Source organism: Aeromonas sp. 600886 (assembly GCF_049174935.1).
GTDB lineage: Bacteria > Pseudomonadota > Gammaproteobacteria > Enterobacterales > Aeromonadaceae > Aeromonas > Aeromonas veronii_A.
This window is the reverse complement of record NZ_JAAKUB010000008.1, coordinates 57,672-168,093: the sequence shown is the minus strand read 5'-3', so window position 1 is coordinate 168,093 and position 110,422 is coordinate 57,672. Positions and strand designations below refer to the sequence as shown.

General features: G+C 53.7%; 95 protein-coding genes, 3 tRNA genes and 1 riboswitch (1 of these 99 running past the window's edge). Of the genes, 53 read left to right on the top strand and 45 right to left on the bottom strand.

From position 1 onward, the window contains the following. Positions 1-109: 109 nt before the first annotated feature. Positions 110-634: an acyloxyacyl hydrolase gene (locus G5179_RS08845; RefSeq protein ID WP_421254615.1), complete on the bottom strand. Its 525-nt coding sequence runs from the start codon at positions 632-634 to the stop codon at positions 110-112. A 1,170-nt stretch (positions 635-1,804) separates the two neighbouring features. On the opposite strand from G5179_RS08845, the gene G5179_RS08840 reads away from it, so the two are divergent. The 14 genes from G5179_RS08840 (at position 1,805) to G5179_RS08775 (ending at position 20,587) form a co-directional block, all read left to right on the top strand. Continuing rightward, positions 1,805-2,179, top strand: a complete 375-nt coding sequence (locus G5179_RS08840) for a hypothetical protein (RefSeq protein ID WP_201996467.1) — start codon at positions 1,805-1,807, stop codon at positions 2,177-2,179. Beyond that, the gene (locus G5179_RS08835) at positions 2,166-3,974 is read left to right on the top strand and encodes a polysaccharide biosynthesis/export family protein (protein WP_421258209.1); all 1,809 of its coding nucleotides are present in this window, start codon (positions 2,166-2,168) and stop codon (positions 3,972-3,974) included. The genes G5179_RS08840 and G5179_RS08835 overlap by 14 nt, the downstream gene beginning before the upstream one ends. A 65-nt stretch (positions 3,975-4,039) precedes the next feature. Beyond that, positions 4,040-4,840 (top strand): ABC transporter permease, encoded by an 801-nt coding sequence (locus G5179_RS08830; RefSeq protein WP_421254614.1) that lies wholly within the window; start codon positions 4,040-4,042, stop codon positions 4,838-4,840. A 10-nt stretch (positions 4,841-4,850) separates the two neighbouring features. Continuing rightward, positions 4,851-5,501, top strand: coding sequence for an ABC transporter ATP-binding protein (locus G5179_RS08825; protein ID WP_201989227.1), 651 nt, complete (start codon positions 4,851-4,853; stop codon positions 5,499-5,501). Positions 5,502-5,516: 15 nt separating this feature from the next. Next, positions 5,517-6,743 (top strand): sugar transporter, encoded by a 1,227-nt coding sequence (locus tag G5179_RS08820; protein ID WP_421254613.1) that lies wholly within the window; start codon positions 5,517-5,519, stop codon positions 6,741-6,743. Between the two features lie 228 nt (positions 6,744-6,971). Continuing rightward, a complete protein-coding gene (locus tag G5179_RS08815; RefSeq protein ID WP_421254612.1) occupies positions 6,972-7,964 on the top strand; it encodes a CgeB family protein in 993 nt (330 codons plus the stop codon). 48 nt (positions 7,965-8,012) lie between these two features. After that, on the top strand, positions 8,013-9,188 hold the full coding sequence (gene wecB / locus G5179_RS08810; RefSeq protein WP_227342487.1) for a non-hydrolyzing UDP-N-acetylglucosamine 2-epimerase: 1,176 nt from the start codon (positions 8,013-8,015) through the stop codon (positions 9,186-9,188). A gap of 68 nt (positions 9,189-9,256) precedes the next feature. Beyond that, positions 9,257-10,513 (top strand): UDP-N-acetyl-D-mannosamine dehydrogenase, encoded by a 1,257-nt coding sequence (gene wecC / locus G5179_RS08805; protein ID WP_421254611.1) that lies wholly within the window; start codon positions 9,257-9,259, stop codon positions 10,511-10,513. A gap of 22 nt (positions 10,514-10,535) precedes the next feature. Further along, positions 10,536-14,501, top strand: a complete 3,966-nt coding sequence (locus tag G5179_RS08800) for a glycosyltransferase family protein (protein ID WP_421254610.1) — start codon at positions 10,536-10,538, stop codon at positions 14,499-14,501. 15 nt (positions 14,502-14,516) lie between these two features. Further along, complete coding sequence (locus tag G5179_RS08795; protein ID WP_421254609.1) at positions 14,517-15,524, top strand: DUF6270 domain-containing protein; 1,008 nt, start codon at positions 14,517-14,519, stop codon at positions 15,522-15,524. Further along, the gene (locus tag G5179_RS08790) at positions 15,525-16,565 is read left to right on the top strand and encodes a galactosyltransferase-related protein (RefSeq protein WP_421254608.1); all 1,041 of its coding nucleotides are present in this window, start codon (positions 15,525-15,527) and stop codon (positions 16,563-16,565) included. A gap of 22 nt (positions 16,566-16,587) precedes the next feature. Next, positions 16,588-18,678: a capsular polysaccharide biosynthesis protein gene (locus tag G5179_RS08785; RefSeq protein ID WP_421254607.1), complete on the top strand. Its 2,091-nt coding sequence runs from the start codon at positions 16,588-16,590 to the stop codon at positions 18,676-18,678. Between the two features lie 7 nt (positions 18,679-18,685). Further along, a complete protein-coding gene (locus tag G5179_RS08780; RefSeq protein ID WP_216953368.1) occupies positions 18,686-20,020 on the top strand; it encodes a capsule biosynthesis protein in 1,335 nt (444 codons plus the stop codon). Between the two features lie 60 nt (positions 20,021-20,080). Next, the gene (locus G5179_RS08775; protein WP_227342501.1) at positions 20,081-20,587 is read left to right on the top strand and encodes a hypothetical protein; all 507 of its coding nucleotides are present in this window, start codon (positions 20,081-20,083) and stop codon (positions 20,585-20,587) included. Positions 20,588-20,904: 317 nt separating this feature from the next. On the opposite strand, the gene asnB is transcribed toward G5179_RS08775, so the two are convergent. The 4 genes from asnB to G5179_RS08755 all read right to left on the bottom strand — a co-directional run bounded on the left by asnB (position 20,905) and on the right by G5179_RS08755 (position 25,649). Beyond that, on the bottom strand, positions 20,905-22,569 hold the full coding sequence (asnB, locus tag G5179_RS08770) for an asparagine synthase B (RefSeq protein ID WP_108571266.1): 1,665 nt from the start codon (positions 22,567-22,569) through the stop codon (positions 20,905-20,907). A 192-nt stretch (positions 22,570-22,761) separates the two neighbouring features. After that, positions 22,762-23,130 carry a cupin domain-containing protein gene (locus G5179_RS08765; RefSeq protein WP_421258208.1) on the bottom strand — a complete coding sequence of 123 codons (369 nt, stop codon included), beginning with the start codon at positions 23,128-23,130 and terminating at the stop codon, positions 22,762-22,764. A gap of 143 nt (positions 23,131-23,273) precedes the next feature. Continuing rightward, entirely contained in the window at positions 23,274-24,848 is a 1,575-nt protein-coding gene (locus G5179_RS08760) for a cation:proton antiporter family protein (RefSeq protein ID WP_088869592.1), read from the bottom strand. A gap of 51 nt (positions 24,849-24,899) precedes the next feature. Beyond that, positions 24,900-25,649 carry an HAD-IIA family hydrolase gene (locus G5179_RS08755; protein WP_139405489.1) on the bottom strand — a complete coding sequence of 250 codons (750 nt, stop codon included), beginning with the start codon at positions 25,647-25,649 and terminating at the stop codon, positions 24,900-24,902. A gap of 197 nt (positions 25,650-25,846) precedes the next feature. Between G5179_RS08755 and G5179_RS08750 the strand changes: the two genes are divergently transcribed. Next, on the top strand, positions 25,847-26,911 hold the full coding sequence (locus G5179_RS08750) for an adenosine deaminase (protein WP_270904583.1): 1,065 nt from the start codon (positions 25,847-25,849) through the stop codon (positions 26,909-26,911). A gap of 112 nt (positions 26,912-27,023) precedes the next feature. On the opposite strand, the gene G5179_RS08745 is transcribed toward G5179_RS08750, so the two are convergent. The 4 genes from G5179_RS08745 to G5179_RS08730 all read right to left on the bottom strand — a co-directional run bounded on the left by G5179_RS08745 (position 27,024) and on the right by G5179_RS08730 (position 32,223). Then, on the bottom strand, positions 27,024-28,010 hold the full coding sequence (locus tag G5179_RS08745; RefSeq protein WP_421258207.1) for a zinc-binding dehydrogenase: 987 nt from the start codon (positions 28,008-28,010) through the stop codon (positions 27,024-27,026). A 146-nt stretch (positions 28,011-28,156) separates the two neighbouring features. Further along, on the bottom strand, positions 28,157-29,278 hold the full coding sequence (locus G5179_RS08740; protein WP_421258206.1) for an alkene reductase: 1,122 nt from the start codon (positions 29,276-29,278) through the stop codon (positions 28,157-28,159). A 182-nt stretch (positions 29,279-29,460) separates the two neighbouring features. Further along, complete coding sequence (locus G5179_RS08735; RefSeq protein WP_421258205.1) at positions 29,461-30,996, bottom strand: TerC family protein; 1,536 nt, start codon at positions 30,994-30,996, stop codon at positions 29,461-29,463. 300 nt (positions 30,997-31,296) lie between these two features. Further along, entirely contained in the window at positions 31,297-32,223 is a 927-nt protein-coding gene (locus tag G5179_RS08730) for a cation diffusion facilitator family transporter (RefSeq protein ID WP_005352774.1), read from the bottom strand. 167 nt (positions 32,224-32,390) lie between these two features. Between G5179_RS08730 and G5179_RS08725 the strand changes: the two genes are divergently transcribed. The 4 genes from G5179_RS08725 (at position 32,391) to G5179_RS08710 (ending at position 38,656) form a co-directional block, all read left to right on the top strand. Beyond that, positions 32,391-35,462: an FAD-binding and (Fe-S)-binding domain-containing protein gene (locus tag G5179_RS08725; RefSeq protein ID WP_421258204.1), complete on the top strand. Its 3,072-nt coding sequence runs from the start codon at positions 32,391-32,393 to the stop codon at positions 35,460-35,462. Continuing rightward, a complete protein-coding gene (locus tag G5179_RS08720; RefSeq protein WP_216978998.1) occupies positions 35,462-35,950 on the top strand; it encodes a hypothetical protein in 489 nt (162 codons plus the stop codon). Before G5179_RS08725 ends, G5179_RS08720 begins: the two co-directional genes overlap by 1 nt. Positions 35,951-36,118: 168 nt before the next feature. After that, a complete protein-coding gene (locus G5179_RS08715; protein WP_064336666.1) occupies positions 36,119-36,580 on the top strand; it encodes a hotdog fold thioesterase in 462 nt (153 codons plus the stop codon). Positions 36,581-36,760: 180 nt separating this feature from the next. Then, complete coding sequence (locus G5179_RS08710; protein WP_199258754.1) at positions 36,761-38,656, top strand: DEAD/DEAH box helicase; 1,896 nt, start codon at positions 36,761-36,763, stop codon at positions 38,654-38,656. An 876-nt stretch (positions 38,657-39,532) separates the two neighbouring features. Here G5179_RS08710 and G5179_RS08705 read toward each other — a convergent pair. Next, on the bottom strand, positions 39,533-40,423 hold the full coding sequence (locus G5179_RS08705; RefSeq protein ID WP_421258203.1) for an MBL fold metallo-hydrolase: 891 nt from the start codon (positions 40,421-40,423) through the stop codon (positions 39,533-39,535). Between the two features lie 122 nt (positions 40,424-40,545). Between G5179_RS08705 and G5179_RS08700 the strand changes: the two genes are divergently transcribed. Further along, positions 40,546-41,556, top strand: a complete 1,011-nt coding sequence (locus tag G5179_RS08700; protein WP_421258202.1) for a GlxA family transcriptional regulator — start codon at positions 40,546-40,548, stop codon at positions 41,554-41,556. On the opposite strand, the gene G5179_RS08695 is transcribed toward G5179_RS08700, so the two are convergent. From G5179_RS08695 to G5179_RS08615, 17 genes are all read right to left on the bottom strand, one after another. After that, a complete protein-coding gene (locus G5179_RS08695) occupies positions 41,553-41,819 on the bottom strand; it encodes an IS3 family transposase (protein WP_410489138.1) in 267 nt (88 codons plus the stop codon). The two genes, G5179_RS08700 and G5179_RS08695, sit on opposite strands and share 4 nt — an antisense overlap. Positions 41,820-41,992: 173 nt before the next feature. Continuing rightward, a complete protein-coding gene (locus G5179_RS08690) occupies positions 41,993-42,250 on the bottom strand; it encodes a hypothetical protein (protein ID WP_421258201.1) in 258 nt (85 codons plus the stop codon). Positions 42,251-43,149: 899 nt separating this feature from the next. Then, on the bottom strand, positions 43,150-43,590 hold the full coding sequence (locus G5179_RS08685) for a hypothetical protein (RefSeq protein ID WP_139039452.1): 441 nt from the start codon (positions 43,588-43,590) through the stop codon (positions 43,150-43,152). A gap of 618 nt (positions 43,591-44,208) precedes the next feature. Then, complete coding sequence (locus tag G5179_RS08680; protein WP_421258200.1) at positions 44,209-45,201, bottom strand: AAA family ATPase; 993 nt, start codon at positions 45,199-45,201, stop codon at positions 44,209-44,211. A 153-nt stretch (positions 45,202-45,354) separates the two neighbouring features. Continuing rightward, positions 45,355-47,064: a hypothetical protein gene (locus G5179_RS08675; protein ID WP_421258199.1), complete on the bottom strand. Its 1,710-nt coding sequence runs from the start codon at positions 47,062-47,064 to the stop codon at positions 45,355-45,357. Then, positions 47,055-47,753 (bottom strand): plasmid mobilization protein, encoded by a 699-nt coding sequence (locus G5179_RS08670; protein ID WP_421258198.1) that lies wholly within the window; start codon positions 47,751-47,753, stop codon positions 47,055-47,057. Before G5179_RS08670 ends, G5179_RS08675 begins: the two co-directional genes overlap by 10 nt. A 282-nt stretch (positions 47,754-48,035) precedes the next feature. Beyond that, entirely contained in the window at positions 48,036-49,172 is a 1,137-nt protein-coding gene (locus G5179_RS08665; protein ID WP_157160599.1) for a tyrosine-type recombinase/integrase, read from the bottom strand. Positions 49,173-49,455: 283 nt separating this feature from the next. Continuing rightward, positions 49,456-50,730: a tyrosine-type recombinase/integrase gene (locus G5179_RS08660; RefSeq protein WP_421258197.1), complete on the bottom strand. Its 1,275-nt coding sequence runs from the start codon at positions 50,728-50,730 to the stop codon at positions 49,456-49,458. Between the two features lie 83 nt (positions 50,731-50,813). Further along, positions 50,814-50,901, bottom strand: a tRNA-Ser gene (locus G5179_RS08655). A gap of 145 nt (positions 50,902-51,046) precedes the next feature. Continuing rightward, on the bottom strand, positions 51,047-51,664 hold the full coding sequence (locus tag G5179_RS08650) for a TPM domain-containing protein (RefSeq protein ID WP_227342551.1): 618 nt from the start codon (positions 51,662-51,664) through the stop codon (positions 51,047-51,049). A 20-nt stretch (positions 51,665-51,684) separates the two neighbouring features. Continuing rightward, positions 51,685-52,410: a TPM domain-containing protein gene (locus G5179_RS08645; protein ID WP_227342552.1), complete on the bottom strand. Its 726-nt coding sequence runs from the start codon at positions 52,408-52,410 to the stop codon at positions 51,685-51,687. After that, positions 52,407-52,997, bottom strand: coding sequence for a LemA family protein (locus G5179_RS08640; RefSeq protein ID WP_005346564.1), 591 nt, complete (start codon positions 52,995-52,997; stop codon positions 52,407-52,409). Before G5179_RS08640 ends, G5179_RS08645 begins: the two co-directional genes overlap by 4 nt. Before the next feature lie 85 nt (positions 52,998-53,082). Further along, complete coding sequence (gene mepA / locus G5179_RS08635; RefSeq protein ID WP_421258196.1) at positions 53,083-53,820, bottom strand: penicillin-insensitive murein endopeptidase; 738 nt, start codon at positions 53,818-53,820, stop codon at positions 53,083-53,085. Then, complete coding sequence (locus G5179_RS08630; protein WP_421258195.1) at positions 53,814-54,719, bottom strand: amino acid ABC transporter permease; 906 nt, start codon at positions 54,717-54,719, stop codon at positions 53,814-53,816. Before G5179_RS08630 ends, mepA begins: the two co-directional genes overlap by 7 nt. Then, positions 54,719-55,540, bottom strand: coding sequence for a transporter substrate-binding domain-containing protein (locus G5179_RS08625; protein ID WP_236324898.1), 822 nt, complete (start codon positions 55,538-55,540; stop codon positions 54,719-54,721). The genes G5179_RS08630 and G5179_RS08625 overlap by 1 nt, the downstream gene beginning before the upstream one ends. Positions 55,541-55,542: 2 nt before the next feature. Continuing rightward, positions 55,543-56,340, bottom strand: coding sequence for an amino acid ABC transporter permease (locus G5179_RS08620; RefSeq protein ID WP_421258194.1), 798 nt, complete (start codon positions 56,338-56,340; stop codon positions 55,543-55,545). Further along, entirely contained in the window at positions 56,333-57,103 is a 771-nt protein-coding gene (locus tag G5179_RS08615; protein WP_421258193.1) for an amino acid ABC transporter ATP-binding protein, read from the bottom strand. Before G5179_RS08615 ends, G5179_RS08620 begins: the two co-directional genes overlap by 8 nt. Before the next feature lie 106 nt (positions 57,104-57,209). Between G5179_RS08615 and G5179_RS08610 the strand changes: the two genes are divergently transcribed. Both G5179_RS08610 and G5179_RS08605 read left to right on the top strand, forming a co-directional pair. Next, positions 57,210-57,752 (top strand): hypothetical protein, encoded by a 543-nt coding sequence (locus tag G5179_RS08610; protein ID WP_421258192.1) that lies wholly within the window; start codon positions 57,210-57,212, stop codon positions 57,750-57,752. A gap of 216 nt (positions 57,753-57,968) precedes the next feature. Then, the gene (locus tag G5179_RS08605; protein ID WP_005337180.1) at positions 57,969-58,250 is read left to right on the top strand and encodes an RNA recognition motif domain-containing protein; all 282 of its coding nucleotides are present in this window, start codon (positions 57,969-57,971) and stop codon (positions 58,248-58,250) included. 71 nt (positions 58,251-58,321) lie between these two features. On the opposite strand, the gene G5179_RS08600 is transcribed toward G5179_RS08605, so the two are convergent. Beyond that, a complete protein-coding gene (locus tag G5179_RS08600; protein ID WP_421258191.1) occupies positions 58,322-59,221 on the bottom strand; it encodes an aldo/keto reductase in 900 nt (299 codons plus the stop codon). 149 nt (positions 59,222-59,370) lie between these two features. Here G5179_RS08600 and G5179_RS08595 point away from each other — a divergent pair, with 149 nt between their 5' ends. The 3 genes from G5179_RS08595 to ltaE all read left to right on the top strand — a co-directional run bounded on the left by G5179_RS08595 (position 59,371) and on the right by ltaE (position 61,699). Next, entirely contained in the window at positions 59,371-59,778 is a 408-nt protein-coding gene (locus G5179_RS08595; RefSeq protein WP_033137628.1) for a helix-turn-helix domain-containing protein, read from the top strand. Positions 59,779-59,865: 87 nt separating this feature from the next. Then, complete coding sequence (locus G5179_RS08590) at positions 59,866-60,567, top strand: short-chain dehydrogenase (protein ID WP_266135536.1); 702 nt, start codon at positions 59,866-59,868, stop codon at positions 60,565-60,567. 112 nt (positions 60,568-60,679) lie between these two features. After that, positions 60,680-61,699, top strand: coding sequence for a low-specificity L-threonine aldolase (ltaE, locus tag G5179_RS08585; RefSeq protein WP_421258190.1), 1,020 nt, complete (start codon positions 60,680-60,682; stop codon positions 61,697-61,699). 89 nt (positions 61,700-61,788) lie between these two features. Here ltaE and G5179_RS08580 read toward each other — a convergent pair whose 3' ends face one another. The 3 genes from G5179_RS08580 to G5179_RS08570 are packed head-to-tail and all read right to left on the bottom strand — an operon-like array spanning position 61,789 to position 64,244. After that, positions 61,789-62,220 (bottom strand): PAS domain-containing protein, encoded by a 432-nt coding sequence (locus G5179_RS08580; RefSeq protein ID WP_005337175.1) that lies wholly within the window; start codon positions 62,218-62,220, stop codon positions 61,789-61,791. 8 nt (positions 62,221-62,228) lie between these two features. Then, complete coding sequence (locus tag G5179_RS08575) at positions 62,229-63,251, bottom strand: response regulator (RefSeq protein WP_043823589.1); 1,023 nt, start codon at positions 63,249-63,251, stop codon at positions 62,229-62,231. 54 nt (positions 63,252-63,305) lie between these two features. Next, positions 63,306-64,244: a LysR family transcriptional regulator gene (locus G5179_RS08570; RefSeq protein WP_216978986.1), complete on the bottom strand. Its 939-nt coding sequence runs from the start codon at positions 64,242-64,244 to the stop codon at positions 63,306-63,308. 833 nt (positions 64,245-65,077) lie between these two features. On the opposite strand from G5179_RS08570, the gene G5179_RS08565 reads away from it, so the two are divergent. The 5 genes from G5179_RS08565 (at position 65,078) to G5179_RS08545 (ending at position 71,041) form a co-directional block, all read left to right on the top strand. Further along, positions 65,078-67,030 carry a putative bifunctional diguanylate cyclase/phosphodiesterase gene (locus tag G5179_RS08565; RefSeq protein WP_421221658.1) on the top strand — a complete coding sequence of 651 codons (1,953 nt, stop codon included), beginning with the start codon at positions 65,078-65,080 and terminating at the stop codon, positions 67,028-67,030. A gap of 143 nt (positions 67,031-67,173) precedes the next feature. Further along, positions 67,174-68,739 carry an AbgT family transporter gene (locus G5179_RS08560; protein WP_005351146.1) on the top strand — a complete coding sequence of 522 codons (1,566 nt, stop codon included), beginning with the start codon at positions 67,174-67,176 and terminating at the stop codon, positions 68,737-68,739. Positions 68,740-68,810: 71 nt separating this feature from the next. Further along, on the top strand, positions 68,811-69,536 hold the full coding sequence (gene nfsA, locus G5179_RS08555; protein ID WP_421206552.1) for an oxygen-insensitive NADPH nitroreductase: 726 nt from the start codon (positions 68,811-68,813) through the stop codon (positions 69,534-69,536). A 192-nt stretch (positions 69,537-69,728) separates the two neighbouring features. Beyond that, a complete protein-coding gene (locus tag G5179_RS08550) occupies positions 69,729-70,493 on the top strand; it encodes a DNA repair protein (protein ID WP_216953387.1) in 765 nt (254 codons plus the stop codon). After that, positions 70,487-71,041: a VOC family protein gene (locus G5179_RS08545; RefSeq protein WP_421221587.1), complete on the top strand. Its 555-nt coding sequence runs from the start codon at positions 70,487-70,489 to the stop codon at positions 71,039-71,041. Before G5179_RS08550 ends, G5179_RS08545 begins: the two co-directional genes overlap by 7 nt. A 145-nt stretch (positions 71,042-71,186) precedes the next feature. Here G5179_RS08545 and G5179_RS08540 read toward each other — a convergent pair whose 3' ends face one another. Further along, positions 71,187-72,410 carry an MFS transporter gene (locus G5179_RS08540; protein ID WP_421221586.1) on the bottom strand — a complete coding sequence of 408 codons (1,224 nt, stop codon included), beginning with the start codon at positions 72,408-72,410 and terminating at the stop codon, positions 71,187-71,189. Positions 72,411-72,505: 95 nt separating this feature from the next. Here G5179_RS08540 and G5179_RS08535 point away from each other — a divergent pair, with 95 nt between their 5' ends. Then, on the top strand, positions 72,506-73,381 hold the full coding sequence (locus G5179_RS08535) for a LysR family transcriptional regulator (RefSeq protein WP_005337156.1): 876 nt from the start codon (positions 72,506-72,508) through the stop codon (positions 73,379-73,381). Positions 73,382-73,444: 63 nt separating this feature from the next. Then, a complete protein-coding gene (locus tag G5179_RS08530) occupies positions 73,445-74,401 on the top strand; it encodes a LysR substrate-binding domain-containing protein (RefSeq protein ID WP_421258189.1) in 957 nt (318 codons plus the stop codon). A gap of 81 nt (positions 74,402-74,482) precedes the next feature. On the opposite strand, the gene ribA is transcribed toward G5179_RS08530, so the two are convergent. Further along, positions 74,483-75,076, bottom strand: a complete 594-nt coding sequence (gene ribA / locus G5179_RS08525; protein ID WP_103251772.1) for a GTP cyclohydrolase II — start codon at positions 75,074-75,076, stop codon at positions 74,483-74,485. 248 nt (positions 75,077-75,324) lie between these two features. On the opposite strand from ribA, the gene cmk reads away from it, so the two are divergent. The 6 genes from cmk (at position 75,325) to pyrF (ending at position 80,498) form a co-directional block, all read left to right on the top strand. Continuing rightward, a complete protein-coding gene (cmk, locus tag G5179_RS08520; protein WP_019444698.1) occupies positions 75,325-76,017 on the top strand; it encodes a (d)CMP kinase in 693 nt (230 codons plus the stop codon). Positions 76,018-76,111: 94 nt separating this feature from the next. After that, positions 76,112-77,782 carry a 30S ribosomal protein S1 gene (gene rpsA / locus G5179_RS08515; RefSeq protein WP_005337148.1) on the top strand — a complete coding sequence of 557 codons (1,671 nt, stop codon included), beginning with the start codon at positions 76,112-76,114 and terminating at the stop codon, positions 77,780-77,782. Positions 77,783-77,874: 92 nt separating this feature from the next. Beyond that, entirely contained in the window at positions 77,875-78,159 is a 285-nt protein-coding gene (ihfB, locus tag G5179_RS08510) for an integration host factor subunit beta (RefSeq protein ID WP_005299934.1), read from the top strand. Between the two features lie 158 nt (positions 78,160-78,317). Further along, positions 78,318-78,602 carry a LapA family protein gene (locus G5179_RS08505; RefSeq protein WP_111901344.1) on the top strand — a complete coding sequence of 95 codons (285 nt, stop codon included), beginning with the start codon at positions 78,318-78,320 and terminating at the stop codon, positions 78,600-78,602. A gap of 9 nt (positions 78,603-78,611) precedes the next feature. Beyond that, the gene (gene lapB / locus G5179_RS08500; protein WP_421258188.1) at positions 78,612-79,778 is read left to right on the top strand and encodes a lipopolysaccharide assembly protein LapB; all 1,167 of its coding nucleotides are present in this window, start codon (positions 78,612-78,614) and stop codon (positions 79,776-79,778) included. A gap of 18 nt (positions 79,779-79,796) precedes the next feature. Further along, positions 79,797-80,498: an orotidine-5'-phosphate decarboxylase gene (gene pyrF, locus G5179_RS08495; protein ID WP_111901346.1), complete on the top strand. Its 702-nt coding sequence runs from the start codon at positions 79,797-79,799 to the stop codon at positions 80,496-80,498. Here the strand turns inward: pyrF and rrtA are convergent. Continuing rightward, entirely contained in the window at positions 80,473-81,066 is a 594-nt protein-coding gene (rrtA, locus tag G5179_RS08490) for a rhombosortase (protein ID WP_111901347.1), read from the bottom strand. The genes pyrF and rrtA overlap by 26 nt on opposite strands. On the opposite strand from rrtA, the gene G5179_RS08485 reads away from it, so the two are divergent. From G5179_RS08485 to G5179_RS08465, 5 genes are all read left to right on the top strand, one after another. Continuing rightward, positions 81,065-81,688, top strand: a complete 624-nt coding sequence (locus G5179_RS08485) for a tRNA-uridine aminocarboxypropyltransferase (protein WP_368209301.1) — start codon at positions 81,065-81,067, stop codon at positions 81,686-81,688. The two genes, rrtA and G5179_RS08485, sit on opposite strands and share 2 nt — an antisense overlap. A gap of 20 nt (positions 81,689-81,708) precedes the next feature. Then, entirely contained in the window at positions 81,709-82,416 is a 708-nt protein-coding gene (gene queC / locus G5179_RS08480; RefSeq protein WP_005359893.1) for a 7-cyano-7-deazaguanine synthase QueC, read from the top strand. Between the two features lie 61 nt (positions 82,417-82,477). Beyond that, positions 82,478-83,149, top strand: coding sequence for a 7-carboxy-7-deazaguanine synthase QueE (gene queE / locus G5179_RS08475; protein ID WP_421206539.1), 672 nt, complete (start codon positions 82,478-82,480; stop codon positions 83,147-83,149). A 1-nt stretch (position 83,150) separates the two neighbouring features. Then, on the top strand, positions 83,151-83,381 hold the full coding sequence (locus G5179_RS08470) for a DUF3820 family protein (protein ID WP_005337126.1): 231 nt from the start codon (positions 83,151-83,153) through the stop codon (positions 83,379-83,381). Continuing rightward, on the top strand, positions 83,378-83,953 hold the full coding sequence (locus G5179_RS08465; RefSeq protein WP_106844486.1) for a cob(I)yrinic acid a,c-diamide adenosyltransferase: 576 nt from the start codon (positions 83,378-83,380) through the stop codon (positions 83,951-83,953). The genes G5179_RS08470 and G5179_RS08465 overlap by 4 nt, the downstream gene beginning before the upstream one ends. Positions 83,954-84,022: 69 nt before the next feature. Here G5179_RS08465 and G5179_RS08460 read toward each other — a convergent pair whose 3' ends face one another. After that, complete coding sequence (locus tag G5179_RS08460; RefSeq protein WP_075115902.1) at positions 84,023-84,427, bottom strand: H-NS family nucleoid-associated regulatory protein; 405 nt, start codon at positions 84,425-84,427, stop codon at positions 84,023-84,025. Positions 84,428-84,729: 302 nt separating this feature from the next. Continuing rightward, positions 84,730-84,901: riboswitch (Lysine riboswitch) on the top strand. Positions 84,902-84,989: 88 nt separating this feature from the next. Between G5179_RS08460 and G5179_RS08455 the strand changes: the two genes are divergently transcribed. The 3 genes from G5179_RS08455 (at position 84,990) to G5179_RS08445 (ending at position 88,577) form a co-directional block, all read left to right on the top strand. Further along, the gene (locus G5179_RS08455) at positions 84,990-86,570 is read left to right on the top strand and encodes a Na+/H+ antiporter NhaC family protein (protein WP_421258187.1); all 1,581 of its coding nucleotides are present in this window, start codon (positions 84,990-84,992) and stop codon (positions 86,568-86,570) included. 90 nt (positions 86,571-86,660) lie between these two features. Next, the gene (locus tag G5179_RS08450) at positions 86,661-87,242 is read left to right on the top strand and encodes a thymidine kinase (protein WP_421258186.1); all 582 of its coding nucleotides are present in this window, start codon (positions 86,661-86,663) and stop codon (positions 87,240-87,242) included. Positions 87,243-87,357: 115 nt separating this feature from the next. After that, positions 87,358-88,577 (top strand): IS3 family transposase gene (locus G5179_RS08445; protein ID WP_421258185.1). Its coding sequence is split into 2 segments (ribosomal slippage): positions 87,358-87,706 and positions 87,706-88,577, totalling 1,221 coding nucleotides; the frame shifts between segments, so codons are not numbered across the junction. Between the two features lie 55 nt (positions 88,578-88,632). On the opposite strand, the gene G5179_RS08440 is transcribed toward G5179_RS08445, so the two are convergent. After that, positions 88,633-89,970: a flavohemoglobin expression-modulating QEGLA motif protein gene (locus G5179_RS08440; RefSeq protein WP_005337120.1), complete on the bottom strand. Its 1,338-nt coding sequence runs from the start codon at positions 89,968-89,970 to the stop codon at positions 88,633-88,635. A gap of 158 nt (positions 89,971-90,128) precedes the next feature. Between G5179_RS08440 and G5179_RS08435 the strand changes: the two genes are divergently transcribed. Both G5179_RS08435 and G5179_RS08430 read left to right on the top strand, forming a co-directional pair. Then, on the top strand, positions 90,129-90,584 hold the full coding sequence (locus G5179_RS08435) for a YbjN domain-containing protein (protein WP_005337119.1): 456 nt from the start codon (positions 90,129-90,131) through the stop codon (positions 90,582-90,584). Between the two features lie 134 nt (positions 90,585-90,718). Further along, positions 90,719-90,806 (top strand) — tRNA-Ser (locus G5179_RS08430). A gap of 291 nt (positions 90,807-91,097) precedes the next feature. On the opposite strand, the gene G5179_RS08425 is transcribed toward G5179_RS08430, so the two are convergent. The 6 genes from G5179_RS08425 to G5179_RS08400 all read right to left on the bottom strand — a co-directional run bounded on the left by G5179_RS08425 (position 91,098) and on the right by G5179_RS08400 (position 97,221). Continuing rightward, positions 91,098-91,820, bottom strand: a complete 723-nt coding sequence (locus G5179_RS08425) for an AcvB/VirJ family lysyl-phosphatidylglycerol hydrolase (RefSeq protein ID WP_421258184.1) — start codon at positions 91,818-91,820, stop codon at positions 91,098-91,100. 11 nt (positions 91,821-91,831) lie between these two features. Next, positions 91,832-94,381: a bifunctional lysylphosphatidylglycerol flippase/synthetase MprF gene (gene mprF, locus G5179_RS08420; protein ID WP_421258183.1), complete on the bottom strand. Its 2,550-nt coding sequence runs from the start codon at positions 94,379-94,381 to the stop codon at positions 91,832-91,834. 151 nt (positions 94,382-94,532) lie between these two features. After that, the gene (locus G5179_RS08415; protein WP_005359970.1) at positions 94,533-94,715 is read right to left on the bottom strand and encodes a hypothetical protein; all 183 of its coding nucleotides are present in this window, start codon (positions 94,713-94,715) and stop codon (positions 94,533-94,535) included. A gap of 54 nt (positions 94,716-94,769) precedes the next feature. Further along, positions 94,770-96,095, bottom strand: a complete 1,326-nt coding sequence (gene rstB, locus G5179_RS08410; RefSeq protein WP_421258182.1) for a two-component system sensor histidine kinase RstB — start codon at positions 96,093-96,095, stop codon at positions 94,770-94,772. A gap of 21 nt (positions 96,096-96,116) precedes the next feature. Further along, a complete protein-coding gene (rstA, locus tag G5179_RS08405) occupies positions 96,117-96,827 on the bottom strand; it encodes a two-component system response regulator RstA (RefSeq protein WP_139411989.1) in 711 nt (236 codons plus the stop codon). 318 nt (positions 96,828-97,145) lie between these two features. Beyond that, positions 97,146-97,221, bottom strand: a tRNA-His gene (locus G5179_RS08400). 370 nt (positions 97,222-97,591) lie between these two features. On the opposite strand from G5179_RS08400, the gene G5179_RS08395 reads away from it, so the two are divergent. From G5179_RS08395 to gmtX, 3 genes are read left to right on the top strand one after another with little or no spacing between them, the layout of a single operon-like run. Further along, a complete protein-coding gene (locus G5179_RS08395) occupies positions 97,592-98,992 on the top strand; it encodes a tyrosine-type recombinase/integrase (protein ID WP_164091218.1) in 1,401 nt (466 codons plus the stop codon). Beyond that, positions 98,989-101,961, top strand: a complete 2,973-nt coding sequence (locus G5179_RS08390) for a VPA1269 family protein (protein WP_236319826.1) — start codon at positions 98,989-98,991, stop codon at positions 101,959-101,961. Before G5179_RS08395 ends, G5179_RS08390 begins: the two co-directional genes overlap by 4 nt. Continuing rightward, positions 101,958-102,632: a gamma-mobile-trio protein GmtX gene (gmtX, locus tag G5179_RS08385; RefSeq protein WP_236319824.1), complete on the top strand. Its 675-nt coding sequence runs from the start codon at positions 101,958-101,960 to the stop codon at positions 102,630-102,632. Before G5179_RS08390 ends, gmtX begins: the two co-directional genes overlap by 4 nt. Before the next feature lie 295 nt (positions 102,633-102,927). Here gmtX and G5179_RS08380 read toward each other — a convergent pair whose 3' ends face one another. After that, entirely contained in the window at positions 102,928-103,638 is a 711-nt protein-coding gene (locus G5179_RS08380) for a hypothetical protein (protein ID WP_421258181.1), read from the bottom strand. Positions 103,639-103,683: 45 nt separating this feature from the next. Further along, entirely contained in the window at positions 103,684-106,533 is a 2,850-nt protein-coding gene (locus tag G5179_RS08375) for a UvrD-helicase domain-containing protein (RefSeq protein WP_236319821.1), read from the bottom strand. A 437-nt stretch (positions 106,534-106,970) separates the two neighbouring features. Between G5179_RS08375 and G5179_RS08370 the strand changes: the two genes are divergently transcribed. Next, positions 106,971-108,338: a hypothetical protein gene (locus G5179_RS08370; RefSeq protein WP_150389426.1), complete on the top strand. Its 1,368-nt coding sequence runs from the start codon at positions 106,971-106,973 to the stop codon at positions 108,336-108,338. A 662-nt stretch (positions 108,339-109,000) separates the two neighbouring features. Continuing rightward, positions 109,001-109,861 (top strand): TIGR02285 family protein, encoded by an 861-nt coding sequence (locus tag G5179_RS08365; RefSeq protein WP_150389427.1) that lies wholly within the window; start codon positions 109,001-109,003, stop codon positions 109,859-109,861. Positions 109,862-110,007: 146 nt separating this feature from the next. On the opposite strand, the gene G5179_RS08360 is transcribed toward G5179_RS08365, so the two are convergent. Beyond that, on the bottom strand, positions 110,008-110,422 hold the end of the coding sequence (locus G5179_RS08360; RefSeq protein WP_150389428.1) for a 4Fe-4S binding protein. It continues 803 nt past the right edge of the window; only the last 415 of its 1,218 coding nucleotides appear in the window; its start codon lies off the right edge, out of view; the stop codon is at positions 110,008-110,010.

Below are 110,422 nucleotides of genomic sequence, written 5' to 3'. Positions count from 1 at the left end.
CCCCGATGCGGTACATAGGGGGTTCTGAGTAGAGAAATGCTAGTTGAAAATGTGTAAACCTATTTCAGGACTAGACAGTGTTCAGATGAGCACGACGAAGTCTGTCTGGCTAAAAACGGTACTCGATATGGAGGGTATGGCTGTCCAGCCCCGGGTTCTTGTCATACATATAGGCGTTGGACATGTGCTCATACTGATAGCCGATCAGCCAATTCTTGGTGATGGCGTAACCGAGGCCGATACCCAGAGCGAACTGCAAGGGACCGCCGTAATCCTTGTAGCCGTGGCCGCGGGTGCCAAATTGATACTGATCGAGCCAGACCATTTCGCCGGGGATCCAGGTCACCCAGTTACCCCATTGGCATTCGATACGGGCACCGCCTCCCAGTCTTGCTGTCTCTTCATCTTCTAACTTGAGGGTACCGCCACGCACTCCCAATCCAAATTGACAGGCCGAGTCTCCCCAGCGCCAGAACATGTGGTGAAACTTGGCATCGGCGATCTTGATGTCAAGCTTTTCATTGTTGAACGCCTTGCCCAGCTGCAGGGCAAGAATATTGTCATTGGCCACGGCCCCTGTGCTGGTGAGCAGTGAAACCAGCAGGCCAATCCTTGATAGAGTGTTAGCGTCCATGCCCCCTCCAATGTCGTTGAGACCCTGTGGTGCCGATTCAATCGGACACATATCAGGCATAGTCAACAGGCAATAACCCTGTCAATCACGGCCAGAAAAACTAAAAAAAACCATGTTGGCGAATAAATGGTCTATCACTTTTATGTTCTCAATAACGGGGGAAAAACGGAGTCTGGCTGAACGTTATTTGAACAGTTTGTTATGTGTGATGTTAATGGCGGTCACTTTTCAGGCAATGGCTGAGTGGATTGATGGGGATATCAGAGAGGTTGCCGAACTCGAATAAAGTATTGCCAACCATATTTTAATTGAAAGTTCAATGGATGTGACTCACAAAAATTAATTTCTTTTTGGAGGAGCGAGGGATAATTAAGAAATTTCTAAATTAATCTTGCTTGTCGTCAAAAATATTTACACCGTACGAATACATTTATTACCAATGCTGCTTTGAGTGTAAATCTTTTAAAAACAGAGTCTTGTGTCCCTCTTTGTCGTGTGAAGAATGCAGGTGAGTTTTTTGAGTGTTGACCCAATTGTGGCTAATTGATAGCATTCGAAAAAAATGAGAATAAACATGATATACGTCACATTGTGACGTTCTCATGCACGGGGTGGGTGCTTACATTGCAATCAATTTCTGTCTGCTTTTTGAGCTGGCAGGCATCGTTATTTTCCCTCCTGTTTTAGTTTTACATCCATTTTGTCTGTTTTTTGTCCGGGAAGATGTCATTGCCGTGCGGTAGCTATGGCAAAAAAACAGTGTTTCGCATCAACATCGCTACATCTTTACAGCAATTGAGCAGCATTGCTCATTTTAGAGCTCATGCCTACTTCTGATGAGACTATTGCTGTTCTGTCTGAGATCCATCATATATCGTGTCTTGCTCGATTCACTCAGAACATTCTGAAATGTGTGCTGTAAATGGTAATTTTTTGAGCAAAGCCCTCTTGTTCAGACTGCCTGGTATCGCTTCGCAGTCTCGGCAGATTGTCTGTTGATGAGGAACTCAAAACCCGCTTTTGCAGTTGCAGGGCTGGGGATGAACAGCCACATGTCAGTTCGTTTTTTGGTCATGAAAGATAATGAGTCGATCGGCAATAGCGTTGCCAGACCATAAGGCGACCTGGCTTTAACAGATCAACACTTGACTCCATGGGAAATATTGACACATGAATTTTGCAACCCGGTTATTGGCCATATCGTTAGCCATACAAGTTGGTGGCTGTGCATATGAGCCAAAGCAGGTAGAAGCGTCTCGTCCTCTCGTCAACCCGTCTGTTGCTACCGAATTGTATGCCATGCCTCCCGATCTGCAGCAGGCGCTGAATACATTGCCACAAGGCGCTGCATTCAGTAGAAACAATGTTACCTATACCCTGGGGCAACGCTATGTTTCGGCTCTGGGTCTTGAGTGCGTTGAGTTGTTGTTTAACAGCATGCAAGGCCATTCGCAAAGGCGCGCGGCATGCAAGACTGAAGAACAATGGTATCTGATACCTCAACTGGAACAGACCTCTGTCAGCAACCTTCTTGCTGAGCAATAAAATGAAGGCACATGTTTTGAACAAAATGAAAATTTATCAGCTCGGCACACTTCTGTTTCTCATCAGTACATCCTGCGCAACCATGGCCATTGCCGCCCCGGATTTAGCGCAAGCAAATGGATCATCATTTGGTTACACCCTTTCAGGAAAGGCTGCTGAAAACACCGGCACCCAGCTTGGTGGTCAAGCAGCACTGAGTGGGCAGGCCAACACAAGTTCAACGACCGGGAGTTTTACTCAACAGAATCGTCAAGGGATGTTGTTACCCGGTGAGGCAGATGTACGTAAATTACTGCCCCTGGCAGAGGCTGGATTACCTCCTCCCTATGGCGCCAATCTGTTTGCCGGTGGCTATGAGACCGAACGCAGCGATGGCTTGAATGACAATTATCTGATAGCGCCAGGGGACAAGCTTAATATCTGGATCTGGGGGGCCGTCAATTTTTCAAATGTAGTGACGGTAGATAATCAGGGCAATATTTTCATCCCTGATGTCGGCCCGATAAATGTCAAGAATGTACCTGCCAGCCAGGTCAATAATCTGGTGACCAGCAGAATTGGCGATGTTTTTACAAATAATGTCAATATCTACGTCAACCTGCTGACAACAACTCCCGTGAGTGTGTTTGTCACTGGCCCGGTAATACGGCCAGGCCAGTATGCGGGTCAATCTTCTGACAGTGTGCTCTATTTTCTAAAGCGGGCTGGGGGGATCGACTCGGAGCGCGGCAGCTATCGTCAAATAAAGGTATTACGCCAGAATCAGGTCATCCAAAAAATCGATCTGTATGAATTCATGCAGCAGGGCAAAATGCCCAAGCTCTCTTTTAAAGATCAGGATGTCATCCTGGTAGAGCCACAGGGCCCGATGATAAATGTCGCAGGCAAGGTTCGTAATCCCTTCCGTTTCGAATTGACTCAGCGCAATACGCTAGGCTCGGAGCTGGTCAACTATGCACTGCCGCTTGCCAAGGTGAGCCATGTCGGGGTGATAGGTGACCGTCCAAGTGGTCCATTCTCCATCTATTTACCTTACAAGGATTTTGCCAGCCTCCAGCTTAAGGATGGTGACAAAGTCTTGTTCAACGATGACATGCATGCTCAGGTTTATGATGTGCAGGTCGCTGGTAGCTATATGGGGCCTTCATATTTCACTGTGCGCAAGCAGACCAAGCTGCATGAGCTGCTCAACCATATTCCCATTGATCCACAGCTTGCCGATTACCAATCCATCTACCTGATGCGCAAGAGTGTTGCTGCGCGGCAAAAAGAGATGTTGGAAGAGTCGCTCAACCGGTTGGAGCGCAGTGTGTTTACTGCTCCTGCCAGCTCGGATGGTGAAGCGGCGATCCGTGCCAAAGAGGCAGAACTGGTGATGCGCTTTGTCGAAAAAGCCAGAAAAATCCAGCCACTTGGCAAGGTGGTGGTCGCAGACAAGGGGATTGTTGCGAACATTCAGCTGGAACAGGGTGACCAGATTGTCATACCGAACAGAACGGACCTGATCCAGGTCGGTGGGGAAGTATTGATGCCGCAAGCTGTGGTCTATAACGCCAATGCAACTCTCGATGACTATGTGGCCTGGGCGGGTGGATTTACCGAGCGTGCGAATGACCAGCGGATTGCCGTGGTTCATGCCAACGGGTTGGTGGAGTTTAAAGATAAGGGGAGTGTCCAGCCCGGTGATCAGATCCTGGTGTTGCCCAAGGTCGACAGCAAAACCATGCAATCGGTCAAGGATATTACCCAAATCATTTATCAGATCGCCGTGGCTGCTAACGTAGCAATTAACTAAGCCGCTTCTTGCTGTAAAAAAGCAGACTCGCGAATGGGCGAGTCTGCTATGGGTAAAGCGAACTAATGAATAAACCGATTCTTAATCAAACGCCGCGCACATCCTTGCAGGTGTTGCGAGATGTTGTCTTTGGCCTGCTTATTCGTGAGCTTAAAACCCGCTTTGGTAGTTACCGGTTGGGTTATGCCTGGGCTCTGCTGGATCCGCTGCTAATGATTGGTTTTTTCAGCCTGATTTTTGGTCTGCGGAACCACAGTGGCTTTGGTGGGGCACCGGCACCACTCTTTATCACCGCCGGGTATTTGCCCTTTCTCTTTTTTAGAAATGTGGTGAGTAAACTGCAAACGGCAGTTAGCTCCAATATGGGGCTGTTTTGCTACCGTCAGGTCACCCCATTCTCGACCTTCATCGCGCGCTTTATGCTCGAAACCATGGTGGGGATGATGGTGGGGGGGGTATTGATATTGGGGTTAATCTGGTTTGGTTTTGATGCCATCCCCGCCGACCCGCTGCAGGTGCTTCTTATCTATCTGCTTCTGATGGTATTCTCGTTTTCCCTCGGCATTGTTTTTTGTGTTATCTGCAACTTGATGCAAGAGGCCGACAAGTTTCTCGGTCTGCTGATGATGCCATTGATGTTTGTCTCTTGTGTCATGTATCCGCTGGCCACCATTCCGGCCCAATATCGGCACTGGTTTTTATGGAATCCGCTGGTGCATGCCCTCGAGCTGATTCGCAGTGGCTGGATTGCCGGCTATAGCAGCCCATATGTTAGTTGGGAGTATCTGGCTGCGGTCACCCTGATACTGCTCACCTTCGCCATGAGTTGCTATCGGTTAAGCCACCGCCGCTTGATTGCCAGTTAAAGTGATCCACATGATTGTTCTTGATTCAGTTACCAAGTATTACCCGACCAAATTTGGTCGTAACTATGTGCTGCGCGATGTATCGCTCACCCTGCCTCAGGACCGCAATATCGGCATTCTGGGGGTCAACGGGGCGGGCAAATCGACCCTGCTACGACTGCTCGGGGGCATGGATATGCCCAACCGTGGCAAGGTGAGCCGGCATTGCCGGGTCTCCTGGCCACTGGCATTGGGGGGCGGTTTTCAGGGCAGCATGACGGGGCGTGAAAATACCCGCTTTGTTTGCCGCATCCACGGGGTACGCGAGACAGCTGCCGTGGAAGAGTGGGTCAAGGAGTTCTCGGAAATCGGTCAGCATTTCGAGCTGCCAATCAAGGGATACTCCAGTGGTATGCGTTCCAAATTTTCCTTTGCGGTTAGCATGGCGTTTGATTTCGATATCTATCTGACTGACGAAATCACCTCGGTGGGGGATGCCCGCTTTAAACAGAAGTGTATCGATGTATTTAACCAGAAACGTGAAACTGCCAGCCTTATTATGGTGTCGCACGATATGAAAAACCTGCGTCAGCAGTGTGATATGGGTATTTTATTACGAAATAGCCGATTGGAGGTATTTGACAATATCGACGATGCGATCCGTATTTATCAAAATCTATAATAAGCACAATTAAACATGACACAACCTATCAGAACAGAAAAGCCATCACGCTTCGTGCGGAAGCTTCGCAAACTTGGCAAAGAGCCGAAGCGTTTCTTCATTGATTCCAACGGTTATAAAATTGCCCACAGGTCCTGGCAACAGAGTCTGAAACTGGGCAGCTTTTTGTGGGTTGTAGCCTGCTTTACCATGGCATCGATCTATTTTGGCGGGATTGCTTCAGACCGTTATGTCAGCCGAAGTGACATCATTATCAAGCAGGCAGATCAGATCAAAATGTTGCCCGATGCTCTGTCTATGCTGGGGCTGGGTGGTAGCAATCATCAGGACGTATTGCTGGTACAAGAGTACCTGCGCTCCTGGGATCTGCTGGCCAAGCTGGATCGCGAATTGGCGCTCAAAGCGCACTACCAAAGCCATGATGCCGACTTCTTCTCCCGTTTATCGGGGGAGGCGACCCGCGAAGAGTTTCTTGAATATTACCGTGATCACCTGACCTTGCGTCTTGATGAACTCTCCGGGGTATTAACTATCGAACTGCAGGCTTTTGATCCCGTATATGGCCAGCAGGTAGTGAGCATGATGCTGAAAGAGGCGGAAGGTTTTATCAACAAGCTGGGCCACCAGGTCGCCATGGATCAGCTTGCGTTTGTCGAGCAAGAGGTTAACCGTTCCCATCAACGCTTGCAGGCAGAGAAAGCCAAGGTACTGGCGTTTCAAAATAGCCATCAGCTAATCAGCCCGGAATCGACCAGCACTGCACGCCTTGGTGTGGTCAGTGAAATTGAAGCCGAGCTGGTGCGCCAGCAGGCAGAACTGAAGCAATTGCGCAGTTATATGAAAGAGAGCGCACCAGGGGTGGTATCGGTGCAAAGTCGTGTTGATGCATTAAGCAAGCAACTGAAACAGGAAAAGGCGAAATTGACCACCAATGATGCCGGTGCTGGCACTCAGTTGGCACCTGAGGCAATGAACGAAATCACTGCCCAATATATGGATCTGAAAACCCAGGCCACTCTGGCTGCTGATCTCTACAAGACGGGCCTTATCAGTCTGGAGCAAGCCCGCGTTGAGGCATATCGCAAGCTGAAACACCTGCTGGTCGTGACGCAGCCAACCTTGGCGGAAGAAGCCGAATACCCACGCCGCTTGTATAACCTGGTCACAATTGGTGTTCTGCTTTGCCTCTTCTATGGCCTGATTGTTATGGGGCTGGCGACCTTGCGTGAACACCAGGATTGATAAGGTGATGCAAGATAGGTCAGAACTGTATTCTTGGCAGATGAGAATATCATCTGCCAAAGAGATAACGTTGAGGAATGAGGTCTGCCTGTCAGAATATAGCCAAGCGACTATTGTATATAAATTTATTGGTTTTTTGATAAAAACCAGCATGCTATTCATATTCCACGCTATATAGATAATAGGTGGCTATGATTTTCACTTTATTATATGTGTGGATCAATTTCTTTGGGCAATAATAAACGACCATGTATTGCTTTAGTGGCCGACCAGTTTACTACATTCAGTTTGGCTCCAGACGCAGATTTAATTCAAATAACACCGATAGATTGGCAATGGAAGTTAAGATTTTACAAACCTGACTTTTTATTTGTCGAATCAGCCTGGCGTGGTTATAAGGATAGCTGGAAAGGGAAAATAGCCAGTTATGCCAATAGTTCGCCCAATAAACCAGAGCTGCGGAGGTTGCTGGAATTCTGCCAAAAGCGGAAAATCACAACAATTTTCTGGAACAAAGAGGATCCGTTTCACTTCGAACGCTTTGCTGATGCGGCCGCGTTGTTTGATGTGGTCTACACCACGGATTCCGGCTCACTGGAGCGCTATCATGCGCTCCCCCATCAGCGTTTTCAGCATGTCGGTGTGCTGATGTTTGCTGCCCAGCCACGCTGGTATCAACCTGCAGAGAAGGGAGTGCGCGGTCAGGAGGTCGCATTTCTGGGGGGCTATTATGGTAACGAGCTGGCTGAGCGAAGCAGGGTTCAGGAGGATATTCTTCTGGCATTGCGAGATAAGAATCTGATTATTTTTGACCGGTTTTGGCAGAAGGGAAATGGCTGCAGCTATCCTGAGCAACTACAACCTTACTGTAAACCTGCGATCACTCAAATGTCGGTTGCCAAGGCATATCAGCAATATCAAATATATTTAAACTTCAATACGATTAGTCAATCTTCAACCATGCTATCCCGTCGGGTGTTTGAATTGGCCGCTGCTGGCTGCCCTATTATCAGCACCCCTTCGATCGCCATGGATAACATTTTTGGCAAGAGCATTGTCGCAGTGCAGGATGGTGCTGCGGCGCGCGAATGGTGTGAACAATTACAAAAAAACGTTCGACTAAGAGACGAATTGGGTCAAAACGCGATGGAAATCGTGCTGGCCCAACACACCTGGCAACACAGGCTGACACAGCTCAACAGTGAACTCAGTCTTTATTAGTTAATTTCGGATAGATAAAACCAATTAGCTCACACGGGAGTGATTATTATGCCAATTAAGGCGCAGCGAGTATTGATCGTTTTTGGTACCAGACCGGAAGCCATCAAGATGGCCCCTATCGTCAAGGCTTTCCAGGCCAATCGCAAGGTTGACGTGCGGGTCTGTGTGACCGGGCAACACCGGGAGATGCTGGATCAGGTTCTCAACCTGTTCGAAATTGAACCGGAATATGATCTCAACATCATGAAGCCGGGCCAGGATCTGACCGATGTCACGACCGCCATCTTGCAGGGGCTCAAACCCGTTTTTGCCGAGTTCAAACCGGACCGCATTCTGGTGCATGGTGACACGGCTACGTCGTTTGCGGCGACACTGGCCGCCTACTACCACCGTATCGCGGTTGGCCATGTTGAAGCAGGGCTGCGCACCGGCAACATCTACTCTCCCTGGCCGGAAGAGGGGATGCGTCGTTTGACTGGCGGCATCGCCGATCAACACTACACCCCGACGATCAGCTCGCTGAAAAACCTCATCATGGAGAACATCGCTCCGGAGACCATCTTCGTCACCGGTAACTCGGTGATCGACGCCTTGATTGAGGTTTCCCAACGCATTGATAAAAACCTTGGCATGAAGGCTGAACTGGCCGCGCGCTTCCCTTTCCTCGACAAGAGCAAGAAGCTGATCCTGGTCACCGGCCATCGCCGCGAAAACCATGGCGATGGCTTTGAGCGGATCTGCAAGGCGCTCTCCGTACTGGCCCAGCGTGATGATGTGCAAATCGTCTATCCGGTGCACCTCAACCCCAATGTACAAGAGCCGGTCAACCGCAACCTCAAGGGTCTCGACAATGTACATCTGATCGAGCCGCAAGATTACCTGCCGTTCGTCTATCTGATGAAGCAGAGCTACCTGATCCTGACCGACTCGGGCGGTATTCAGGAAGAGGCGCCCACCTTGGGCAAACCGGTGCTGTGCATGCGAGATACCACAGAGCGTCCTGCTGCCGTCAAGGCGGGAACAGTTCGTCTGGTGGGGACCTGTGACGAGACTATCGTTGCAGAAACCGTTCGCCTGCTGGATGACGAGCTGGCCTACCAGGTGATGAGCCATGCCAACAACCCCTATGGGGATGGCAGAACCAGTCAACGCATCGTTGAGGCTGTCATTGGCCTGAGCGGCGCCCTCGGCCAGCAGATTGACAGCAGCCTGCAAGTGGCCTGATTTACAGATTACATAACTGTCCTTGGGGGCATATTTGCCCCCTGTTTTACTTTTGAGAGCACAAGATAATGAAATTCGAAACCATCTCCGTCGTTGGTCTGGGCTATATCGGTTTGCCAACAGCAGCAGTCATCGCTAGCAACGGCATTCGGGTTATCGGTGTCGATGTCAACCAGCATGCGGTAGACACCATCAATCAGGGCAAGATCCATATCGTGGAACCGGGCCTGGAAGATCTGGTCAAGCAAGCGGTGCAGGATGGCCACCTGAGCGCACACACCAGCCCGCAGAAGGCGGATGCCTTCCTGATTGCTGTGCCGACCCCGTTCAAGGGTGAAGATCACGAACCGGATCTGAAATATATCGAGAGTGCTTCCCGTGCCCTGGCGCCCATGCTGGAGAAAGGCAATCTGGTGGTACTGGAGTCCACTTCTCCGGTGGGGGCCACCGAACAGATGGCCAAATGGCTGGCCGAAGAGCGCAGCGATCTGACCTTCCCGCACACAGTGGCAGAAGGCCAGACCCCTGACATCTTTGTTGCCCACTGCCCGGAGCGCGTGTTGCCCGGTCAGGTGATCCGCGAGCTGGTGGAGAACGATCGCATCATCGGTGGCATGGACAAGGCCAGTACCGAAGCCGCCACTCAGGTCTACAAGATGTTTGTCAAGAAGGGTGAGTGCATTGCCACCGAAGCGCGCACCGCCGAGATGAGCAAGCTGACCGAGAACGCTTTCCGTGATGTCAATATCGCCTTTGCCAACGAACTGTCGCTGATCTGTGACCAGCAGGGCATCAATGTGTGGGAGCTGATCTCCCTTGCCAACCGTCACCCGCGAGTCAATATTCTGCAACCGGGTTGCGGCGTGGGTGGCCACTGCATCGCAGTTGATCCCTGGTTTATCGTCAACCAGAATCCTGACACTGCCAAAATCATCCACCAGGCTCGCCTGGTCAACGACTACAAGCCGCACTATGTGGTGGCGCAGGTAGAAAAAGCGGTTGCCGGTCTGAGCAATCCGAAAATTGCCTGTCTGGGTCTGGCCTTCAAACCGGATATCGACGATCTGCGTGAGAGCCCGGCGCTGGATATCACCAAGACCCTGGCAAATAACCCGGCTTATAAAATTCTGGCGGTTGAGCCCAATATCGAAGCACTGCCGCCGGTACTGGAAAACCGTAACAACGTCGTTCTTTCCACACTATCCAATGCCCTGCAACAGGCTGATGTCATCGTGATTTTGGTCAAGCACAAGCAATTCCTGGGCATGACCCTGCACGATGCAAGGTCCAGCGAGATACTCGACTACGTTAACGCCATTCAGTAATTAACTACGGGGCCATGTCAACATGGCCCCGTTCACATATATAAAAAATATGAAAAAACAAATAAATAATAGAATTAAAAAGAGAAAGACAGCTGCAACGTCAAAAGCTGATCTGATAAAGCAACTGGATATTGCGACCAATACGTCTGCAGAAAAGATAGATCTTCTTGAAGGTGAGGTTTCTCTATCTAAAACCCAATTGCATGAAGCCAGGGTTAAATATAGAAACATTACCCAGCAGGTCGCCAATTATAAGGGGAAAGTCTCACTCCTAGAAAAGGAGTATGATGAAGTTCGTGTACAGAGGGATGCTCTTGAGGCACAGCTTCACCAGCTTAATAATCAGGTTGAGCAACTCAATGAACACCTATTGAAAAAAGACAGCATCCTGTCTGTCAATACGGCGATAACACAATCTATTCAGTCTGATCAAGAACACATGAAAATGGACTTCTTGCGTTCAAGGCTTGCCCTTCATGAGATGAGGCAAGAGTTGGCGCGTGTTCATCATGAACTGGAAGAGCAGCGGATGAAAGCTGCCAAACTTAAAAATACCCTCTCTTATCAACTCGGCCACGCACTTATTTTCTCGACCAAGAGCTGGAAGGGCTTCTTCTCTTTACCACTCAAATTATTGGCACTGAAGAAGACAGCTAAAGAACGTCGTGGAATTACCTCATCCCCAAACATCTTGCCCAAGTTACTGCTTGACACGACAGGTGCTACCAGTCGTGCCGATCTGATTCATCTTGAACGTGCTATCGAGAAACTGGTTTTGGATACGGGCGATGGTATCTCCAACGCGTTAAGACGTCTAAAAGTCGCCAGTATTATGGATGAATTCACCTATCTATCCTACGAGCCTGAGTGCAACCTGCTTCAGCTTACCCCGCAGAATTGGTTGACCGAGCTTGAGTCATTCCGGCCAGAGTTGCTCATGATCGAGTCTGCCTGGCGCGGTAAAAATGACCTCTGGGGTAGTAAAGTCGGCCATATGAGCCAGGAAGTCGTCGATATTGTCGAATGGTGCCGCAATAACAGTGTACCCACAGTCTTCTGGAATAAAGAAGATCCGGTTCACTTTGAAACCTTTCTTAATACAGCAAAGCTCTTTGATTATGTCTTTACCACAGACATCGATTGTATTAGTCGATATAAGACAGCTCTTGGGCACGGTCGTGTTTATTTTCTGCCATTTGCTGCCCAACCAAAGGTTAATAACCCGATTGAGAAGTATCAGCGTAAGGATGCATTCTGCTTTGCCGGTGCCTACTATACGAAATATCCTGAGCGTACCCGTGACCTCGGGGATTTTTTGTTGAGTCTGCCCAATTTTAAACCAGTTGAAATATATGATCGTAATTTTGGAAAAAATATTCCTGATTATCAATTCCCAGAAGAGTATCAACCTTTTATTGTCGGTACGCTCCCTTATAGCGAGATCGACAAGGCCTACAAGGGTTATTACTACTCTATCAATTTGAACTCGATCAAACAGTCGCAATCGATGTTTGCGCGCCGAGTTTTCGAGTTGCTTGCTTCCAACACGATCACCGTCAGTAACTTCTCTCGTGGAGTTCGCGCCATGTTTGGCGATTTGGTCTTCACAGGGGATTCCGGGAGTGAGTTGGTCAGGCGGTTGCAGAATGTCGCCGGCAATCCGCTAAAGGTGAAGCAGCTACGACTGATGGCCCTACGCAAGATCATGCTGGAACATACCTACCAAGATCGTCTTGCCTATATCTACTCCAAAGTCAGCGACACTCAGCTTGAAAACATGCTGCCCGCTATCTGCGTCACGGGCTACGCCAGAAGCATCGAAGAGTGTGTTCTCCTGATGCAGCACTTCAATCGTCAGCAGTATGACAACAAGCGTATGGTTATTGTCACAAGCAATGGATTGGACACCTCTGGTCTCGCGCCTCAGGACGCGATCACCTTGCTCAGTGCTTCCGACGCAGAGCAGTTGCGACTACGCGAGGTGTGCGGTGGCGCTTGGCTGTCGGTCATGGTCGCTGAAGATTACTATGGCCCCCATTATCTGACTGACATCATCATTGCGACTCGCTATACCGACGCACAGGTCATCGGTAAAGGAGCCCTCTATAAGGTCAAGAGTGATGAACTGCAATTAAATTATGGTGAGCGAATTTATCAAGAGGTGGCTAGCCTGCCGGCGCGAAGCAGCCTGGCGTTTGGTTCAGTGATCCCCGAGAATAACCTTCGAGAATGGGTCACCAGTCTCTATACCTATCACTATGAAAATGTTCTCGCCTTCTCGGTGGATGAATTCAACTACTGCATGAATGGTGCTGAGGTTGCTGAACGCTTCGATGCGTTCAATGCCCCCACACTGGAAACTGGTTATGGCCTGTCCGAGCTCAACCAGATCGCAGAAAATTGTCAGCCATTTGAGCGTAGTGTTGATGAACTGCCCGCTCTGCACGCAACAACCCTGAATGAGTTGCTGGTACCGGCCAAAAATACGCAAGTTTCAGCCGTGATGGAAAATGGCCTGCTGACCCTGAGTTCCTCTCTTCCGGACGGAAAACACGAATACTGGTATGCCAAGCGCGAACACCACCTGTCGGAGCTCAATGTACAAGATGGCAAGCTTCGCCTGCACATGGAAACCACACCGGGGCTGAACCTGCAATTTGTCCTCTTCTTTATGGACACTAACAAGGAGCGGCTCTCTCATGTGGTGAAACCTGCCAATCGCAATGTGGAGATTCCACTTCCCAGCGGGACGGCATCGGTCAAGTTTGGCCTGCGGATCTATGCTGCTGGCTCGGCGTCGCTGTCATCGCTCATTCTCGACTTCAAGCCTCAGACACCCTGCCAGCAACTGGCGTGCAACCCGTACCTGGTGATTACCAACAACTATCCCAGCTACAACGACCTTTATAAAAATGCCTTCGTTCACAGTCGCGTCAAGGCTTACAAAGAGGCTGGTGTAGTCTGCGATGTCTTCCGCTTCAAGGCCGATACAGCGCTCTCTTATCATGAGTTCGAAGACATAGATGTCACCACAGGGGGATCCGAAGCTCTCGAGGTACAACTACGGCACGGTCGTTACAAGCACATCGTGATCCACTTTATCGATCGTGGAATATGGGACGTTATCAAGCAGCATCTGGACCAGGTGCAGGTGACTGTCTGGACCCATGGCGCTGATATTCAGTCCTACGAGCGCCGAGCCTTCCTCTATGACACACCTGAGCAACACGCCAAAGCACAGACCTTGAGTGATGCCCGTCTTTCTCTGTGGCGAGAGATGCTCAGCCCCATGCACCCAAATCTGAAAATAGTCTTTGTGTCACGGTATTTGGCAGAAACCTCAATGGAGGATCTGGGAATCCAGATCCCACCGCAGCAATATGCAATCATCCATAATCCGATTGACACTGACTTCTTTGAATACAAACCAAAAAGTGTTGAACAGAGAAAGAAAATTCTTTCTATCCGACCTTATGCCTCCCGCGTTTATGCTAATGACCTGATGGTCAAAGCCATTTTGGAGTTGCAGCAATACGAGTTCTTTAAAGAGCTGGAATTCAGAATCATTGGTGACGGCCCACTATTTGACGAGATCCTCGCTCCCATCGCCGGACTGGACAACGTCATTATCGAACGGCGCTTTGTCAATCGTCATGAGATCAAGGCGCTCCATCAGCAATATGGGCTCTTTATGTGTCCCACCCGTATGGATACACAAGGCGTATCACGGGATGAGGCAATGGCCTCAGGATTAATACCGCTCACTAATGCTGTAGCGGCAGTGCCCGAATTTGTGGATAGAGACTCTGCAATCTTAGACTATGCAGAACATTATTCATCTCTTGTGAAAGGGATTATAGCTATCTACTCTTCCCCTGAAGAGTTTATGCGAATGAGTACCAATGCAAAGAATAGAGTTAGAATGAATTGTTCAAACAAAGCAACAATTGAGTTAGAATTGAATCAAATCACAAATAAAAATATTTAAACACAAGACTAAATTATGAGACTAGCCATTTTTGGTAGCTGTGTAAGTAGAGACTCCATTGGCTTTGATGAAGAAGATAAAATTGAACTTCTTGCCTATTTTGCAAGAAGTTCAATGGCCAGTGCATTTGGAAATGAACCCAAAGACACCCCTGTTGACACAAGTGTTATTAAGTCTCAATTTCAACGAAGAATAGTTGATTATGACATCAACAAGACGTTTAGACGAGATATCACTGCGTTAGACTTCGATTATCTGCTTATGGATTTCATTGATGAGCGATTTAATATCTGGAGATCCCCTGAAGGGGGTCTCCTTACTCTGTCAAATGAATTTATGTCCTCAAAGCATGAACTAAATGGTGGCAAACTCATTCAATCTGGCAGTATTGAGTGGCTCAGGTATTGGGAAATGGCCTGGAGTTCATTTTATGAACTCATGAAGGGGAATGGATTACAAAACAAAATAATAATAAGTGAATCCTATTGGTCTGAATACATGGCATCTGGGTGTAATACAATTCCAAATTATCCAAACACTCTTATTAAACGCTCAAATGAAGTATTAGCTAAACTATACGAAATTATAAGAAAAGATCTTCCCGACTCAGCTTTCATAAGATTTTCCCAATGTGAACTAATAGCTAAGAACGATCATCAGTGGGGCGTTAGCCCATTCCATTATATAGATGACTACTATAAAAAAATAATAAACTTCCTTTACAAAAAAGAGCGCGCCGATATTTTATCTAATGCACTATCTAGTGATTTTATTTCAGTAAGGTTTAATGGAAATAATATTGACGTGTCTTATGATGGGAATCTTCCTGACTCCATTGTATCAGCATGTTATTTTTTAATTAATAACAACCGATGGGATATCAAACATTATAGTAACACCCACAGTTTTCAGATAAACGTCCCTGACGAATTCACCAAAGGGGTTGACACGATTGAAGTCATCTATTTCCTAAGAGATTCGTATGATAATAGAGCATCATTGAGGCTCAATGTTGAGGAATAAATGTCGATTGATTTCATAATTCCTTACTTCTATTCCTCGCACCGAGGTAGTAAAAAGGATTGCGATGACAGACTGACCTCTTGCTTGGAAAGCGTTGATGGGGAGAATATCTGTATTGTCGCAAATGAAGCAGGTTCGCAAAGATACAAGAATATCAGCTTTCATTGTATAGCGACAAACGATATTACTAATGCTAGCGCCAGAAACATTGCTGTTAACAAGAGCAATAGTGAAAAAATTTTCTTTCTAGATGCGGACTTAATAGTTAACTCTCAATTACTGGCACATTTCAATGTAAAAGAAAGTGATAGGACTACAGCCCCTATAGCATTTGAAATGTACCCCTGTCTCTATCTAACCAAGGAAGAGACTGAGCGCTTTGATGGGGATTTTCAGGGCTGCCTGGAGTCTTTTTTGCGGGGAGAAAATCACCGGGTGGAGGGAATCGCCCTGGCCAGCAGTTGCTTGCTGATGAATCGCGAGTGGTTTTTGCAGCTGGGGGGCTTTGACGAGCAGTTTGTCGGCCATGGCGGCGAAGATCTCGAACTGATTGACAGGCTCACCCGTCATTACCCCATCGGGCCACGACCTGATGACTATGCCCTCAATATCAAGGCACAGCATCCGGGAGATTATCAGGGGTTTCGCCGCTATTTCAGTTATTATGCGCTGCCCCATCTGTTTGCCGGCCGGTTTCTGGTTCACCAGTGGCATCCGCGCCCACTGACTCACCCTTACCACAAGCGGCGGGCTAACAATGATCAGTTGCTTGAGCAGATGCTGGCTCGCAGTGAAGCAGAGCGAGGCCCGTTGAAAGGGCCCGTGGTGCCCTGTAACGACCTTGGCGGGGAGCTGCCGGATTTTCGCGAGTGGATGATCCGTTTGCAGGAGGAGGCGGGCTATCCGGTGAGCGAATATCCGGGGCTGTTGCGCTGGCAAGAGGGGGTGCAGCGCAAGCGGCCACTGTGGCGCAAGCTGCGCAAGCTCTACCTCAACCCTCGGGCCTTTTTCAGAGATATGTTTAAGCCCACATCTCGCTGAACTTTTTATCTGAGCAATTTGCATGACTCTATGGACACAATCCAGCGGCATACTGGCCCGCAGCACTCAAATCAGCGCCTGTCTGGGACAACCCTTGGCGCGCTTTGCTTCCCCTGATGCCGTACAGCCGGGGGATGTGCTGGTCGGCTGGGGCCAGAAGGCTAATACCCACCAGATCAAGGAGCAGGCCAAGACCCTGAGTTTGCCCTATTGGCAGCTTGAAGATGGCTTTATCGGTTATATCGGCCACCCCGCTAGGGGGGGCAAGGCGGTCTCGCTGATCGCCGATCCGGTGGGGATCTATTACGATGCCCGCCAGCCCAGCCAGCTTGAACAATTGATTGCCACCCCGTGCGAGCCACAGATGTTGGCACGGGCCGAGCGACTGATCGATGAGCTGGTACGCCTCGGGGTCACCAAATACAACTGTTATGCCACTGCCCCCGATCAGTCGATTGCCAGCGGCAGCGTGACCGCCCTCTCTGCTGTCGGGGACTATGGCGGCTTGCCATCAGGGCTTGCCACACGTCTGCAGCAGAGCGCCAAACCCAGGGTCCTACTGGTCGATCAGGTGGCGGGGGATCTCTCCATTCCGGGGGCGCTGGCCAGTGAAGCTGATTTTGTGGCGATGGTGGAGGCGGCGCGCCGCAATCATCCCGATGCGCGCCTGCTGCTGCGCACCCATCCCGATACTCGCCTTGGCAAGAAGCGCGGGGTGTTGGCCCGTCTGAACCTGGATGATGTGGAGATTGTGGCCGATCACTGCCATCCCCATGCACTGCTCAATGTGGTGGATGCTGTCTATACGGTGTCATCCCAGCTTGGTTTTGAGGGCCTGTTGCTTGGCAAGCCGGTCTATTGCTTCGGTATGCCGTTTTATGCGGGTTGGGGGCTGACCCATGACAGCAAGCAGTGTGAAAGGCGCAACGTAAAAGTGTCGCTCGCCCAGCTGGTCGCGGCAGCCTTGATCCGCTATCCCCGCTATCTCGACCCTGTGCTGGGCCAGCGTTGCGAGGTAGAGGAGGTGATCGCCATTATTGCCAATCAGCGCCGCCCCGCGCCGCGCTGGCGCAGGCTTTATCTGGTCGGTTTCTCGCTGTGGAAGCGGGCATTTATGCAGGCGTTTTGCCAGCATTTGGCCGATGAGTTGCGCTTTGTGCGCAAGCCACCCAAGCGGTTGACCGGTGACGAGCAGATATTGGTGTGGGGTAGCCGCCACCCTGATCTCGCCTCTGCAATCCGGGTCGAGGATGGTTTTATTCGCTCGAGGGGGCTGGGCTCCAATCTCTGTCGTCCCTCCTCCTTGTCACTGGACCCGGTCGGGATCTATTTCGACAGTCGCACTCCCAGCGGGCTGGAACAGTTGCTCAACTATCAGGAGTTGACAGAGGCGGAGGTCAAGCGCGGGGATGCGCTGCTCGCCTTGCTACGGGAACACAGGGTCAGCAAATACAATGTGGGCGAGCCGCAGCACTACACCAGGCCCGATGATGGTCGTGAGCTGGTGCTGGTGGTGGGTCAGGTAGATGGCGATGCCTCCATTCTGACCGGGAGCCCCCATATTCGCAGCAATGAGCAGTTGCTGTGGGCGGTGCGAGCGGCCAAACCCGATGCTCATATTCTCTACAAGCCACACCCTGATGTGGTGGCGGGCAATCGTGGTGGGGCGATTTCTGCGGCCTGTCTGGCGGAGTGTGTCGATAGCCAGGTGCTGGATATTGGGCTCACCAGCCTCTATCCCCATGTGGATGAGCTGCATACCATGACCTCGCTCAGTGGCTTCGAGGCGCTGGTGCAGGGGGTCAAGGTGACGACCTGGGGCCAACCCTTCTACAGTGGCTGGGGGTTGACAACGGATGCCAATCCGCCTGCTCGTCGTCAACGTAGTCTGCCGCTGGCGGCGCTGGTCTATCTGACGCTGGTTGCCTATCCGCTCTATCTCGATTGGCAGACCGGGCTCTGGATAAGTCCGGAGCAGTTGATCCACCAACTGGCGAAGCAGGGACACTCATCGGCCCAAAAAGCGAGCCGCTGGCAACGCTGGCAGCTCAAGCTCGGTTACTTGTTCCAGACGCTCATGCAGCGCCCCTCTCTCTCCCCGTTTTTGAGATAAGTCGTCAATGAAGATTTTGTTACTGCAAGGCCCGCTTGGCCCTTTCTTTCAGACCCTGAGTCGTCAGTTGACCGAGGCGGGACATCAGGTGGTGAAGATCCATTTCAATGGCGGGGATGAGTGCTGGCCCTGTGCCGGAAAAAATCTGCGTTTTCGCGGGAAACCGGAAAGCTGGAACGCCTTTTTCCGCCGGGTGCTCAAGCAGCAGGGTATCGATACGGTGATCTGTTACGGGGACTGCCGTTATTACCATCTGGAGGCTGGCCGTATCTGCAAGTTGAAGCGAGTGCCATTCTGGGCGATGGAGGAGGGCTATCTCAGACCCGATTTCGTCACGCTGGAGCAGGGGGGGGTCAATGCCTTCAGCCCCTGGTATGAGCGGCGCGATCAACTTGCCCAACTGGATTGGCCTGTGCCTTATGACAGCTCGCTCAAGGTGGGCAAGACCTTTGCGGTGCGCGCCTGGTATGCCAGTCGCTACCACATCAACAAGTCGCTGTTCCGTTGGCGTTATCCCCACTTTGTGAATCACCGTCCCTGGAGTCTGGTGCAGGAGGCGATGGGGTGGGTCTGTGGCGCCATGGTGAAATACGGCAACTTGCGCCAGGATCGCGCCCTGCTCAAGGCGTTGCCGCAGCACGCCGGGCGGATCTTCTTTGTGCCACTGCAAGTGACCGAGGATTTTCAGATCCGTGAGCACTCTGACCTGAGCGGGGTAGAGGAGATGGTTGCGCAGGTGATCAACTCCTTTGCGGAGCATGCCAAACCCGAAGATGTGTTGTTGTTCAAGCACCACCCCATGGATCGGGGCTATGTCAGTTATCGTGCCCAGATAAACAGGCTCATTGCGGTGCTTGGCCTGGAGGGGAGGGTCTTTTACGGTTATGAACTGCCGCTGCCAACCCTGTATCCCTTGCTCAAAGGGGTGATCACCATCAACAGCACGGTCGGTCTCTCTGCTTTGCTCCATGATGTACCCACCTTCTGCATGGGGCGGGCACTCTATGATATTGACGGTCTGACCACCAAAGGTTCGCTGGCCTCCTTCTGGCACTCGCAGAGCCCGGTATGTGCCGAGACATTCAAACGGGTGCGCCACTCCTTGCTCCATCTGACCCAGCTCAATGCCAGTTTTTACCGTCATCTGAAAATGAGTGCGCTGGCGGTCATGGAAAAAATGAAGCTTTCAGCGCCGAATATGCGTGATGAGCTCGTATCGCCGGAACGCCGTATGAGGGTGAATAATACCATGTGCCTTACATTACCCTGGCTGGCCACTCTCGATGGTATTAGCGACCCGTTTACATCTATCGGTTCAACCGCTCTGATGTTACTCGTTTGATGTCTGCCTATTTTTGATTTAGTGTGTTAGTGAGAGGTAAATAAAACCAGGAAGGTTAACATGAACATTCACGGTTGCTTGTTATCCATTGGACTCTTGGGGTTGCCGACTTTTTCCATGGCAGCTGAACATGATCTTTCACTTATTATTCACGGGGCATCAATACACAGTGATTGTTCGCAGGGAACAGGAAAAAAAAGCAAAACCTGTGACTTTAATGGTTTTAACCCGGGATTGGGATTGGCGTGGGTGTTCTTGGGTGACAACGACACGGGAAAACTTGCGCTGCGCGGCGGGCTTTATCGGGATTCTCTAGAAAATACAGCTGGTTATGCGGGTTTCTCTTATCGGAAAGAGTGGTATCTCACCGAACATGTTTTTGCTGGGGTAGGGGCGCAGGCTGGTTATCTCAACGGTTCGGGTATTGATGGTTTTGCCGCTTTGCCGATAGTGATACTGGGTTACAAGTCAGTTGCATTGGAAGTCGGTTATGCACCCAAGGTTGATTGGGTACCTGGGGGAGACCATGTCGCGGTCACCACCTTCTCATTGCGATGGACGCTGTAATATTAGCGAAATATGATCGCCATTACGCATTGTACTTTGTCATTTTGTCACGTTTTTTTAATACGCATTTGTGGTGGATATAATCTGGCAAGCTGTGTGAAATATATTTCAGGCCAGATTTTGACTTGTGAGTCATAAAATGGTGCCCCATTTTATCTGAGCAACAATTATTGTGGATTTATTTCAAGATGAGCTAAGTGGCATATTCATTTATCAATATTGATTGCATCTGGAACATTTAAAAATAAAAAGCCCTTCACCATGGTGAAGGGCTTTTTGCTATCTGGCGTTAGCCGATGGGGTCGCCCCGCTCTGGCTTAGTAGCCCTGCTGGTGCACGTCCATCACGGCGCGGCCGGACGGGTCGGCCATCTCCTTGAACTTGGCATCCCACTCCAGCGCGGTGGGGGTGGAGCAGGCGACCGACTTGCCGTAGGGCACGGTACGGGCGGCAGCTTCCAGCGGGAAGTGCTCGTCGAAGATGGCGCGGTAGAAGTAGGCCTCCTTGGTGAGCGGGGTGTTGATGGGGAAGCGGAAGGCGGCCGCTTCGAACATCTGATCCGTCACTTCCTGCTCCACCATGGCTTTCAGGCTGTCGATCCACGAATAACCTACGCCGTCGGAGAACTGTTCCTTCTGGCGCCATGCCACTTCGTGGGGCAGCAGATCCTCGAACGCTTCGCGCAGGATGTGCTTCTCGATCTTGCCCTTGCCACACATCTTGTCGGCGGGCTGCAGGCGCATCGCCACGTCCATGAACTCCTTGTCGAGGAAGGGCACGCGACCCTCCACACCCCAGGCTGCCATCGACTTGTTGGCGCGCAGGCAGTCATAGAGGTGCAAAGAGGCGAGCTTGCGCACGTTCTCTTCGTGGAACTCGCGGGCGTTGGGCGCCTTGTGGAAGTAGAGGTAGCCACCGAACAGCTCGTCGGAGCCTTCGCCGGAGAGCACCATCTTGATCCCCATCGCCTTGATGTAGCGGGCCATCAGATACATCGGCGTGGAGGCGCGGATGGTGGTGACGTCATAGGTCTCGAGGTGATAGATGACGTCGCGCAGGGCATCCAGACCCTCCTGCACGGTGAAGTGGATCTGGTGGTGGATGGTACCGAGGTGATCAGCTACCTTGCGGGCGGCGGCGAGATCAGGTGAGCCTTCCAGGCCGACAGCGAAGGAGTGCAGTTGCGGCCACCAGGCTTCGCTCTTGCCATCGTCCTCGATGCGGCGCGCCGCATAGAGCTTGGTGATAGCGGAGATGACGGAGGAGTCCAGCCCGCCGGAGAGCAGCACGCCATAGGGCACGTCGCACATCAGCTGGCGCTTGACCGCAGCTTCCAGCGCGGCTTTCAGCTCGGCCTTGTCGCTGACGTTGTGCTCGACCGCGGCGTACTCCATCCAGTCGCGCTTGTACCACTGTTTGAGCTCGCCATCCTTGCTCCACAGGTAGTGTCCCGGTGGGAAGGTTTCGACGCTCTTGCAGACCGGTACCAGCGCCTTCATCTCGGAGGCGACATAGAAGTTGCCGTGCTCATCGCGACCGGTATAGAGGGGAATGATCCCCATGTGGTCGCGACCAATCAGGTAGGCATCCTGTTCGGCGTCATAAAGAATGAAGGCAAAGATGCCGTTGAGATCGTCGAGAAACGCCGGGCCCTTCTCCTTGTAAAGGGCCAGCAGCACTTCACAGTCGGATTTGGTCTGGAACTGGAAGTCGACCTTGAGGCTCTTCTCCAGCTCTTTGTGGTTGTAGATCTCGCCGTTGACCGCCAGCACATGAGTGCGTTCGGGGTTGTAGAGCGGCTGGGCGCCATTGCCCGGGTCGACGATGGCCAGACGCTCGTGCACCAGAATGGCTTTGTCGGAGCTGTAGACGCCGGACCAGTCAGGCCCGCGGTGACGCAGTCGCTTGGACATCTCCAGCGCCGATTTGCGCAGGGCTACTGCATCGGACTTGATATCCAGAATGCCGAAAATTGAACACATTGGCGGTAATCCTCTTGATTTTTATATGAGCCCCCCACGTTTGGGCTCGAAATTCCATTTACATTCCTCGTCAGACACAATGCCTAGCGGAAAAACCTTTTGCAAGCGGGAAAACCGCAGAAAATCATGCCGTAAGCGTCAAGCAGATCAACAGGATAAGGGTTGCTGCAACGGGGCCGGGTGATGTGAACGTCAAGCTGAGGCGGGTTCGAAGATCACATAGACCTTGCGACAGGGGGTAAGGGTCTCCCACTCTCCGACAAAGCCTGCCGGAATCACGAATTGATCGCCGGGTTTGAGGGCCAGCTGGCCGCCCAGATTGTCGTGGATCACCACATCCCCCTCCAGCAGTTGGCAATACTCGTGCTCGGTGTAGTAGATGGCCCAGCGGCCAGGCTCGCAAGCCCAGAAGCCGATGTGAAACTGCTGGCTGGGGTCGGAGTAGTGGTTCCACAGCGTCTGACTCGGATGGCCCGCTTTAATGCGTTCGGGGGCGGGCATCAGTGGGGTGGGGGTCGCATCGTGGCGATCGAGCAAAATCCAGTCGTTGAGGGTCTTCATGGTGCCTCCTTGGCTTCGGCAGATAGGAACGCGGGGCCATCCCGGCCCCGCGTTTGTTCGTTTTATTAAACGAGGTTGTGCATAACTTAAACGATGCGTTCCTGCTTGCCAAGAGCCCTTGCCAAGGGCTGCTGGTCGACGACTCAAAGTGGCTGCAAGCGGCGGATCACATGGCGGGCAAAGCCGCTGCCCGCTTCGTTGTAGACGTTGAACACCGCATCCACCCCCTGCTCCTGCAAGGAGGCGATATCATCCTCGAAGCGGACGATGGCGGCGATCTTGCCGTTGAACCCGTGGCTGCGCAGCTTCTCGATGGCGTAGAGATTACCCGAGTGGTGGGGCATCGCCAGCAGTACCAGATTGACCTGATTGGAGAGCAGCACCTTGTCCCAGAAGTCGGTATCGGTGGCATCCCCCTCGATGACGTTCATCCCCTGGGCACGCAGGGTGGGCAGCTTCTCGCTGTCGTTCTCCACCCCGAGGATGACGTTGCCGTATTTGTTCTCCAGCTCGAAGTATGCCCCCTGACCTATCCGCCCCATGCCTAGGATGATCACCTCGGCATCGCCCAGCTCGATGGGCCTGTCTTCCGGATGGAGGTTGCTCGCTTGCAATCCTCGCAGCCAGTGGCCGATGCGGTGATAAATGCGCTCGCTCTGGGCATTGAGGGGGGCAGAGATCATAAAGCTGGCCGCCAGTGCCAGCGAGACCGCCACCAGCCACTCGTGGGAGAGCCAGCCCGCCTTGGCTGCGATGGCGGCGACGATCAGGCCAAACTCCGAGAAGTTGGTGAGCGCCAGGGTGGAGAGCAGCGCGGTGCGTACTCGCAGGTGTGCGCCGCTGTAGACCAGATAGTAGAGCGCGCTTTTGAGCGGCAGGGCCAGCACCAGCGCCAGCGCCAGCAACATGGTGTCGTGGGTCGGCAGACCGTTGAGGCCGATGGTGAGGAAGAAGCAGATAAGAAACAGGTCTTTGAGGTTGAAGAGCGCCTTGGCCAGCCCAGCTGCGGCAGGATGGGAGGCGAGCAGCATGCCAATGATGAGGGCTCCCAGATCCGGCTTGAGGCCAACCACTTCAAAACCGGCGGCCCCGACCACCAGCGCCAGAAAGACTCCGAACAGCACCTGCAGCTCGCCGTGACCGGCCCGCTCCAAGAGCTTGAACAGCAGCGGGCGTAGCAGCGGCAGCCCCAGCACCCAGAGTGCCCAGATACTGGGCCATTTGCCGCTGGAGAAGGCCAGAAACGCCACTGCGAATACATCCTGCATCACCAGCACACCGATGGCGATGCGGGCGTAGAGGGCGTTCATGTCGCTGCGATCTTCCAGCACCTTGACCGCAAAGACGGTGCTGGAGAAGGAGAGGGCAAAACCCAGCAGCAGCGCCAGCTTCCAGTCCAGCGAGAGGGCAAGTTCAAGCCCCAGTCCCTTGCAGACCAGCAGAACTACGGTAAAGAGCAGAGTGGAGAGCAGCAGGTGCAGGCTGGTAGTGCCCCACACATCGCGCCGCATCAGGGTCTTGATATTGAGCTTGAGACCGATGGTGAACAGCAGCAGGGTGACGCCGAGATCGGCCACCTCGCTCAGGGCGGGGGTATTTTCATATCCCATGCCGTTGAGGATAAAACCGGCGGCCAGAAAGCCGAGCAGGGGGGGCAGGCCAATCAGATTGACTACCATGCCGCAGCCAAAGGCCACGGCGATGAGAATGGGTTCCATAACAGGTCCAGCTGGGGCAGGGGAGACCTGCCCTGTTTAAATCCTTGGGTATCAGACGATATCGATGTCGACCACGGAGTCGAAAATATGGTTCGGCCGAAACGGCATGCGGTCGATATCGGCGACCTTGCTCACCCCGGAGAGCACCAGCACTGTCTCGAGACCGGCCTGAAAGCCCGCCAGAATGTCGGTGCGCAGGTTGTCGCCGATGATGATGGTGTCGTCGGAATGGGCCTCCATCCGGTTGAGCGCCGCACGAATGATCCAGGCGCTGGGCTTGCCGACATAGAACGGCTTCTTGCCGGTCATCCGCTCGATGGGGGCGCACAGGGCGCCGCAGGCCGGGTGCATCATGGGGCCGTGGGTATCGGGGTTGGTGGCGATAAAACGGGCCCCCTGATCGACGAACTTGGCCCCCTGTTGCATCATGGTCCAGTTGTAGTTGCGGGTCTCGCCAACCACCACGAAGTCCGGGTCTATGTCGGTGATGGTGAAACCGGCCTTGTAGAGCTCGTGGGTCAGCGCCCCTTCACCGATCACATAGGCCTTCTTGCCATCCTGACGCTTGAGGAAGTCGGCGGTGCCCATGGCGGAGGTATAGAAGCACTCCTCCGGCACGTCGATCCCGGCGGAGCGGAAGCGGTTTTGCAGATCCTTCTGGGTCTGCGCCGGGTAGTTGGTGAGGAACAAGAGCTTGCTGCCCTGCTCCAGCAGGCGATGGACGAAACGGTCGGCACCGGGGATGAGATCGTTGTTGTGCAGGATGACACCGTCGATATCGCAGATGACGTTCTTCTTCATGAAAACTCCTTGTCAGGGCGCAGGCGAGCCGCCAATCGTTAAGATGTTCAATCATTTATGATTTTTGTGACGCCATTATAAGTCTGTTTGATGACAAGTCTCCCCTGTCTCGCCACTTCGGTGCACAATAAAGCTGCCGTCGGGTCAGTCTGGTGGAGGGGCTGACGCCGGATCACTTTGCTGATGGAGCCGTTGCCATGGACACCCCGATTCCCAAGCCAGTCACACCCGAACACCTCACCGCCGCGCAATTTATCGCCGGACTGCCGAAACTGGAGCTGCACCTGCATATCGAGGGCAGCCTCGAACCCGAGCTGATGTTTGAGCTGGGCCGCCGCAACGGCGTGCTACTGCCCTGGCCCGACGTGGCCAGCGTGCGCGCCGCCTATGACTTTGACTGCCTGCAATCCTTTCTCGACCTCTACTATCGCGGCGCCAGCGTGCTGGTGACCGAGCAGGACTTCTTCGACCTCACCTGGGCCTATCTTGAGCGTTGCGCCGCCGACAAGGTGGTGCATGTGGAGGTCTTCTTTGACCCGCAGACCCATACCGCCCGCGGCGTCCCCTTTGCTACTGTGCTGGGCGGCATCGAGCGGGCGCTGCAGACCGGGGAGAAGGAGTTTGGCATCAGCTGGCGCCTTATCATGAGCTTTTTGCGCCACCTCAGCGAGGAGGAGGCCTTTGCGATGTTGGCAGAGGCTATGCCTTTCCTGTCGCGCATTCACGGCATCGGCCTCGACTCCGGGGAGAGGGGCAATCCGCCCACTAAATTTGCCCGGGTCTTTGCCAAATGCCGCGAGCTGGGGCTGCCGGTGGTGGCCCATGCCGGTGAAGAGGGGCCTGCCGACTACATCTGGCAGGCGATCAACGAGCTGCAGGTATGCCGCATCGATCACGGGGTGCGTTCGGCAGACGATCCCGAGTTGCTGCGCTATCTGGCCGATACTAGGCTGCCACTTACCGTCTGCCCCCTCTCCAACACCCGGCTCAAGGTGTTCGGCAATATGGCCCAGCACAATGTGTTGCGACTGCTGGAGCAGGGGATCTGCGTCACCATCAACTCGGACGATCCCGCCTACTTTGGCGGCTATATGAATGCCAACTTTGCGGCGCTGGCCGATGGCCTTGGCGCGACCATGAGTCAGCTCTGCCGCTTGTCGCTCAATGCCGTTGAGGCGAGCTGGCTCTCTCTGGCCGACAAGGCGCGGCTGACCCGGGAGATCCGCAGTTATGCCGAGACTCACGGGGTGATCCTGCATTGAGTCAGGCGCCAATGAAGTCGAGATGATATGCAGTGGATATAAAGAGAGGCCCGCCATCACTGGCGGGCCTCTCATCTTTCAAAGGCTGGTGTGGTTGCCGGGGAAGGCAGTGTTACGCCACTCGCACCAGAAACTTCTCACCCTGTCCTTCGCGCTTGAAGCGCTCGAGCAGGGTGGGTAGTTCCTCAAAGTCGCCCACCACCAGCGGCGGTAGGGTCAGCTCGCCGCTCACCATCTGCTCCATCATGGCGACACCGGCGGCCACCAGTCGGCTCCACTGTTTGTCCGAGCCAAAGGCGTGCTGGGCGCCCAGCGCAATCTCGTGCAATGAGTGGCAATGGCTAAAGGCGGGCAACGGATTGTGCGGGATGCGCCCGAGCACAGTCACCATGTGACCGTAGTAGCCAAGGGCAGGCAGCAGGCTCTCTGCCTGTTGGCTGGAGACCAGATCGATGATCCCCTCGAACGGCTCGTTGCCGTTGGCAGTCTGCAAGGTGGCCAGCCAGTCGGGATCCCGATAATCGGCTACACCCTGCACACCGATCTGTTTGAGCCAGTGATGGTGGCGTGGGCTGGCGCTGGCAAAGACTCGCGCTCCTTGCTTGAGGGCGAGCTGTACCGCAAAGCGGCCGACGCTGCTGCCGGCACCTGTGATGAGCAGCGCTTCCCCGTGCAGGCGCGGCAGCTTGGCCAGCGCCTGCCACGCGGTGAGGCCGGGACAGGGCAGGGCGGCGGCCGCCTCGTCACTCAGGGCATCGGGCACTGGCAGCAGGGCGCGGGCCGGTACTCTAGTGTGGCGGGCAAAGCTGCCGTGGTGGCGCAGATCGGTGTGGTAGGCGACCCGGGCACCGAGACGCAGATGGCTGACGTTGGTGCCGAGGGCCACAATAGTGCCCATGCCATCGACGCCGGGCACCTGACCATCCTGCCAGTGGGAGTGGCCATATTCGATCAGCTTCCAGTCCACCGGATTGAAGGCGATAACCCGGTTTGCCACCAGTACCTCGTTAGGGGCGAGCGGTGTCAGGGGCAGGTCGACGAGGGTAAGCTGGGTCGGTTCACCGGGGGCATGCCAGCACCAGGCTTGGGTGTGATTCATGATGACTCCTTGTGAAAGCGAGGGGAGATAACAACGAGATCATTGCAACAGCAATATAGAGAAACTGCCACTGCTGCGAATGGGCAACAATACGGCAGGCCCCAACCTGTGGGGCCTGCGTTACATGGCTGGTTGGCCATCGGCAATCAGCGGCTGATGGTTGCGTCCTCGGCCTGATAGACGGGGTAGTCGGTCAGCCCTTTCTCGCCGCCGCCAAACAGGGTGGCCGGATCGTGGGGGGCCAGCGGATAGCCGTGGCGCAGCCGGTTCGGCAGATCCGGGTTGGCGACGAAGGGGCGACCAAAACCAATCATGTCGGCCCAGCCCGCGTCGAGGGCGGCGCGGGCGCGATCACCATCATATTTACCGGCGTAGATCAGGGTGTTGGGGAAGGCATCGCGTAGACCCTGCTTGAAGTTCTCCGGCATCAGGGGGGCATCGTCCCAGTCCGCTTCGGCGATGTGCAGGTAGACCACGTTGAGTTGGCCCAGCAGTCGGGCGGCCGCCAGATAGGTCTCCTGCGGGTTGGCATCGACGGTGCCGTTGAGGGTGGTGAGCGGTGCAAGGCGCACCCCGACCCGGTCAGCGCCGATTTCGCTGCAGACCGCCTCGGTCACCTCTTTGAGGAAGCGCAACCGGTTCTCCAGCGATCCGCCATAACTGTCGGTGCGGGCGTTGGATTCGGAGTCGAGGAACTGGTTGATCAGATAACCGTTGGCTGCGTGCAGCTCGATGCCGTCAAAACCGGCGCTGATGGCGTTGCGGGCCGCCTGACGGAACTGGCCCACCACCGCATCGATATCGGCCTGGGTCATGGCGCGCGGAGTGACGGTCTCGACAAAGCCCGGCGCATCGCTGCCGTTATCGACGAACACCTTGACGCCCACTGCGGGCAGGGCTGAAGCGGAGATGGGCTGGGCGCCGCCGATGTTGTCCGGATGGGTGACTCGGCCCACGTGCCAGAGCTGGGCGAAGATGGTGCCCCCCTTGGCGTGCACGGCATCGGTCACAAGCTTCCAGCCAGCGATCTGCTCGGCGCTGTAGATGCCCGGCGTCCAGGCATAGCCCTTGCCCATGGGGTCGATTTGGGTGCCTTCGCTGATGATCAGGCCCGCCTCGGCGCGCTGGGCGTAGTAGGTGGCCATCATGGCGTTGGCCACATCACCGGGCTGACTGGCACGGGAGCGGGTCATGGGGGGCATGACGATGCGGTTGGCAAGGAGCAGCTGACCCAGTCGCTGCGGGCAAAACAGGTGATCGTGGCTCATCTTGAGTTCCTCATGGTGGAAGTGAGGCCACTTTATGCCGCCATCTTGTTGTGAAAAAGAGGGGTAATTGCACAAGAGAATTGTGCTTGATGCAGCAATCAGCGCAAACCGTTAGGAAAGAGGCGTTTAGGCATAAAAAAGAGGGCCGTCTGGCCCTCTTCTGTATTCTGCTGGTGGCAGGCTCAAGCCGTGGCGGGCATCACTTTCACCCGCTCGATGCGCCGCTCGCTCACCTCAATCACCTCGAAGTTGAGCTGTTGCAGTTGCAACTGCTGGCCCAGGGTGGGCAGAGTGCCGAAGTGGGAGAGCAGCATGCCCGCCAGGGTTACGTATTCATCGCTCTCGCTCACCAGCCCCTCGTGCTCCAGCACCTGCTCCACATGATGGATGTTGGTGCTGCCGTTGATCAGCCACCCTTCGCCATCGCGCACGATATCCGGGGTTTCGTCCTCGTCCGGCAGCTCGCCAACGATGGCCTCCAGCAGATCGTGGGTGGTGACCAGCCCCTGGATCACGCCAAACTCGTCGGAGACCAGAATAAGGCTCCCCTTGGCTTTGCGCAGCTCCGCCAGCAGGCGGATCACGTTGATGGTCTGCGGCACGATAATGGGGTCGTTCTGCTTGGCCAGTTCGCTCAAGGATTGCCCTTCGTTCAAGGCAAACAGCAGATCGCGCGCCTTGACCACTCCGATCACCTCGTCCAGATCCCCGTCACAGATAGGGAACAGGCTGTGGGGCTCGCGCTGCAGCAGGGCGCGGATCTCGTCGCTGGAGTCGTTGATATCGATCCAGGCCATCTCCGAGCGCGGGGTCATGATGGTGCGAATGGAGCGCTCGGCCAGCGACAGCACGCCGGTCACCATGTAGCGTTCCTCCTCGCCAAAGCTCACCGGCGCGGCGGTCGGGGCATCCAGATCGTCATCGGGTCGGTCCTGATACGCCTTGCTTCCCATCAATTTGAAGATGGCGGCAGTGGTGCGCTCGCGCAGGGGCTGTTTGGATTCGTGACGCATGGCGCTGCGCTGGGCAAGCTGGTTGAAAAACTCGATCAGCACCGAGAAGCCGATGGCCGCGTAGAGGTAGCCCTTCGGAATATGGAAGCCGAACCCTTCCGCCACCAGGCTGAAGCCGATCATCAGCAGGAAGCTCAGACAGAGCACCACCACGGTGGGGTGGGCGTTGACGAAGCGGGTCAGCGGCTTGGAGGCGAGCACCATCACCACCATGGCGATGGTCACGGCGGCCATCATGACGCCCAGGTGTTCCACCATGCCGACGGCGGTGATGATGGAGTCGAGCGAGAAGACCGCATCGAGCACCAGAATTTGGGCGATCACCACGCCGAAGCTGGCGTAGGCGCCGACCGGGCCATCATCCTGGGGCTTGGCTTCCAGCCGCTCATGCAGCTCGGAGGTGGCCTTGAACAGCAGGAACAGGCCGCCCCCCATCAGGATCAGGTCCCGACCGGAGAAGGGGTGATCCCACAGGTGCAAAATCGGGGTGGTAAGGGTAACCAGCCATGACATGACGCTCAAGAGCCCAAGTCGCATCAGCAGGGCCAGCGACAGGCCGATAATGCGCGCCTTGTCCCGTTGGGCGGGGGGCAGTTTTTTCACCAGGATGGCGATAAAGACCAGGTTGTCGATCCCCAACACGATTTCCAGAATGATCAGGGTAAACAGACCAATCCAGATGTGGGGATCCAGCAGCAATTCCATTGTATGACCTCAATAAAAACAGACAGAGCAGAGAGTGATCACGGCGCACGATGGCCGCAGTAACAGCAAGGCAAAGGTGTTATTCAGAGGCGCTGATTAAGCAGAAAAAGATAGGCTTTGACAGAGAGAGACGAAGGGCAACTTCGGGGATTGTCCATGATGGGCAATAAAACCTCGGGTGAAAAATGAGCCCTGATGATAACGGCTGGCGCCAATTTGGCAAGCGTAGCGTCAGCGGGGCGTGATGGGGTTGTGATGCGACAGGGGGAGGCGGCGGTGCCGCTCTCCCCCGTGCGGTCGTTACAACCAGCGCTTTTCGCGGGTGAAACAGACCGACAGCCAGGCATCCCCAAGGGTATCGCCAAGGCGAGACCAGAGCTCCTGACGCAAGGCATCCTGACGTTCGACGGGCCACTCCTGACCCGGCGCCACCAGAATGTTCAATTCCAGATCGAAGCGACGACCGCTTTTGGCCAGATGGCTGTAGCACTCGATGCCGTGGCGCTGGCGCAGCGCCTCGATCTCCTGCTCGACTTGCCGTGGCACATCTCCCTTGGGGGCGATCTTCAACACTTCCCGCAGGTTGCGACCGAGCACCTTGATGGGAATGAGGGTGGCGCAGAGGGCCAGCAGCGAGACCAGCACCGGGTCTATGTAGCGGTTGTATTGGCCGTAGCCGATGGCATCGAGGCCGATGGCGACCACAAAGCCAATCAGCAGAGTGGCGCTGAGCAGGGTATCCACCAGCCACTCCTTGGAGTCGACCCGCACCAGCTCGGAGTCAACCTGTTCGGCAACCTGGGCTTCGATACGATAGATGATGGCGCAGAAGAAGGTGGAGACGGCGGCATAGATGAGGGCGTGGCCGAGATCGATCTCCCGTCCGCCATCCAGTAGGGTGGTGATGCCGCTATAGAGGGCGCCGAGACAGAGCAGCAAGATAATAGCGCCATTGATGACGTTGGTGATGGGCTCGAAGTGGGCATAGCCATACTGGAAGCGCGCATCGGAAGGGCGGGTAACGAGATAGGCGGTAACAAGACCGAGGCCCGTCATGCCCATGCTGAACAGGGTGAAGATACCATCGAGCATGATGGCGTTGGAACCGACGAAGAGGCCGTAGCCGATGCCGAAGATGGCAAAGGTGATACAACCGAACAGCGACAGGGTAAGCGCCTGTTTTTCGGTGGTGACCAGCGTACTGATAACATGGCTGTGGTGAGCCATAAAAGTCCTCCTTTCAAATGGTGAATATTGCCAAGCGCAAGCGGTTTTCTAGCTGATATACTGCCCGCTCACATGTGAGCGGACTGGCCTGACTGCCATTGACAGGCGGCTGGCCAGTCGTTGTCGCCGGCGTGCCGGCATCAAGCAAAGGATGGGAACAAGGATTCATGATCCCGAGACTCGATTACCAGGACAGTTTGTCACCCGCAACCCTGCAGTTTCTTGAGTTGCTAGAGCGCAGCGCATTTCGTGGTGATATCGAAAAGTCTTATGCAAGCCGGTTGGCGATGGCGACGGATAACAGCGTCTATCAGGTAGTACCTCAGGCGGTTCTCTATCCGCGCAGTGCGGATGACATAGCAGCAATGCTCAAGCTGGCCGCAGAGCCGGCGTTCGCCTCCTTGAGTTTTTTCCCTCGCGGTGGCGGTACCGGCACCAATGGTCAGTCATTGGGCGGCGGCATTATCGTCGATCTCTCCCGTTATATGAACCAGATCATGGAAATTAATCTGGAGGAGGGGTGGGTGCGTGCCCAGGCCGGGGTGGTGAAAGACCAGCTCAACGCCTATCTCAAGCCCCACGGCTACTTCTTCTCGCCGGATCTTTCCACCTCCAACCGCGCCACCTTAGGGGGCATGATCAACACCGATGCCTCTGGGCAGGGGTCGCTGGTCTACGGCAAAACCTCGGATCACGTGCTTAGCCTCAAAGCGGTGCTGGAGAATGGTGACCTGATGGCCACCGAGCCGCTGACCGGTGAGCGACTGGCCGACAAGCTGGCGCTGGAGAATCGGGAAGGGGAGATCTATCGCACCCTCTATCGCATCGGTAAGGAGCGCCGCGCCGACATCGAGGCGACCTTCCCCAAGCTCAATCGCTTTCTGACCGGCTACGATCTCAAGCACCTCTATCAACCCGATACCGACACGCTGGATGTGAGCCGGGTGCTGTGCGGCTCGGAAGGATCCTTGGGCTTTATCACCGAAGCCAAACTCAATATCACCCCCATCCCGCGCTACCGCACCCTGGTCAACGTCAAGTACGACAGCTTCCCCTCCGCCCTGCGCAATGCCCCCTTTATGGTGCAGGCGCAGGCTCTCTCGGTGGAGACGGTGGACTCCCGGGTGCTCGGGCTGGCCCGCGCCGACATCATCTGGCATTCGGTGAAAGAACTTATTCAGGATGTGCCCGGCAAGGATCTGCAGGGGCTCAACATCGTCGAGTTTGCCGATACCGATGAGGCAGAACACAAGGCCAAGGTGGCGGAGCTCTGCCGCCGTATCGACAATCTGCTCGCCAAGGGGGAGGCGGGGATCATCGGCTATCAGTTGTGTGACCACCTGCCGAGCATCGAGACCATCTACACCATGCGCAAGAAGTCGGTGGGGCTGCTGGGCAACGCCGAAGGACGCAAGAAGCCGGTGGCCTTCACCGAAGATACCGCCGTGCCGCCAGAGTCACTGGCCGATTTCATCATGGAGTTTCGCGCTCTGCTGGATGCCCACGGCCTCGACTACGGCATGTTTGGCCACGTTGATGCCGGTGTGCTGCACGTGCGCCCGGCGCTGGATTTGTGCGATCCCGAGCAGGAGGTGCTGCTGCGCCGCATCTCCGATCAGGTGGTAGCGCTCACTGCCAAATATGGCGGCTTGATGTGGGGGGAGCACGGCAAGGGCTTTCGCTCCGAATACAGCCCCGCCTTCTTTGGCGAGTTGTGGGAAGAGTTGCAGCGCGTCAAGGGGGCGTTCGACCCGGCCAACCGTATCAACCCGGGCAAGATCTGTATCCCCTATGGCAGCGATGCCGAGCTGGTGTCGGTGGATGGGCCCAAGCGCGGCAAGTTTGACCGCCAGATCCCGCTCGCGGTGCGAACCAGCTACACCCGTGCCATGGATTGTAACGGCAACGGTCTCTGCTTCACCTTCGAGACCGACTCCCCCATGTGCCCCTCGGTCAAGATCAGCCGTGATCGTCGCCACTCCCCCAAGGGGCGGGCGGGCCTGATGCGTGAATGGTTGCGTCAGCTGGCAGAGCAGGGCTTCGACCCGTTGGCGGAAGAGGTGGCGCTGCAATCCGGTGGTGTGCGCTTTAAACAGCTGGTGGACAAGGTGCGCAACAGCTGGGCCAAACAGCGCGGCGAGTATGACTTCTCCCACGAGGTGATGGAGGCGATGGCTGGCTGTCTGGCCTGCAAGGCGTGCACCAGCCAGTGCCCGATCAAGGTGGATGTGCCCGATTTTCGCGCCCGCTTTATGCAGCTTTATCATGGCCGCTACCTGCGCGCCCCCAAGGATTACTTCGTCGGCACGGTGGAGAGCTATGCGCCGTTGCTTGCCAAGGCGCCGAAGCTGGTCAACTTTTTCCTCGAAAAAGAGTGGGCCCAGAAGGCGACCGAGAAGAGCATCGGCATGGTGGATGTGCCGCTGCTCTCAGTGCCGACCCTTGCCGAGAGCCTGCACGATAACCGTGCCCGCTATTTTGATCTGCCGGGACTGGAGCGGATGAGCGTCGAGCAGCGCAAGCAGGTGGTGCTCATCGTGCAGGATCCCTTCACCAGTTATTACGACGCCCCCGTGGTGCGCGACCTGGTGAAACTCGCCAGCAAGCTCGGCTTCCAGCCCTACTTGCTGCCCTTTAAACCCAACGGTAAACCCCAGCATATCAAGGGGTTCCTGCGTGCCTTTGCCCGCACTGCAGCCAACAGCGCCCAGTTCCTCAACAAGGTGGCGGCGCTTGGCATTCCCATGGTGGGGGTGGATCCGGCCATGGTGCTTTGCTATCGCGACGAGTATGCCAAGGCGCTGGGGTCGGCTCGCGGCGATTTTCAGGTGTTGTTGCCGCAGGAGTGGCTGCTCTCGCTGCCGGCAGATCAGTTGCCTGCTCGAACCGACAAGACCAAGAGCGAGGAGGGGAGCGAGCCCTGGTATCTCTTTGCCCACTGCACCGAGAAGACCGCCAAGCCCTCCACTCACGGTGACTGGAGCACCCTGTTTGGTCGCTTCGGGGCCAGTTTGCAGCCGGTCTCTGTGGGGTGTTGCGGTATGGCGGGCACCTATGGTCACGATGTCAAACAGGTGGAGAACTCCAAGGGCATTTATGGGTTGAGCTGGGCTGACCCGCTAGCCCGTCTACCCAAAGCGCGCTGTCTGGCGACCGGCTATTCGTGCCGTAGTCAGGTCAAGCGGATGGAGGGGGAAAAGCTCAAACATCCATTGCAAGCCCTGCTGGAGCTGCTCTGATGCTGACGTTTCCCAAGCGGTTTCGGGTGCCGAAGGCCTATCGGCACCCACGTTTCTTGCTGTTACCCGCCACTCCCGCTCAGGCGGTGGTGGAGTTTGTCGCCATGTTGCGCGAGCGCGAGCAGCTCCATCAGCTGTTTCGCCCGAACGATCTCTGGCCCTCGGCCAATTTCAGCCTGAGCCAGCACGAAGGGGATCTGGAGTGGCAGCAGTCGGAGTTTCTGGCCAAGCGCTCGTTCGCCTATGGCCTCTGGAGTCCGGATCGGGAGCCGCAATTTTGGGGTGGGGTTTATCTCTACCCCTCGGTGCTGCCGGAGGTAGCGGTGGAGCTCTTCTTCTGGAAGGTGGCAGAGGCGCCCATCACGGATGAGGAGCTGGAGATTCAGCTGCGCGACTGGCTCGCCAGGGTGTGGCAGTGGCCAGCCCCCCGCTTGCCGGGGCGAGATGTGCCCTGGGCCGAGTGGCCCGGCGTTACCTACCCCTGGTGACATCCCGCTTAAGGGCATGATTGTGTAACACGCAGCGCCGGGTCGGGGCTGCGTTGTTACCACGTCACCCGGTAACCAACAACTCACATAACCGAACCATGTTGCCGGTGGAGGGCGTTTCACCCATATCGGTACGCATTCATCGCTTACATAAGGAGTCTGCTCGCAATGAGTCACGATATTGCGCCCATCTGGCGTAAACCCATGAGTCTGGAGGGGCTCAACGCCACCTCTCGCAACACCCTGATGGCCCATCTCGATATCGTCTACACGGCTTTTGGCACCGATTGGCTTGAAGCGACCATGCCGGTGGATCATCGCACTCACCAGCCCCTGGGCATGCTGCATGGCGGCGCATCCGTGGTGCTGGCGGAAACCTTGGGATCGATTGCCGCCAATATGGCTGTCGGGCCAGATAGCTACTGTGTGGGGCTGGAGGTGAATGCCAACCATCTGCGAGCCAAGCGGGAAGGGGTGGTGACCGGGCGTTGCACGCCGCTCCATCTGGGAGCAACAACCCAGGTGTGGCAGATTGAAATTCGGGACGAACGTGAGCGTTTATTGTGCACCAGCCGACTGACCATGGCGGTGCTCAAACACAAGCGGGGCAAGGACTCCAGCGAGGAGTGATCTGCAATAACGCACTATGAGTGCAAAATAAGCAAGCCATACTCGCCAGATCCCTCTATAATTGCCAACGTCTTGAGAGGCTTATCACATTTTTCAAGACAGCAGAACAAAGTGGCGCTATAATCGCCGCCTTTTTGCTATTCCGCGGTGTTAGCCGCCTGCCTTAATCTGGAAGAATCTATGTCTGATACCGAACAACTGCCCCTTTTTAGTGAGCTTGGACTGGCCGCGCCTGTATTGAAAGCGCTGCAGGACGTGGGCTATGAGCGCCCGTCACCGATCCAGGCCGCAGCAATTCCCCACCTGATGGCGGGACACGATCTGCTGGGGCAGGCGCAAACCGGTACAGGGAAGACCGCTGCTTTTGCCTTGCCTCTGTTGTCTCGTCTGGAAGCTGGTAACCGCAACACCCAGATCCTGGTGCTGGCGCCTACCCGCGAACTGGCGCTGCAGGTGGCTGAAGCCTGCCAACGCTATGCCCACCACATGCCTGATTTCCACGTGCTGCCGATCTACGGTGGTGCCTCCTACGAAACCCAGACCCGCGCCCTGCGTCGTGGTGCCCAGGTTGTCGTCGGTACTCCGGGCCGCGTGATGGATCTGATCCGTCGCAAGAACCTAGATCTCTCCGGCCTGAAAGCTCTGGTGCTGGACGAAGCGGACGAAATGCTGCGTATGGGCTTCATCGACGACGTGGACTGGATCATGGAGCAGTGCCCGAGCTCTCGTCAGGTTGCTCTGTTCTCTGCCACCATGCCGGAGCAGATCCGTCGCGTGGCCCAGAAGCACCTGAAGCAGCCCAAAGAGATCAAGATCGCCTCCAAGACTGCTACCGCTACCACTATTCGCCAGCGTTACTGGCAGGTAACCGGTCTGCACAAGCTGGACGCCATGACCCGTCTGCTGGAAGTGGAATCCTACGAAGCCCTGCTGGTATTCGTACGTACCAAGAACGCTGCCGAAGAGCTGGCTGGCAAGCTGGCCGCCCGTGGCCACGCCTGTGAAGCGCTGCACGGCGACATCCCGCAGAAGCTGCGTGAGCGTACCGTTGACAAACTGCGTCAGGGCCAGCTGGACATCCTGATCGCCACCGACGTAGTTGCCCGTGGTCTGGACGTTGAGCGTATCACCCACGTAGTGAACTACGACATTCCGTACGACACCGAATCCTACGTTCACCGTATCGGCCGTACCGGTCGTGCCGGTCGCAAGGGCGAGGCCATCCTGTTCGTGGCTCCGCGCGAGCGCCGCATGCTGCGCGCCATCGAGCACGCAACCCGTCAGGCCATCGAGCCGATGAAGATGCCGAGCACCGAGGACATCAACCAGCATCGTCTGGCCAAGTTCAAAGAGCGCATCCGCGAAACCATGATGGGCGAAGAGCTCGAGATCTACCACAACCTGGTAAACGAGCTGATCGAAGAAGATTCTGCCGATCCGCTGGAGCTGGCTGCCGCACTGGCCAAGCTGGTACAGGGCGACCAACCGCTGCTGCTGGATGACTCCATCCCGGATCCGCTGTTCAACAACAGCAACGATCGTGGTGGCTTCGAGCGTCGTGACTTCAACGATCGCGGCGGTCGTGACTTCGGTGACCGTGGCGATCGTCCGGCCCGTCGCATGCCGTCCCTGGAGCCGCGTCCGCTGAAAGACAACCCGGACGTGGAGATGGAGCGCTACCGTGTCGACGTGGGTGCCCATCACGGCGTCAAGCCGGGCCAGATCGTGGGCGCCATCGCCAACGAAGCGAACATCGAGAGCCGCTTCATCGGCAACATCGACATCGCTGACGACTTCTCCACCGTTGACCTGCCCAAGGGCATTAGCGCCGATGTGCTGGAAGTGATCAAGAAAGCCCGTGTTTGCCAGCGTCCGCTGCAGATCACTCGCTACACCGAGGTGCCGGCCGGTGGCAACACCAGCAGCCGTCCGCCGCGCGGTGATCGTCCGTTCCGTGGCGACCGTCCTTTCAACAAGGATCGCCGTCCGCAGGGTGACCGTCCGTTCAACAAGGATCGCCGCGAAGGTGGTTTCAACAAAGATCGCAAATTCGGTGGCAAGCGCCGCGAAAGCTGATTGCTGATCCCGTTATGAAGAAGGCCGCTCATTGAGCGGCCTTTTTTTGTGCCAGCCTCTCGCGAGGCGGTAAGGTGCTGGTGCGCCGAGGATAACAGGAAAACTGTGCTCAGAACCTTGTGGTGAGCGCTCAGGCTGCCATAAAGCTGTCATGCCGAGGAGATAGATGACGCCGACGTGGCATGACTCACCATCGCCCTGAGGGGGGGTTGCTGGGTACCCGTCGCAGAGCGTTAGAAAAGGGGGGCATGCCGGCTAATGACACAACGGCGATGAGCAAGCCCATGCCCAACCAGCTGCTCCATGGGAAGTGCCGGGGAGGTGTTGCTCATACAGGGGATGGTCTGGCGAGAGTGCTCACCTGTTTTTGTCGTTGTTGCCGTTGTCGACACCGATGTTTGTGTTTTCCGGAAAGCAAAAAACCGACCCTGAGGTCGGTTTTTTTAATTTGGCGGTGAGGGAGGGATTCGAACCCTCACTTTCGCATGTCAACGCACAAATATAACCTTTACATTCAATGACTTACGCAGAAACTTCCGACCATAAAAACAGTGCAATTGACTCAAGCTATTGCCATGAGTTTTCTATACCATTTATAAAGAGAAACTCTGGAATGTCAAGAACTTGAGCATGCTTTCTGACTATCGAGATCATGTTATGGTTATCTCTGAATGACGAGTCTATTCACGTCATCGCGAAGTCCATAAACGATCCCCAGTCAAGTTATCCGATTGATTTGGTGTAAAGACAGGGCGTGTGTTGGCCACTCAAACAGGGTGTTCAGGAGTGGGTTTTTGAATAACCCACTCCTAACCGAGCACCGAATCCTTTGGGGATCATTAACTAGCGACGTCATTCAGTGCCATGTGATTTACATCAGAACGCCAGCGACGCACCGTCTTCCGGGATATCAACGCGGCTTTCGATACCCTGCTTCTTGACGTAGGTCCGCAATTCTTCACGGGTCAAGGACATGTGATTGACTGCGTCCATGTGCACCGCAACAATTTTTGCATTTTTCGCAGCCTGTGATGCACGCAGCACATCTTCCTCGCCCATGATGATCGCACCTTCGTACCCGATCAATTTTGCTTTCCCGGCATTGAGTACGATGACCTCGGGGTTATATGTCTCAATGGCCTGGTCAACCTCTTTACGCCAGATAGTGTCACCGGCCAAGTAAAGGGTCTTATAACCTTTCGCTTGAAAAACGACGCCCATGGCTTCACCAAGCATTTTTGCGTGAGTGGGATTGGCATACATTTTGTCTGTGCCATGCTGACCACCGGTCTTGGTAATTTTAACTCCGCCAAATTCAGCTTCGTCAGTCAGTACGCGTACGTTCTTGAAACCCTGAGAGCGGATCAGTTGTGCATCAGCCTCATGTTGTGCAAACAGCGGAATGTCTTTTGGCAGTACTTTTTGTGCGGCATCGTCCCAGTGGTCAAGGTGGGTATGAGTAACGATGACCGCATCAACACCGGAAATGACGTCCTCTACCGATCCGGGTAATTCCACCATCGGATTGCGGAGGTTGCTGCGATAGGTACCTTCAAACCCAGGGTAAGTGCCCTTTTTAGCCAGCATCGGATCGATCAGGAAGGTAGTGCCTGCGTAAGTGATTTTCACTGTCGCATTACGAACCAGCTGCATTTCAACTTTATGAGTTGAAGTGGAAGCCTGAGTGTCGCTTTCTCCCGCAAACACCGGGGCGGTGACTGTACCAAAAGCAATGGAGAGTACGAGGGGAAGAGCGTTGAGTTTCATGTGATTGTTCCTATTGACGTTTCGAGGTGGTCATTTTTGCTTAATCTCCACACGTTCAAAAGTGGCCAAAATGACATCTTTCGATATAATTGGGCCATTGGTAATCAAGCGGGGTCTAACCTATGTCCGCCATACGTGTTGCTGTACTCGCCTTCAATGGTGTGAGCTTGTTTCATCTCTCCGTACCAGGACTCGTATTCGGAACCGTTCAAACCGCTCAGCATGAACTGCGATACGAAGTCAGCTACTGTGCTGAGGTACCGGGCATGGTAGAGAGCGATCAGGGGATCGCTATCGCCGTCAAGCACGGGCTTGAGCTCATGGATAAATCCGATGTCATCGTCATTCCTGCCTGGAGTAGTCCCTCGGTTGTGGCATCAACAGCGCTGGTTGAAGCGCTGAAACTCGCCAATGCCCAAGGCAAGCTGATCGTGGGGTTATGCTTGGGCGCGTTTGTGCTCGGCGATGCCGGTTTACTTGATGAGAGAGAGGCGACGACGCATTGGCTCGCACGAGAGACGTTTGCACAACGGTTTCCGAAGGCACGTTTTCGGCCCGAGGTGCTTTACGCCAGTACTGACAACATCATGACCTCCGCAGGAACCCTAGCTGCGATTGACTGTTGCCTTCATTTGGTGATGCAGCGATACGGCGCTGAAACGGCCAATCGCACTGCGAAGCTTCTGGTGACCCCTCCACATCGGCAGGGGGGACAATCACAGTATGTTGAACACTCCGTCCCGCGACTTGCCACTGAGACCCATCTGTCCGATGTGCTGATATGGGCGAGGCAGAATCTGGCCAGTGATCTATCGCTGGATGTTCTGGCTGAAAGGGCAAAGATGAGCCGGCGAACCTTTACTCGCCGGTTTCGCGACGCCACCGGCAGTACGGTCACCCAATGGTTGAATGCTGAACGCGTTGCCAGAGCACAAGCGCTATTGGAAACGACGGATTTACCGATTGAATGCATCGCTGGTGAAGCCGGTTTCGGGACGGCCTTATCGTTAAGGCAACAATTCAGTGCCCAGTTGGGCACGTCACCCTCTGACTATCGACGGATGTTCTTTCGTAAAATGAATCCTGAGGCGGAGACGCAAGATCTGGATCGTGAATCGCCTCGGCTTCTCTAGACACTTTTGAGCCGTTCGAAATATTGCTTTTCACACTCTACTGGCGATAGCCCATTGTTGAAACTGTGCCGACGCTTGGGGTTGTAAAACATTTCAATGTAATCGAACACATCCTGCCGGCTGAAGTTACGTCCAGATAGCTGATTTGGGTAATAACGCCGCATATCGACCTTGAAAGCGACGAAAATAGCGGAAGTGAAGGTTCCCGTTATTGCCCATGGTCGCGCATCGTGCGCCGAATAAAATAAGGGGTTGGCTGGCATAGCCCGTTGTTTCCTTGGCAAAAATGCTCGTCGAATTAGGCGAAGGAAATTAATGCAGAACAGGACCTTAGAAGGATGTTAAATGCTATATCCTCTTAAGGTCCTGTATAACTAACTGTGTATAAAAGTATCGATCCATGTGACTATCATTAATGGGTAATCAGGATCCTCACTCAGTCGATAAAACCGAGAGCACGTAGCTTATCAAGGGCCCGGTCCTGGTCGGCATTGGAGAAATCGGGCTCCTGAGCAATCCGAACCAGGCGGTCAAACACCTCTTTACTCTGAGAATCCAAAACTGCACAGACCGACGCTAATGAGACAGTGTAGCGATCGCTGCAAGCAGATGCCATCGCTTGAGCAAGCAAAGCGCTTGAACGAGTGCCGTTGTGCTTTTCAATACACTTAAAAAGATCGTCAAAAATTTTCATTATTTACTCCGTTTCCCTTCAAGGGAAGATGTGAATAGGCTCCAGACGTAAAAATAGAAACGCCTGTGTGTTTAATTAAAAATTAAAACTTCGTGTGTGGCAGGGTGGCACTTATTCCCTGTTAGCACCTCCTTTAAGCTGGGTTAGCTTTATATTCTTGCGACGCTTCATTTTTCTAAGCTCACTCTCAAAGTCCATTAACTCAATACAAAACAGGGCTGCTATGTGTCTTTTTGAGCAGGCATGCTTCTTTGAGCTCAACGGGAACCGCCGGTTTCCAGGCACTATGTCACGGCAGCAGGCTCGCCGTTCTGTAGGGCTAAGGATAAATATCCTGTCTGAATTCATTTCACCATCCGGCAGTGCTTTCCCTGATGCCCTATCTTTAAATGATTGAGTGGCCATCATTAGTTTTTTATTATATTACTCATCCATAAAACACCCTGCAATCTATTTCAGCAACAGGCTATCAGGCTTATTAAGATGATTCAACAGATAATTGAAGATGAACCTAACAATAATTTTTCTAATATTTTCATATATACCTGCACGCGGTATTAATCTCCGCATTATGGACTACTCTCTTGCCGACTGACGTTGATGTTATTGCAATGAAATAGGTAGGTAGGCTTGAACTAATGGAATAGATGCCGCATGCAATTGCATGCGGCAACGCACGCTGGCTAACCTTTAACTTAAGGTGCTACCGACTATGCTGTGCCTGCATAAAGTCGATTATTGAGCCACCTGCGGCGCTATAACAACACCTCAACGGGTAGGTCCGCAAAATGCATAGGAGAAAGATATTTGTGTGCTTGACGATTGCTGCTGACAAAATAGCTTTTATCGAGCATGCTTGATGACACTACATGAAGTAGTTGAAATGAAACTTAGAATAGTCAATCTCTCTTAAATACCTTATAAAATCCTTTCACATCAAATAATTCGCTATAATATAAAAGCTCCCACTCAGGGTTGTTTTGTAGTTTCTGTGAGAATACCTCGTTAGTCACGCATGAGATACAGACGCACTCAACACTAGGCTCAGCACCTAGTGCATTAACTAATTTTGTGAAAAATCCACACCCCTGCCATTCATATGGTATTCCGATCAACTCTATTGATGGACACGCCCTGAATCCATCCCTAAACCGTGGGTATTTTTTCATTATAAAATCAGGGAGTGTTGGTGGCACTCGGATCTCCAAGGTGATCCCCCCTTCTGAGTAATACAACGGTCTGACTGGATAGCCGACCGAACGAAACATCACAATAAAAGCATTGACAAGTGCATCAACGGCTTTATCCATGAGTTCTTCATCCGTCATTTGAACATCCATAAGATTTCTCCGCAGTAGGACGCTAGTGAATTACGAGGAATGAGCCCACGGTAAACCGAGAGACTGCCATCTGTCAAGCGACATAAATGGATCATGCCATTGATTTTTAAGGAGTTTTTTATTGAAAAAATAATTGTACAAATTTCACTCTTGGTTGTTTTTTGCTCTTTTTGAGTGTTGGCTGAACGACATTTAACCTATAACATGCCCATAAACAGAATGGATGTGGATGGGATGGTAAATATCGCTAATGCGGTAGTCATTACATGTGGATAATATGCTCGCAGAGCAATATAAATAAAAACATTTTTGCCGTTCGATTTAATAGACACGAGGCTTAAACAGAACATAAACAGACGAATTCCTGCATATAGAATGACATCAATGCTTGAATGACATGTTCTAGTTGTTTTCAATGTGATTCATATTTTATTTTGAAAACAAAGGCTCAATTGTTTATTTCAGAATCATAATGCATTTAAAATGCAATGTCTAAAATAAGCACTAGGCGCTCTTGTGCATGAAAGGGGGATATGTAAGGGGGGTAATTCTGGATGCAATCTATTTATAGATAGAGGTTCATTGCATGCTTGCATCCAGATGGTAGATATTGTGTGCTTAGGCTGACACATCAGTGAGTAAATCTGTGGCGATATACTCATACGTTTTATCCGGCCTCCTCTCCCGCCGAACCCAAGCATTTGCGACGCATTTTCTGATATAGTTTTTTGCCTGCCGTTCCTGTATGGAAAATTCCGCACAAAAGGAGTTCACTAACTCGGCTGCTGATACTGAGGTATGCCCACTCAGAGCTTTTTTCAGGGAAGTTAATAATGTGTTGTTATCACTATCATTCGCGCTGACGAATATCAGATGTTCTGTTCGGTTTAATAAAATCTCATCAGGAGTTTCAACCGCTCTCGAACTAAACCTGAGGCTGAATCTAGCCCCCTGCCCATCCCGTAATGCTAGTGACATAACGCCATCAGCCTCACCATGAATGGATGATGCCCCCCTGATACCAGCAGCGCCTGCGTTGTAACCCTCCGCTCCTGGCGAGGATTTTCTTGCATGATGCACAACAATGTGGGCTGCGGGTTGACTTATTTTTCTGATGGACCGCATCACCTGGCCCATCATGCTATTATCATTTTCCGCCGCCGTATGCATCCTGGCTAGTACATCCCAAATAATCAGGTCAGGCTGGATCTCATTCACGATGGAGATCATTTTTTTCGCCTCTACAGGATCCAATACATCCGTTGTCTGGAAATCACCACACCGGAAAAAATTCCGCTCAATTGTTTGGTCAGTCACATTATTATGTGCTGTCATGGTTAAAAAGCGTTTCCAAAACAACCGATCTTTTAGCTCATAATCCATATACAACACTCGTGCTGGATTTCGATTCCTCCAGTTGAGGAACTGTCCTCCACTGGCGATAGCCGATGCGAGCTGCGTTGCGAGCAGAGATTTGCCTGATTTGGGGGCGCCATTGATGATCCACTGATCACCCTGCTCAATCAGTTCGTCCAACAACCAAATCGGTTTTTGCTCACTGGCAATCCGCCCCTCACTAACCCCCCAAGCTAACATTCTATTCTGGAGCATACATACTCCTCCCAAAAAAAGTTATTATTATTTGTTGTTTTTATAAATCAATGGTAGATATTAATTATTGCTATTTATAAAGATAAACATTGCAAGTAATCTTGTATTGATGATGTTCCGCAAATATAAAAAACAAACGCCATTCAGAATATTTTACAAAGAAAGATCTGAATCCATTTCATGACGTGCAGTCCTCTGGCCAGAGTGCTCGTGCTGAGATTTTAATGCATACTCTCCAGGCCTCATCCTGAAACGTGCAATTTTTTTGGCTGCTAATATAGGGTTATCCATTATGATTCTAAGACCTCGAGTAGCAATCTCACCGACCTCTGCGTACTCTCTACGGAGCCGCTCAAGGTCTGAACCTGCTCCTGCAACTGTTCGAGCGAAACGCTCATCTGATGAATGGAGTTCTCGGCAGAGACGTTGCTGTCGCTGGTATGCGTGTTCAAATGCTGCACCATGGTCAGCAAGACCTGATGGTCGTTCATTATCTGCTGCTGTGTGACATGCTGCGATTGAACCTGCTCCCTGAGTGTTGCTATCGAGCTCATCTGCTCGGTGTTGATAAAACTGAGCAACTCTAATAATTGTTTCTCTAAATTCATGATTCACTCCTAGTAATGCTAAAATAGCGCTCACAATTTTCATCAGCAGTTGAATTAACGCTCTTTCGGTGTCTATTGTTAGGGTTCCCTCAGGGTTAACTGGGATCAGTGTGTAACCTGCATATAGCTGCATCTGCTGTTGCCAAAAAAGCGCATTTGTTGGCTGTTTGCGATGTTTCTGGGTTATCACTGCGGCCATACCTGTCGGTCGTCTCACTGGCCTCGGAGAGGGCATTGGGTACATCGTCTCAGTGACGTTATAGCGGCTCTGATTGAAGGCCCGTCGTTTGGCTATCCGCTCCTCAATCTGCTGCCAGAGTGCATCCAACGACGGTTGTGGAGGTGTTGTTATCGTCAACGTCGGTCTCACCGCATCAATACTGGTAAACGCACGGCTAAATAAAGGTCCTTTCAGCCGAAAAGCCCTGATCTTTCCCTCTGGCACAATCCGTATGTAATCCTTTTTAGCCTCGACTTCGCTAATACCATACATTTGTCGAGTCTGAGGTTGCTCCAGCCAATCAATCACAGCCTGTCGGTTACATAACTGACCCTGAGTTACCCGTAACTGCACCGCATCAGATAACGCTGCAATCAAGTCCGCATTTTTACTGTACCGTGGTATTGTTCCTGTCAGCCTCTGGCGTTGCGGATCATCTGGACGTGCGAGGTTATGTTTCAAGTTGAGGTAATCACGGATCGCATTAAAATCTCCTTCCGCACCTGGTGGGTGAGGGTTGAAATATTTTCCAGTGCGAAGATTAATCCGTGGGATTAAGAAATGATTCTCCAGATTTTGTTCATGCGTATGTTGTACCCACAAGATCATCCTGTCCTCTATGGGTAATCCCGCAAAAACCAGCTCCTCCATCAATGCACGAAATTCCTGGGCAATATCAGGATTGGAGCTCAGCGTCTGGTTGTCCTCAATTGCATGTGCAATGACACCGCTGGTGTATTTATATTTATGTGGCGATATCTCGATTGCATAAGCGATGTCTCGTGGATTTCCAGCCAACAGCTCAGGTGGTGGTGTCCGCCTTACACCATGGATCAGTCTCAGTTGTTGGTTCAACCGATGAACCAATGGAGCGTCATTTTTATCACGAGCAACCCTAATCGCATCAGTGATTGTACTACGCTCATTTTTTTGTTGCGGAGTCAGAGCGCTGTAGATACCCAGTAGGTAATCTATTGGGGCGCTGGATTTAGTCTGGCGATGCCCATTGGTTGCAAAAAATCTAATCACCGCCATAGCTCATGCTCCTCATACTCACTCTCGATTAATGCTGGATTTACCTCCACTGCATCCTCGTCATCCTCACCTGAGTGTGACCATGTAGTGTCTGGCGTCGCAGTATCGCTTTTGTCATGGCGTATAACCCGAGATGGCTGTGTTAATTGTGGTGATAACATCTCGTTAATTTTATCAACCTGCTCTTTATGTTGTTTTTCTAGCTCCCTGAGTTCGCATAGAATAAAAAGTAGATTTACATCGCCCTTATGGGAGTTACACCATTTTACCAGCTGATTGAAATTGTTATAAAACCCGGTCTGTTGCGCAATGAGATTATTTATTGTGTCGCGTAATGTTTCTGCTGGAGAAATGACGATTTTCAATTTTGTGAGAGATTGAGATGCTAACCTCGATACAGTGACTTTTGCATTTTTAGCCTTTTTCTCCCAACGACGTTTTTCCTCATATGTGCAGCGTAGCTCGATTCGATGATCCCGGATCTCTGTAAAACTCGGCAACATTTGTCGAACGATGTCTGTATCCATATTTACATCTCTAGCTATACCGTTAATAGTGACAGCAACATCGTCATTGATGCACCTGATAACGGCCCTTTCAATGAGCAGCATGAGATCAGGATCTCTTGTCAGCTCCTCACGTAAAGTGTTATTTTTTCTATTCCTTAATTTTTTATTTTCTTTTCCCACGTATTGTCTCCTGGCTGCTGAACAGCTCTAATTTATATATTGATTTAGCGGGTCTGGGCGGCAGCCCAGGTAGGTCCAGGGCGACAGCCATGGCAAGGCTCCGTACACCGTACATTGCGGAACGCAATTTGTACGGTGTAGGAGTGACCTTGCTCTTTTTATTAAAAGCAATAAACTGCCTGATTAGATAGTAGCATCAACGATAGTTTTTAGCTGCAACGATACCGTACACACTTAGATCATATTAACCCGATAACTCTCTTTAATTTATGCTATCGTAATTCACTTCTTTTTAAGGAGCATTTCGATTAATGGTATTATCGATTGCATCTCTGGCATGGTCATCAACTCATTCCAATTTCTGTGCAATGTGGCAGATGGCGCAGCAGACTGCTCTACCGTATCTACAGCATTCGAATGTAAGCACCGTTGCAAAACCGCTCCTGCCTGTGCTCCAAAATCGACTGCATCCTCGACTAACCATTGGCCATAACAGCGCTGAATCATTTCAGTACCAGCATGCCCCATCTGCCGTGCAATCCATGGTACATTTATTCCGGCAGACAATAGTTGACTGGCAAATGTATGACGGAATTGCGATGGCCCGCGATAATCAACGCCAAGAGAGATACAGTACGGTTTGAAGAATTTTTCTCTGTATTCATCGACTGAGGCGTAAGGACGCCGCTTTGCACAAAAATAGGCTAACAATGTCCGAGATTCGATTAATTTAGTTCGATTATCATTCTGCGTGACTTTTATATTTTTTGCCTTTCTATTCTTGGCTTGTTCTAGCAGTAGAGTTAGCGGTTCTATTGCCTGCGCTGTCAATTCTATTGTTCGTCTAGACCCCTCATTTTTAGGGGTTTTATACACACCATTTACCAAAGCCAGATCTATGGTTAGCATCTTTTTTTCGAGATCAACAACTTCAGCACTTAAGGCGAGCAGTTCACTAATTCGTAAACCAGTTGCTATCCCTACCTGTATCAATGCAGTTTCAATTTGATAGTTTTCCTGCTTATTCTGTTGTAGCAAAAGTGCAATCTCAGACTGCAAGAATGGTTTCGGCTTCTTTCTGGTAAATTTACATTTCTTTATGTTTTCCATCGGATTAGATGGAATTAAACCGTCGAGCTTCGCCCTAACAAATACACTGCGCAGAATTTCCAGGTAGTGATTAACTGTACAGCCATTATATTTCTTCAAAAGTTTTACGACCATCATCTCTATGTCTGTAGAGCTAAAGTCGATCAACTTTTTCTTACCGAACCAAGTTACAAGCTGCTTGCTCTTGCGGCGATATGGTCCAATGGTTGATTCAGCATAGCGGGCTTCTTTAAATTTCAGATTTTCATTTATTGCCAGTCCAAGAGTCTTATTTAAATCTTTGGCCTGTGAGTTTTTATCATTGTTCATCGGCTCTAATCCAGTTGATTTGCGCATAGGTTATGAGCATTAAAAAAATAAGTCAACAGATTTTTGATGCACAAACGAAATTACAAGTCAAGAAAATTATTTGGTTTTTTAAATAATATCGTTCCACCACAACATCTGAGCCACACAGGGCACGATTTCTGGTTGAATTTCCCTGTTGTAGAGCACGACTGATCCCACCTATCAGATAAGTGAGCATTGAGTTGGGGCTTATACGTCTATGAGCACTACAGCAAAAGTTCACCAGACGGTACTGGATTGACACTTATACTAAGTCTCTGGGAATCAACTCTATCTTTTCTTTCAAAAGAGATACGCTTACCCGTTTACCATAGCGGCCAAAAGTGATCCCTGTTTTACTATGTCCCGCCAACTCAGCCACAATATGCTCAGCAACGTCCGCCTGCTGTAACTCATCGATGTAGCTATGCCGCAGCCCGTAAAGCGTGGGACGGCCCTGACCTACGATGCCAGCATCATTGAGGTGGCGTTGGAAGCGACAGGTGATGTTATGCGCCCAGTCGTCGTCTTTGCCTGATGGTTTGTCGTCGAACAAAAATACCTGCCCCTGACCGCGACGACTCTCCACATAGTCCAGGAATTGATGTCCGATCAACGCACTATGTAGCGGCACGGTACGGTACGCATTGGCACTCTTGAGCTGTTGATCCACCTCTCCCGCATCGACCATCAGACACCAAATCCCCTCAACCTGTTTGATGTTCTGAGTTTTGAGCTGGCAAGCCTCGGAGGGTCGCAGCCCGGCATACAGGCACAGCAGGGGCACCCACCAGTCTTGAACTCTCAATTTTTTGCCTTTCTGGGATTGTTTGCTGCGCAGGCTGGCAAACAGCTGAGCCAGTTGAGGGCGATGCCAGCGCACTCGCTCCTCATCCGCCCGTTTGTGCGGCTTCTTGCCTGCCGTCAACCCATCAAAAGGGTTACGGCTGCAATAGTCCAGCGCCACGCACCAACGGAAGAACTGTTTCAGGGCGGCGAGGTAATCTCCTTTGGTTTTGAAACTGAGGTTGGTCTTGCGCAGCAAGCTGTTGCGGTACTCCTGTGCCAGCGCGGGCGTCACCTCATCGACTTTAACCCCTTTGGCCCAGGTGACGAAGGCGTTGATCCGAAGTTGGAGCTGGCCCACCGACCTATGCTGGATCCCCTCACTGGTTTTAGTCTCGATGAATCTCGCCAATGCGTGGGTGAGCATGATCCCACTGCTGGGGCAAGCTGGGGCATCAACAAAAGGTTCACGAGGTGTGGAAGGTGTTTGAGGAGGGATGAACCCCGCTGCTTTGAACGCGTCTAGATCGGCGCGGATCCAGCGATAGAAACTGCGGGGGGCAGTATCGGCAGGAGTAGCCGCGATAAGTGCGCGAGTACGAGCTGCCACTGCCAGGTTGCGGTCTACGGCGAGCTGACGATCTTTGGTGCAAAGGGAAGTACGGATAGCGAAGGGCAAGCCACGGTCACGTAATGACTTAGGCAGCGGGAGACGAGTGTAGTAGGTGCCGGAGGCATTTTTACTCAGATACATGATTGTTCCACCCAGTTGATCCAGGAAAAAAATCACGTAAGTCTAGAAATGAAAAAACCCGTTGAAATTCAACGGGTTATATTTGGCGGTGAGGGAGGGATTCGAACCCTCGATACGTTGCCGTATACACACTTTCCAGGCGTGCTCCTTCAGCCACTCGGACACCTCACCAAATTTTCGTTCGCTGCGCTGTTGCGCTGGAACGGGGCGTAATTTAGGGGAAAGGGCTGTGTGGGTCAACCTCTTTTCCCCTTATTTTTCATAATCTTTTCCGAATGCCTAACCCTTGTGCAGAATGCCGATTTTTTAAACCGGATCAGGGCTTGCCGAGGATGATCAGACTGTCCGGCAGTTCGTTTTGATCCCGGGTGGCCGGGAAGGCATCGGTCAGAATGGCGCTAACGCGCTCCACGCACTCCAGAAAACCCTGTTCGATCTCCTTGTTGCGCACGCGCGCCACGAAGTCGTCGATGATCTCCTGCCACTGGCCGTTGTCGATATGCTGGGCGATGCCGTCATCCACCAGTATTTCTACATAGTGCTCGGCGGCCGAGACGAAGATCAGCACCCCGAGCCGGTCGCGGGTGCGGTGCAGCCCTTGCTCGACAAATTGCAGGCGAGCCATCAGGGCCGCCCGGTGCTGGCGAACCTTCTTCGGGATGAGCCGCATCTTGATGGGGGTCCAGTGGAACAGCAGGCTCAGCAGCAGCCAGACCGACCACTGCACCAGCAGGATTTCGTACCAGCCGAGCCAGAAGCCGAGCTGGAACACCAGCAGCGGGGTGAGCATCGCCAGCAGCGCCGCCCAGAGGGTGGGAATGTAGCGATAGCCATCGCTGGCCGGGGCCAGCACGGTGACCAGTTCAGCATCAGTCTCTAGCTCCGCTTCGCGCACCTTGGCCTGAAGCGTGTGGAAGAACTGTTTAGAAATCATGATTTGTCTCTTTACTCCTGTTACCAGCCACCGGAGGCTCCGCCGCCGCCAAAACTGCCGCCGCCACCGCTGAATCCGCCGCCAGAGCGACCACCAAAGGAGCCGGCACCCAATCCACCGGCCATGTAGGCCGACCGACGTCGTCCTCCTGGCCCACCGCCACCACCGCCGCGCAGGTTGTGGAGCACGATCATCGCAATCACCACCAGAATAAACAGCAAGGGGCCGCCGCCGTTGTCACTTTTCGGCTGCTCGACCGGCTGATACTCTCCGGCGAGTGCCTTCATGATGCTCTGGCTGCCCGCCATGATCCCGGCCACCATATCGCCGCGTTTGAAGGCGGGCAGGATGCGGCCATGGATGATGTTGGCGGCGATGGCGTCGGGCAGGGCGCCTTCTAGCCCATATCCCACCTCGATCCGCACCTTGCGCTCATCCTGGGCGATCAGCAACAGCACGCCATTGTTTTTGCCTTTCTGGCCGATCCCCCAGTGGCGACCGAGCTGGTAGCCGTACTCCTCGATAGTCTCCCCATCGAGGCTGTCGACAGAGACCACCACCAGCTGGATACCGCTGCGCTTTTCAAAGGCGGCCAGCTGTTGGGTCAGTTGATGGGCCTGTTTGCGGGACATCAGACTGGCTTCATCCACCACCCGTCCGCTCAGCGTCGGGAAGTCCGGTGCCGCTTGCAGGGCACTGGCCCAGAGCAGCAGACAGGGAAGAAACCAGCGCAGCATCATCTTCATTGGAAGCTGACCTTGGGCGCCTCATCGGCACCGGGTTTGGCACTGAAACTGGGTTTGGCCTCCAGATCCGAGTAGAGCAGCTTGGACCAGATGACGCCGGGGAAAGTGCGGATCTCGGTATTGAACTGGCGTACCGCCTCGATATAGTCGCGACGAGCCACCGAGATGCGGTTCTCGGTTCCTTCCAGTTGGGCCTGCAGGGCAAGGAACTGCTGATCCGCTTTCAGCTCGGGGTAGCGCTCTACCACCACCATCAGGCGGGAGAGGGCGCTGGAGAGCTGGTTCTGCGCCGCTTCAAACTCCTTGAGCTGGGCAGGATCGCTCACCTGCACGCTGCCGACCCGGGCACGGGCATCGGTGACCGCCTTTAGGGTCTCCTGCTCATGGCTGGCGTAGCCCTTGACGGTGGCGACCAGATTGGGAATGAGGTCGGCGCGGCGCTGATACTGGTTCTCCACCTGCCCCCAGCTTGCTTTAACCTGCTCATCCAGGGTCGGGATGTTGTTCATGCCGCAGCCGGTCAGGCCGAGCAGCAGGGTCAGGGTCAACAGGCTCTGCGTGGTTCTGCGCCAGAGTGATGTGGCCATCTTGTTGTTCTCCTTTGATATTTCGAGTCGATAGTGCGCCATGGATGGTGTACGACCAAGAGTGCATCACCATACCAGCTTGGGGTCAGTTGCCACAACGCGCAGGTAGCTCGGGTCGCTTGTTGATGCCTGAGACCTTGGGCAGCTGGGGCTTGTCTTTTAGCCAGGATGCCAGCTCTTCCCCGCAGCCATTGCCGGGCGGAATGGGAGCCTGGGGTTCACAATCGGGGCTGCCCACCGGGCAGCGCAGCCGCACGTGGAAGTGGCTGAAGTGGCCCACCCAGGGGCGTAGCTTGGCGACCCAGGGTTCGTTACCAGCCTGTTGGCAGACCGCGGATTTGATCACCGGATTGACGAAGATGCGGGCCACCTCGGGTTTGCTGGCCGCAAGCCGCAGCAGGGTGAGCTGCTGGGGGCCAAAGCGGCCCGGTAACATCTTGTAGCTGGGTTCGTCGATCAGTGCCCACTCCTTGGGGGCATCCTGCTCCCATTTGCTGATGGGGCGGTTGGCCATGCGAAACCAGATATCGGCATCAAGGCCAGTCTGGTGGCTGCGATGGCCGGAGGTAAAGGGGCCGCCCTGGGCCATCGCCAGATCGGCGATATAGAGATCCGGCAGCCCGGCCATGCGGGTCTGGTTGGCCAGCGTCTGCAGATAGTGAATAAGGTCGGGGTGGCCGTAGTAGCGCAGCCGTTTGGTGCGGATCACCTGATAACCCGGCCCTTCGAGGGGTAGGTATACGCCGTTTTTCAGGCAACCGGCGGCATAACCACCGATGGCTTCCGCTTGCAATACAGTCGCCAGCAACAGGGACGTCAGCATGTGCGTGCTCCTTGTCTTGCTTCGAGTCGGCTCAGCAATACGAACAGACTCAAACATATAAATAAATAGGCCGCGGCCACCAGCAGCCAGATCTCGTAGACCAGTCCGCTGGAGTTGGCCATCTCGGTGCCGACGAAGGTGAGCTCCTGCACCGAGATAAGGGAAACGATGGCGGTATCCTTCACCAGCGCGATGAGCTGACCGGTGAGGGGGGGCAACATCAGCAGCATAGCCTGCGGCAGGATCACATGGCGCAGCCGCACCCAGGGAGAGAGCCCGAGGCTCTGCGCCGCCTCCCACTGGCCACGGGGGATGGCGGCCAGCCCGGCGCGAACGATCTCGGCGACGAAGGCTGCGCTGATCATGCCAACGCAGAGGGTGCCTGAGATGAGGTTTTCCCAGCGGGCAGGTGGGCCAAACAGCGCCTCTTGCCACGGGGAGAGTGATACGGTGCCGAGCCAGCGGGAGAGGCCGCTCGCAGGCAGCAGCTGGTTGGCGATAAAGAAGTAGAAGATGAAGATAAAAACCAGCGGCGGCAGATTGCGGATCAGCTGGATAAACAGGGTCGCGGGCATCACCAGCCAGGGGCGGCGGCTGAAGGCGGCTACCCCCAGCGCAGTGCCGAGCAGCAGCGCCAGCACCATGCCGAGCAGGGCGATGCGCAAGGTAGTGAGCAGACCGTTGAAAAAGTAGGGCAACTCGCCGTGAGGGCCGGGGGTGAACAGCAGATCGAAGGCCTCATGCCAGCGCCACTGATAGGCCACCCCGATGTGCAAGCGGCTGGCCAGCCAGAGGCCAGCCAGCAGCAGGATCAGGGCGATCGCCCCATCCAGCCAGTTGATGTTCCGACATGCCCCACGGACGATGCGCCGGATGGTCTCTTTTAGAGCAATCAGCATCAGGGGTTGGCGACCTGCGCTTCCCACGCCAGCGACTTGAACCAGTAGTCATGGCGCGCCTTGAGCCAGCCATCGGCCTGACGGGCTGCGATCCACTCGTTGAACTGCTCAGCCAGGGCATCATCCCCCTTGCGCAGGGCAAAGCCTTCATCGCCTTGTGCCAACGGCTCGGCAAACGGCATAAAGAGGGCATCCGGGTGGCGCAGCGCCTCTTGCTCGGGTTTCGGGGAAGAGGAGAGGGCGCCGTGGGCGCGGCCGTTCAGCACCTCCTGAAATACCTGTGACTCGTCATCAAACTGGCGCAGGGTGGCCTTGGGGAAGTGTTCTTTTGCCACCTGTACCGGTGAGGCGCCACGACGTACCGCCAGGATCACCCCGCGCTGGTTGAAGTCCGCCACGGTTTTCTTCTCTTTGGCCATGGCGCTGGAGGCGGCCAGCTGCACCCCCGAATGGGAGTAGGCCTGGGTGAAGCGCACGCTCTTCTCCCGCTCGGGGGTGATGGTGAGGCCGCCGATGATGACGTCATATTTTTTCGCCAACAGGGAGGGGATGATGCCATCCCAGGCGGTAGGCACGAACTCTACCTGCCAGCCGTTATCTGTGGCGAGGCGACGGGCCACGTCAATCTCGAAACCGATCAGTGCCCCCTGCTTGTCGCGCATCGCCCAGGGGGCGAAGGTGGACATGCCGACCCGCAGGGTACCGCTCTGCTCGATCTGTGCCTGGGTGTCGGAGGGGGCAGTTTGTGCCAGTGCCGGAGTGAGCAGGCTTGCCAGCAGCAGCGCAGCGCCCGACAGGGTGGTCTTGAATGACAGATTCATGGTTAGCGTCCTTGTTGATCCGGATTCAGGTGACGGGCCAGCGCCCGCGAACAGGCAGACAGCGTCAGGGTTAACAGCAAATAGAGGGCGGCCACGGTAAACCACACCTCAAAGGTCAGAAACGTATCGGCAACCAGAGTACGCCCTTCGTTGGTCAGATCGAAGATGGCGATCACACTCACCAGCGCCGAATGTTTGATAAGGGAGACCAGCTCGTTGGTCAGCGGCGGCAAGGTGATGCGCACCAGCTGGGGCAGGATCACCTTGCGCAGGGTGATGGTTCGCGACAAGCCAAGCGACTGGGCCGCCTCCCACTGTCCTTTGGGAATGGCCTGTACACCTGCACGCAAGACCTCGGCGGTGAAGGCACCCTGATAGAGGGAGAGGCTCAACACGGCGCAGGCAAGGGGGGCCAATCCCAGCATGGGGCCCAGCAAGAAATAGAGAATATAGAGTTGCACCAGCTGGGGCGTGGTGCGCACCAGCGCCAGATAGGCGATGGCGAGCCAGGGGCCGAGCCGGGAGGGAAGCAGCCGCAGGCTAACCACGCACACCCCGACCGCCATCGTGCCCAACAGACTGAGCAGCGCCACCTGCAAAGTGACCAGCAGGCCGTTTAGCAAGGGGCCGGCATAAAAAGTTCCCTCATCCCATTCGCCGAGAAAGGGCAACACCCTTGGCCACTGCCACTCATAGCCCATCTGGCGAGCGCCGCTATAGAGCGCCCAGCCCAGTAGCGCAGAGAGCATCACAGTGCCTGACAACCAGCCGAGCAGGCGGGGGCGTTTGAGCCTAGCCATGATAGCTGAGCACCTGTTCGAGGAAGGCCCGGGTACGTGGGTGACGAGGGGCGTTGAACAGTTGGGCGGGCGGGGCTGACTCGATGATCTTGCCCTCATCCATAAAGAGCACCCGATCCGCCACCTGACGGGCAAAGCCCATCTCGTGGGTGACGCAGATCAGGGTCATCCCCTCGTCAGCCAGCTCGCGGATTACATCGAGCACTTCGCGGATCATCTCGGGGTCGAGGGCGGAGGTGGGCTCGTCAAACAGCATCAGCTCGGGTTGCATGCAGAGGGAGCGGGCGATGGCGACCCGCTGCTGCTGGCCGCCGGAGAGCTGGTGAGGGTACTTGTCGGCCTGCGCCTGAATGCGCACCCGCTCGAGCAGCCCGAGCGCCCGGGCTTTGGCCTCCTGAGGGCGCAACCCCAGGGTATGCACCGGCGCCACCATCAGGTTTTCCAGCACCGTCATATGGGGGAAGAGGTTGAACTGCTGAAACACCATGCCAACCCGACCTTGCAGGCGGCGCAGGTAGGAAGGGGTCACCGGCTCGCCAAACAGGAACAGCTGGCCGTCGTCGATCCCCTCCAGCCCGTTGATGGTGCGGATCAGGGTCGATTTTCCCGAGCCTGACGGGCCACAGATAACCCACTTCTCTCCCCGTTCAATGGTGAGATCGATGTGATGTAGAGCCTGAAAGTTGCCATAGAATTTGTCGACGCCACAAAAGCGCACACAGGGTTGCGAGCTGGTCAAGAAGCAGGTTCCACTGAGAATCATTTACGCCATGGTATTGATTTTATAGGGGGATGACAAAGAAAACCCCCTTGTCAGCATCCTGATGGCTATTCACAATGGCGCCATTTCGTGATGACAGGAGCTTTTCATGCGTATTACATCCTTGCTTGCCGGTTCGCAGGTGCAGCTGTTGATGCCGCCAACGGTGCGCTATCGCTGCGTCATTTTTCTGTTGTTGCTGGTGAGTTGGGGCGTGGTGGCGGCCTCCTTGTGGGATGGCTGGGGCGCCATGGCGCTGCTCAACTGGGTGGGCGTGGTCTTTGGTGGCATCACCGGGATCATGGTTTCGCTGCCCCGCAGCTGGCAGCCCTGGCGCCTGGCGGAGCTGGGGTGGGACGAACAGCATATCTATCTGCTCAATGGCAACAAGGATGAGGCGCTGGCGCTGCCCCGCAACCAGCTGGTGGCGCTTGAACGGGAGCGACGAGTGGGTCACGACGGCCAGTGGCTCGACTTCAGCCTCGATCTGCAACTGAGTGAAGATGAGCTGGCGGCGGCCATGGCCTTGCTGGATCTCAAGGCGGGGGAGCTGCATCTGGTGAGCCCGTCTGTCTATCGCTTCGGCTTTAAACGGGCCTGGCACGGTCGCCGGATGCTGGCGCAACGGTTGTCAGATCTGCAATCGGCCTGAGTCGACTATTTTCTCGACAATTCCCGGCAAAGCTCAGATACTGCCAGTGACTCGAATTGATCTTGTCTGCACTGTTAACCCAAGAGATCAATCACTTGACGACAGTGTGGAGAAGGCCACGGCATGAAGCCATGGCAGGTCCGGCATAGGGGTTGTGCCCTTACCGTTATGCTGGGAATTGCATAGAGAAGGCACCTTGAATCGAGAGTGGATGGCATGAAGATTTACGTAGGAAATCTGTCGTACCGGATGACGGCCGACGAACTGAAAACCCTGTTCAGCCAGTTTGGACAGGTCGACAAGGTTGATATCATCATCGACCGCGATACCGGCCAGTCAAAGGGGTTTGGTTTTATTGAAATGCCGGTCAATGGTGATGCCGAAAAGGCCATCGCTGGTCTGCATGGCACAGAAGTCGGTGGCCGTACCATCACCGTCAACCAGGCCAAACCGAAGACAGATGCTCCCCGTGGTCGCCCGCAACAGCGCCACCGCTAAGGTACCTCGGCAATAAAAAAACGGCATGGGTTTCCCCCATGCCGTTTTTGTTTCTGGACGTTTTGCTGTGATCAGGGGACGTCGTAACCGAGCGCCGCCTTGCGGATGCGGAACCACTGCTGGCGGTTAAGCTCGACAGATTCGGCGGCCACGGCGGCAGCAATCCGCTCCCGTTTGCCGGAGCCAATCAATGGCAGCGGCTGGCTTGGCAGCATCATTACCCAGGCGTAGACCACCTGCTCGATAGTCTGGGCGCCCACTTCCTGACGGATCTGCTCCAGTTCGGCACGCAGCGGGGCATAGGCCTCATCGCTGAACAGTCGGCCGCCGCCGAGACATGACCAGGCCATCGGCTTGATGCCAAGCTGCTGGCACTGATCCAGGGTACCATCGAGGGTCCCTTCCTGATGAAGCGGCGAGATCTCCAGCTGGTTGGTGACTAGCGGGAAGGGGAGGCGCGATTGCAGTAGCTCGAACTGACGGGCGGTGAAGTTGGATACCCCGGCGTGCTTGATCTTACCCGCCTGTTTCAGGGTGATAAAGGCGTCGGCCACATCATCGGCGTTCATCAGGGGATCCGGGCGGTGGATCAGCAGCAGGTCCAGATGGTCGGTGCCGAGCTTGCGCAGCGAGGCCTCGGCGCTGGCGATGATATGGTCCTTGCCGGTGTTGTAGTGGTTGAGGGCATGCTCCGGCTTGGCAGTGAGGGCGATACCGCACTTGGTGACGATCTCCATCCGGCTGCGCAGGGAAGGCTCGAGGCGTAGGGCGTGACCAAAGGCCTCTTCGCACTGGTAGCCACCATAGATATCGGCGTGATCGATGGTGGTGACCCCCAGATCCAGATGATATTTCATCAGATCGAGCAGAGCGGCCGGAGAGAGCTGCCACTCCATCAGGCGCCAGTAACCCATGATGAGGCGAGAGAAGGTGGGGCCTTGCGGATGCAGGGCGACACGGGATACAGACATGGTTGACTCCTTTAAAAACGCGATGCGAAAACGATGTGCAACATGGATGACTGCGGGCATCTTGGCCCCATGTGGCTGGCAAAGCAATAATGGACAGTGGCATGATTCGAACTTTGGTTCTGACCGAAGAGAGTTGGGGAGATAATTGGATGGAAGGATTTGCCGAGCGCTTGCAGAGCCTGATCGGGGAGATGAGCGTGAGCGCCTTTGCCCGCAAGGTGGGGCTCAGTGAAGCGCTGATCCGCAAATATTTGAAGGGGGCCGAGCCTGGCCTGGCGCGGGCCAACCAGATCGCCATGGGGGCCAACTGCTCGCTGGAGTGGCTGGCGACCGGATGCGGTTATCTCTACCGTCAGGCGGAAGTGGTGGACAGGGAGGCGCTGGCTGCGGCGCAGCAACTGCTGGGCGAGCAGCAACCCGGGGTGGGGCTGCCCGATGAGGAGGCGCTGGTCACCCTGCTCGCCTACTACCAGTTTTTGCGCACCCACAAGAAAGCGGACGGTTTTCTCGACTTGGCGCTGGCGCGGGAGTTTGGCCGCCATCTGGGGGAAGCGTGATGAGGAGCATATTACCCTTTGGTCGTGTCACGGCCGGTTGATTATTCTGATACGCTCTAAGCAAGATAAGTCTCCATGGAATGGGCGATGAGCTACTTGATCCTCGGAAGTGGTGCGCTGGGCTCGGCGCTGGCAAGAGAGCTGATGGCAAGGGGGGAGTCATTCCTGCTGGCCGGGCGCAACTATCCCAAAGGGATCGAGATGGAGGACTTCTTCCCGCTGCCAGATGTCGATGCCATCTCGTTCGATGCCTTGTTTACCCTCTACGATTGCGATCCGCTTCCCACCGTTGTGATCAATACCATCGGCGTGTTGCACGATGTCAGCTTTATGCCGGAGCGGCGGGTCGAAGAGGTGCACCCCAAGTGGCTGTGCGACAGCCTGCTGGCCAATGCCTGGCCAACACTGGCGCTGGCTGCCCGTTTCAGCCGGTTGATGGGCAATGACCATCCGCTGTGGCTCTGCGCCATCTCCGATCTGGCGGGCTCCATCACCGCCAATCTGGAGGGGGGACGTTACAGCTACCGGATGAGCAAGGCGGCCCTCGACATGGGGGTGAAAACCCTGGCCCTTGAGTGGACGCAGCGTTTCCCGCAAGCAGGGGTGGTGGCCGTTGCGCCCGGCTTGATGGACTCCCCGATGAATACCCCCTTTCTGAGCGAGTTGCCCGCGGATCAATTGCTGGATCCTGCCGAGGTGGCGGTGAAACTGCTCAATCTCATCAAGGGGTTATCATTGGCCCAATCGGGCCAGCTACTGGATCTGAACGGTCAGCCGCTGCCTTGGTAAATCCCGCCTGCGGGTTCTACTGACGTCTATTGGCTTCACATTCTGCTCATGCGCCCCTTGCCAAGCGAGGGGCGCATGGCTAACGTCACTCTCCTGTTTCAGGAGGGATCTCATGCGCTATATCGATTTACGAAGTGACACCGTCACCCAGCCTACTGACGCCATGCGTCAAGCCATGCTCCACGCCGAAGTCGGTGACGATGTCTATGGTGAAGATCCGGGCGTCAACGCGCTGGAGGCCTTTGGGGCCAGATTGCTGGGCAAACAGGCGGCGCTGTTTGTGCCGTCCGGCACCATGTCCAATCTGTTGGCGGTGATGAGCCACTGTCAGCGCGGTGAGGGGGCCATCCTCGGCAACGCCGCTCACATCTATCGCTATGAAGCGCAGGGGAGTGCCGTGCTGGGCTCCGTAGCCCTGCAACCCTTGCCGATGCAGCGCGATGGCACGCTGGCATTCGATGATATCAAGGCTGCGCTGGCCCCTGATGATGCCCACTTCGTCCAGACTCGCCTGATCTGCCTTGAGAACACCCACAACGGCAAGGTGCTGCCGCTCTCCTATCTGCAGGAGATGGGGGCATTCGTTGCCGAGCGCGGCTTGAAGCTTCATCTCGATGGCGCCCGGCTTTTTAACGCCGCCGTGGCCAGCGAGACCCCGGTCGAGGTGATCGCCGCTCCATTTGATAGCATCTCGATTTGTCTCTCCAAGGGGTTGGGCGCACCGGTGGGCTCGCTGCTGGTGGGCAGACACGACTTCATCGCCCGTGCGCGCCGACTGCGCAAGATGCTGGGGGGCGGCATGCGTCAGGCGGGGATTCTGGCGCAAGCCGGTCTGTTTGCCCTCGAGCAGCACGTGACCCGCCTGGCCGATGATCACCGCCGTGCCAAACGGCTGGCCGAAGGGTTGGCTGCACTGCCGGGCATCGAGCTCGACCTCTCGCTGGTGCAGAGCAATATGGTGTTCCTGCGGCTGCGTGAGGGGGAATCAGCCCCTCTGCTCGCTTTTATGAAGGAGAGGGGGATCCTCTTCTCCGGTTACGGCGAGCTGCGGTTGGTGACCCATCTGCAAATCAACGATGACGATATTGAAGAGGTGATCGACGCCTTCACCGAGTATCTCGGGGCGCGTTGAGACGGCTGGTGAGGTAGAGGTTATACCGAGACCTGTTCATACCGAAATAAAAGAGGGCGCCGCGGCGCCCTCGGTTATTTGCTGCAAGCTCAAGCCTGCCGCTGGCCGCTCATCAGCATGGCCTCATCGGTAGCGTCGTAGATCATCACCGCGATGTGGGTCACCTGACCGCCGAAATCGGCCAGTGGCACCAGCGTCAGGTTCTGGAACATATGGGGGGCCGAGCCGGTAATGGGGCGATAGTTGGAGAAACGTAGCAGATAGGGCTTCTGCTCCCAGGTGCTGAAGGCGCGGTTGTTGAGCTTGAAGACCATGTTGGCCTTGCGCTCGAACCAGGCTCTGTCCACATCGGGGAAGAGCTCGAACAGTACGCCATCGCGCACGTCACTGGCCAGTCGGCCGCTGTGGCTCTCCATAAAGCCGTTCCACACCTGTACCTTGTACTCCTTGTCGAGCACTACCAGGCCTACGTCCAGGTTCTGGACTATGTTCATCAGCCAATGAAATTCACGGATTTCCATAGTCACTCCTAGAGCATGTGCATGATTTTGTTGTTCATGGTGGCGATGGAATCTTCGGTAAACAGCAGCAGCAGATCACACTGCACCGCGTAATCCTGGATCCGGTAGTTGATCTCGATGGCGAGCGTGCGGCGCCAGCGACTCTTGTTGGTGTTGATCAGCTCGTTGATGGGTCTGTGCTGGCCGAGTACCACCGGGTGCCCCTGACTGAAGGGGGTGTCGAGCTGGTTGGCGTAGCCGCGTAGGAAGGCGCCGATCAGCACGTTGGCGGTATCCATCAACAGCTCCAGTTCGGCGGTGCGATCCAGCGTCCCCTGATGGTTCATCAGCTTGGCCAAATCTTTGAAGCTGGAGTCATGGAACAGGATCAGCGCTTCACCGGCGATCCCAGCTCCGATAAACCCCTGACAGACGGCGGAGAGGGTATCTGAATCCGCAGCGGCCGAGAGGGCCATATGCAACTCTGATACTTCCAGCACGTTGACGTTGGGGATGGGCAGTACCACGAAGGCGTTGAGCAGACGAGCCAGCAAGTCGGCGGCCTGACCCATGGAGACGTTGGCCAGCTCCTGATAGACATCGCGGATTTCGGGGGTGATCTTGACGCCTGCATCGGCTACCACTCCGTTTGGCTGCTGCTCGGGGGCGCTTGGTTGACCGCTCGGGGTGGCACTCCAGAAATCATGCTTTTTGAGCAGGGCGAGCAGGGTTTCTGGGGCGGCAGGTTTCTTGATGAAATCGAGCGCCCCCAGCCCCATGACCCGTTGATAGGCCTCTGGTTGGATATCCCCGGAGACCACGATCACCTTGTTGCGTAGACCCTCCCGTTGGAGGGTCTCCAGCACGCCGTAACCGTCCATTTCCGGCATGGTCAGATCGAGAAAGATGAGATCCCCATGGCCCATCAGCACCTGTTCGATCCCTTCAAGGCCATTCGCCGCATAGTGCAAATCGACTTTCCAGTCAGCCGGTAGCGCTCGTGCCAGCTGTTTGCGGGCGAACCCGGAGTCATCACATATCAATACATTCATGGCGTTAGGCAGGCTCTGTTGGCAAGGATTGCTATAAGTGTGGCCCGCTAACAGTCAGATGCAATGTGGGAGGTTGTCACCCTGTGAAAATTGGTTATCCCATTGCCGGTTACGATAGCGTGCGGAGTATTTCTCAACAAATTCAGCGAACATCTTAACACGCAACGGGGCGAACTGGTGCTGGCAACACAACATGTAGAAGGGGCGATTGCCGGTCTGCCAGTCGGTCAGTACCGGTACCAGCTGCTCGTCATGGAGGAAGCTGCTCAGATAGTGCAGCGGGGCGTTGACTATCCCCAGATGACGCCGGGCTGCGCGCACGGCGGCCTGAGTCTGGTTGACGGTCAGTTTGGCGCTGCGTTTGATGCAGATGTTTTGGCCATCCTTGTCGGTCAGTTGCCAGTGCTGGTGTGGCCAGCAGTAGATGAGATCATGTTCTTCCAGCTGGCTGGGGTGGGAGGGGGTTCCCTTCTTGGTCAGATAGAGTGGCGAGGCAAACAGGCCGTACTCGATATGACCGAGACAGATCGCATTGGGCAGCGACTGGGGCAGCTCACCGTTGAAGAACACCAGATCCCGATCATTGTCGAACAGGTGCTGGTGATCATTGGTCTGGGTGATATCGAACTGTACCTCGGGATAGTGCAGCCCGAATTCGGCCAGCATATCGATGAGGATGGTGTTGGAGAGCGCGATCGGCGCGGCTATCCGGATAAGCCCGGTGATGTCTGCTTCTTTACCCCGGATCTCGCTGGTGGCCTGCTCGATTTGTGCAAGCGGTGTGCAGAGACGCTCGTAGTATCTGAGCCCTTCATCGGTAAGACGGAGTTTACGGGTAGAGCGATGTAGCAGGGAGCAACCCAGTTGCTCTTCCAGCTGGGAAATGCGTCGACTGATGGTGCCTGTTGGCATGCCCAGTGCGGCTGCAGCATGGGAGAATCCTCCCTCTTGCACCACCTTGACGAACAGGTAGAACTCTTCGATGTGCTTCATAAACGCTGTTCTGGGTGTAACAAGGGGGCAACCATAAAAAGAGCCTTATCGCTTGGCAAGGGTAATTCAGCGTTTAATTGATCTGGATTCGATTTCTACTGATACCAGTTTAAATTTTCAATTGTTCTCGAATGAGGATTATTTTCTGCGCCACAGTCATTGTTGCGAGATGTCACCCGTTAGCTCAAGAGAGAGAGGCGACATGGTATGACTACAATACGACCCATCCTCAGGAAAAAAGAGGATCGCGCTGGTCAAGAGCAGTTCTTTTTTTCGGCGATGTGAATGTGATGACAGTCGCATATTCATCATGCCGGTCTGGTGAAGGTAGATATTCGGTTTTGAGGTATTTAAGTTCCTTGTTAAGTCGCTATTTGGGGCCGGTTTTGCTCTTTTTTGTCTGTTTATTCAACGCGCTGGTTAATAAATGAAAGTTTTACGAGGGAAATGCCGGCACTTTTTTTAGTTGACTTGCTTGTCAGTAAATAAGTGTTTGTTGTGAATCGTAAAAATGTTTTTTGAAGTATCCAGAGTGCAATTCTTAGTGCTTGTTTTTGCTGGGAAAAAAAGTTAAAAACGAACGAGGGATTTGTTCTGATTGACAGGAGTATTGGCTGAGTCCTTTTTTCTGTGGCTGGATTGGCTCTCCTGTTGTTGATTTCTGAAATCAGTTATCTGCTTTTGGCCATCGCGAGAAATAGTGGCCGAGAGGTGTTGTCACCTTGCATTCTGCATACGGCGGTTTGCCCATTTGTTTTCCGGTTCACCAGTGACCATCCAGCATGAATGATTTTGACCAGATGAATACGCTTGACGAACGGTTACTGAAGACAATGGATGTTCTGCATACCCCTATCTGGGTATATGACATCGAACATCACCATATTTTCTGGGCAAACCGCGCAGCACTTCCTCTCTGGGAGGCCACCTCCCTTGACGAGCTCTGTTCCAGGGATTTTTCGGCTGATATGGCCACAGCCATAGCGCTGTTGTTGCAACGCTACCTCGGTGATTTTCAGCAGGGGCGAAGTTACAACGAGTGGTGGACTATCTCCCCAAAGGGGGTCAAGAAGCAGATCTATCTACGCCTCTCCGGCATTCAGCTGGCTGGCCGTCTGATGATGATGACCGAGGCGGTGCTCGACTCCGATACCCTCTATCAGGAGTCCTCGCTGGCAACCGGTGATACCCTGGCCTGCCTGTTCGATAGCAATGGCGCGTTCGAAAGCGGCAACTATCACTTCGAGATGTGTTTCGGTCACCGGATCGCCACGCTCTCCCAGGTTTTTTCCGGTAGTGACGACAGTTTTTACCAGAAGCTCTCCCGACTCGATGAAGTAGTGACCGAAGGGGAGTGCCGAACCCTCAAGGGGATGCGCTGGTTCCAGTATCAGTTCCGCTATATCCAGCAAGGAGCACGGATCCTGCTCACCATGCGCGATATTACCGATCGCAAACTCGAGGAGCTGGAGCATCGCCACCTCGCCTGGCATGACTCCCTGACCGGCCTGCTCAACCGTTATGGCTTGATGAAATCTCTCGAGGCCTATTGCGGGCTGGGGGAGCGTTTCGCGCTGGTATTCATGGATCTGGACAACTTCAAGCTGGTCAACGACAACTACGGCCATAAGGCGGGAGACCGCCTGCTGGAGCGGGTTGCCGGTCGCCTCAAACAGATTTGCCCCCGCGATGTTGAGCTGGCCCGTCTTGGCGGGGACGAGTTTACCGCGTTGGTTCCCTTGGGAAACCAGAATGAACGAGCCCAGGATGTGGCCGATCAGATGCTCTCCCAGATGACCAAGCCGCTGCAACTGAGCGGTCTGCCGGAGGTAACCATCGGCGGCAGTATCGGCATTGCCATCTATCCCGATGATGCGGACGATGGTGATAACCTCATCACCCGCGCCGATATGGCCATGTATCAGGCCAAGCAGATGGGGCGGCTGCGCTGGCAGCGTTTTACCCCCAGCATGCAGCAGACCCTGCAGCGCAAGCTCAATCTCAAGCAGTTTCTGGCCAAGGCCATCGGTCGTCAGGAGCTGAGCCTCTGTTACCAGCCACAGGTCGATGTCGCCAAACGGCGTCTGATCGGTTACGAGGCGCTGCTGCGTTGGTATAACCCGGTGCTTGGCCATGTCTCGCCAGTGGAATTTATCCCATTGGCCGAAGAGATGGGGCTGATCCGCGAGATCGGCAGCTGGGTGCTCTCTACCGCACTTGCCCAGATGGCCAGTTGGAAGAAGTGCCTCCATCACCGGGTGCCAGTCTCCGTCAACCTCTCCGGTTTCCAGCTCTCGTCGGCACTGCCCGGGCAAGTGCGCCAGCAGCTGGCTCTGCACGGAGTGGATGCTTCCCTGTTGACGCTGGAACTGACCGAAACCGTGCTTATGCTGGATATGAAGGGGTGCCTCGATATTCTCGATGACTTGAGTGAACTGGGGATCAAGATTGCCATCGACGATTTTGGTACCGGCTACTCATCCCTTGCCTATCTCAATCGCCTGCCCATCGATACGATCAAGCTGGATCGCTCTTTCGTGGTCGGCCTCAACCTGCCGGTGATCCGGGCGACTGCGGCCATGGCCACCAATCTGGGGTTGGGGATCATGGCGGAAGGGGTGGAGGAGCCTCACGAACTGGCCGCACTGCAGACCCAGGGGTGCCATGTGTTCCAGGGATATCTGTTCAGCAAGCCGCTGACGGTGGCACAAGTCGAGGCAAGCGGTTTCGTGGTGGAGTGTCAGGTTGGGCGTTATCCACTGTTAGATGCCGTGATGGCAGAGTAACAAGTGTGCGTTAGGCCACAACTTGGAATTTTATTCCGCAATATTTAATCAAAATTAATCATTCTTTTGCGATCGGTCATGAGACGGATTGGCTGGAATTGCTAGCATGCGACCTCGTTTCTAGGGAAAGGAGTATCGCAATAATGAGTCATGCTGCTGTCAATGACCGTCCGGCCAGCCCTCCCAAAGGTTGGCTGAACCGTTTCCTCAATGGCGTCGAGAAAGCCGGGAACAAATTACCCGACCCCGCCATGCTGTTCCTCTACGCCTTGCTGATCGTCTGGGTCGGCTCCTGGGTGTTGTCACAATTCCAGTTTGATCTGGTCAACCCCCGTACCGGGGAGGCGGTAGTGGTCAACAACCTGCTGACCGGTGCCGGTCTGGCCGAGTTTCTCTCCACCATGGTGACCACTTTCACCGGCTTTGCCCCGCTGGGCATCGTGCTGGTGGCCATGCTGGGGGTCGGGGTGGCCGAGCAGTCCGGTTTTATCAATACCGGTCTGAAAAAGTTGCTCAAAGTGACGCCTGCCCGTTTTCTCACTCCCATGCTGATCCTGGTAGCGATCGTCAGCCACACCGCTGCAGATGCGGGCTATGTGCTGGTGATCCCCATCGGTGGCATCATCTTCCACGCTGCCGGACGCCATCCGCTGGCGGGGATCGCCGCTGCCTTTGCCGGCGTTTCCGGCGGTTTTGCCGCCAACTTCCTGCCCTCCGGCGGGGATGCGCTGCTGCAGGGTTTTACCCAGTCCGCCGCTCAGTTGCTCGATCCTGACTACATGGTCAACACCCTGTGCAACATCATCTTTACCGGTGCCTCTTCGTTGCTGATCATCTGCGTCGGCTGGTTCATCACCGAAAAGGTGGTGGAGCCGCGCCTCAAGCACGTGGCGCTCAACGAGGATCTGGAGAGTGCCGACGAGATGGGGCGCTACAGCGCGCAAGAGAGCCGGGCCTTCAACTGGGCCGGGTTTGCCATGCTGGCGGCTATCGTGCTGCTGGCGCTGGCGCTCTCCCCGAGCGATTCACCGCTGCGTGCTGCCGATGGCTCCCTGACCACCTTCGCTGCCCCCGTGATGAAGTCCATAGTGCCGCTCATCTTCCTGCTCTTTATCCTGCCCGGGATTGTCTACGGCTTTGTCGCAGGCAGCTTCAAGAGCGGCAAGGATGTGATCGATGCCATGTCGGCCACCATGAACAAGATGGGCTCCTACATGGTGATGGCTTTCTTCTGCGCGCTCTTCATCAAGGCGTTTGGTGACTCCAATCTGGGCACCCTGCTGGCCCTTTCCGGTGCCGAAGTGCTCCATGCGCTGGCGCTGCCCGGTGAGGTGACTATCGTCGGGATGATCCTGCTCACCGCCAGCGTCAATCTGGTAGTCGGCTCGGCCTCCGCCAAGTGGGCGCTGATCAGCCCGATCCTAGTGCCCATGTTGATGGCGGTGGGGATCTCCCCCGAGCTGACCCAGGCGGCCTATCGGGTCGGGGATTCTGCTTCCAATATCATCACCCCGCTGATGGTCTTCTTCCCGCTGGTGGTGGTCTATTGCCAGCAGTATGTGAAGAGCACCGGGATCGGTACTCTGGTCTCCATGATGCTGCCCTACTCGCTGGCCTTCCTGGTGAGCTGGACGATTTTCCTGCTGCTCTACTGGGCGCTCGGCTTCCCGCTCGGGTTGCAAGCCCCTTACGTCTATCCGGCCCCTTAAGCTGGGTGTGCGAGGGAGCCTTGGGCTCCCTCGTTTTTTTCGCTATGGTGTTACCTCATTTTGGAGGTGCCATGAATCAGACCATCGATCTTATCCTTTCCCATCGCTCCATTCGTCAGTTCACTGCCGAGCCGATCGCCCCGCAGCAGCTGGATGTCATTCTCGCCGCCGCCCAGTCCGCCTCGACCTCGAGCTTTTTGCAGGTGACCAGTATTGTGCGAGTCAGTGAACCCGAGGCGCGTCAGCAGCTGGCCATGCTGGCGGGCAATCAACCCTATGTGGTGCAGGCGGCCGAGTTTCTGGTGTTCTGCGCCGATTACCATCGTCACAGCCAGATCGTGCCCGAGGCCCAGACCGGTTATGCGGAGCAGTTGTTGATCGGTGCCATCGACGGCGCCCTGATGGCGCAAAATGCTCTGCTGGCGGCGCAGTCGCTGGGGCTGGGCGGGGTCTATATCGGCGGCATTCGCAACCATCCTGCCGAGGTGAGCGAGCTACTGGGCTTGCCCCATCAGGTGATCCCGCTGTTTGGCCTCTGCCTTGGCCACCCTGCCCAGCAGCCGGAGCAGAAACCCCGCCTGCCCAGGGGATTGGTGGTGCATCAGGAGCGCTACCAGCACGAGCTGGATCGCGACCTGCTGGCCCGGTACGATCAGCAGATCGAGGACTACTATCAGGCCCGCAGCAGCAACAACAAACAGCAGACCTGGAGTAGCCAGATCCGCGCCATTCTGGGCAAGGAGTCCCGCCCTTTCATGCTGGGATTCCTGCAATCGCGGGGCTTTAACCTCAAGTAATGGCGCTGATGGGCGATACTATGGGAGTGATGACCATCATGGTCATTTTCCCGTGATCCTGAAATCTTTCCCTGAGACCGGGTATACAGCTTGGCGACAAATCGTGGGCAAGGGGGGATCTACAGGCTACCTTAAGTAGATAAGCTGTTGTAGGATCACGCAATTGGATTGGGACAGGGGTTTGGACATCCTATGATTTTAACTTTGGTATTGCTGTCTATCGGCGCGCTCCTGTTTTTGGTTATCGCCTATAACGTGGTACAGCAATATAAGCAGAAGGCGGAGGCTGAAAAGCGTCACGCCGTTGCCAGACACAAGACGGTAGCCGACGAGACCGAAGAGGTACTGCTGAACGTCAATCTGGTGCCTTTCTCCAAAAACATGGTGTTGCTGTTGCAGCACCGGATCCTTGATGCCTATCGCGCCATCGCCCAGGTGATGCCCAACAACCAGATCAAGCAGCGCATCGCCGATGTGCAGATCCAGATCAAGAACGTGCAGGAAAATTACAGTGCGCAGGATGAGGGGCACTTCAAAACCCCCGAGTCTGATCGTCAGGCGATCCAGATGTTGCAGCTGGTAAAAAAGCTACGTGCCGTACTGCGTGTCGAGCACAACAAGGGCAAAATTGATCCGCAGGGGTTTGCTCAGGAAGATCGTCGTCTCGAGCTGATGCAGCTCAAAATCAACATCTCGAATCTGGTCAAGCGGGCGATGGATGCCCGCATTCAGGGGCAATATGGTACTTGCCGCCAGCTCTATACCAAGGGGTTGTCGGCAATGGCCAGCATTGGCGACAAGGATCCCTATCTGTTGGCTCGTGAAGAGGATATGCGTCAGGGGCTCAAGGAGCTTGAAGAGCTGCAGCAGCAAAACAGCGCGCAGGATCTGCAAAACATCAAGGACAAGGAAGCCGACGAGCTCGATGTCCTGTTTCAACCCAAGAAGAAATGGTAAGCATGTCTCATCCACTCGATTCCACACTGGGGCCAATGGCCCCATTTGTTTCTCAGCTGTTGACCGAACTGGCCGCTGCTGGCGTCACATTTTCCCAGCCAACTGTCGATCACCTCTGTTATCGGGCGGCGACCTTGCAGGAGTACCGCGCGCTATGTGCTGTGCTGGCTGAAGCGGGCTCCTTGCTGGTGGAGGGTATGATTGGCGGACGTCCCATCGCCACCTATCAGTTGCATCAGCCACTGCTGGCTGGTGAGGTGCAGGTACCCTGTATCGAGCTGGCGGCGCCGAAACCGGGTCGCGTCCATCAGGCGGGGCTGGAACATATCGAGCTGGTGGTTACTTCACTGCAGGATCTGGTAGCGCGCTATCCCGAGCAGCCATTCAAAACCGGCAACATGCAGGATACCCGCAACCCCGATATTGGCCTGATGTTGCCCTCCGGACAGATCAAGTTTCATCTGCGCCCGCTGGCTGAGGTGATCGCCGAAGAGGTGGCGACCGGTGCTGTGGTCGCGGTGCCTGCGGATTATTTCGATCAGGAGTGATCCTGCGCTCAATGCGGTGCGAGCCTGACAGGCTCTTGAATAACGCAGCAAAAGGGGTCACCGGTGTGACCCCTTTTGCTATCTGGCAGTGCTGGGTTGCGAGAGTGCTATCTGCTCGTGGGTGACCCTGTTTGCGCTGAGATCGTTACCCGTGCCGGTGTGGTTGCTGGGCAGAGAGTGGCGATTGGCTTCGCTGCTTGAGGCGACCAAGCCAGAGGCTCAAACCCGCCGTCAGGATGAGGACCAGTTCAATTCCCATGACCAGACCGCACAGCTCGCCCTGCTCCCAGAACGGGTGCAGGTAAAGTCCCCCCAGACTGGCTCCCAGATAGTAGGCTACCAGATAGAGGGAGGAGGCGAGGGCGCGGTTGTGTTCGACATGATGACCGACCCAGGCACTGGCGCAGGCGTGTGCCAGGAAAAAGCCGAAGCTGGAGATCAGCAAGCCACTCAGGATCCCGAGCAGACTAGCTTGCAGTAGCCATAGACTGCCGAGGGCCATCAGCGCGATCCCGACCAGCAGCATGCGTTGTGCCCCCCAGCGGTTGGCAAAGCGGCCACTCAGAGAGGAGGCTACAGTCCCCGAGAGATAGGTGAGAAAAAGCATGCCGAGCCACTGGGTGGGCAGGGAGAAAGGGGGCTTGGCCAGCAGGAAGGTGAGGTAGCTGAACTGGTTCAGAAACACCATAAAGTTGAGGCCGCCAATCAGATAGGCCCCTACCAGCAAGGGATTGGTCAGGTGTTGTTGCAAGGCGCGAGCAAATTGGCCGCGAACGGGGGCGCTCGCCACAAAGCGGGTCTGATGGGGTAGCAGCCAGAAGACCAGCGGCAGCAGTGACAGGCTGATCACACCAATCCCCAGAAAGGTATGCTGCCAGTCGCCAAACCAGCCCGCCAACAGACCGCCGACCACCCGACCGGCAATGCCACCGAGGGAGTTGGCGGCAATATAGACCCCCACCGCCGAGAGCAGCGCCCGTTTGCTGAACTCTTCCCCCATATAGGCAATCGCGGTCGCGGGCAGTCCTGCCAGCAGCGCACCCTGCAGGATGCGTAGCAGCAGCAGGGTGCCAAACTGCTCAACCAGCGGGATTAACAGTGAGAGCAGGATCGCCAGGGTGAGGGTACCCAGCATGACCTGCCGACGGCCATGGCGATCCGCCAGTCTGGCGCAGATCAGCAAGGAGGCGGCGAGGCCAGCAGTGCATCCTGCCAGGGTCCAGCTGGCCGAGAGGGAGTTGACCGAGAAGACCTCGGCAATCAGGGGTAACAGGGGATGGGTCTGGTAGAGGTTCAGAAACACCAGAAAAGAGCCCAGGCTGAGGGCCAGGGTTGCACGTATCCACTCGCGACTTCCAACTTCAATCATTGCGTATTGTCCTGACTACTTTTGGTCAGGGTAGAGTCCTTGCGGTTATAAATATAATATATTTAAGTTATCTATCTCATAAGATGAATTGATACATGGATCTGAAACAGCTCACCTATCTGCTGGCGGTCAGGGATGCCGGCTCATTTACCAAGGCAGCAAACAGTCTGCATGTGGCACAACCGGCCATCAGCATGGCCATCGCCAAGCTGGAGCAGCAGCTCGAATTGCGGCTGTTTGATCGACAGGACCGGGCGGTACGGCTCACCCCTGAGGGAGAGGTGCTCTGTCGCCATGCCGAGCGTCTGTTGCTGCAGATGCATCAGGCCGAGGCCGAGATGGCCGAGCTCAAGGGGTTGGAGCGGGGGGAGGTGCGGATCGGGATCCCCTACATGATGGGCTCCTACTATTTCCCCCCTCGTCTGATGGCCTTCAAGCACCGCTACCCCGGCCTCAAGATCCGGGTCGAAGAGGCCGGCACCCGTGAGCTGCTCAGCCGGATGGTGGATGGTTCCCTCGATCTGGCCATTCTCATCACCAGTGATCTCCCCCCCGCCATCGAGGGAGCGCATCTGCTGAGCGAAGAGATGTTGATGGTGGTGGGGGATGATCACCCCTTGCGCGGCGAACCGGCCGTCACCCTCTCGCAGTTTTTCGCTCAGGAGCTGGCGCTGTTTCGCCGTGGCTTTTATCACCGGGAGCATATGGAGGCGCTGGCCCAGAGCCTGGGCGTTGAACCCGATATCGCCTTCGAGAGCAATCTTATCCCTCTGCTCAAGGCGGTGGTGCGGCAAGGCTTTGCGGTGACCACCTTCTTGCGGATGGTGCTGGAAGAGGAGCCGGATCTGAGTGGCGTACCCTTCGACCCGCCCATCTATCTCGATCTCTGCGTGGCGTGGCGGCGGGGTGATCCGCTCTCCATGGCCAACCGTGCCTTGCGTGATTTCCTACTCAAGGAGCGCCCGGCCTGATGGCGGCGGGCTATTGCTGAAAGTTTGTTACTATTAACGGTGGGTTCGCTTGAGGGCTACACCATGAAATTGCAGCAATTGCGCTATATCGTCGAGGTGGCGAACCACAGGCTGAATCTGTCGGCCACCGCCGAGAGCCTCTTTACCTCCCAGCCCGGGATCAGCAAACAGGTGCGGATGCTGGAGGATGAGCTGGGGATCCAGATCTTCGAGCGCAGCGGCAAACACCTGACCCAGATCACCCCCATCGGTCGGGACGTGATCAAAGTGGCCGCGGAGGTGCTGGACAAGGTGGCCACCATCAAGGTGATGGCCAGGCAGCATGTGCATCCGGAGCAGGGAACCCTCACCATTGCCGCTACTCATCTGCAAGCCCGTTATATTCTGCCCGCCATCCTCAAGGGTTTCATGGCCCGCTTTCCCAAAGTGGCCGTAACTGTGATGCAGGGGAGTGCGGCGCAGTGCCGCGTAGCCGTGCATGATGGCGCTGCCGATCTGCTGCTGGCGGATGAACCGGAGGAGGGGAGCGATCTGCTCATGCTCCCCTCTTTTCAGTGGCAACGGGGCTTGGTGCTGCCCAAGGATCATCCGTTGGCCAAAGCAACATCGCTGACCCCGGCCGAGCTGGTGGAGTTTGCATTGGTGACCGATGGAAGGGCGCTCTCTGCTGCACATGGCACTGATTGCGCTCATGCCGAGAGCCGGATCGCCTGCTGTGCGAGCGACAGCGATGTGCTCAAGACCTATGTCAGACAAGGAATGGGCATCGGGGTGATGGCAACTTTTGCTTGGGAGCCCCAGCGCGATGGCGATCTGGTGCTCAAAACGGCGCCCTGGCTACCAGGCGGTGTGGCCACTATCGGGTTGCGCAGAGGGACATTTTTATGCGGCTATCTCTACGATCTGATTGAACGTCTCGCGCCGCAATTGACCCGCGAGCGGGTCGACCAATACTGTGCTGCCCGTACTGGCGAAGAGCTTGAAGCACTGCTGGCCAATTTGACCGTGCCACTTAGATAGCTTGGGTTGATGTGTGGTGGTCCCAAGAAAAACGCCTCCGAATAGGAGGCGTTTGACTATCTGGTATTCGTCAATGCAGGCTCATTTTTTGAGCATGTGATCCAGCTTGTTGGCCTTGGTCGACAGATAGAACTCGTTGTGGGGATTGCGCCCTTCCTGCAACGGTACCCGTTCGGCCACCGGAATACCGAAGGATTCCATCGCTTTCATCTTGCGCGGGTTGTTGGTCATCAGTTTGAGAGACTTGACCTCAAGCTGCTTGAGCATATCGGCGCAGATGGTGTAGTCGCGCATATCGGCGGCGAAACCAAGGGCCACGTTGGCCTCCACGGTATCGGCCCCCTGATCCTGCAGGTGATAGGCGCGGATCTTGTTGAGCAAGCCGATGCCACGACCCTCTTGACGCACATACAGCAACACGCCACGACCGGCTTTGGCGATATTCTCCATGGCCGCCTGCAACTGGAAACCGCAGTCACATCGCAGGCTGAACAGGGCGTCGCCGGTCAGGCACTCTGAGTGGATCCGGCCCAGCACGGGCTCTTCACCGGTAATGTCGCCCATCACCAGTGCGGCGTGATCTTTGCCTGTGCCGGTTTCCTGAAAACCTACCAGCGTGAAGGTGCCCCAAGGGGTTGGCAATTTGGATTGGGCCACGAGGGTAACGCTGCTCATAGGTTGCTCCTTACTACTAACGGCTCAAAAAAGGGGGCCAGTTTAGCGCGCCTTGTCAGGAACGACCATAAGAACAAGTCCCTGCATTGCTTAATGAAATCTCCAAATGAGATACAAGCACAGCTGTCCGTCGGGGTTTTGGCCCTTTGTGCGGATTGATGACTGCCAGGCTCACCACATTCGGGTATAATCGGCGCCCATTAACCCACCCCTTCGGGATGGGAGCAACACAGTGCAGGAGAGAAGTTATGCCTCAGATGGCCCCCGTAATGACAATTGATGGCCCCAGTGGTGCAGGTAAAGGCACCTTGTGTCAGCTGCTTGCTGAGAAGCTGGGTTGGCACTTGCTGGACTCGGGCGCCATCTATCGGGTGTTGTCCCTGGCCGCCCTGCATCACGATGTAGAGCTGGACAGTGAAGCCTCACTGGTGCCGCTGGCCGCCAATCTGGATGTGCAATTTCAGGTTGAGGGCGATCTGGTCAAGGTTATCCTGGAAGGGGAAGATGTCTCCCGCACCATCCGCACCGAAGAAGTGGGTAATGCTGCCAGTAAAATCGCCGCCTTCCCCCGTGTGCGCGAAGCCTTGCTGCGCCGTCAGCGGGCATTTCGTCAGGCCCCGGGTCTGATTGCCGATGGTCGTGACATGGGTACAGTTGTTTTCCCCGAGGCCGAGGTGAAGATTTTCCTCGACGCCAGTGCCGAAGAACGGGCCCAGCGTCGCTATAAGCAGTTGCAAGATAAGGGCTTTGATGTTAACTTTGAGCGTCTTTTAACCGAGATTCGGGAACGTGACGATCGCGACAGAAATCGCGCTACTGCACCCCTGAAACCGGCAGAAGATGCTCTGGTGGTAGACTCTACCGCCATGACCATAGATGAAGTGCTGGCAACAGTACTCGCTTATGCAGAGCAACAACTTGGTGATGCCAGCGCAAGCTGACATCCGGTCGTCTGCACCAAGGATGGCGCAGATTATTTAAAACAGCCCCGCTTGTGCCGGATTGCAAGTGGATGTTTCATTTGTGACATAAACAATGATCGAATCTTTTGCTCAACTCTTTGAAGAGTCCCTGAACGCCGTTGAAACCCGTCAAGGTTCCATCGTCAAGGGTACTGTCGTTGCTATCGAGAACGGTTTCGTACTGGTTGACGCCGGTCTGAAATCCGAGTCCGCTATCCCGGCTGAAGAATTCAAGAACGCCATGGGCGAGCTGGAAATCAACGTCGGCGACACCGTTGACGTGGCTCTGGACTCTATCGAAGATGGTTTCGGCGAAACCAAGCTGTCCCGCGAAAAAGCCAAGCGCCACGAAGCCTGGCTGCAGCTTGAGAAGGCTTACGAAGAGCAAGCTACCGTTATCGGTATCATCAACGGCAAGGTCAAGGGTGGTTTCACCGTTGAACTGAACGGCATCCGTGCCTTCCTGCCGGGTTCTCTGGTTGACGTGCGTCCGATCCGTGACACCGCTCACCTGGAAAACAAAGAACTCGAGTTCAAAGTCATCAAGCTGGACCAGAAGCGCAACAACGTTGTTGTTTCTCGTCGTGCCGTGATCGAGACCGAGAACACCTCCGAGCGCGAAAGCCTGCTGGCTAACCTGCAAGAAGGTCAAGAAGTTAAGGGTATCGTCAAGAACCTGACCGACTACGGTGCATTCGTAGATCTGGGCGGTGTTGACGGCCTGCTGCACATCACCGACATGGCGTGGAAGCGCGTTAAGCATCCTTCCGAAATCGTCAACGTTGGCGACGAGATCGCTGTCAAGGTTCTGAAGTTCGACCGCGAGCGTACCCGTGTATCCCTGGGTCTGAAGCAGCTGGGCGAAGATCCCTGGGTTGCTATCGCCAAGCGTTACCCGGAGACCACCCGTCTGTCTGGCCGCGTGACCAACCTGACCGACTACGGCTGCTTCGTTGAAATCGAAGAAGGCGTTGAAGGCCTGGTACACGTATCCGAGATGGATTGGACCAACAAGAACATCCACCCGTCCAAAGTTGTTAACGTTGGCGACGTGGTTGACGTGATGGTTCTGGACATCGACGAAGAGCGTCGTCGTATCTCCCTGGGTCTGAAGCAGTGCAAATCCAACCCGTGGCAGCTGTTTGCCGAAACTCACGCCAAAGGCGACCGTGTTTCCGGCAAGATCAAGTCCATCACTGACTTCGGTATCTTCATCGGTCTGGATGGCGGCATCGACGGCCTGGTTCACCTGTCTGACATCTCCTGGAACAACCAGGGCGAAGAAGCCGTGCGTGAATTCAAGAAAGGCGACGAGATCGAAGCCGTTGTTCTGCAAGTGGATCCGGAGCGTGAGCGCATCTCCCTGGGTGTCAAGCAGATCGAAGAAGACCCGTTCAACAAGTACCTGGCTGACAACAAGAAAGGTGCTATCGTGAAGGGTAAGGTTACCGAGGTTGATGCCAAAGGTGCCGTTATCGAACTGGCTGATGGCGTAGAAGGCTACCTGCGTGCCTCCGACGCTGCTCGTGACCGTGTAGAAGACGCCACTCTGGTGCTGTCTGTTGGTGACGAAGTTGAAGCTAAATTCATGGGCGTTGATCGTAAGAACCGCACCGTAAGCCTGTCTGTCCGTGCTAAGGACGAGGCTGATGAGCGTGTTGCTATCGATAACCTGAACCAGCAAGAAGAAGTTGTGTTCAGCAATGCTATGATGGAAGCGTTCAAAGCCGCCAAGGGTGAGTAATCCTTGATGCAAGAAAAGGGCGGCATTGCGCCGCCCTTTTTTATCCTGGCAAAATGAATATTGCATGTGATCGGGGAAGGAGATTTAACGTTATGACCAAATCAGATCTCATCGAACAACTGGCAGCCAGCCGCATGCATATGCCGGCCAAGGATGTCGAAGCCGCCATCAAGGAGATCCTTGAGCAGATGGCGTCGACCTTGCAAAACGGCGACCGGATTGAAATCCGCGGATTTGGCAGTTTTTCACTGCACTATCGTGCGCCCCGTGTAGGCCGCAACCCCAAGACTGGGGACAAGGTTGAACTGACCGGGAAATATGTCCCGCACTTCAAACCTGGTAAAGAGTTGCGCGAGCGCGTCAACATCATTGAATAATGCAGAAATGGGCATACCTCGGGTATGCCTTTTTTCTTTTTGGCACCGATTCCTGTGCCAATCGTCTTGTTTCTTAAACTCTTTTCCCATTCACTCTAGAGTCTGCCTGCGATTTTAAGGATAATCAGCCTCTCATTAGATACTGACAGGGAGCTCTTATGAAGCGTATTTTGGCCCTCATTCCGCTGGTGCTGGTGTTTGTTCTGACCCTGGCGCTGGGCTCACAAAATGGCCAGCTGGTTCAGTTCAATTACCTGATCGCTCAGGGTGAGTTTTCGCTTGCCATGCTGTTGGGCTTCTTCTTCGCTGGCGGTTTTTTGCTGGGCTGGCTGGTATTCGGCCTGCTGTTCCTGCGCCTGAAAATGCAAAACCGCACCCTCAACCGCACCATGCGTCGTCAATCCCGCGAGTTGGAGCTGGCCCGGTCATCGGGTAAGGAATAATGTTCCTCAATGCTTGAACTGCTTTTCCTGCTGTTGCCCATCGCCGCCGGTTATGGTTGGTACATGGGTCGCAGGAGTGTTCGCCAGGACACCCAAAAACAGAGTAACCAGTTTTCCCGCCAGTATGTGGCGGGCCTCAACTATTTGCTGTCCGATGAATCCGACAAGGCGGTGGATCTCTTTATCCAGCTGCTTGAGGTGGACAGTGAAACCATCGAAACACACCTCTCCCTCGGCAACCTGTTTCGCCAGCGTGGGGAGGTCGATCGTGCCATCAAGATCCACCAGAACCTGGTAACCCGCCAGCTGACCCGGGAGCAGCGACAACTTGCCCTGCAGGAGCTTGCGCGCGACTTTTTGGCTGCTGGTCTGCTCGACCGGGCGGAAGCGCTCTGGAATGAGCTGTGTGATGACAGCGACTATGAAGAGACTGCGCTGGCACAGCTGTTGATCATCCATCAGCAACTGCGGGATTGGGACAAGGCCATCGATGTGGCGGTTCGTCTGCAAAAATTCCAGGGCAAGAAGCTGGCCGACCCCATCTCCCATTTCTATTGCGAACAGGCCGAGATCGCGCTGCGTGAGGGCAATAAAGGGGAGGAGCTGGCCAAGCTCAAACGGGCGCTCAGTATCAATCCGGCATGTGCCCGGGCCAGTTTGCGCCTCGCTGAGCTCGCCATGGCAGATGGAGAGTATGAGCAGGCCAGCAAGGAGCTGCTGCGGGTGTTCGAGCAGGATATCGACTTTGCCTCCGAGGCGATGCCCAAATTGCTCGAGTGCTATCAGCAGTTGGGCCGTACGCCCGCATTGATCCCGCTGCTTGAGAAGGCAGTGGAAGATCACGCCGGCGTCAGCGTGACCCTGGCTCTTGCCAAGCTGGTTGAAGAGCGTGATGGCCTGAGCCAGGCCCGTTCGCTGGTGTTGCGTCAGCTGCGTCGTCATCCGTCGATGAAAGGTTTTTACCAGCTGGTGGGTTTTCAGCTGGCCAGTGCGGAAGAGGGGCCTGCCAAGGAGAGCCTCGAACTGCTGCAACAACTGGTCGGCGAGCAGATCAAAATCAAGTCAACCCACAAGTGTCGGCAGTGCGGCTTTGCCACTCACTCGCTGTTCTGGCAGTGCCCGTCTTGTCGCCAGTGGGGTTCCATCAAGCCGATCCGTGGTCTGGACGGTGAATAACAAGCAATAGGATGTGAGATGCAAGATCCCAAAGTACTGGTAGCGCTGGATTATCAGCACGAGGCAGATGCCTTAGCGTTCGTTGAACGTATCTCTCCGGCCCAGTGCCGTCTCAAGGTAGGCAAGGAGATGTTTACCCTGTTTGGCCCGCAGTTTGTACGCCAGCTGGTGGCCAAGGGATTCGATGTCTTTCTGGATCTGAAGTTTCACGATATTCCCAATACCGTTGCCAAAGCCGTGGCAGCCAGTGCCGAGCTCGGTGTCTGGATGGTCAACGTGCATGCCAGTGGTGGTGAGCGGATGATGCGTGCCGCCAAAGATGCGCTACTGCCTTATGGCGACAAGGCCCCCCTGCTTATCGGCGTGACCGTGTTGACCAGCATGGAGCAGTCCGACATGATCCCCCTCGGGTTGGATGTGAGCCCGGCCGAGCAGGTGATCCGGCTGGCTACCTTGACCAAAGCATCCGGTCTGGATGGGGTGGTCTGCTCTGCCAACGAGGCCCATGAGTTGAAAGCCTTGCTGGGTGATGAGTTCAAGCTGGTGACCCCGGGTATTCGCCCGACCGGTTCAGCGGCCGGGGATCAGCGCCGGGTGATGACACCGAAAGCGGCGGTCGAGGCGGGGTCCGATTATCTGGTTATTGGTCGCCCCATTACGCAGGCTGCCGATCCGGCCGCCATGCTGGCCAGCATCAATGCCGAGTTGGCTGGCGCGTAACAGGCTCACCCAGTGATATACGGTGCAGGCCGAGCAACAGGCCTGCACCGGCCCCGATAAGATGAGAGCCGATGTGTATCCTGGCATTGATCAGGGTAGCGATCGGGCTCTCTCCTGCGTTGTAGAAGTCCATCACCAGCTTGAGCCCCATCCCCGCTAGCAGCAGCCAGCCCGACGTGCGGCGTCCGTGGCGGATATCCTGCATTGCCCCCCAGACAAACAGGCCATGCAGCGAGCCGGATAGCCCCATGTACCATTGGGTCTGCGGGCACCACCACCAGATCCCCAAGCCCACTGCCAACCAGAGCAGCAACATCAGCAGCGGCAGGCGAGCTCCACCCAGATAGTCGCGAAACAGGCTATAGAGGATGGCGAGGCCGCCCAGATTGAGCAGCAGGTGCCACAGATTGGTATGAGCCAGATTGCCTGTTATGATCCGCCACCCTTCGCCCCCGGCGATCAAGGGCCGATCGAATGAGAGCTGAAGATTGGGAACGGTAAAGAAGAGTAGCAAGCTGGTGAGAGAGAGCGTGATAACCCAGAGCAATCCAGATTTGTCTGACAACATGAAACAGTCCAACGACAAGAACAGTCGATACTGTACACGTTGCACCCGAGCCCTCAAAGCCTGCCTGTGCGATTATATTGTGCCGGTTGACAATCACACACCCCTCTACATCTTGCAGCACCCCAACGAGGTGGCACATCCCAAGGGGACTGCGGCGCTGCTGGCGGCCTCTTTGCAACAGTGCGAGATCCATGTGGGGGAGGACTTTTCCCGCGATGAGTGGCTCAATGGGTTGCTTGCAGATCCTTCTCGTCGCTGCTATCTACTCTGGCCGGATGAGGATGCCATTTCGCTGACCGATCTTCGCCAACAGCGGGAGAGTGAATCCTCTAGCTCCACATCCGTCGCCTTTATCTTGCTTGACGGCACCTGGCGCAAAGCCTATCGCATGTTGCAGAGCAACCCGGCACTGGCCCGCTTGCCCCGCATCGGCATTGGTGCCATTGCCGGTCAATATGCCATTCGAAAGAAACCCTTTCCCGATGCCCTCTCTACCATAGAGGCGGGCTATCACCTCTTGTCCCGGTGGGAGGGGAGGCCGGAGCACTATGCGCCCTTGCTGACCCTGTTTAACCGGTTGAATACCCAGTGGCAGGACTTTGCCGAAGGCCGCCGCGCGTGACAATTCAAGGAGTTATCAAGATGAAAAAAGCAGTCGTGGTTTTCAGTGGCGGTCAGGACAGCACCACCTGTCTGGTACAGGCATTGGCCCGGTATGATGAAGTGCACGCCATCACCTTCGACTATGGCCAGCGCCATCGGGAAGAGATCGACACCGCGCGTCGTCTGGGCAGTGCTCTGGGGATCGCCGCCCACAAGGTGATGGATGTGACGCTGCTCAATGAGCTGGCGGTCTCTGCCCTGACCCGTGACGACATCCCGGTCAGCTGCGAGCTGCAGGATAATGGCCTACCCAACACCTTCGTGCCGGGTCGCAATATCCTGTTCCTGACCCTGGCTTCCATCTATGCCTATCAGGTGGGCGCCGAAGCGGTGATCACCGGTGTCTGCGAGACCGACTTCTCCGGCTATCCCGATTGCCGTGACGAGTTTGTCAAGGCCCTCAATCAGGCGGTGTCGCTGGGGCTGGATCGCGGCATCCGTTTTGAAACTCCCTTGATGTGGCTCGACAAGGCCGAAACCTGGGCACTGGCGGATCACTATGGTCACCTCGACACGGTGCGCCAGCAGACCCTGACCTGCTACAACGGCATTGCCGGTGACGGTTGCGGCACGTGTCCTGCGTGTGAACTGCGCAGTCGCGGTCTGAACAACTATCTGGCCGACAAGGCGGGTATCATGGCCAGACTGTTTGAGAAAACCGGGCTGGGCGAGAAAAGCGCAGAGTGAGCCTGCGTCTTGCCGTGGCTTGGGGTATAATCCGCGACTTTTGCAACAAGCCGTGATCGAGATGCACTACCCAATCAACGAGATTTTCCAGACCATCCAGGGGGAGGGCATCTTTACCGGCCTGCCCGCCATCTTTGTTCGCCTGCAGGGTTGCCCGGTGGGCTGCCCCTGGTGCGATACCCGTCATACTTGGGTTGTTGATCCGGCTCGTGAAGTGGGTAAGGCGGCGGTACTGGATGGTTCCAACGAATCCGATTGCTGGAGCCAACTCAGCACCGCGCAGATTATCAAGAGTTTTGGCGATCTGGGTTATCAGGCACGCCATGTGGTGATCACCGGTGGGGAACCCTGCCTCTACGATCTGCACGAACTCTCGTCAGCATTACTGGCGGCGGGTTATCAGGTGCAGATTGAAACCAGTGGCACCAGCGAGATCAAGACTCATGAGCAGACTTGGGTAACCGTCTCCCCCAAGATCGGTATGAAAGGGGGGCTGCCTGTGCTGGTCTCGGCGCTGGAGCGTGCCAACGAGATCAAGCATCCGGTGGCCACCGAGCACCATATTGAAGAGCTGGATGCGCTGCTCGCTACCGCTACCCTGCGCCCGGACGTGGTCATTGCCTTGCAGCCGATCAGCCAGAAACCACGGGCCACCCAATTGGCGATGGATACCTGTATCGCGCGTAACTGGCGACTCTCAATCCAGACTCATAAATATCTGGATATCGATTAATATGGATTGGCTATCCGACGAACAGGTACTGCTGACCCTGACCAACAAGATGCCTTACGGTAAATATCAGGGTCGACGTATCATCGATATTCCCGAGCCCTATCTGGTGTGGATGGCGCGCAGCGGTTTTCCGGCGGGTAAATTGGGCCAGACGCTAGCGTTGGCTTACGAAATCAAACTCAATGGACTCGAGTCCATGATTATTCCCATTATTAACAGGATGTCGGTATGAGAATATATACGAGGCAGGGCGACAAGGGCATGACCCGGCTGGCCGATGGTATCCCATTGCCCAAGGATCATTTGCGGGTCGAGACCTACGGTTATATCGATGAGCTCAACTCCCATATTGGTTTGTTGATTTGTGACGTCCCATCGCAAGAGGTCGGCTTATTGGCTGATTTACAGCTGTTGCAACAGGAGTTGTTTGATCTGGGGGGCGAGTTGGCATTCTCCAGCGACGCCCAGAATGAATCGATTTGGCAGGTTAATGCCGCTTGGACAACTCGCCTTGAACAGCAGATAGATCGTTATAGTGAGCCATTGCCACCGCTGCGCCAATTTATATTGCCCGGTGGTTCCCGTGCTGCGGCGCAAGCGCATGTGGTGCGCACTCTGGTGCGTCATTGCGAGCGCTTGCTGCTGACATTGAGCCGGGAAGAGCGGGTCAATCCCGAGGTGCTGCCCTATCTGAACCGGATGAGTGACTGGTTCTTTACCGTTGCCCGCTATCTCATCTGCGTGGCAGGGGAGCGTGAAGTGCTGTGGGTCAAGGCAGCAGATCGCCCGCAATCAGCTATCTGATATTTCACGTTTAAGCGGCAATAAAAAACCTCGCCTTGGCGAGGTTTTTTATTAGCAACGAGATTGAGATCAGATAGCAAAGTCTTCCAGTGATTTGCCTGCTGCCACTGCGCTGGCAATGACCGAAGGCATACGGCCCTGGCCGGTCCAGGTTTTCTCTACGCCATTATCCTGATAGCGATATTTGGCCGGACGTGGCGCCCGCTTGGCTTTTTCTGATTTGCCGGGGTTGGTAGCGACAGCGCTTACCAATTCTGCCGGGTCAATACCGGCGGCTTTCAGCATTTCGCTATATTCGTTAATTTTCCGCAGATGCTCTTCACGGGCCTGACGCTCGGCAGCTTCATCTTGCTGACGTTCAGCAACGATAGTAGAGAGTTTTTCCAGTGCCTCTTCCAGTTGTTCCAGAGAAAGCTCGCGGCAGGTCGCACGCAGACTGCGGATATTAAGCAGTACCTTTAAAAATTCATTCATAGGAGTTACCACGTCGAGTCAGAGAAAAATATTATGTTCCAGCTGATTCTTGCTTGGTGATTTAAATAAGTCAAGCCGGGTTAAATATTATATCCGTGGGGAACATCAATACAGATATTTAATATGGCCTGCAATAGGCTAGGTGATTGGATGCCAATGAAGCCGCAGTAGGTGAAAATAGCGTCAAAGTTGGCGTTGTTGCATCATTTGACTACCATTTTCCGACCTTGATTTGTTTATTATGATTATTTAATCAAAAAACTTGCTATAAGCTGCCATCTCGATAAAATGTGCATCGAATACCTTTAAGTAGAGGCGCGCTGCCTATGAGTATTTGTGCGGAGGGTGATGCCTGTGATGCACAAGGAAAGGAGTCAGCGCCGAAGTGGCCAGGCCATCATACCGGGCTGCTGGTTCTGCATCTAATAGGTGCAGGACTGCCATAGTCATCCACTATGGAGCGCTACCTGAAGGGGCTGAGGAGTATAACCTCCCCATAGGTTTTGTTTCTTTAGATCCTCTCGGTAGATCTCCACCTGTAATCTTTAGGTGCAAAGAGATCATGGACATTAGTCATTTCGCCGACTCCGGTTGGTCCGTTCTTCCCCCCCTGTTGGCTGTCGCGCTGGCGATCATGACCCGCCGCGTGCTGCTGTCCCTTGGTGTGGGCATCGTCACCGGCAGTTTGCTGCTCAATCAGTTTTCACCCCTCGAATCCCTGCATTACATGTTGAATACCGTGCTCAAGATCTTCTGGGTCGATGGCGCGCTCAATCGTGACAATGTCAACATGATCCTGTTTATGCTGCTGCTGGGTGGCCTCATCAGCCTGATGAGCGTCTCCGGGGCGACCCGTGCCTTTGCCGAGTGGGCCGAGCGTCGTGCCAAGACCCGCAAGGGCGCCAAAGCCCTGACTGGCATGATGGTGTTTGCCTTCTTTATCGATGACTTCTTCCACAGCCTGTCGGTGGGGGCCATCTGCCGTCCGGTGACCGACCGCTTCCAGATCTCTCGTGCCAAACTGGCCTATCTGCTGGACTCCACCGCGGCGCCAGTCTGCGTGCTGATGCCCATCTCCTCCTGGGGCGCCTATATCATCGCCCTGGTTGGCGGCATCATGGCGGCCCACGGTCTGACTGAACAGAGCCCCATCGCGGCATTTGTCGAGATGATCCCGATGAACCTCTACGCCGTCTTCACCCTGATCATGGTGCTGGTGGTGATCGCCTGTCAGCTGGATATCGGCCCGATGCGTCAACATGAAGCGTGGGCGCTGGAAGGCAAGCTGTGGGATGAGTCCAAGGGCCGCCCCATCGGTCTGGATATGGAGAGCCCGGAAGAGAGCAACGGCGGCATGATCGACATGGTGCTGCCGATCCTGACCCTGACCGCCGCCACCATCTATTTCATGATCGATTCCGGTGCTGCGGTGCTGAGCGAGAAAGGTCTGCCGTTCAGCGTGCTCGGCTCGTTCGAAAACACCAACGTCGGCTCTTCGCTGGTCTACGGTGCCCTGTGCAGTCTGGTGGTCTCCATCGGTCTGGCGATGCGCCTGAAGCTGGGTGCCAAAAACTGGATCAAGGCCGCTCCGCAGGGCGTCATGGCCATGCTGCCAGCCATCAACATCCTGCTGTTTGCCTGGACCATAGGTGCCGTGGTGCGCGACGTGGAGACCGGCAAGTACCTGGCTTCGCTGGCTAACGGCAACCTGCCGATCGAAGTGCTGCCTGCTGTGGTCTTTATCCTCTCCTGTGCCATGGCGTTTGCCACCGGTACCAGCTGGGGTACCTTCGGCATCATGCTGCCGCTGGCCGGTGACATGGCTGCCGCCAGCGACATCAGCCTGATGTTGCCGATGCTGGCCGCGGTACTGGCTGGCTCGGTGTTCGGGGATCACAGCTCACCCATCTCCAGCACCAGCATCCTCTCTGCCACCGGTGCCGGCTGCCATCACATCGATCACGTGATGACCCAGCTGCCTTATGCACTGGCCATCGCCTTTGGCGCGGCCATCGGTTACCTGGCGATGGGCTTGATGCACTCCAGCCTGGCCGGTTTCAGCGTCAGCGCCCTCTGGTTTGTGCTCTTTACCGGTTATCACCTGAAAAAGGCCAAAGCGCGGCCAGAGCTGGCCACCGCGTAACATTTTAGAGCAAGGGGCCCGCGGGCCCCTTGGTTTTGTCAGGGGCTTTGGTTAGCATGCGCCCCATAAATTCAGTTTCGGAACAGTATCATGGCTTCACTGCACTACAAATTTGCCACCATGAATTCAGGCAAATCCACCCAGCTCATTCAGGCGCACTTCAACTATCTGGAGCGGGGCATGCATCCTCTGGCGATGACGCCAGCCATCGATGACCGTTTCGGGGTCGGGGTGATCAGTGCCCGAGTTGGCCTTGAACTGAAGGTGGACGTGTTCAGCGACAGCTGTGATCTATTTGAGATGGTGAAAGCGCGCCATGCAAAGAAACATATCGATGTCTTTATCGTGGACGAGGCCCAGTTCTTGACCCGTGAGCAGGTCTACCAGCTGGCCCGCATCGTCGATGAGCAGGATATTCCGGTGATGGCCTATGGCCTCAAGACCGATTTTCGCGGCGAGCTGTTCCCAGGCTCCTACCATCTGCTCTGTCTGGCCGACAAGTTTGAAGAGCTGAAGAGCATCTGCTGGTGCGGCAACAAGGCTCACATGAACTCCCGGGTCAACAAAGCGGGGCAGGTGATGCGTGATGGCGAACAGGTGGAGATCGGCGGCAACGATCGCTATGTATCGCTCTGTCGCAAACACTATCTGGAAGGTCGGGCCTACAAGTAATTCGGCTGCGATATCTGAATCGTCGAGAAGGGCGCCAATCTGGCGCCCTTTTTATTTTCCCCTGTCCCGTCCTGAATATGGTTTACACCTTTCCCCCCAATAAATGGAGAACCCGATGGGACAAGGTGTGAAACGGACACAGCGCGATTACTCGCTGACTTTTAAACTGGCACTGGTCGAGCAGATTGAAAAAGGCGAGCTCACCTACAAACAGGCTCAGGTGCGTTATGGCATTCAGGGCCGCTCCACCGTTCTGGTATGGTTGCGTAAACATGGTCGGCAAGATTGGAGCCAGGGGGCTTCTGTGCGCGCCGGCAGGAGCATCACCATGCCTGACCCCGACAACCAGACGCCCGAACAGCGCATCAAGGAACTTGAGCAACAGCTGGCGCTGATGAGCCAGAAGGCCCAGTTCTTTGAGGCCGTCGTCGATGTACTGAAGAATGACTACGGCGTCTCCATCGTAAAAAAGCGACCCGGCAAGTCCTCTCGCAGCGGCAAGTAGAGAGGCTGACCATTGTCAGGGCTTGCCTGTTTCTGGGGATAAGCCGGCAGGCTTACTACAAGCGCAATCGGGTCGCCGACGAGCGCCATGCACAAGGGCTGCAGGTGGTGCGCTTTGTGCGTCAGGTTCGACTGCGACAACCGCGGGTGGGTACTCGCAAGCTGCATTATCTGCTCCAGGGTCAGGATGATGGCGGGCTCAAGGTCGGGCGTGACAGGCTGTTTCGGATATTGGCTGAGCACCGCCTGCTGGTGCTACCCAGACGAGCTTATCACAAGACCACCCACAGTTTTCACCGTTTCTACCGTCATCCCAACTTGCTCAAGGCGGGGCCAGAGCAGGTCACGCCGGTGGCCCCGGAGCAGGTCTGGGTCGCAGATATCACCTATCTGCCAGCTAGGAGCGGACCGCTGTACCTGAGCCTGGTGACGGATGCCTACTCACGCAAGATAGTGGGCCATCACGTGCACGAAGGGATGCACGCCGAGTCGGTGGCGATGGCGTTCAAGAAAGCGCTGAAGCAACGACGTGGCGACGGTGAACTCATCCATAACTCGGACCGCGGCGTGCAGTATTGCTCGGGGCTGTATCAGTCATTACATGAACGGTACGGGGTGAAATGCTCGATGACGGATGGGTATGACTGTTACCAGAATGCGTTGGCGGAGCGGGTGAACGGGATTTTGAAAGGAGAGTTATTGTTGCAAAGCCCGCAGGATTTGACGCAAGCGCGGGAAATGGTGCGTGAAGCGGTGGATATTTACAACGCGGAGCGGCCGCATCATGCGTTGAAATACAGAACCCCCGATGCGGTACATAGAGGGTTCTGAGTAGAAAAATGCTAGTTGAAAATGTGTAAACCTATTTCAGGACTATCGCTGTGGTTCAGTCGATCTCGATATCCACCGGCGCAATGATGGGGTCGGCCACCGGCAGGCGTTGAAACAGCTGGCGAAAATGGTGCTGTACCCGGCCTATATCGACCAGTGACATGCCGGAGGCAAAACCGAACCAGACATAGAGGCCGGTGAGATCGCGAAACATCGGTGGCAAATAGCGGGGAGCGGCGATCAGCCCCTCCAGATAGTGCTGATAGAGCACCGGAATGTCATCCAGTGTCACCTTGCCGACAAACAGCATCGGCAGGATCTCGGGCACCCCTTCCAGCACGGCGCTGCGGATAAAGTTGACCGTCTCCACATAGCCACGCACGTAGGAGAGATCCTTGGTAAAGCAGGCGCCGCCGCCCACCATGCCGCCACGAAAGACCCGCTGGGTGATCTTGTAGGCGTCGTGCTCGCTGGTGCCCTGCTGCACGAAGTGCTGAAACACCTCGATAAAATCGGCGCCACGCTCGGCCATGTCGATGGCCATCACCCGATCGGAGATACGCTTGGCCCGATCCGGAAAGGAGCTGAAGGTGAGGGTCTCTATCAGGACGGCCAGCCCCTCCTGACAGGCGGTGATCCGCGGTGAACCGGCGCTCAGCCAAGTGGCATAGGGCTGCTGGCGACCGTTGAGGGTGGTGCCGACATGGACCCACCCCTCGTGTACCTCCAGCACCTGCAAGTCCAGCTCGGAGAAACGGGCGTGGGAGTTGAGCTTGATGTAGTCGCCACCGGCAGCGGCATCGGAGACAATCCCATCGCTCAGCTTCACCTGCACAGTGCCGTCACTGAAGTAGCTCGACAGCTTGCCCTGCAGTTTGGCGACCGCGGCTTCTCCTTCGAACTCCTTGGGGTAGGGGCGCACCAGATGGCGCGCGCCGGGCAGGGAGAAGATATCGCACAGGCGGGCGCCCAGCTCCTTGAGAGTCTTGCGATCCCCGCGCAGGTGATCGCTGGCAGAGCCATAAAGCAGCTGGCTGTAACGCTGAAAATCGGGTTGGCCCCGCTGGCGCAGCATCTCGATCACCACCATGTACTGATCGACCGTCTCTTGCAGGATCCGGCCAAGATCGTCCTGTGGCCCCAGTTTTCTGCGGATCCGGTCCCGCAGCTCCTTGAGCTCCAGATACTTGTTGCGCGGATCGAAGCCGAGGGGGAGGGCATCATAGAAGTGCCTGTCGATAGCGGGCAGCTCCCTGCCACCGCTTGCCAGAAAGCGATCCTGCAGATGGCGTGGCCATTTGATGGCATCCAGAATGCGGATGGGTTTTTGCAGGGTGAGCAGCTCATCCGAGAGTGATTTCAGATGAAGGCGATACTTTTCTTGGATAGTCATGGGGCCCCCTGTGGGGCAAGCGTCATCGTGGATTTGGCTGAGTATATGCATAGCGCTTGCCAAAAAGAAGCGAGCCGCAGGGTTATCGGGTTGGCGTGCTTTTTGTTGATAGCAAATTGGTTTAGACTGCGCCCCTTGATCCCAATCTTGTCGTGGAAATGATGAATATCCCCAGCTCCGAAATGATAATGCGTTGGTTGCAACAGGCTCGTATCGAGCATTATGTCTGCGACCAGTGTCACGGTATCCACATTGTCTCTTTGCAGTCGGTCGATGGTATTCAGGAGAGCCGGATCTTCGTGGAAGAGGAAGGCCTGCTGTTCTCCTCCGAGCTGGAAGTGCGCCCCTCCGCAATGCTGCCGCTGGTTGCCGAACTGGGCCGACTCAATATGCAGTACCCCTCCCTCAAGGTGTTCCTCGATATCATCGACGACAACCTGCCGCGGCTGGTGGTCGGCCACACTGTCTTTACCAAGGCCGGACTCAGCGTCGAGCAGTTCCTGCTGTTCGTGCAAAGCACCATCGCTGCCACCCACGAATTGGTTGCCGAATGCGAACGTTCCGGCTTCCTCAACCTGCCGGAAATTCAGGTTGCACCGGAATCTGTGCATTAAGTGTTCGAACGGTTCGCCAGGTGAAAAAAGCCGTTGACGCGGGCGGGGCTTTCCCCTAAATTACGCCCCGTTCCAGCGCAACAGCGTAGCGAACACAGTGTTGGCTGAACACGTTAAACCACAGACCAAAATTTGGTGAGGTGTCCGAGTGGCTGAAGGAGCACGCCTGGAAAGTGTGTATACGGCAACGTATCGAGGGTTCGAATCCCTCCCTCACCGCCAAATTGCAAAGCACTGATGGAAACATCAGTGCTTTCGTTTTATGGCGCAATCCCCAGCGTGGTTGCTGGCATAGGAATGCGAATCTTCGTTCTTGATGGCGCATCAGGCTGAACCGCTTGGGCAATCGCAGTGAAATGCCTCGGTGACTTTGACGCCACGGCCAAGCCATTGGTCGATCCTTTTAAAGTTTCCGCCCAATTCAGTAAAAGGGCCTCTCGCAAGAGAGGCCCTTTTCATTGCTCGCTGATTTGCCCTGCTCGGTACTTGAAAGGCATTCCGTGGTGATACGGGTTAATGCTCCACAGTCAGCGGATCCGGGGGCAGGTTCAGATGCTTGGTGATGGCCTGATAGAGCTGGGGGTAGTTATCGTCAAAATGGTGTCCTCCCGGCAGGGTGATGCTGGTGACGTTGGGTTGGTTGAGACGAGGGCAGAGGCGGTCGCCGTCATCGTCATCGGCTCCTTGCAGGCAGAGCATCGGCAGATCGCGGATGGTCTTCACCTGCGGTTCGGTCGGGTAGCTGCGGGTCTTGTGGGTCAGCATGTCGCTGACGTGGATCTCGAAATCCGAGCTGGTAGAGGGGGAGAGCATCACGGCCCCGACTAGTCCCTGACGATAGTGCTCCGGCAACCGGTTGATGACGAAGGGGACAATCTCGGCACCAAACGAGAAGCCGACCAGCAGCCAGCGGGGACGCTGCCAACGAGTCTGGTAATCATCGAGGATCCGCTCCAGATCGGCGGTCACCTGCTCCGGGGTTTTCTTCTTCCAGTAGTAGGTGAGGGAGCTCCAGCCCACGACCGGCATGCCGTGCAGCTGAAACTGGGCGCTCAACCCCTTGTCGAGGGCTGCCCAGCCACCATCGCCGCTGAGAAAGATCACCATGGGGGACTCGGATGGCTGCTTGACCGGCAGCTCAATCAGGCTCAGGTCATCCTTGACCGGGGCGGCGTGCGCCGCAAAAGACGAAACGGGCAGTACGAGACTGAGTAACAGCAAAATCAAGGCTCTCATTGGCTATGCTCCTATTTCTTGATCAGCCCCAGCGGGCCGCGGCTAATCAGGGTGATCAGGTGAGTCAGGGTTCTGGGCAGTACCAGCTTGCTGCTGCAGAGCAGGTAGCGGGGTTCCCAGCGGGGCGAAAATTTCTCCTTGTAGCGTCTGAGCCCCTGAAAGTTGTAAAAACGGCTGCCACGCACAAACAGGGTATTGCCAAGTCGGGCCCAGTAGCTGTTGAGCGGGTGATCGTTGAAGCCGGACATGGGAGCCATCCCCAGATTGAAGCTGGCGTACCCTTGCGCCTTGCCCCACAGCAGCAGCTCGACAAAGAGAAAATCCATGATGGGGGCGGTGCCGGTATCCAGGCTGTAACGCATCAGATCGATGGAGAGCATCTCCTTGTTATCGCTCACCCAGAGGTTGGCAAAGCCGACAATCTGCCCCTCGTGCCAGACCAGTGCAGCCGGGCTTAAGGTCAGGTAGTCAGGCTCGAAGCGGCCGACCGAGAAGCCCTTCTCCTTGCCCATCTTGCTCTGCAGCCAGGTATCGGAGACGGTCTGCAATCTGGGCAGCAGGGGAGCCACGGCGCTCGCCTCGACCACCTCGAAGGTCAACCCTTCCCGTTTGCCCTTGGCGTGGCTCTGGCGCAGGTTGCGCAGCCGGCTGCCCGCCAGATCGAAGGTAGCCAGATCGACCATCGCCTCTTCACCGAGCTTGAAGGGGATCAGCCCCAGCTCCAGATAGAGTGGCAGATAGCGGGCCGAGACCTGATAAAAGACCGGATTGGCGTCGTGCTCATCGCACCGCTCGCGAAATTGCCAGAGCAGCTCTTCGATCTGCTCGGGGCGACCGACCGGATCCCCCATCACAATCCAGCTGTTGCCCTCGATGCCATACATCAGGAAGGCGTCGCCGGAGGAGTGGAACAGCAGGGACTTGTCCTGCAACTGGGCCAGATAGCCGTGGATCCCCCCTTCGCGTACCACCAGCTCGTGGGCGCGCGCCAGCGTCTCTTTGTCCGGCTTTTCACCGACTACGCGCAGCGGCGCAAGCAGCTGGGCAACCCCGGCCACGGCCAGCACGGCCACCACGCTCCCCATGGCGCGCAGGCCGCGGGCAGCCCCGCCGTGGGGCGAGAAGTGGAACCAGAGGGCGTGGTCATACTCCACCTGACGGTAGGAGAAGAGCAGCAGCCACAGGGCTCCCAGCAGCACGGCGCCGACCGAAATGAGCCAGCCTGGGGTGTACTGGGGATAGAGCAGCGACCCCTTGCGATAGAAGAGGGCGCGGCAGGGAGTCATGATCAGCAGGAAGCTGCCGAGCAGCAGGGCTGACTCCCAGTCCCCACCCTTGAGCAGGGAGAAGGCGATACCTAGAGCCAGCAGCAGCTGGGTGATGCGAAACGCGGCGTCGTGACGGCGATAGAGGCTGCGCGCCAGCAGGATCAGGAGAATACCACTCACGCTGCCGAGCACGTGGGAGAGCTCGAGCAGGTGGAGCGGCAGCACCTGCAGCCACACCTCGATGTGGCTGCGCATGGTCGGGATCATGCCCGAGCAGAGCAGCAGGCTGCCGGCGGCGAAGGTGCCCATGCTGATAAGGGCAGGCAGAAATTCGCGCACTGCACTCATTAGCCCCTGTAGCCGTTGCCAGCGCGCTTTTTGTTGCAGCATCTCCTGACTCGCAAAGAGCAGCAGGGCACAGAGAAAGGGAAGCAGATAATAGATGCAGCGATAGAGCAGCAGCGAGGCGAGCAGCTTGTCGGCCGGCAGGTAGTGGGCCAGCAGCAGGCTCATACTCGCTTCGAACACGCCGATCCCGCCCGGCACGTGGGCCAGTACCCCGAGGAAGCTGGCCAGCACGAAAGCACTGAGCAGCACAGGGTAGGGGACGCTATCTGCAGGCAACAGCACAAACAGCACGGCGGCGGCGGCCATCCAGTCGGCCAGCGCGACCAGCAGTTGCAACAGACGTATCCGAAAGCCCGGGAGGGTCAGGGTGTGTTTCCGCCAGGAGAGACGGTGTGTAGGCCAGCAGAGGTAGCTGGCCACCAACAGCAGAGCCATGCCGCCCGCCAGCCTGAGCAGGGTATCTGCCCATTGCGGCCAGTCAGGCAGCAACTGTGATACATCGCAGGTCAGTAGGGCGCCACCTCCCCACGCCAGCAGGCCGAGGAAAAAGGTGATGGAGCAGAACAGCACCACGCGGGCCACTTCTCCGGTGGTGAGCCCCAGTGCGGAGTAGAGGCGATAGCGTACCGAGGTGCCGGTCAGCAGGGCAAATCCCAGGGTGTTGGACAAGGTGTAGGCGATAAAGGAGGTGATGCTGACCTGTTGCCAGGGAAGGCGCTTGCCCAGCGCATGGAGCGCCAGCATGTCATAGCTGCAGAGGCAACCATAACTGAGCAGGGTCAGCAACAGGGCGCCCGCCAGTCGCGGCAGGGGTTGGGACCAGATGGCCACACGAATATCGTGCCAGTGCCATGTCTGGGTCAGGTGATACAGCACGGTCAGTGCGGTGCCGAGCAGCAGCAAGCTGCACAAGGGGCCGAGCCATTTAAGCAGATGACGCCACATGCCATGTTCCTGTGGTCATTGACCGTTTCCCGCAAAGGGAGCCGGGTCGTGGATCCGGTTTGGACGAGGGAGGCGCTCGTCAGGAAAATTTCGGGAAGAGATGGAAAGGGAGGCGTCAGCCTCCCTTGGTGCTATCAAGTGACCCGTTGGATCACTTGGTTTTCGGCGCGACTTTGACGGCAGGGGTCTTGGCGTGGGTGGCTTTATGGTGTTTTTTCACCACCTTGGTCTGGGTCGTCTGCGGCGTGGCTGTCTTGGTCGGGGTGGCCGCCATGGTGAAACCGGAAGTGAGGGCGAAGACGGCTGCCAGGGTCAGGGGAATGATCTTTTTCATGTTCAATTTCCTTATTCGGGTTGATGTTATGGAGCGTTCTCCATGACAGTCATCCTATGACGGTTGCAGCGGCCCTTCAGTGAGCGGTTGGTGACGGTTTGTATCCAAATGTACAGGCAGGGTGAGGCAGAAGCGGGCGCCGTGGTCACTGGCCAGCAGCACCACATCGCCTCCGTGATGACGGGCAATGCTGCGCACGATGGCCAGTCCCAAACCAGTGCCGCCGGTGCGACGATCCCGGCTTTGATCAAGGCGTACGAACGGCTCGAAGATCTGGGGCGCCAGCGCCGGATCGATCCCCGGTCCATCGTCGCTCACCTCCAGCAGATAGTTCTCCTGCAGCCGCGAGATGGAGAGGGTAACCTCGCTCTCGGCGTAGCGCAGAGCATTGCCGATGAGGTTCTCCACCGCGCGCGTCAGCAGACGCTGATCGCCGCACCAGGGCATCTTGATGGGAGGCAGAGCGAGGGTCAGATGTTTCTCCGGCCGCAACGCTTGCCAGTCGCCGAGGTGATGCTCTGCCCAACTGCCGAGCTCCAGTTCATCCCGCTGCAGCGGAAGCTCCGGCCTGTCCAGCTTGGCGTAGGTGAGCATCTCTTCGATCAGAGCGTCCAGCGCTCCCAGATCTCGCTCCAGCGCCTGCTGCTCCTGCTCGGCAGGGGCAGGATCGAGCATGGCAAGCCGATAGCGCAACCGGACCAGCGGGGTGCGCAACTCGTGGGCGATGGCATCGGTCAGTTGCTTGCGGCTGGCAATCATGGCCTGCAATTGGGTCGCCATTTGATCGAAGGTGCGTCCCACCCGGGCCAGGCTGCTGCCCGGTGGCAGATTGGTTCGGCAGGAGAGATCCCCATCGCCCACGCGACGTGCGGTTTGCTCCAACTGCTGCAAGCCGCGCCAGTGGGGACGCAACCACAGAAGGATGGGCAGGCCGAGGGATAGGCCGATCCCCAGCAGCAGCCCCACATCGACCCAGTGCAGCTCGTGCAGGTAGGAGAGGTAGGGAACCGGGCCGACAATCAGCACCCGATCGGTATCGGGGATGCGCTGCAGGAAGGTGTCATCCTCCTCAACGATGACAATGTTGCCGGCGGCCAGAAAGGCTTGATCCTCGCTGGCCAGGGGCTGGCGTGTCAGCTCACCGATCTTGAGGGGGAGGGTAAACTGACTGCTCTGCTCGGCCAGCCGATCGGGCCAGCGCTGTGGCGGGGTTCTTGCCAACTCGCCGGTCAACAGGCCAAGAGAGCCCTGCATCATGCGTTCGAGATAGCGATCACCCGCCCGTTCGGCGGTCACCTGATAGACCACACCAACCAGCAGGATGGCCAGGGTGAAGCAGCCGATCAGCAACAGATAGAACTGGATAAAGAGGCGGCGCATGGCGGTGCTCCCGAAAGAGGGTTATTCCCAGGCGTGGGGGACGAAGAGGTAGCCTTTCTGTCGCACCGTCTTGATCCGGGTCGGGTTGTCGGGGTTATCACCCAGTTTGCGGCGCAGGCGGGAGATGGCCACATCCATGCTGCGATCCTGACCGTCGTACTCCCGGCCGCGCAAGCTGCGAAAGAGGGCTTCCCGACTCAAGATTTGGCCCGCGTGGCAGGCGAGCTCCCACAGCAGATCAAAGTCGGCGGTCGAGAGGGCAATGCTCTCGCCATCGAGGCGCACATCTCGTCCCGGACCATCCACCCGCAGCCGACCAAATTGCAGCTGCTGGGGAACGCTGCTGGTGGCTGCCGGTTGGGTTGGTGTTTGCTGGTGCTGGCGAAATTGCACCCGAAGTCGGGCCAGCAGCACCGGTGGTGGTGTCGTTTTGAGGATGTAGTCGTTGGCGCCCAACTCCAGACTCAGGATCTGGTTCATGTCGCTGTCCAGCGAGGTGAGCATCACGATGGGGCCGTCGAAGCGCGGCCGCAGATCCCGACAGAGGGACATGCCATCCTGCCCCGGCAACATGATATCGAGCAGCACCAGATCGGGCTGTTCGGCCTCGACCCGGGCCAGCGCCATATCCCCTCTGGGCTCGAGGATCACGTCCATATCGTGGCGACCGAGCCAACTGCTGATGAGCTGGCCAATCTCGGGATCATCTTCGACAAAAAGAATGCGTTGCATAGAAAAGCTCCAACGGAAAGCAGGAGAGAAGAAGAGCGATCAGCATATCAATGGCGCTTGGGAAATACAGAAAAAGAACCGGGCAGGCTGGTGCGTGGGGGAGTGTGGCCGTGTGTATCGATGGGGAGGCGCACATCGTGACAAATGGGCAGAGCCGCGTTTATCGATCTAGAGGATGATGGCCTTGTAGACAAGGCAAGGCGCTGTCGGGCGTAAAAACAAAAAAACCGGCCAAGGCCGGTTTTTTTGTGGTGTAGACCAGAAGGTCACTGCACCAAGTCGATGTACATCCCCTTGCGGCGATTATCGACAGAATAATGGGGTGGCTGATGGGGCTCGAACCCACGACAACCGGAATCACAATCCGGGACTCTACCAACTGAGCTACAGCCACCACTAAAATCTTCATCAACACTCGCCAATCCAGAAGAAAAGGAGAGTATCAATGGCGCGCCCTGCAGGATTCGAACCTGCGACCCACGGCTTAGAAGGCCGTTGCTCTTCTAACCCCTTTACTTAGGTTACCACAAGTTACTACTAAGCGCTTTATGGTGCGGATGATAGGCTGATAAGTCGCATAAATCAACAAAATTTTATAGCTTATTGATTTGACCAACCCCCTATTAGATCTTACCATTAAGTTAACACATGGAACGTCATGTTAAAGGAGTGTTGCTTTGAGGTTGGGTGAGAATTCTCCAATAGGTAGGTCTCATGTTGTGATCATCCAGAAGTTAGCTGATGTCTCAACCATGAAGCTACCAATGTTATACTTGATTACTCCAAACGGGCTGTCTGTTTTCTGGCCTCTTGTTGAGTACTTCAAAGCTCGCCCAAATACTAGCTTGTCGTGGGCCAGACAAACGTCTAGAGCGCTGGGCCTGCTATATGATTTCTCCGTTGCTGTCGCCGATTTAGGTCTATCAAGACAAGAGCTTTTCCGGCGGTTCTCGCTGTCCCTTTGCCATGGCACTATTGATCCCGAGACCTATCAAGACAAGACAGGTCTTTATTGGGCCCCTGGTTCGGTTTCTGTGCAAAAAAAGATGTGCTCTAGCATAACTAGGTTTATCGCTTGGAAAGATGAAACCAGCAGGAAAGAGGATCCGGTTTTCCTTCGGTATTTAGAAGAAGTCCCACCTAGCCTAAGGAGGCTGCTGACGGCTAGTAAAATAATAGCCAGTAAATCCATGCTATATCACACCAAGGACGTCAACATGCTGGCGGAAGGGTTGGATAAGGCGAGGAAGTTTTTTGGTATGGAATTGGGTAATGATCCACGAGAGTCGATAGGTAACATTCGAACTGTCAACAACTTCCCTTCAGAGCTAATTCCTCAGCTAATAACACATGGCTTTATTCGTGATCCTCATGCAACTGATCCATTTGAACGAGAGGACATAACGGCCAAAATGATCACTATATTGCTTGCAGGCGGTGGGCTTAGAAAAGGGGAACCATTTCATCTCTGGTTTAATGATGTCGTGCCTGAACCTGCTAGAGGGTGCGCAGTAACCTTATTTCATCCCTCAGGCTCACAAACAGGTTTTAGAGGCAACAAACAAACCAGAGAGCAGTACCTAGCTCAGAGGAAAATGTTACCTAGAAATCGGAGTGGTGCTAGCAGAAGTCACCATGCTACTTGGAAATCTCTGGCCGTAGATAAAAAAACGCTGTCAGCGCCTGTTTATTTCATACATGAGTCGTACTCGTTCCTGTTTTGGGAAATGTATTTGCTCTACATGAACCGCTATCGTCCTTCACTAATGAAGAGTTACAAGGCTAATCACGGAACAGAACATCCATTTTTATTTGTATCTAATGGTGAAGATCGTGGGGCAGGCATCAGCTATCGAGGTGCTCCTTACTCAATGGCTGCATTCGATAAATCTTTTGAGAGGGCTCTAGGGCGGTTGGAGAAAAAACTTGGGCGGAAGTTGCCGCGTGGTCGAGATTATGGACTCAATCCGCATGCGTTACGGCACCACGTTGGACATGTAATGGCCGAAGCTGGAGTTGAGCCCCAGATAATTAAGGATGTAATGCACCATCGAACCATTGATGCTCAAGAAGTATACAAAAAACTACCACCAGATAAGGTTCAGAAGATCTTGGCCAGTTACACACTTAGCTCACAACTAAACAATATAGGAATGGTCAAATGAAATTGCGCGGTATCAGTGTAAGAAATGGCAACGCAATTGAACAAAATGATGAAATAACCCTATCTGTGATGATCATTTCTCCTTTTGCTGCATCCAAGGTTTCAAGAGAGGTTGAAAATGCGTTTGAGCGTTTGATAAAAAACTACAAAACGTGTAAATGGATGGTAACGTCTGAATTTTTTTACGCTAGATATGGGCAGTCGTACATGCCCAAAAATTTAAGAAGGCTACTTGTCCCAAAGTCAATAGTAGATAGACTTGAAAAGGATATAGCCTCTCATGGGATTGCTAATAGCCCAAAAAGTGAGCAAGCAAGAGCCACTCTCGTCAATAATATTATCACTGCTGCGAGTGAACTTCTTTTTCTGATGGAAAGGGAATACCTTAATGACGTCACTATGGAGGACTGGGAGGAGTTTTTAGCTCCTATAAGAACCGCCGACGGGGACCGGTATATTAATGATCTAAGCATTCATGATAAAGCAGGTTTAAAGGGGGTAGCTCAACTACTAACTTTAATGGTAGAAGGGTATAACTTCTCTAAGGCGATTCACGTAAAACGCTCAGATAAAGTCAACAAAGGCGAGGATCTTCTGGCTAAGCCGCCTGAGCATCTTGTTTCATGGGTTGAGCGTTGGAACCACTATATAGAATCAACTCGTAACTTTACGCTAAAAACTTATCATACTGCATTTCATCGATTTCGTATCTTCTTGGAAGATGTCTATTTTGGCACCCAAATACCATCGCCAGAAGAGTTCTTTAGCTCACAACCACCCGTAGATTTCATAGCATGGTCGGAAGCAAAGTTTCATGAAAAGTTATTTTCCAGTGAGGCCGCTCTCTGCGATTTTGTAAGATACAACACGAACTTTTCCAACTGGTTTATCGAAACCTATTTATCTGACACCGAAGAAAATGGTGATAAATTTTCTGCCGCATACCCATTAGTTCGTCCGCAAGCACTTAAATCTTTTTTTAATTCGCATAAAAGTGATTTGGATGTGCCAGGATCTTCTACCAAGGAGGTTATGCCATTATGGCTTAGAATGAGGTTAAGGGATTTGCTCTCAGGAGAAGATTATGCATGGCCAAAAACATTAAGTAGTGAATATAGTGACCATTTAACAAACGAACTAGGTGAGCCTCTCTGGTTACCTTCAGTTACATATATCTACCTGATGATGTTAGAAATTCCAGTTCGGCGTATCCAGTTGCTACGGTGTGATTCTGGAGAGGGCGATACTAAGCAATTCTCACCAGAGTTAAATAAATGGATTGCAAATAAATCAAGTACCGCTAATTTTTGGAAAAACGATCCTAAAGCTAGAGTTTATGACCGTGGTTTACTGAGAGAATCTCGCTCATTTGAAGAAAGTGACCAGAATCTGGTTCTTTACATAAACTCCAATAAAACAGCAGACAAAGATGTGGGGTTTAGTGAATTCTCTGGTTATGAAATTCCTTGGAAGCATCCCGAAATAATCCGTCTGGCAACAGAGTTAAGAGCATGGCAGGAAAAGTATAATCCGTGTTACAATCCTGTCTCTGCCAGAGAAATTCCAGATTCTGTATTTCCTCAAACAGCCAATCAGGCTATCGCAGATAGTATTCCTGACCGTTTTTATCTTTTCCGTTCGGGCATAAACTCGAAACGAAGTGCTGCAACTAGCATGGTCCCTCCAACTGAGCGTTCTCTAGTTCAGTATTGGAATCTGGCAATGGCTGAACTGGAAAAACAGCTTAATGAAGAGGGACTGGATATCCAACTTGTTCTTAATTGGAATGAGGTTGGACAACCCCAATTAGTATTCTTTACACCTCACGGATTAAGGGTTGCGGGACTAACCTCACTGGCAGAACAAGGGGTTCCAATTGATGTGCTTAGTAAGCTTGTTGCTGGGCACAAAAGCTTGACCATGACCCTCTATTACATAAAACATTCGGTAGCTCACGTCACAGAAATACTGAATGAGGCCAGTCACAATATCCTGCTAAGGGAACAGGAAGACTTTGCTCGGTGGATTAAGAGTTCTTCGTGGGATGAGGTGAAAAAATATGCAGCATACAATAGTGAAGATGCTGCAATCGCATTAAGCAGAAATTGTACTGCCATTGTCGGTATTTGGAATGCAACCCATCTAGGAATTTGCCCATACGGTGGTACGAGGTGTTACGATGGTGGAGAAGTTATTCGTAAAAATGGGAAAACTAATACTTATGGAGCGGTTTCAGATAAAGACTGTATTAATTGCCGTCATTTCATTACCGGTTCTCCTTGGAAAATGGAGTTGATAGTACACGGAAACAAATTACTACTTGAGATAGAGAAAAAGATAAAGGCAACTCAAGATGCCACCGAAAATGTGAATAAACTTCAGGTTAATTTGAGAACCGCCGTGAAGGCTGGAGAAAAGCCTGATGCAAAATTGAGGACTGATATTAACAAATTACACTCAATAATTGAGCGCCTTAGTAATGAAACAGATACTCTGATCCGTTCGCTTCATGCGACTCATAATCTCATCAGTAAAATTCGTCAGATACCAGATGGAAGTCCTGAAGGGGGGATTGATCTTGTTGTGCACTCACAAAGCCACTTCGATATAGAATATGCTGAGTCACCTAGCAATTTCAAAACACTAGATCTCGTTGTTCAGGCTAGCAGAATTTATATCAATGACCGTGATGAAAACTATGAGCGAGAACGTGATGAGGTGATGAATATTATCCTTCTAAACAACGGATATAAGCCGCTCATGATGCTACCGCTGACAATAGATGAAAAACGGAGAGTCGCAGATAGCCTGGCAAAACTGCTTGTAACTAGAGCCACAGGAGAGGAGATAGTAGCATTGCAATCAGGTAGTGTGACCCTAGAAGAGCTTGGCTTTACCCCTAGTATGCCGCGTGAAATGGCAAGACTACAGTTATCTAGTCAGATTTTGCACAAGGAAAATGATCAATGACACCCGTAACAATTAGCCAAGTAGAGGATTTGTATCAGGAATTATCAAAAAATAGAAAAGCAGACCAAAGGAAAATGCTTGCGAATATCCATGAGGTTTGTGCAAAGCTGGTAAAACAGGGTTCAACGCCTTCTGCTGCATCTGTAGTAAAAATATTAGGAACACAAGGGTATAAGATCTCGACTAGAACAATTTACAACAAACGTAATGGCCAAAATCCTTATCCCATTTTAATCGATGCTTGGATAGAGGTTCTGGCGGCGAAGAAGGTTAAGATTACTGAGACAATTGATAATGGAGTAATCCAAATTGATGAACAAGATCTAGCAAAAATTAGTGATCCAGTTCTTCAGCATAAAATGATGATATTCATTGGCCAAGTCCGCTCGCTAAAGGCTCAAAATGACGCATTGAGAAACATCGAGAAATTACCAGTTGTATCTATGGATATAGGGACTACTAATTTGGTAGCAACAATATTGAGTGAGTTGAATCGGGAAGTTATCTCAAACCTGCTCAATCAATCTAACCCGAGTTTGTCTTTCAACAATGATGGGTGTCTGATAGCTAAGCGGCCGATTCCAGCAGGAACAGTACTTTCAGATCCAGGATTAGCAGAGGCGTTGGAAGCAATTCTGGACAGTCAAGATTTAGACTATAAGCAGAAATGACTTGTACAGTTCTAGTTATCACAAGACACCGACCTCAAACCGGAGTCTTGTTTTGGCTACTTTCGGGCATACTGCCATTGGCATCAATTTTAGAGCCTATTCAATGTGCTGTAGGGTACGGCCCCTCGATCATCTAGCATAATGGTCAGTCCGCTTCTACAAATCCTCTAAAGTTCAATGAGCTCGCCTGGTTAGGAAGTAATCGATATCCCCTTTGCAACCGAGCAACCTGTCGAGACAGCCATTGCTTACATAAGTCTGATGATTGCGTAGAACTGCTAACTGCCATCGCTGACTACCACCACTTCTTAAGTGGGTCATCAAAATGGCAATCTCTTCTAGCCTTGTTCATTAACTCCCTTTTCTCTTGTTCATTCAAACTAACCAAGTTATGAGAAAACTCATTAAAAAACAGCACAGGCTTAAATAAATATTGTGTTGAGTCAAGAAATTCATGATTCACTCGCATCGAGAGATACTCAAGTTTATCAACGAACCTATTGTAAACCCAGCCACTTCTATGGCCTTTATTCCTGGCAGCCTCTGCAAGAACCTCTATCTCTCGCGTCAAGAATGAGTTAACCAGCTCAGCCTGGGCAGGAACATTTGCACACAATGTTTTAAATGAATCAACCCACCACCGCTTAAACGGAATAGAGGAAAATGCACAACTACCGCCAAGCCAGGTTGACCGATACCCAATCTCTAAATTTCGAGTCTCCTTGTTTGAAGACAAAGGGAAAAATTTTTCAATACTATCGAGTCGTGAGCAGAGACTGAAGCCTGCTGTCCCCTCTGCTTCGTATACCTCACCAGTGTTGTAGCTGCCGATATGGTGGTATAGAACCGTACCAAAGGGGGCACTGCGTTGGTCTTCTACTAACTGGTATAAAGCAAAAGACCTACAATCTCCCAGATCCCACCCAACCTTTAAATCTTTACACAGGCTAGCATTGGTAGAAAACGTACAATTGAATTCATTTATGATTTCGGAATACGTATCCATATGTCCCCCTACCTTAACTCACGTAATTAGTTATCATAAGCCTGCCTAGACCTTGATGGTAACCTTGCACTGGTCATCCTTAATCCCATAACCAGTACATCCCCAAAAGTCACCATACTGACCATTACGGATTTTCATTGGTCGTCCGCACTCAGGGCATATTTTAATTTTGCAACCACAAAGAGAATTATTGCAAACACTCTCATTCCTTGTATCAATTGATGGTGAGTGGCATTTTTCACACACTCTAGCCTTTCCTACAGGACAGCCAAAACCTGTGCTACAAGCATAGAAATCACTATACGGCCCCTTGACCAACCTTAGATAGCCATCTGTACAGTATGGGCACTTGAACCTTTTTTTTGATTCCTCACTGAATGCTTTTGAAACAACATTTATCTTGTATTTTGGCGAGAGTAACTCCGTCACAAAATCGGATGGTGCTGTAGGATTGGCAATAATGTAGACTTTCTTCCTTGCTCGGGTAATGCCTACATACAGTAGACGCCTTTCCTCAGAATGAGGATATGGGTCTAGAGATGGCAGCAGAGATTCAACTATAAGGTTGTCTTTATTTTCATTAGGGAATCCCATCTTTCCTTGAAAGAAGCCGATTAAAATTACATAGTCTGCCTCTAACCCCTTAGATTTATGAAAGCTCCAGAAGTTAACATTGCGCAAACTATTAGTCTGTTTTAATGCACTCTTAGCCTCATTTAAAAGATAGTTATAACGAGCAATAACTGCAATGCTTCCAGTCGCATCATTCTCTCTAATCTTTTGAACAACCTCAGCGACTCTTTTATTCAAACCTCCTTTTTCTGGGGATTTGTCATCAAGCAGATAAATCTGTGAATCTTCAACCACAGTATGCGTTTCTATATACTTTTTATACTGTTCAGGATTTTCCATAATGAACTGACCAGCAGTATCGGCAATGCTATTGTTATAGCGGAAGGTCTTCTGTAGTTTAGTAAGCGTGTAGCTACCAACGATTTCACCAAAGCGAGTTGTTAGCTCTAACTTTCCACCATTAAATCGATAAATTGACTGCCAATCATCACCAACGACAGTTAGTGATGGCTGTGGCCCATTTTTAATGATGGTCTGGATGAACTCCATTCGAGCTGTTGATATATCCTGGAACTCATCAACAAGTATGTATCGCCATTCAGGAATATATTTTCCAGCATTCACCTCCTGAATCGCTCTGATTATCATGTCATCAAAGTCAATTGCATTCTGTTCTCTGAGCTCACTGATATATGCATGATGAAGCAAATCCAAGATTTCTGAGAGCTTCTTGGAATGATGCACACCAGTAGCATCGAACCTACTCTGTATGGACTCTTTCGTGAGGCGTTCAACTCGAATGGATTGGAGGGCTTTTGTCAAAAGTTCACCCCAGCCTGTGATATGACCCATATCATGCAGCTTGCTGAACAATTCATCAGGAGATAATGGATTAAGAATGACACCATTATCTAACAGCTTTTTCTTGAGGTTTTCCAGTAAAACACCCTCTATCCATTCATAATGGAATGTCTCAATTAAAACAGTTTCACATTCATTATGAAGCATTCTTTTATTATTAATGGACTGATTATAAGAAACACGGTCTATATCTGGCCTGGTTCTTCCATGACGGTCTATACCAAAATGCTCAATATAAAGTTCAGGTTCTATGATTTTAAAGTCAGGGCGATAGTCAAAACCAATATCAATACGCCGTTTGGTCACATATGGAGACTCATACTTATACTCAACACCATTCTCATAAAGGAAATTTGCTATAAGGAGTTCCTGGTAACCCTTAACGAGATCACTGTTGAGGGTTCTAAATTCGTTGTCCCTGATATACGCTTCATATTCTGATTTCGACTTAAAATCAAAAGGGTTAACGGGTTCTGGGAACATGTTTATAAAGTCATAAATTCTATCGATATCTGATGATAAATACTCTTCAAGCCATGAGGTGACCCATAATTTTAGCTTTACGTCATCCTCAGTAAAAATAGATATATTGGTATCAACGTTTGAATTACGTAGAATCATCCTGCCTAACGCATGGAAAGTAGCAATATCTGGAGTCGATTCTAGCTCAATATTAGACTTCTTAGCTTTATCTTCGAGGCGTTCACTTAGTTCGCCCGCAGCAGTCTTATTATATGCAAGAACCAAGATCTCCGATGGCTTCGCTAATCCTCGGTCTATCAAATCGAGGGTCTTAGCAACCATGACAGATGTTTTTCCAGTACCAGCTGCTGCAAGCACCATATTCCTATCATTGGAGCGTAATACGCCCAAACGCTGTTCATTAGTTAATGGATTTGATTCTACTACATCAAAGAACTCTTTTCTTTTTATAAGTTGATACTCTTCGTGCTGCTCGCGTATGTATTCAATATTAAGAGGATGATATGATATTAGATTTTTTACCTTCTCTATTAGTTCAGGATTTAAATATCTTTCCCATTGTTCGCTCTGAGCCTCATAGTCGCGGCTCAATGACATACATATCTGAGCAAGATTACTCACCCAGGAATCTCTTGGGTACTCATCAAAAGCAAGACTATAAAACTCGGTAACTTTCTGCTCTATTGTTGTTGTAATATGTTTTGCTATTAATGTATTTAGCGATTCAACGAAGCTATCTGAATCAGCACATCTAATAAATTTGTGTTTTTTAGTCTTACTTCCAATTTTGTAGGTAAGTATCCCACCTAGAAATTTTCGTTCAAAAGTTGCAAAACTCCTGAAATCGGATGCAGAGTCATTTTCTAAAATAGTATCCTTTTTTAAGGATACTATTTTATCTCCCTGCACAACAATCGTATCTGAGCCAAGGATTTTCCCTATGAAATTAAATGATAGCTTGGCTATGGAATCATTCATTAACAACTCTCTAATTAATGCGTCATGAGACTTATTTACTTGCCCACAAGTTGTGGTGCCAAATGGGTGGCATAGTAACAGATTACATGGATGGTTTGGTCACAAACCATGAGTAGAGAAAACTAGATGAGAGGGCGATCACACCGAGCTGCATGTTTGGGATTGTGATGCCAACTGGCTGCACACCAGGCTAAACCTCTTACTTCTCACCACTCGAAGTAAAGCTCTATCTGCTCACAGCAAGTGATGAAGATTGCAACTGATGCTGACTATCGCAGTTACCTCTCACGCACCTACGAAGGCCAAGACCAAGCGTATAGCTCAGCGAACCCTGTTGCTCGGCTTACGCAAAAAAATAGATGTGGTATTTATGATGTATATACAACATTTATTATTTCCACCATGATATGTGCATCGTCACTTAGGAGCTCATTCATATGGGAAGAACATCGTTTGTCATCAATCCTGAAAGGCTGAAGGGTCTACGTGTTGAATCAGGCCTGACCCAAGAAATGTTGATGAGTAAGGCTTACAAGATTTTGGGTCGCTCTCCAGAGGCCGCTCCAAAAACCCTCATTGGTCATTATCAACGAGTAGAAAAGAACGGACACACCAGCAAGGCTTTGGCAAATGCTCTAGCTCAAGTGCTTGAAACAACCGTAGAGATATTACAAGGGAAAGACACGCCTGAGTCTTATCACTATATAGATAAATTAGTCAAGCAACTAAAAGCACAGCTGGAACTTGGCAATAACCAAGCACTTAATAATGAGTTTTCTGAGTGGCAAAGCAAATATAATGGTCAATGTCCTGATATGAACAAAGATATCTATGATTTTGCAAGAGATCTTGGCATCCAAATAGAACTGGCTCAATTGATTGGACAACCTGACGAGTTAATAAAACTTCGAGATATTACAGGTTGGAGTAGCGAGCAAATTCTAAATCCTGCAAATGTACATGGTCACTGGTTTATCCGTAAGACTGTAATGGATTCAATAAGTACAAGTTTTGAGTATGGCCTTAGTGAGATTATGTGGGAGGTACGGGATGTCATCAAGAAGGTGGGTCATTACTATACTGAAGATATGCATATCAGCATTAAGCATACATATCCTTGGATACATGTAGATCTTATCCATCCCAGAATTAGTGGCTTCCATAAAACCACTTTCATTTTTTCAAGAACGTTACCTAAGCCTGATGGATTAAAATGGGTATCACCCAGTGAAGCAGATAAATGGATGTTGTCTGAGTTAGACCGAATAGCTTTTGATGAGGCTAATTTCGTCACCTTAAATGATGAAGTTCTGTATCCATCAGACATAAAAAATCTGAGACTGAAAGTAATTGAAATAACGGACAATGCTAAGAGCAGAACTGCATATTCCGGAGGTTGGTTTACTGACCAAGAAGATTCGGTATTTAACAGGTTTATAGTTAGTGGTAGATCTCACGCCTGGATAGTTAATAAGCTTACTAGTGGTCTAGCAGAGGGATTGCGTACTCATCTTCATCAACTACCTGAGGTCTCATGGAAGGTCAGTCCGAATAATGGAACAATTAATTTAACCTACGACACGTGGAGATTATCTCCGGAAAAACGTAGAAAACTTGGCTTTTACAATCTAAGTTACACTATTTCGTTAGTTGAACTAATGCCTGATGGTAGCTATCGAGCTGCACCGTGGTCTAAAAAAGGCATAGAAGATGCAGCTAATAATATAACAAGACAATTACAGTGGGTATGGGCATCAGAAGATTTTGCTTCTGATGATGAGCGGATAATCCTTCACTTTCAGTGATATAACAAAACTTGAAGAAACAGTTATAGATTTAACTAATGCATCCTCGCCGGAGGAGTCATGAGATATTCAACTTCTAAAGAAATAGATGTTATTGTGCGGAAGTATATCAAACGAAAATGGAGATACAAACGAGGTAAAAAACATGGCCTGTTATACCCTCCAAACTGTGGTTTATTTATCGTAGTACCTGGCTCTCCTAGTGATAGCCTTGCAGGGTGCATTTTTAATCAAGAGATAAGGCGACTAGAAAGGCGTGTTTGTTATAGCTATAGCTAAGCTATTTTATAGAGAAACCAAGCAAACCATATTTGAAGCCGAAGCCAGCGCAGGATCCCGTCATCAAAGGATTGCACACCTGACATTGTTCGACCTCAAGAGCACGCCACATAGCGTACAAGCTCTATGGGCTCTATGGGCTCTATGGGCTCTATGGGACAGCAACAATCACGTCCCATGCTGCTGCGTATGGCGACAAGCGGGAGAGTTCGGCGTATCAACGTTCAGCACCATCCTTGACGATACAGAAAACCAGAAATTTCTACGTTAGTAGGTTTACGAAAGCACATACGCATGCCAATATTTTCTTGTGAAGATGTTAGTGTTGCTGACTAATCGCCGCACTATGGTTTATATCAATATAATAGAGAGGTGAAATTGCCATGAAAAGGATTCTTCTAATACTCATCTCTTTTATTATATCTGTCGATGTAACTGCAAAAGAGACCATACATTGGGCTCAGTATGACATTCCTCCATTTTATATAAAAGATGGCAGCTATTCAGGTAGAGGTGTGGTTGATGTTACTGACGCAATGATAAGAGCTGAATTACCTCAGTATAACCATGTAATAATATGGGCGAATATTGCCAGAATTAAACAGATGATGCAGCAAGGGAAAAAAGTTGTCTGTGGCAACATGCTAAAAACGCCTGAAAGAGAGAAGTATCAAACATTTTCTACTTTTCATAAAACACTATCAACTGCACCACATGTAATCATACCATCCAGTGAGCTTAACACTTATAAGCAGTATATAATTGATGGAGACGGTGTTGATTTGCTTCGGTTGATTCAATCGAAGGATAAACTTGGCTATTTCATAGCATCTCGTTCTTATGGAAGTAAATTTGACCTCGCAATTAAAGATAAAACAAATAAGAGAGTTAACTACTCGCTCAATGCTCCGATGGGTAATGTCCTGGATATGCTATTAAAAGATGTAAATGGTTTTACCGTTGCATACCCAGAGGAAATTATCTATTACACAGAAAGTAAGTTTGGGTATGGCTCATCAACAGTATCTGATTTAAATAAAAAGGCTTATCTAGGGAAGTTCAAAGTTCTTCCGATAGCTGGACAGCCAAAAGAAATATCAACTTATGTTGCCGCACCGAAAACCGAGTGGGGTGATAAAGTCATATCTGATATCAATGAAGCACTATCAAAACTAAAATCAAATCCAGCATATATTAACGAGAACTATATGTGGCGTAACTTACCTAACCATGATATGCGTTAGGTATATAGTGATTCTATCCATTGAATACATATACCCTAACGCTATCTAAGTTCATATACCAGCTATCGCAACCTAACCTAGATACACCTTGTTACATCAATGTTGCTTATTTATTTCTTATGCTTTTGTGAGATAAAATATCAACTCTAATGTGAAAGACTCGGCAGAATATCCAATAGGTAGCGGCGTTGTTCTAATGGTGTGTTGCTTGTCCAAAAATCGAAAATCACATGAGCTAGCAATGGCATTAAGAGAAGTAAAACACACAACATTGCAAGCAAAGTTTTTGCTGAAACCTTTTTATTCGCAGTACCAAAATGAATCGCATTAGCTTGTTTTGGGCATGCAGAGATACAAGTTAAACAGTTTGTACACTCAATATTTCTGACTGATATAAGTTCATGAACCTGTATCCTTGATGGACATGCTCTACTGCATTTATCACAATCGTATCCCTTGCTTCGTAAACAGCTGCTGGAAGACCTGCGAATACGTAATGGTGTCAGAAGTCCCAGCAAGGAAAGCCATCCACCATAAGGGCATAGGTATCTACAGAAACCT

Coding starts and splice junctions, on each gene's coding strand:
- G5179_RS08845 (WP_421254615.1), bottom strand. CDS start 634: ATGGACGCTAACACTCTATCAAGGATTGGCCTGCTGGTTTCACTGCTC.
- G5179_RS08840 (WP_201996467.1), top strand. CDS start 1,805: ATGAATTTTGCAACCCGGTTATTGGCCATATCGTTAGCCATACAAGTT.
- G5179_RS08830 (WP_421254614.1), top strand. CDS start 4,040: ATGAATAAACCGATTCTTAATCAAACGCCGCGCACATCCTTGCAGGTG.
- G5179_RS08825 (WP_201989227.1), top strand. CDS start 4,851: ATGATTGTTCTTGATTCAGTTACCAAGTATTACCCGACCAAATTTGGT.
- G5179_RS08820 (WP_421254613.1), top strand. CDS start 5,517: ATGACACAACCTATCAGAACAGAAAAGCCATCACGCTTCGTGCGGAAG.
- wecB (WP_227342487.1), top strand. CDS start 8,013: ATGCCAATTAAGGCGCAGCGAGTATTGATCGTTTTTGGTACCAGACCG.
- wecC (WP_421254611.1), top strand. CDS start 9,257: ATGAAATTCGAAACCATCTCCGTCGTTGGTCTGGGCTATATCGGTTTG.
- G5179_RS08800 (WP_421254610.1), top strand. CDS start 10,536: ATGGCCCCGTTCACATATATAAAAAATATGAAAAAACAAATAAATAAT.
- G5179_RS08795 (WP_421254609.1), top strand. CDS start 14,517: ATGAGACTAGCCATTTTTGGTAGCTGTGTAAGTAGAGACTCCATTGGC.
- G5179_RS08790 (WP_421254608.1), top strand. CDS start 15,525: ATGTCGATTGATTTCATAATTCCTTACTTCTATTCCTCGCACCGAGGT.
- G5179_RS08785 (WP_421254607.1), top strand. CDS start 16,588: ATGACTCTATGGACACAATCCAGCGGCATACTGGCCCGCAGCACTCAA.
- G5179_RS08780 (WP_216953368.1), top strand. CDS start 18,686: ATGAAGATTTTGTTACTGCAAGGCCCGCTTGGCCCTTTCTTTCAGACC.
- G5179_RS08775 (WP_227342501.1), top strand. CDS start 20,081: ATGAACATTCACGGTTGCTTGTTATCCATTGGACTCTTGGGGTTGCCG.
- asnB (WP_108571266.1), bottom strand. CDS start 22,569: ATGTGTTCAATTTTCGGCATTCTGGATATCAAGTCCGATGCAGTAGCC.
- G5179_RS08765 (WP_421258208.1), bottom strand. CDS start 23,130: ATGAAGACCCTCAACGACTGGATTTTGCTCGATCGCCACGATGCGACC.
- G5179_RS08760 (WP_088869592.1), bottom strand. CDS start 24,848: ATGGAACCCATTCTCATCGCCGTGGCCTTTGGCTGCGGCATGGTAGTC.
- G5179_RS08755 (WP_139405489.1), bottom strand. CDS start 25,649: ATGAAGAAGAACGTCATCTGCGATATCGACGGTGTCATCCTGCACAAC.
- G5179_RS08750 (WP_270904583.1), top strand. CDS start 25,847: ATGGACACCCCGATTCCCAAGCCAGTCACACCCGAACACCTCACCGCC.
- G5179_RS08745 (WP_421258207.1), bottom strand. CDS start 28,010: ATGAATCACACCCAAGCCTGGTGCTGGCATGCCCCCGGTGAACCGACC.
- G5179_RS08740 (WP_421258206.1), bottom strand. CDS start 29,278: ATGAGCCACGATCACCTGTTTTGCCCGCAGCGACTGGGTCAGCTGCTC.
- G5179_RS08735 (WP_421258205.1), bottom strand. CDS start 30,996: ATGGAATTGCTGCTGGATCCCCACATCTGGATTGGTCTGTTTACCCTG.
- G5179_RS08730 (WP_005352774.1), bottom strand. CDS start 32,223: ATGGCTCACCACAGCCATGTTATCAGTACGCTGGTCACCACCGAAAAA.
- G5179_RS08725 (WP_421258204.1), top strand. CDS start 32,391: ATGATCCCGAGACTCGATTACCAGGACAGTTTGTCACCCGCAACCCTG.
- G5179_RS08720 (WP_216978998.1), top strand. CDS start 35,462: ATGCTGACGTTTCCCAAGCGGTTTCGGGTGCCGAAGGCCTATCGGCAC.
- G5179_RS08715 (WP_064336666.1), top strand. CDS start 36,119: ATGAGTCACGATATTGCGCCCATCTGGCGTAAACCCATGAGTCTGGAG.
- G5179_RS08710 (WP_199258754.1), top strand. CDS start 36,761: ATGTCTGATACCGAACAACTGCCCCTTTTTAGTGAGCTTGGACTGGCC.
- G5179_RS08705 (WP_421258203.1), bottom strand. CDS start 40,423: ATGAAACTCAACGCTCTTCCCCTCGTACTCTCCATTGCTTTTGGTACA.
- G5179_RS08700 (WP_421258202.1), top strand. CDS start 40,546: ATGTCCGCCATACGTGTTGCTGTACTCGCCTTCAATGGTGTGAGCTTG.
- G5179_RS08695 (WP_410489138.1), bottom strand. CDS start 41,819: ATGCCAGCCAACCCCTTATTTTATTCGGCGCACGATGCGCGACCATGG.
- G5179_RS08690 (WP_421258201.1), bottom strand. CDS start 42,250: ATGAAAATTTTTGACGATCTTTTTAAGTGTATTGAAAAGCACAACGGC.
- G5179_RS08685 (WP_139039452.1), bottom strand. CDS start 43,590: ATGGATGTTCAAATGACGGATGAAGAACTCATGGATAAAGCCGTTGAT.
- G5179_RS08680 (WP_421258200.1), bottom strand. CDS start 45,201: ATGCTCCAGAATAGAATGTTAGCTTGGGGGGTTAGTGAGGGGCGGATT.
- G5179_RS08675 (WP_421258199.1), bottom strand. CDS start 47,064: ATGGCGGTGATTAGATTTTTTGCAACCAATGGGCATCGCCAGACTAAA.
- G5179_RS08665 (WP_157160599.1), bottom strand. CDS start 49,172: ATGAACAATGATAAAAACTCACAGGCCAAAGATTTAAATAAGACTCTT.
- G5179_RS08660 (WP_421258197.1), bottom strand. CDS start 50,730: ATGTATCTGAGTAAAAATGCCTCCGGCACCTACTACACTCGTCTCCCG.
- G5179_RS08650 (WP_227342551.1), bottom strand. CDS start 51,664: ATGATTTCTAAACAGTTCTTCCACACGCTTCAGGCCAAGGTGCGCGAA.
- G5179_RS08645 (WP_227342552.1), bottom strand. CDS start 52,410: ATGAAGATGATGCTGCGCTGGTTTCTTCCCTGTCTGCTGCTCTGGGCC.
- G5179_RS08640 (WP_005346564.1), bottom strand. CDS start 52,997: ATGGCCACATCACTCTGGCGCAGAACCACGCAGAGCCTGTTGACCCTG.
- mepA (WP_421258196.1), bottom strand. CDS start 53,820: ATGCTGACGTCCCTGTTGCTGGCGACTGTATTGCAAGCGGAAGCCATC.
- G5179_RS08630 (WP_421258195.1), bottom strand. CDS start 54,719: ATGCTGATTGCTCTAAAAGAGACCATCCGGCGCATCGTCCGTGGGGCA.
- G5179_RS08625 (WP_236324898.1), bottom strand. CDS start 55,540: ATGAATCTGTCATTCAAGACCACCCTGTCGGGCGCTGCGCTGCTGCTG.
- G5179_RS08620 (WP_421258194.1), bottom strand. CDS start 56,340: ATGGCTAGGCTCAAACGCCCCCGCCTGCTCGGCTGGTTGTCAGGCACT.
- G5179_RS08615 (WP_421258193.1), bottom strand. CDS start 57,103: ATGATTCTCAGTGGAACCTGCTTCTTGACCAGCTCGCAACCCTGTGTG.
- G5179_RS08610 (WP_421258192.1), top strand. CDS start 57,210: ATGCGTATTACATCCTTGCTTGCCGGTTCGCAGGTGCAGCTGTTGATG.
- G5179_RS08605 (WP_005337180.1), top strand. CDS start 57,969: ATGAAGATTTACGTAGGAAATCTGTCGTACCGGATGACGGCCGACGAA.
- G5179_RS08600 (WP_421258191.1), bottom strand. CDS start 59,221: ATGTCTGTATCCCGTGTCGCCCTGCATCCGCAAGGCCCCACCTTCTCT.
- G5179_RS08595 (WP_033137628.1), top strand. CDS start 59,371: ATGGAAGGATTTGCCGAGCGCTTGCAGAGCCTGATCGGGGAGATGAGC.
- G5179_RS08590 (WP_266135536.1), top strand. CDS start 59,866: ATGAGCTACTTGATCCTCGGAAGTGGTGCGCTGGGCTCGGCGCTGGCA.
- ltaE (WP_421258190.1), top strand. CDS start 60,680: ATGCGCTATATCGATTTACGAAGTGACACCGTCACCCAGCCTACTGAC.
- G5179_RS08580 (WP_005337175.1), bottom strand. CDS start 62,220: ATGGAAATCCGTGAATTTCATTGGCTGATGAACATAGTCCAGAACCTG.
- G5179_RS08575 (WP_043823589.1), bottom strand. CDS start 63,251: ATGAATGTATTGATATGTGATGACTCCGGGTTCGCCCGCAAACAGCTG.
- G5179_RS08570 (WP_216978986.1), bottom strand. CDS start 64,244: ATGAAGCACATCGAAGAGTTCTACCTGTTCGTCAAGGTGGTGCAAGAG.
- G5179_RS08565 (WP_421221658.1), top strand. CDS start 65,078: ATGGATGTTCTGCATACCCCTATCTGGGTATATGACATCGAACATCAC.
- G5179_RS08560 (WP_005351146.1), top strand. CDS start 67,174: ATGAGTCATGCTGCTGTCAATGACCGTCCGGCCAGCCCTCCCAAAGGT.
- nfsA (WP_421206552.1), top strand. CDS start 68,811: ATGAATCAGACCATCGATCTTATCCTTTCCCATCGCTCCATTCGTCAG.
- G5179_RS08550 (WP_216953387.1), top strand. CDS start 69,729: ATGATTTTAACTTTGGTATTGCTGTCTATCGGCGCGCTCCTGTTTTTG.
- G5179_RS08545 (WP_421221587.1), top strand. CDS start 70,487: ATGGTAAGCATGTCTCATCCACTCGATTCCACACTGGGGCCAATGGCC.
- G5179_RS08540 (WP_421221586.1), bottom strand. CDS start 72,410: ATGATTGAAGTTGGAAGTCGCGAGTGGATACGTGCAACCCTGGCCCTC.
- G5179_RS08535 (WP_005337156.1), top strand. CDS start 72,506: ATGGATCTGAAACAGCTCACCTATCTGCTGGCGGTCAGGGATGCCGGC.
- G5179_RS08530 (WP_421258189.1), top strand. CDS start 73,445: ATGAAATTGCAGCAATTGCGCTATATCGTCGAGGTGGCGAACCACAGG.
- ribA (WP_103251772.1), bottom strand. CDS start 75,076: ATGAGCAGCGTTACCCTCGTGGCCCAATCCAAATTGCCAACCCCTTGG.
- cmk (WP_019444698.1), top strand. CDS start 75,325: ATGCCTCAGATGGCCCCCGTAATGACAATTGATGGCCCCAGTGGTGCA.
- rpsA (WP_005337148.1), top strand. CDS start 76,112: ATGATCGAATCTTTTGCTCAACTCTTTGAAGAGTCCCTGAACGCCGTT.
- ihfB (WP_005299934.1), top strand. CDS start 77,875: ATGACCAAATCAGATCTCATCGAACAACTGGCAGCCAGCCGCATGCAT.
- G5179_RS08505 (WP_111901344.1), top strand. CDS start 78,318: ATGAAGCGTATTTTGGCCCTCATTCCGCTGGTGCTGGTGTTTGTTCTG.
- lapB (WP_421258188.1), top strand. CDS start 78,612: ATGCTTGAACTGCTTTTCCTGCTGTTGCCCATCGCCGCCGGTTATGGT.
- pyrF (WP_111901346.1), top strand. CDS start 79,797: ATGCAAGATCCCAAAGTACTGGTAGCGCTGGATTATCAGCACGAGGCA.
- G5179_RS08485 (WP_368209301.1), top strand. CDS start 81,065: ATGAAACAGTCCAACGACAAGAACAGTCGATACTGTACACGTTGCACC.
- rrtA (WP_111901347.1), bottom strand. CDS start 81,066: ATGTTGTCAGACAAATCTGGATTGCTCTGGGTTATCACGCTCTCTCTC.
- queC (WP_005359893.1), top strand. CDS start 81,709: ATGAAAAAAGCAGTCGTGGTTTTCAGTGGCGGTCAGGACAGCACCACC.
- queE (WP_421206539.1), top strand. CDS start 82,478: ATGCACTACCCAATCAACGAGATTTTCCAGACCATCCAGGGGGAGGGC.
- G5179_RS08470 (WP_005337126.1), top strand. CDS start 83,151: ATGGATTGGCTATCCGACGAACAGGTACTGCTGACCCTGACCAACAAG.
- G5179_RS08465 (WP_106844486.1), top strand. CDS start 83,378: ATGAGAATATATACGAGGCAGGGCGACAAGGGCATGACCCGGCTGGCC.
- G5179_RS08460 (WP_075115902.1), bottom strand. CDS start 84,427: ATGAATGAATTTTTAAAGGTACTGCTTAATATCCGCAGTCTGCGTGCG.
- G5179_RS08455 (WP_421258187.1), top strand. CDS start 84,990: ATGGACATTAGTCATTTCGCCGACTCCGGTTGGTCCGTTCTTCCCCCC.
- G5179_RS08450 (WP_421258186.1), top strand. CDS start 86,661: ATGGCTTCACTGCACTACAAATTTGCCACCATGAATTCAGGCAAATCC.
- G5179_RS08440 (WP_005337120.1), bottom strand. CDS start 89,970: ATGACTATCCAAGAAAAGTATCGCCTTCATCTGAAATCACTCTCGGAT.
- G5179_RS08435 (WP_005337119.1), top strand. CDS start 90,129: ATGATGAATATCCCCAGCTCCGAAATGATAATGCGTTGGTTGCAACAG.
- G5179_RS08425 (WP_421258184.1), bottom strand. CDS start 91,820: ATGAGAGCCTTGATTTTGCTGTTACTCAGTCTCGTACTGCCCGTTTCG.
- mprF (WP_421258183.1), bottom strand. CDS start 94,381: ATGTGGCGTCATCTGCTTAAATGGCTCGGCCCCTTGTGCAGCTTGCTG.
- G5179_RS08415 (WP_005359970.1), bottom strand. CDS start 94,715: ATGAAAAAGATCATTCCCCTGACCCTGGCAGCCGTCTTCGCCCTCACT.
- rstB (WP_421258182.1), bottom strand. CDS start 96,095: ATGCGCCGCCTCTTTATCCAGTTCTATCTGTTGCTGATCGGCTGCTTC.
- rstA (WP_139411989.1), bottom strand. CDS start 96,827: ATGCAACGCATTCTTTTTGTCGAAGATGATCCCGAGATTGGCCAGCTC.
- G5179_RS08395 (WP_164091218.1), top strand. CDS start 97,592: ATGTTATACTTGATTACTCCAAACGGGCTGTCTGTTTTCTGGCCTCTT.
- G5179_RS08390 (WP_236319826.1), top strand. CDS start 98,989: ATGAAATTGCGCGGTATCAGTGTAAGAAATGGCAACGCAATTGAACAA.
- gmtX (WP_236319824.1), top strand. CDS start 101,958: ATGACACCCGTAACAATTAGCCAAGTAGAGGATTTGTATCAGGAATTA.
- G5179_RS08380 (WP_421258181.1), bottom strand. CDS start 103,638: ATGGATACGTATTCCGAAATCATAAATGAATTCAATTGTACGTTTTCT.
- G5179_RS08375 (WP_236319821.1), bottom strand. CDS start 106,533: ATGAATGATTCCATAGCCAAGCTATCATTTAATTTCATAGGGAAAATC.
- G5179_RS08370 (WP_150389426.1), top strand. CDS start 106,971: ATGGGAAGAACATCGTTTGTCATCAATCCTGAAAGGCTGAAGGGTCTA.
- G5179_RS08365 (WP_150389427.1), top strand. CDS start 109,001: ATGAAAAGGATTCTTCTAATACTCATCTCTTTTATTATATCTGTCGAT.